The sequence below is a fragment of the Bradyrhizobium sp. NDS-1 genome, from assembly GCF_032918005.1.
GTDB lineage: Bacteria > Pseudomonadota > Alphaproteobacteria > Rhizobiales > Xanthobacteraceae > Bradyrhizobium > Bradyrhizobium tunisiense.
The window spans coordinates 977,501-1,089,265 of the sequence record NZ_CP136628.1; the positions used below are offsets into that span (position 1 = coordinate 977,501).

109 protein-coding genes, 1 tRNA gene and 1 pseudogene (1 of these 111 running past the window's edge) are annotated in these 111,765 nt (G+C 64.6%); 64 read left to right on the forward strand and 47 right to left on the reverse strand.

Going from position 1 to position 111,765, the window contains the following annotated elements; genetic code table 11:
• On the forward strand, positions 1–356 hold the 3' portion of the coding sequence (locus RX330_RS04555; RefSeq protein ID WP_317242201.1) for a hypothetical protein. 256 nt of this gene lie to the left of the window's left edge; only the last 356 of its 612 coding nucleotides appear in the window; the start codon falls outside the window, past its left edge; it ends in the stop codon at positions 354–356.
• A 216-nt stretch (positions 357–572) separates the two neighbouring features.
• Here the strand turns inward: RX330_RS04555 and RX330_RS04560 are convergent, their stop codons facing one another.
• From RX330_RS04560 to RX330_RS04580, 5 genes are all read right to left on the reverse strand, one after another.
• Positions 573–1,661 (reverse strand): TRAP transporter substrate-binding protein, encoded by a 1,089-nt coding sequence (locus RX330_RS04560; protein WP_212079852.1) that lies wholly within the window; start codon positions 1,659–1,661, stop codon positions 573–575.
• A gap of 175 nt (positions 1,662–1,836) precedes the next feature.
• Positions 1,837–3,150 (reverse strand): NAD(P)H-dependent oxidoreductase, encoded by a 1,314-nt coding sequence (locus RX330_RS04565; RefSeq protein WP_317242202.1) that lies wholly within the window; start codon positions 3,148–3,150, stop codon positions 1,837–1,839.
• 158 nt (positions 3,151–3,308) lie between these two features.
• A complete protein-coding gene (locus RX330_RS04570) occupies positions 3,309–4,109 on the reverse strand; it encodes a phytanoyl-CoA dioxygenase family protein (RefSeq protein WP_317242203.1) in 801 nt (266 codons plus the stop codon).
• A 146-nt stretch (positions 4,110–4,255) separates the two neighbouring features.
• The gene (locus RX330_RS04575; RefSeq protein WP_317242204.1) at positions 4,256–4,933 is read right to left on the reverse strand and encodes a GntR family transcriptional regulator; all 678 of its coding nucleotides are present in this window, start codon (positions 4,931–4,933) and stop codon (positions 4,256–4,258) included.
• A gap of 174 nt (positions 4,934–5,107) precedes the next feature.
• The gene (locus RX330_RS04580) at positions 5,108–5,977 is read right to left on the reverse strand and encodes a sigma-70 family RNA polymerase sigma factor (protein ID WP_317242205.1); all 870 of its coding nucleotides are present in this window, start codon (positions 5,975–5,977) and stop codon (positions 5,108–5,110) included.
• 98 nt (positions 5,978–6,075) lie between these two features.
• Between RX330_RS04580 and RX330_RS04585 the strand changes: the two genes are divergently transcribed.
• Complete coding sequence (locus tag RX330_RS04585) at positions 6,076–6,531, forward strand: carboxymuconolactone decarboxylase family protein (protein WP_317242206.1); 456 nt, start codon at positions 6,076–6,078, stop codon at positions 6,529–6,531.
• 42 nt (positions 6,532–6,573) lie between these two features.
• Here the strand turns inward: RX330_RS04585 and RX330_RS04590 are convergent, their stop codons facing one another.
• On the reverse strand, positions 6,574–7,386 hold the full coding sequence (locus RX330_RS04590) for an alpha/beta fold hydrolase (protein ID WP_317242207.1): 813 nt from the start codon (positions 7,384–7,386) through the stop codon (positions 6,574–6,576).
• A 2-nt stretch (positions 7,387–7,388) separates the two neighbouring features.
• Positions 7,389–8,207 carry an alpha/beta fold hydrolase gene (locus tag RX330_RS04595; protein WP_317242208.1) on the reverse strand — a complete coding sequence of 273 codons (819 nt, stop codon included), beginning with the start codon at positions 8,205–8,207 and terminating at the stop codon, positions 7,389–7,391.
• Between the two features lie 135 nt (positions 8,208–8,342).
• Here RX330_RS04595 and RX330_RS04600 point away from each other — a divergent pair, with 135 nt between their 5' ends.
• Positions 8,343–8,885, forward strand: a complete 543-nt coding sequence (locus RX330_RS04600) for a methylated-DNA--[protein]-cysteine S-methyltransferase (protein ID WP_317242209.1) — start codon at positions 8,343–8,345, stop codon at positions 8,883–8,885.
• A 42-nt stretch (positions 8,886–8,927) separates the two neighbouring features.
• Here the strand turns inward: RX330_RS04600 and RX330_RS04605 are convergent, their stop codons facing one another.
• Positions 8,928–10,472: an acyl-CoA synthetase gene (locus tag RX330_RS04605; RefSeq protein WP_317242210.1), complete on the reverse strand. Its 1,545-nt coding sequence runs from the start codon at positions 10,470–10,472 to the stop codon at positions 8,928–8,930.
• 112 nt (positions 10,473–10,584) lie between these two features.
• Positions 10,585–11,757 carry an acetyl-CoA C-acetyltransferase gene (locus tag RX330_RS04610; protein ID WP_317242211.1) on the reverse strand — a complete coding sequence of 391 codons (1,173 nt, stop codon included), beginning with the start codon at positions 11,755–11,757 and terminating at the stop codon, positions 10,585–10,587.
• A 153-nt stretch (positions 11,758–11,910) separates the two neighbouring features.
• Here RX330_RS04610 and RX330_RS04615 point away from each other — a divergent pair, with 153 nt between their 5' ends.
• The 8 genes from RX330_RS04615 to RX330_RS04650 all read left to right on the forward strand — a co-directional run bounded on the left by RX330_RS04615 (position 11,911) and on the right by RX330_RS04650 (position 21,088).
• Positions 11,911–12,570 (forward strand): TetR family transcriptional regulator, encoded by a 660-nt coding sequence (locus RX330_RS04615; protein ID WP_317242212.1) that lies wholly within the window; start codon positions 11,911–11,913, stop codon positions 12,568–12,570.
• A gap of 55 nt (positions 12,571–12,625) precedes the next feature.
• Positions 12,626–13,384 (forward strand): SDR family NAD(P)-dependent oxidoreductase, encoded by a 759-nt coding sequence (locus RX330_RS04620; protein ID WP_317242213.1) that lies wholly within the window; start codon positions 12,626–12,628, stop codon positions 13,382–13,384.
• A 228-nt stretch (positions 13,385–13,612) separates the two neighbouring features.
• Positions 13,613–14,419 carry an enoyl-CoA hydratase/isomerase family protein gene (locus RX330_RS04625; RefSeq protein WP_317242214.1) on the forward strand — a complete coding sequence of 269 codons (807 nt, stop codon included), beginning with the start codon at positions 13,613–13,615 and terminating at the stop codon, positions 14,417–14,419.
• A gap of 43 nt (positions 14,420–14,462) precedes the next feature.
• Positions 14,463–16,334: an AMP-binding protein gene (locus tag RX330_RS04630; protein WP_317242215.1), complete on the forward strand. Its 1,872-nt coding sequence runs from the start codon at positions 14,463–14,465 to the stop codon at positions 16,332–16,334.
• Positions 16,335–16,495: 161 nt separating this feature from the next.
• On the forward strand, positions 16,496–17,623 hold the full coding sequence (locus RX330_RS04635) for an acyl-CoA dehydrogenase family protein (RefSeq protein ID WP_317242216.1): 1,128 nt from the start codon (positions 16,496–16,498) through the stop codon (positions 17,621–17,623).
• 124 nt (positions 17,624–17,747) lie between these two features.
• The gene (locus RX330_RS04640) at positions 17,748–18,992 is read left to right on the forward strand and encodes an acyl-CoA dehydrogenase (protein ID WP_317242217.1); all 1,245 of its coding nucleotides are present in this window, start codon (positions 17,748–17,750) and stop codon (positions 18,990–18,992) included.
• A 9-nt stretch (positions 18,993–19,001) separates the two neighbouring features.
• Positions 19,002–20,246 (forward strand): acyl-CoA dehydrogenase, encoded by a 1,245-nt coding sequence (locus tag RX330_RS04645; RefSeq protein WP_317242218.1) that lies wholly within the window; start codon positions 19,002–19,004, stop codon positions 20,244–20,246.
• Positions 20,247–20,374: 128 nt separating this feature from the next.
• Positions 20,375–21,088, forward strand: a complete 714-nt coding sequence (locus tag RX330_RS04650) for a nitroreductase (RefSeq protein WP_212079882.1) — start codon at positions 20,375–20,377, stop codon at positions 21,086–21,088.
• Between the two features lie 93 nt (positions 21,089–21,181).
• Here RX330_RS04650 and RX330_RS04655 read toward each other — a convergent pair whose 3' ends face one another.
• Together RX330_RS04655 and RX330_RS04660 are read right to left on the reverse strand one after the other, a co-directional pair.
• The gene (locus RX330_RS04655; RefSeq protein ID WP_011090521.1) at positions 21,182–21,730 is read right to left on the reverse strand and encodes a sigma-70 family RNA polymerase sigma factor; all 549 of its coding nucleotides are present in this window, start codon (positions 21,728–21,730) and stop codon (positions 21,182–21,184) included.
• On the reverse strand, positions 21,730–21,963 hold the full coding sequence (locus RX330_RS04660; protein WP_063197653.1) for a NepR family anti-sigma factor: 234 nt from the start codon (positions 21,961–21,963) through the stop codon (positions 21,730–21,732). The genes RX330_RS04655 and RX330_RS04660 overlap by 1 nt, the downstream gene beginning before the upstream one ends.
• Before the next feature lie 232 nt (positions 21,964–22,195).
• On the opposite strand from RX330_RS04660, the gene RX330_RS04665 reads away from it, so the two are divergent.
• The 11 genes from RX330_RS04665 (at position 22,196) to RX330_RS04715 (ending at position 31,998) form a co-directional block, all read left to right on the forward strand.
• On the forward strand, positions 22,196–23,002 hold the full coding sequence (locus RX330_RS04665) for a response regulator (protein WP_212079884.1): 807 nt from the start codon (positions 22,196–22,198) through the stop codon (positions 23,000–23,002).
• 136 nt (positions 23,003–23,138) lie between these two features.
• Positions 23,139–23,738, forward strand: coding sequence for a nuclear transport factor 2 family protein (locus RX330_RS04670; RefSeq protein ID WP_317242219.1), 600 nt, complete (start codon positions 23,139–23,141; stop codon positions 23,736–23,738).
• A gap of 264 nt (positions 23,739–24,002) precedes the next feature.
• Positions 24,003–24,425, forward strand: coding sequence for a hypothetical protein (locus RX330_RS04675; protein ID WP_317242220.1), 423 nt, complete (start codon positions 24,003–24,005; stop codon positions 24,423–24,425).
• Between the two features lie 123 nt (positions 24,426–24,548).
• Positions 24,549–26,426: a molecular chaperone HtpG gene (htpG, locus tag RX330_RS04680; protein WP_317242221.1), complete on the forward strand. Its 1,878-nt coding sequence runs from the start codon at positions 24,549–24,551 to the stop codon at positions 26,424–26,426.
• 130 nt (positions 26,427–26,556) lie between these two features.
• The gene (locus RX330_RS04685; protein WP_317242222.1) at positions 26,557–26,835 is read left to right on the forward strand and encodes a DUF3551 domain-containing protein; all 279 of its coding nucleotides are present in this window, start codon (positions 26,557–26,559) and stop codon (positions 26,833–26,835) included.
• 33 nt (positions 26,836–26,868) lie between these two features.
• Entirely contained in the window at positions 26,869–27,132 is a 264-nt protein-coding gene (locus RX330_RS04690; protein WP_212079896.1) for a DUF3551 domain-containing protein, read from the forward strand.
• A gap of 250 nt (positions 27,133–27,382) precedes the next feature.
• On the forward strand, positions 27,383–29,188 hold the full coding sequence (locus tag RX330_RS04695) for a long-chain-acyl-CoA synthetase (RefSeq protein ID WP_317242223.1): 1,806 nt from the start codon (positions 27,383–27,385) through the stop codon (positions 29,186–29,188).
• A 141-nt stretch (positions 29,189–29,329) separates the two neighbouring features.
• The gene (locus RX330_RS04700; protein WP_008135396.1) at positions 29,330–29,575 is read left to right on the forward strand and encodes an acyl carrier protein; all 246 of its coding nucleotides are present in this window, start codon (positions 29,330–29,332) and stop codon (positions 29,573–29,575) included.
• On the forward strand, positions 29,562–30,944 hold the full coding sequence (locus RX330_RS04705; RefSeq protein WP_317242224.1) for a class I adenylate-forming enzyme family protein: 1,383 nt from the start codon (positions 29,562–29,564) through the stop codon (positions 30,942–30,944). Before RX330_RS04700 ends, RX330_RS04705 begins: the two co-directional genes overlap by 14 nt.
• Entirely contained in the window at positions 30,937–31,662 is a 726-nt protein-coding gene (locus tag RX330_RS04710) for an SDR family NAD(P)-dependent oxidoreductase (RefSeq protein ID WP_317242225.1), read from the forward strand. Before RX330_RS04705 ends, RX330_RS04710 begins: the two co-directional genes overlap by 8 nt.
• 126 nt (positions 31,663–31,788) lie before the next feature.
• Positions 31,789–31,998: a hypothetical protein gene (locus RX330_RS04715; RefSeq protein WP_212079900.1), complete on the forward strand. Its 210-nt coding sequence runs from the start codon at positions 31,789–31,791 to the stop codon at positions 31,996–31,998.
• Positions 31,999–32,100: 102 nt separating this feature from the next.
• Here RX330_RS04715 and RX330_RS04720 read toward each other — a convergent pair whose 3' ends face one another.
• Positions 32,101–32,487: a hypothetical protein gene (locus RX330_RS04720; protein WP_317242226.1), complete on the reverse strand. Its 387-nt coding sequence runs from the start codon at positions 32,485–32,487 to the stop codon at positions 32,101–32,103.
• A gap of 224 nt (positions 32,488–32,711) precedes the next feature.
• Here RX330_RS04720 and RX330_RS04725 point away from each other — a divergent pair, with 224 nt between their 5' ends.
• Complete coding sequence (locus tag RX330_RS04725; RefSeq protein ID WP_317242227.1) at positions 32,712–33,857, forward strand: DUF3095 domain-containing protein; 1,146 nt, start codon at positions 32,712–32,714, stop codon at positions 33,855–33,857.
• Between the two features lie 4 nt (positions 33,858–33,861).
• Here the strand turns inward: RX330_RS04725 and RX330_RS04730 are convergent, their stop codons facing one another.
• From RX330_RS04730 to RX330_RS04740, 3 genes are all read right to left on the reverse strand, one after another.
• The gene (locus RX330_RS04730; protein WP_317242228.1) at positions 33,862–34,296 is read right to left on the reverse strand and encodes a DUF2147 domain-containing protein; all 435 of its coding nucleotides are present in this window, start codon (positions 34,294–34,296) and stop codon (positions 33,862–33,864) included.
• 108 nt (positions 34,297–34,404) lie between these two features.
• Positions 34,405–35,790 carry an MATE family efflux transporter gene (locus RX330_RS04735; RefSeq protein ID WP_317242229.1) on the reverse strand — a complete coding sequence of 462 codons (1,386 nt, stop codon included), beginning with the start codon at positions 35,788–35,790 and terminating at the stop codon, positions 34,405–34,407.
• A gap of 83 nt (positions 35,791–35,873) precedes the next feature.
• Positions 35,874–36,401 carry a GNAT family N-acetyltransferase gene (locus RX330_RS04740; protein ID WP_212079907.1) on the reverse strand — a complete coding sequence of 176 codons (528 nt, stop codon included), beginning with the start codon at positions 36,399–36,401 and terminating at the stop codon, positions 35,874–35,876.
• A 244-nt stretch (positions 36,402–36,645) separates the two neighbouring features.
• Here RX330_RS04740 and RX330_RS04745 point away from each other — a divergent pair, with 244 nt between their 5' ends.
• The 11 genes and pseudogenes from RX330_RS04745 (at position 36,646) to RX330_RS04795 (ending at position 44,679) form a co-directional block, all read left to right on the forward strand.
• A complete protein-coding gene (locus tag RX330_RS04745; RefSeq protein ID WP_018316199.1) occupies positions 36,646–37,242 on the forward strand; it encodes a superoxide dismutase in 597 nt (198 codons plus the stop codon).
• 250 nt (positions 37,243–37,492) lie between these two features.
• Positions 37,493–38,104 (forward strand): permease, encoded by a 612-nt coding sequence (locus RX330_RS04750; RefSeq protein WP_317242230.1) that lies wholly within the window; start codon positions 37,493–37,495, stop codon positions 38,102–38,104.
• On the forward strand, positions 38,101–38,601 hold the full coding sequence (locus tag RX330_RS04755) for a hypothetical protein (protein ID WP_317242231.1): 501 nt from the start codon (positions 38,101–38,103) through the stop codon (positions 38,599–38,601). Before RX330_RS04750 ends, RX330_RS04755 begins: the two co-directional genes overlap by 4 nt.
• 42 nt (positions 38,602–38,643) lie before the next feature.
• Positions 38,644–38,874, forward strand: coding sequence for a hypothetical protein (locus RX330_RS04760; protein ID WP_317242232.1), 231 nt, complete (start codon positions 38,644–38,646; stop codon positions 38,872–38,874).
• 2 nt (positions 38,875–38,876) lie between these two features.
• Positions 38,877–39,632 carry a metal ABC transporter ATP-binding protein gene (locus tag RX330_RS04765; RefSeq protein ID WP_317242233.1) on the forward strand — a complete coding sequence of 252 codons (756 nt, stop codon included), beginning with the start codon at positions 38,877–38,879 and terminating at the stop codon, positions 39,630–39,632.
• A 6-nt stretch (positions 39,633–39,638) separates the two neighbouring features.
• Entirely contained in the window at positions 39,639–40,508 is an 870-nt protein-coding gene (locus RX330_RS04770; protein WP_212079920.1) for a metal ABC transporter permease, read from the forward strand.
• A 2-nt stretch (positions 40,509–40,510) separates the two neighbouring features.
• A complete protein-coding gene (locus RX330_RS04775; protein ID WP_212079922.1) occupies positions 40,511–41,374 on the forward strand; it encodes a metal ABC transporter substrate-binding protein in 864 nt (287 codons plus the stop codon).
• A gap of 54 nt (positions 41,375–41,428) precedes the next feature.
• Positions 41,429–42,475 carry a CobW family GTP-binding protein gene (locus RX330_RS04780; protein ID WP_212079924.1) on the forward strand — a complete coding sequence of 349 codons (1,047 nt, stop codon included), beginning with the start codon at positions 41,429–41,431 and terminating at the stop codon, positions 42,473–42,475.
• Entirely contained in the window at positions 42,475–43,494 is a 1,020-nt protein-coding gene (locus tag RX330_RS04785) for a WD40 repeat domain-containing protein (RefSeq protein ID WP_317242234.1), read from the forward strand. The genes RX330_RS04780 and RX330_RS04785 overlap by 1 nt, the downstream gene beginning before the upstream one ends.
• 30 nt (positions 43,495–43,524) lie before the next feature.
• Positions 43,525–44,242 (forward strand): annotated as a pseudogene (locus RX330_RS04790) (MgtC/SapB family protein).
• 101 nt (positions 44,243–44,343) lie between these two features.
• Complete coding sequence (locus RX330_RS04795; RefSeq protein WP_212080764.1) at positions 44,344–44,679, forward strand: hypothetical protein; 336 nt, start codon at positions 44,344–44,346, stop codon at positions 44,677–44,679.
• Between the two features lie 21 nt (positions 44,680–44,700).
• Here the strand turns inward: RX330_RS04795 and RX330_RS04800 are convergent, their stop codons facing one another.
• From RX330_RS04800 to RX330_RS04820, 5 genes are all read right to left on the reverse strand, one after another.
• On the reverse strand, positions 44,701–46,143 hold the full coding sequence (locus RX330_RS04800) for a homospermidine synthase (RefSeq protein WP_317242235.1): 1,443 nt from the start codon (positions 46,141–46,143) through the stop codon (positions 44,701–44,703).
• Between the two features lie 62 nt (positions 46,144–46,205).
• The gene (locus RX330_RS04805; RefSeq protein WP_317242236.1) at positions 46,206–46,595 is read right to left on the reverse strand and encodes a RidA family protein; all 390 of its coding nucleotides are present in this window, start codon (positions 46,593–46,595) and stop codon (positions 46,206–46,208) included.
• A gap of 146 nt (positions 46,596–46,741) precedes the next feature.
• Entirely contained in the window at positions 46,742–47,329 is a 588-nt protein-coding gene (locus RX330_RS04810; RefSeq protein WP_317242237.1) for a GNAT family N-acetyltransferase, read from the reverse strand.
• A 133-nt stretch (positions 47,330–47,462) separates the two neighbouring features.
• Positions 47,463–48,605 carry a type III PLP-dependent enzyme gene (locus RX330_RS04815; RefSeq protein ID WP_317242238.1) on the reverse strand — a complete coding sequence of 381 codons (1,143 nt, stop codon included), beginning with the start codon at positions 48,603–48,605 and terminating at the stop codon, positions 47,463–47,465.
• A gap of 667 nt (positions 48,606–49,272) precedes the next feature.
• Positions 49,273–49,527 (reverse strand): hypothetical protein, encoded by a 255-nt coding sequence (locus RX330_RS04820; RefSeq protein WP_094895990.1) that lies wholly within the window; start codon positions 49,525–49,527, stop codon positions 49,273–49,275.
• A gap of 140 nt (positions 49,528–49,667) precedes the next feature.
• Here RX330_RS04820 and RX330_RS04825 point away from each other — a divergent pair, with 140 nt between their 5' ends.
• The 4 genes from RX330_RS04825 (at position 49,668) to RX330_RS04840 (ending at position 54,089) form a co-directional block, all read left to right on the forward strand.
• A complete protein-coding gene (locus RX330_RS04825; protein WP_317242239.1) occupies positions 49,668–51,749 on the forward strand; it encodes a M3 family metallopeptidase in 2,082 nt (693 codons plus the stop codon).
• On the forward strand, positions 51,749–52,387 hold the full coding sequence (locus RX330_RS04830; protein WP_317242240.1) for a DUF1007 family protein: 639 nt from the start codon (positions 51,749–51,751) through the stop codon (positions 52,385–52,387). The genes RX330_RS04825 and RX330_RS04830 overlap by 1 nt, the downstream gene beginning before the upstream one ends.
• Positions 52,378–53,487, forward strand: a complete 1,110-nt coding sequence (locus tag RX330_RS04835) for a nickel/cobalt transporter (RefSeq protein WP_317242241.1) — start codon at positions 52,378–52,380, stop codon at positions 53,485–53,487. Before RX330_RS04830 ends, RX330_RS04835 begins: the two co-directional genes overlap by 10 nt.
• Positions 53,488–53,651: 164 nt before the next feature.
• Positions 53,652–54,089: an acyl-CoA thioesterase gene (locus RX330_RS04840; protein ID WP_212079949.1), complete on the forward strand. Its 438-nt coding sequence runs from the start codon at positions 53,652–53,654 to the stop codon at positions 54,087–54,089.
• A gap of 7 nt (positions 54,090–54,096) precedes the next feature.
• On the opposite strand, the gene RX330_RS04845 is transcribed toward RX330_RS04840, so the two are convergent.
• Positions 54,097–54,495, reverse strand: a complete 399-nt coding sequence (locus tag RX330_RS04845) for an MAPEG family protein (RefSeq protein ID WP_212079951.1) — start codon at positions 54,493–54,495, stop codon at positions 54,097–54,099.
• An 81-nt stretch (positions 54,496–54,576) separates the two neighbouring features.
• Between RX330_RS04845 and hemH the strand changes: the two genes are divergently transcribed.
• From hemH to RX330_RS04865, 4 genes are all read left to right on the forward strand, one after another.
• A complete protein-coding gene (gene hemH / locus RX330_RS04850) occupies positions 54,577–55,614 on the forward strand; it encodes a ferrochelatase (RefSeq protein ID WP_317242242.1) in 1,038 nt (345 codons plus the stop codon).
• Positions 55,615–55,618: 4 nt separating this feature from the next.
• Positions 55,619–56,587, forward strand: a complete 969-nt coding sequence (locus RX330_RS04855) for an ABC transporter substrate-binding protein (RefSeq protein WP_212079966.1) — start codon at positions 55,619–55,621, stop codon at positions 56,585–56,587.
• Positions 56,588–56,785: 198 nt separating this feature from the next.
• Complete coding sequence (locus RX330_RS04860; protein WP_212079967.1) at positions 56,786–57,787, forward strand: SPFH domain-containing protein; 1,002 nt, start codon at positions 56,786–56,788, stop codon at positions 57,785–57,787.
• A 55-nt stretch (positions 57,788–57,842) separates the two neighbouring features.
• Positions 57,843–58,286 (forward strand): NfeD family protein, encoded by a 444-nt coding sequence (locus RX330_RS04865; protein WP_212079968.1) that lies wholly within the window; start codon positions 57,843–57,845, stop codon positions 58,284–58,286.
• 175 nt (positions 58,287–58,461) lie between these two features.
• On the opposite strand, the gene RX330_RS04870 is transcribed toward RX330_RS04865, so the two are convergent.
• Positions 58,462–58,788, reverse strand: coding sequence for a winged helix-turn-helix transcriptional regulator (locus RX330_RS04870; protein ID WP_212079969.1), 327 nt, complete (start codon positions 58,786–58,788; stop codon positions 58,462–58,464).
• Between the two features lie 71 nt (positions 58,789–58,859).
• Here RX330_RS04870 and RX330_RS04875 point away from each other — a divergent pair, with 71 nt between their 5' ends.
• A complete protein-coding gene (locus RX330_RS04875) occupies positions 58,860–59,411 on the forward strand; it encodes a carboxymuconolactone decarboxylase family protein (protein WP_317242243.1) in 552 nt (183 codons plus the stop codon).
• Between the two features lie 153 nt (positions 59,412–59,564).
• Here the strand turns inward: RX330_RS04875 and RX330_RS04880 are convergent, their stop codons facing one another.
• The gene (locus tag RX330_RS04880; RefSeq protein ID WP_212079973.1) at positions 59,565–60,572 is read right to left on the reverse strand and encodes an SIS domain-containing protein; all 1,008 of its coding nucleotides are present in this window, start codon (positions 60,570–60,572) and stop codon (positions 59,565–59,567) included.
• A gap of 193 nt (positions 60,573–60,765) precedes the next feature.
• Between RX330_RS04880 and RX330_RS04885 the strand changes: the two genes are divergently transcribed.
• On the forward strand, positions 60,766–62,523 hold the full coding sequence (locus tag RX330_RS04885) for an outer membrane beta-barrel protein (protein ID WP_317242244.1): 1,758 nt from the start codon (positions 60,766–60,768) through the stop codon (positions 62,521–62,523).
• A 190-nt stretch (positions 62,524–62,713) separates the two neighbouring features.
• On the opposite strand, the gene RX330_RS04890 is transcribed toward RX330_RS04885, so the two are convergent.
• Positions 62,714–64,165 carry a glutamate synthase subunit beta gene (locus tag RX330_RS04890; RefSeq protein WP_317242245.1) on the reverse strand — a complete coding sequence of 484 codons (1,452 nt, stop codon included), beginning with the start codon at positions 64,163–64,165 and terminating at the stop codon, positions 62,714–62,716.
• A gap of 113 nt (positions 64,166–64,278) precedes the next feature.
• Positions 64,279–69,024, reverse strand: a complete 4,746-nt coding sequence (gltB, locus tag RX330_RS04895) for a glutamate synthase large subunit (RefSeq protein ID WP_317242246.1) — start codon at positions 69,022–69,024, stop codon at positions 64,279–64,281.
• Between the two features lie 491 nt (positions 69,025–69,515).
• On the opposite strand from gltB, the gene RX330_RS04900 reads away from it, so the two are divergent.
• Positions 69,516–70,289, forward strand: a complete 774-nt coding sequence (locus RX330_RS04900) for a hypothetical protein (protein WP_317242247.1) — start codon at positions 69,516–69,518, stop codon at positions 70,287–70,289.
• A gap of 144 nt (positions 70,290–70,433) precedes the next feature.
• On the opposite strand, the gene RX330_RS04905 is transcribed toward RX330_RS04900, so the two are convergent.
• Together RX330_RS04905 and RX330_RS04910 are read right to left on the reverse strand one after the other, a co-directional pair.
• Positions 70,434–71,204, reverse strand: a complete 771-nt coding sequence (locus RX330_RS04905) for an alpha/beta fold hydrolase (protein WP_317242248.1) — start codon at positions 71,202–71,204, stop codon at positions 70,434–70,436.
• 149 nt (positions 71,205–71,353) lie between these two features.
• Positions 71,354–71,824: an Hsp20 family protein gene (locus RX330_RS04910; protein ID WP_212079985.1), complete on the reverse strand. Its 471-nt coding sequence runs from the start codon at positions 71,822–71,824 to the stop codon at positions 71,354–71,356.
• Positions 71,825–72,043: 219 nt separating this feature from the next.
• On the opposite strand from RX330_RS04910, the gene RX330_RS04915 reads away from it, so the two are divergent.
• Positions 72,044–72,991 carry an alpha/beta fold hydrolase gene (locus tag RX330_RS04915; protein ID WP_212079987.1) on the forward strand — a complete coding sequence of 316 codons (948 nt, stop codon included), beginning with the start codon at positions 72,044–72,046 and terminating at the stop codon, positions 72,989–72,991.
• A 21-nt stretch (positions 72,992–73,012) separates the two neighbouring features.
• On the opposite strand, the gene RX330_RS04920 is transcribed toward RX330_RS04915, so the two are convergent.
• Positions 73,013–75,772, reverse strand: coding sequence for a di-heme-cytochrome C peroxidase (locus tag RX330_RS04920; RefSeq protein ID WP_317242249.1), 2,760 nt, complete (start codon positions 75,770–75,772; stop codon positions 73,013–73,015).
• A gap of 194 nt (positions 75,773–75,966) precedes the next feature.
• On the reverse strand, positions 75,967–77,763 hold the full coding sequence (locus RX330_RS04925) for an adenylate/guanylate cyclase domain-containing protein (protein WP_317242250.1): 1,797 nt from the start codon (positions 77,761–77,763) through the stop codon (positions 75,967–75,969).
• Between the two features lie 222 nt (positions 77,764–77,985).
• On the opposite strand from RX330_RS04925, the gene RX330_RS04930 reads away from it, so the two are divergent.
• Both RX330_RS04930 and RX330_RS04935 read left to right on the forward strand, forming a co-directional pair.
• Complete coding sequence (locus RX330_RS04930) at positions 77,986–78,618, forward strand: LysE family translocator (RefSeq protein ID WP_317242251.1); 633 nt, start codon at positions 77,986–77,988, stop codon at positions 78,616–78,618.
• A gap of 63 nt (positions 78,619–78,681) precedes the next feature.
• Positions 78,682–79,092: a GFA family protein gene (locus RX330_RS04935; protein WP_212079994.1), complete on the forward strand. Its 411-nt coding sequence runs from the start codon at positions 78,682–78,684 to the stop codon at positions 79,090–79,092.
• A 28-nt stretch (positions 79,093–79,120) separates the two neighbouring features.
• On the opposite strand, the gene RX330_RS04940 is transcribed toward RX330_RS04935, so the two are convergent.
• A complete protein-coding gene (locus RX330_RS04940; RefSeq protein WP_212079995.1) occupies positions 79,121–79,873 on the reverse strand; it encodes a sulfite exporter TauE/SafE family protein in 753 nt (250 codons plus the stop codon).
• Between the two features lie 171 nt (positions 79,874–80,044).
• Here RX330_RS04940 and RX330_RS04945 point away from each other — a divergent pair, with 171 nt between their 5' ends.
• Entirely contained in the window at positions 80,045–80,935 is an 891-nt protein-coding gene (locus tag RX330_RS04945) for a LysR substrate-binding domain-containing protein (RefSeq protein ID WP_212079996.1), read from the forward strand.
• A 44-nt stretch (positions 80,936–80,979) separates the two neighbouring features.
• Here the strand turns inward: RX330_RS04945 and RX330_RS04950 are convergent, their stop codons facing one another.
• Positions 80,980–81,162, reverse strand: a complete 183-nt coding sequence (locus tag RX330_RS04950) for a hypothetical protein (RefSeq protein ID WP_212079997.1) — start codon at positions 81,160–81,162, stop codon at positions 80,980–80,982.
• Positions 81,163–81,346: 184 nt separating this feature from the next.
• Here RX330_RS04950 and RX330_RS04955 point away from each other — a divergent pair, with 184 nt between their 5' ends.
• Positions 81,347–81,520 carry a hypothetical protein gene (locus RX330_RS04955; protein ID WP_212079998.1) on the forward strand — a complete coding sequence of 58 codons (174 nt, stop codon included), beginning with the start codon at positions 81,347–81,349 and terminating at the stop codon, positions 81,518–81,520.
• A gap of 697 nt (positions 81,521–82,217) precedes the next feature.
• Here RX330_RS04955 and hisN read toward each other — a convergent pair.
• A complete protein-coding gene (gene hisN / locus RX330_RS04960; protein ID WP_212080003.1) occupies positions 82,218–83,000 on the reverse strand; it encodes a histidinol-phosphatase in 783 nt (260 codons plus the stop codon).
• Positions 83,001–83,546: 546 nt separating this feature from the next.
• Positions 83,547–84,437: an N-formylglutamate amidohydrolase gene (locus RX330_RS04965; RefSeq protein ID WP_317242252.1), complete on the reverse strand. Its 891-nt coding sequence runs from the start codon at positions 84,435–84,437 to the stop codon at positions 83,547–83,549.
• A gap of 331 nt (positions 84,438–84,768) precedes the next feature.
• Between RX330_RS04965 and cpdR the strand changes: the two genes are divergently transcribed.
• The 3 genes from cpdR (at position 84,769) to RX330_RS04980 (ending at position 86,778) form a co-directional block, all read left to right on the forward strand.
• Positions 84,769–85,128 (forward strand): cell cycle two-component system response regulator CpdR, encoded by a 360-nt coding sequence (gene cpdR, locus RX330_RS04970; RefSeq protein ID WP_007597092.1) that lies wholly within the window; start codon positions 84,769–84,771, stop codon positions 85,126–85,128.
• A gap of 74 nt (positions 85,129–85,202) precedes the next feature.
• Positions 85,203–85,277 (forward strand) — tRNA-Val (locus tag RX330_RS04975).
• 391 nt (positions 85,278–85,668) lie between these two features.
• Entirely contained in the window at positions 85,669–86,778 is a 1,110-nt protein-coding gene (locus tag RX330_RS04980) for an ABC transporter substrate-binding protein (protein ID WP_317243841.1), read from the forward strand.
• A gap of 101 nt (positions 86,779–86,879) precedes the next feature.
• On the opposite strand, the gene RX330_RS04985 is transcribed toward RX330_RS04980, so the two are convergent.
• The 4 genes from RX330_RS04985 to RX330_RS05000 all read right to left on the reverse strand — a co-directional run bounded on the left by RX330_RS04985 (position 86,880) and on the right by RX330_RS05000 (position 88,672).
• Positions 86,880–87,314, reverse strand: coding sequence for a hypothetical protein (locus RX330_RS04985; RefSeq protein ID WP_212080005.1), 435 nt, complete (start codon positions 87,312–87,314; stop codon positions 86,880–86,882).
• 327 nt (positions 87,315–87,641) lie between these two features.
• Positions 87,642–87,830, reverse strand: a complete 189-nt coding sequence (locus tag RX330_RS04990) for a hypothetical protein (RefSeq protein WP_317242256.1) — start codon at positions 87,828–87,830, stop codon at positions 87,642–87,644.
• A 154-nt stretch (positions 87,831–87,984) separates the two neighbouring features.
• Positions 87,985–88,296, reverse strand: a complete 312-nt coding sequence (locus RX330_RS04995) for a hypothetical protein (protein ID WP_212080008.1) — start codon at positions 88,294–88,296, stop codon at positions 87,985–87,987.
• A gap of 160 nt (positions 88,297–88,456) precedes the next feature.
• Positions 88,457–88,672 (reverse strand): dodecin family protein, encoded by a 216-nt coding sequence (locus tag RX330_RS05000; RefSeq protein WP_166813554.1) that lies wholly within the window; start codon positions 88,670–88,672, stop codon positions 88,457–88,459.
• A 262-nt stretch (positions 88,673–88,934) separates the two neighbouring features.
• Between RX330_RS05000 and RX330_RS05005 the strand changes: the two genes are divergently transcribed.
• Positions 88,935–89,597: a phytochelatin synthase family protein gene (locus tag RX330_RS05005; RefSeq protein ID WP_317242257.1), complete on the forward strand. Its 663-nt coding sequence runs from the start codon at positions 88,935–88,937 to the stop codon at positions 89,595–89,597.
• 45 nt (positions 89,598–89,642) lie between these two features.
• Here RX330_RS05005 and RX330_RS05010 read toward each other — a convergent pair whose 3' ends face one another.
• Positions 89,643–90,734, reverse strand: a complete 1,092-nt coding sequence (locus RX330_RS05010) for an enolase C-terminal domain-like protein (protein ID WP_317242258.1) — start codon at positions 90,732–90,734, stop codon at positions 89,643–89,645.
• A gap of 189 nt (positions 90,735–90,923) precedes the next feature.
• On the opposite strand from RX330_RS05010, the gene RX330_RS05015 reads away from it, so the two are divergent.
• Positions 90,924–92,486: an adenylate/guanylate cyclase domain-containing protein gene (locus tag RX330_RS05015; protein ID WP_317242259.1), complete on the forward strand. Its 1,563-nt coding sequence runs from the start codon at positions 90,924–90,926 to the stop codon at positions 92,484–92,486.
• A 206-nt stretch (positions 92,487–92,692) separates the two neighbouring features.
• Here the strand turns inward: RX330_RS05015 and RX330_RS05020 are convergent, their stop codons facing one another.
• The 3 genes from RX330_RS05020 to RX330_RS05030 form a co-directional block, all read right to left on the reverse strand.
• Complete coding sequence (locus RX330_RS05020; protein WP_212080766.1) at positions 92,693–93,916, reverse strand: ABC transporter substrate-binding protein; 1,224 nt, start codon at positions 93,914–93,916, stop codon at positions 92,693–92,695.
• A 398-nt stretch (positions 93,917–94,314) separates the two neighbouring features.
• Positions 94,315–95,244, reverse strand: coding sequence for an alpha/beta hydrolase (locus RX330_RS05025; protein WP_317243842.1), 930 nt, complete (start codon positions 95,242–95,244; stop codon positions 94,315–94,317).
• Between the two features lie 240 nt (positions 95,245–95,484).
• Positions 95,485–96,054, reverse strand: coding sequence for an alpha-ketoglutarate-dependent dioxygenase AlkB (locus RX330_RS05030; RefSeq protein WP_317242260.1), 570 nt, complete (start codon positions 96,052–96,054; stop codon positions 95,485–95,487).
• 79 nt (positions 96,055–96,133) lie between these two features.
• Here RX330_RS05030 and RX330_RS05035 point away from each other — a divergent pair, with 79 nt between their 5' ends.
• Positions 96,134–96,274 carry a hypothetical protein gene (locus RX330_RS05035; RefSeq protein ID WP_164718835.1) on the forward strand — a complete coding sequence of 47 codons (141 nt, stop codon included), beginning with the start codon at positions 96,134–96,136 and terminating at the stop codon, positions 96,272–96,274.
• Here the strand turns inward: RX330_RS05035 and RX330_RS05040 are convergent.
• Genes RX330_RS05040 through RX330_RS05050 form a run of 3 tightly spaced genes read right to left on the reverse strand, consistent with a single transcriptional unit; the run spans position 96,271 to position 100,073 of the window.
• A complete protein-coding gene (locus RX330_RS05040) occupies positions 96,271–97,857 on the reverse strand; it encodes an ATP-binding protein (RefSeq protein WP_317242261.1) in 1,587 nt (528 codons plus the stop codon). The two genes, RX330_RS05035 and RX330_RS05040, sit on opposite strands and share 4 nt — an antisense overlap.
• Complete coding sequence (locus tag RX330_RS05045; protein ID WP_317242262.1) at positions 97,854–98,558, reverse strand: response regulator transcription factor; 705 nt, start codon at positions 98,556–98,558, stop codon at positions 97,854–97,856. The genes RX330_RS05040 and RX330_RS05045 overlap by 4 nt, the downstream gene beginning before the upstream one ends.
• A gap of 18 nt (positions 98,559–98,576) precedes the next feature.
• Positions 98,577–100,073 (reverse strand): DUF4173 domain-containing protein, encoded by a 1,497-nt coding sequence (locus tag RX330_RS05050; RefSeq protein ID WP_317242263.1) that lies wholly within the window; start codon positions 100,071–100,073, stop codon positions 98,577–98,579.
• 189 nt (positions 100,074–100,262) lie between these two features.
• On the opposite strand from RX330_RS05050, the gene RX330_RS05055 reads away from it, so the two are divergent.
• On the forward strand, positions 100,263–101,606 hold the full coding sequence (locus RX330_RS05055) for a glycoside hydrolase family 3 N-terminal domain-containing protein (protein WP_317242264.1): 1,344 nt from the start codon (positions 100,263–100,265) through the stop codon (positions 101,604–101,606).
• Positions 101,607–101,703: 97 nt separating this feature from the next.
• Here the strand turns inward: RX330_RS05055 and RX330_RS05060 are convergent, their stop codons facing one another.
• On the reverse strand, positions 101,704–103,323 hold the full coding sequence (locus RX330_RS05060) for an ABC transporter substrate-binding protein (protein WP_317242265.1): 1,620 nt from the start codon (positions 103,321–103,323) through the stop codon (positions 101,704–101,706).
• Positions 103,324–103,379: 56 nt separating this feature from the next.
• On the reverse strand, positions 103,380–103,988 hold the full coding sequence (locus RX330_RS05065; protein ID WP_317242266.1) for a TetR/AcrR family transcriptional regulator: 609 nt from the start codon (positions 103,986–103,988) through the stop codon (positions 103,380–103,382).
• Positions 103,989–104,089: 101 nt separating this feature from the next.
• Between RX330_RS05065 and RX330_RS05070 the strand changes: the two genes are divergently transcribed.
• The 3 genes from RX330_RS05070 to RX330_RS05080 all read left to right on the forward strand — a co-directional run bounded on the left by RX330_RS05070 (position 104,090) and on the right by RX330_RS05080 (position 105,499).
• Positions 104,090–104,785, forward strand: coding sequence for a PspA/IM30 family protein (locus RX330_RS05070; RefSeq protein WP_317242267.1), 696 nt, complete (start codon positions 104,090–104,092; stop codon positions 104,783–104,785).
• 38 nt (positions 104,786–104,823) lie between these two features.
• Positions 104,824–105,099: a YiaA/YiaB family inner membrane protein gene (locus RX330_RS05075; RefSeq protein ID WP_212080023.1), complete on the forward strand. Its 276-nt coding sequence runs from the start codon at positions 104,824–104,826 to the stop codon at positions 105,097–105,099.
• 193 nt (positions 105,100–105,292) lie between these two features.
• Positions 105,293–105,499 carry a hypothetical protein gene (locus RX330_RS05080; protein ID WP_008145196.1) on the forward strand — a complete coding sequence of 69 codons (207 nt, stop codon included), beginning with the start codon at positions 105,293–105,295 and terminating at the stop codon, positions 105,497–105,499.
• Positions 105,500–105,535: 36 nt separating this feature from the next.
• Here RX330_RS05080 and RX330_RS05085 read toward each other — a convergent pair whose 3' ends face one another.
• Complete coding sequence (locus RX330_RS05085; RefSeq protein WP_317242268.1) at positions 105,536–106,381, reverse strand: SDR family NAD(P)-dependent oxidoreductase; 846 nt, start codon at positions 106,379–106,381, stop codon at positions 105,536–105,538.
• Positions 106,382–106,562: 181 nt separating this feature from the next.
• On the opposite strand from RX330_RS05085, the gene RX330_RS05090 reads away from it, so the two are divergent.
• From RX330_RS05090 to RX330_RS05105, 4 genes are all read left to right on the forward strand, one after another.
• Positions 106,563–108,059 carry an aldehyde dehydrogenase family protein gene (locus RX330_RS05090; protein WP_212080027.1) on the forward strand — a complete coding sequence of 499 codons (1,497 nt, stop codon included), beginning with the start codon at positions 106,563–106,565 and terminating at the stop codon, positions 108,057–108,059.
• 115 nt (positions 108,060–108,174) lie between these two features.
• Entirely contained in the window at positions 108,175–109,302 is a 1,128-nt protein-coding gene (locus RX330_RS05095; protein ID WP_317242269.1) for an alkene reductase, read from the forward strand.
• A gap of 120 nt (positions 109,303–109,422) precedes the next feature.
• Positions 109,423–109,926 (forward strand): GFA family protein, encoded by a 504-nt coding sequence (locus RX330_RS05100; RefSeq protein WP_317242270.1) that lies wholly within the window; start codon positions 109,423–109,425, stop codon positions 109,924–109,926.
• Between the two features lie 108 nt (positions 109,927–110,034).
• On the forward strand, positions 110,035–111,696 hold the full coding sequence (locus RX330_RS05105; protein WP_317242271.1) for a thiamine pyrophosphate-binding protein: 1,662 nt from the start codon (positions 110,035–110,037) through the stop codon (positions 111,694–111,696).
• The last annotated feature ends 69 nt before the right edge of the window (positions 111,697–111,765 follow it).

Genomic DNA, 111,765 nt, shown 5'->3' on the forward strand with positions numbered 1-111,765 from the left:
CCGAAAACGCCGCGCCCGACCAGAAGGTGATCGCGCAGCTCGAGGAGGTCGCCAAGAAGCACGGCTTCGCCGGCTATGACGACTACAACAACGTCGTCGACAACATCAGCCTCGTGATCGGCGGCTTCGACCCCGCGACCAAGAAATATGTCGGTGTCGACGCGGTGATCAAGACGCAGATCGCGCAGATCCAGGCTGACAAGAAGATGCCGGCCAAGGATAAGAAGGAGGCGCTCGACGAGCTCAACGAGGCGCTGAAGACGCCGGCGCCCGCGGTCGAGCACAAGGGCAATATCGACCTCGTCGCCAAGTATTACGACAAGCTGGTCGCCGCGCTCGGGGACGAGGAGAACTGATAAAACTCCTGCGTCGCAAAGTGCGATGCTTCGCGCGGCGCGAGGATGACGTGCCGCATACCTCAACCTCCGCTGTCATGCCCCGGCCTGGCCGGGGCGCCGGGCGACGACACCTTCCCGGCGGTGTCGTCTCGTCAAACCCGTTGCCGTGAATGCAAAAAAGCCCCGGAGACATCTCCGGGGCTTTTGTCGTATTGGCGTCTCGCAACGAAGCAGCTACGTCCGCGTGCGCATCCGCATCATGAAGCTGTCGAAGCTGAGTTCTGCCACCTGCATCCACGCGAGCGAGTCGGCCCGGAAAGCGGTGAGGCTCGCATACATCTTGGCAAAATGCGGGTTGGTCTTAGACAGATCGGCGTAGATCTCATTGGCCGCGCCATAGCAGGCTTCGAGCACCTCCTGCGGGAACGGCTTAAGAACCGCACCGGAAGCCAGCAGGCGCTTCAGCGCCGGCGGATTGACCGCGTCGTATTTGCCCGTCACCCAGGTGAAGGTGTCCAGCGATGCCGCACTGATCGCGGCCTGATAATGCTTGGGTAGCCCATTCCACTTCTCGAGATTCATGATGTTGTGGCCTTGGCCGGTGCCTTCCCACCAACCTGGATAGTAGTAGAACTTCGCCACCTTCACGAAGCCGAGCTTCTCGTCGTCATAAGGGCCGACCCATTCGGCCGCGTCGATAGTGCCCTTCTCGAGCGCGGGGTAGATGTCGCCCGCCGCGATCTGCTGCGGCACGCCGCCCAGCTTTCCGATGATGGTGCCGGCGAATCCGCCGACGCGGAATTTCAGCCCCTTGAGGTCGTCGACGGTCTTGATCTCCTTGCGAAACCAGCCGCCCATCTGGGCACCGGTCGAACCCGTGGGCACGCCGATCGCCCTGTGCTCCTTCAGGAGATCGTTGAGCATGTCCTGGCCACCGCCCCAAATCAGCCAGGAGATATGCTGGCGCGTGTTGAGGCCGAACGGCAGCGACGTGCCGAACGTGAAGGCGGGGTTCTTGCCCCAATAGTAATAGAGCGCGGTGTTGCCCATTTCGACCGTCCCATTGGAGACGGCGTCGAGAACCTGCAAGCCCGGGACGATTTCGCCCGCGGCGAACGGCTGGATCTGAAACTTGTTGTCGGTGATTTCGGCGACGCGCTTGCAGAAATACTCGCAGCCGCCATACAGCGTGTCGAGCGACTTCGGCCAACTCGCCGCCAACCGCCATTTCACCTCGGGCATTGATTGTGCAATTGCCGGCGCGGCGACGGCACTTGCGGCAAGACCCAATCCGCCTGCCGTCAGAAATTTACGACGTTCCATGCTCTTCCCTCCTGTGATGTCGAGTCCTCGACGAGGGATTGCGGACTTGATGCCGCATTGCTTCGCCGTGGCCGACGCTTCTTTGTGTCCGAAATTAAAGCTTCCGGATCGGGAACAGGATGGCGAAAGGGCGGCAGCAAAGCAAGCGCGCTTTGGTTGCGCTACCGGCGCTGCCTCAATGTTGCGCTGCGAACGCGGCTTCCATGGCTTTTCGGGTGCGAATGGTCTCACTCCCGGCGTCGAATTCGACGTCGCTCCACCGCACCATGGTCCTGTGCGCGACGTCATGCTTCAATTTGATCCCATGCGCGAGGCCGATCGGTAGCCCGCCGGCCCGCAGGCTGGCGGCTGCCGGTACTAACTTGCCCCAGACGGTGTAGCCGCCTTCGCCGTCCAGCATCTCGCCGGCGCGCAAGTTACGCTTCGCGACCGAGACGACATCGCCGCGAAATCCGTTCGCCTGTCCGGTCGGCTCGCCCCGCAGCGCGGCCGACAGCACCGAAATGTTCAGCTCGAGTCCGATCAGGTGATAGGGCTTGTACATCGCGGCATAGCGTCCGCTGTGGTCAGTCTTGAGGCCATATTGCCTGAAACAGTCGGCGGCGTAGTCGCTCGGCGCCTCCAGTACGACGTAGACACCCCAGCGCAGGTCGCGAAACACCGGCCTTCCGTCGCGCTCGAGCGAGGAGACCACCTCCACGACGCCGGCGCGCTCCAGCACGCCGCCGTGCGAGCGCGGCCGCATGATGTGCGGCAGATCGTCGACCCCACAGGGCGGAAACAGCAGGCCGTCCGCGGGCACGTCGAGCGCGCAGGCGTTGGCGATCGCAGCCATCTCGATCGCCGATTTGGTGCCGTCGAGAAACGAGTTGAACATCTGCGGATTCATGCCGGCCGACTGCGCTTCGCCAGCGGTCAGACCGTAATGCTGCCAGACGCCGTCCGGTGTCACATCGTGATAGGCCGGCAGATATTTCGTGCCCTTGCCGGCGGCGACGACGCGGAAACCGGTGGCGCGGGCCCAATCGACCATCTCCGCCGTCAGCGCCGGCTGGTCGCCATAGGCGAGCGAATAGACCACGCCCGCCTTGCGCGCTTCCTCGGCGAGGAGCGGGCCTGCCAGCACGTCGGCTTCGACATTCACCATCACGATATGCTTGCCCGCGGCGATCGCGGCGCGCGCATGCTTGATCCCCACGGCGGGATTGCCGGTCGCCTCCACCACCACGTCCATCGCCCCGCCGGCGATGGCGCGCGCGCCGTCATCGGTGAACACGGTCGCGGCGATCCGCTCGGCGCTCCAGCCCACGGTGCGGCACGCCTCGCGCGCGCGGTCGCGGTCGATGTCGACGATGATGGGCACCTCCAGCCCCGGCGTGTGCGGCACCTGCGCCAGAAACATCGAGCCGAATTTGCCCGCACCGATCAATGCGACACGGACGGGCTTGCCGGCGGAAGCACGAGCCTGGAGGAGGCGGAAGAGGTTCATGGGAAGGTCCGTGAGCGTTATGGCTGTTAGGCGATGCGAACTATCAATAGTCGTCATTCCGGGGCGCGCGAAGCGCGAGCCCGGAATCCATTTGTCCGCAGTCTCCGCGGCGCGATGGATTCCGGGCTCGACGCTACGCGTCGCCCCGGAATGACAGGTTACTCCGCCGCCTGCCGCGGCGCTCGCGCAAGCCGCACCAGCGCGTCGTCCTCCACCGTCTTGATCGGCGCAAAATCGCGGTGGGCGATGTACTCCGGCCGCGTCGGGGTTCGGATGTAGTTCGAGACCGCGTTCAGCGTCAGGTACACGATCTTGCGCGGGTAGGGCGTGATGTTGCCGCTCGAGCCGTGCACGAGATTGCCATGGAACATCAGCATGCCGCCGGGCTTGCCCGTGGGCGCCACGATGCCGCCCTGCTCGACCAATCGCGTCACCGTCGCCTCGTCCAGCGTCCACAGCGGATAGGAGGTGGTGGCCAGGTCGTGCGAGGCTTCGAGATCGCCGGCGTTCTGGCTGCGCGGCACCAGCATCAGGGGGCCGTTGATCGGCATCACTTCGTCGAGGAAGATCGCGATGTTCATCGCGCGCGGCTCCGGCATGCCGTCGTCGCGTTTCCAGGTGCCGTAATCCTGGTGCCACTGCCAGACATCGCCGGTGAAGGCCGATTTCGCGTTGATCTTGAACTGGTGCATGTAGACCTTCTCGCCGAAGAGCTGCTCGACCGGCTCGATCATGCGCGGATGCGCGCCCAGAATGCCGAAGGCCTCGTTGTAGAGATGCGCGGCAAAGGCGGTGCGCGGCGCGCCGCTTTTCTCGCGCCAGACTTCCGGCCGGTTGGCGTCGTAGATGCCGACCGCCTCACGCGCGAGCAGGTCGACCTCCTCCTGGGTGAACAGCTCGGGCAGGAACAGCCAGCCCTCGTGGTGGAAGAACTCCAATTGCTCCTGAGACAGTTTCATGGGTCGTCCTCCTTGGTTTTGTCTTATTGTCATTCCGGGGCGCGCGAAGCGCGAGCCCGGAATCCATTCATCCACCGTCGCTGCCGCCCGATGGATTCCGGGCTCGCGCCAAGTGGCGCGCCCCGGAATGACGGCGTGTGTTGCGGCTAAGCCGCCGCCTCTTCGCTTGCCCTCAATCTCTCCTCAGTCATCCGTCCTGCCGTCTGCGCATGCGCCAACGCCGTGCGTTCGGCTGCCTTGGCGTCGCCCGCGAGAATGCGTGTGGCGATGTCGGCATGCTCCGCCCAGGCGCTGCCGCGATAGTCGAGCTCCGACAGCACCGTCGCCATCGAGCGGCGCATATGCGGCCATTGCGGCGCGATCGTCTCCTCGATCACGGGATTGCCGGCGAGCTGATAGATGGCGCGGTGAAAATCGACGTCGAGCACGATCAGCTCGGCGAGCGTCGTCGTGCGGTCGATGCGGCTGCCGGCAGCGAGCGCCGCTTCCACCCGCGCGCGGCCGGCCGCGTCGTAGCCCGCGCGCTCCGCTGCGAGCCCGGCGGCGAGCGCATCGATGGCGCCCCTCACCTCGTAGAGCTGGCGGAGGCGTGAGGGGTCGAGCTGGGTGACCTCGAAGCCGCGCCTGCCGCTTTCGGCGACCAATCCCTGCCGGTGCAGCAGATGTAGCGCATGCGATACGGGCTGTCGCGACACGCCGAGCTTGTCCGCCAGCTCGTTCTGCCGGATGCGCTGGCCGGGCTGCAGCGTGCGGTCGGAGATCGCCTCCAGGATCCGGGCATAGACCTGGTCGATCAGGTTCGGGAGCGGGTCGAGAGGGATCACGCCGGCAGCTCCGAAGAATAAATAGGAATACGGAATTCCGTATTCGAAGATATCGCTGGAGGGCGATGGCGTCAAGATGGGTGCAAGATGGGGCGGCAGGCCGGCGCTAAGCCATTGACATCACTGGCCTCGTTTACTGTGCATGGGGTTGTTTTCGCCAAAAAGATATCGGCCTCAGCCCTCCAGCACCTCCACCTCAAGCGCAGCAATCCGTTCCGCATCGGCCAGCGCCTCGATCCCGGTAATGCGGTCGTCTCTGATCGTCACGCGCAGCGCGATGCGCAGCTGTCCGGCGAGGATGACGGCGACGCCGATCTCGCCATCGACCAGCGCGGTCCGCGCGGCCCGCGCGCGGCCCTTGTAGACCTGCGCGACCGCATCGGCGCCGCGGATCACCGGCAGCGAGCCGAGCCGCACCGCGGCGTCGTCGGCGCGGAAAACGACATCGGGATCGAGCACGGCGAGCAGCCCCTCGAAATTGCCCTCGCGCGACGCCTTGAGGAAGGCATCGACGATGCCGCGCTGGCGCGACATGTCGGTCTCGGGCACCGGCGCCCCCTGCACGCGCCGCCGTGCCCGGCTCGCGAGCTGCCGCGACGCGTCGACCGAGCGGTCGACGATCGGTGCGATCTCCTCGAAGGGGACTGCGAACATGTCGTGCAGCACGAAGGCGAGCCGCTCCGCCGGCTGAAGTGTTTCCAGCACGACGAGCAGCGCCGCGCCGACGGAATCGGCCAGCTCCGCCTCGCGCTCCCGCGTGTCGTCGACCGGCTCGGGCACATGCGGGCCCATCGGATCTTCCTTGCGCGACTTCCGTGCGCGCAGCATGTCGAGGCAGATGCGCGCGACGACGGTCGTCAGCCAGCCGCGCAAATTCGCGACGTCGGACAGGTCGTAGCGGCTGACACGCAGCCATGCCTCCTGCACGGCATCATCGACCTCGGCGCGGGACCCCAGCATCCGGTAGGCGACCGCGCGCAAATGGTCTCTGCTGGCCTCGAACTGATGGCTGAGAAAATCCTGTTCAGAGTTTTTTTGGGTCATCGGTCACATTCCCTGGTCGCGATCCGTCATGCCCATGACGAAGCCAATCCGGCCGATGTGACCGGAACCTTCGAAATTCGAACGATGGAGACGAAAAGATGCATGCCCGCATGAATCACCCCGTCATGGTCCTCCCCGAAGCCATGAATGTCCTTCAGTCCCTCGGCAGTTTGACCAAGCAGGGGCTGCCGGAAAAGCTCCTGGAATTGGTGCACCTGCGCGCCAGCCAGATCAATGGCTGCAGCGTCTGCGTCGACATGCACCCCAAGGTCGCGCGCAAGCTGGGGGAGACCGACGAGCGCCTGTTCGCCGTATCCGCCTGGCGCGATGCGCCCTATTTCACCGACGCCGAGCGTGCCGCGCTGGCGTTGACCGAGGCCGTCACGCGCCTCGCCGATCGGGAGGATCCGGTGCCGGATGCGATCTGGAACGAGGCCGACAAGCATTTTGACGAGCGCGAGCTGGCAACCCTGATCGTCGCGATCGCGACCATCAACGTCTGGAACCGGCTGAACGCGACGATCAAGATGCCGGTCGGTATTTGGAAGGTGTGAGGCCTCTTCGCCTCTCCCCGCTTTGCGGGGAGAGGCGCGCAACTATTCCGCCAGGAACGTGCTCACCGCCTCGCCGAACTCGAGCGGGGCCTGCTCGAACATCCAATGGCCCGCGTTCGGAATCACCGCTGTCTTCGCGCCTGCAATGTGCGCGGCCAGCACGCGCCACATCACCGACAGGCTTCCTGTCGTCGCGCCGCCGCCGATCAGCAGCGTCGGCGTCCTGATCGCCTGCGCATCGCTAAGGGTATAGGGTTTGCGCTGCTCGTTGATCTGGCCGAGGAAGGTCAGCGCGTTGTCGCGCAGCTGCTGCTTGGCCGCCGCCGGCACGCGCCGCCAGGAGCCGTCGCCTTCGATTCCCTCGTAGAAATTCTGCAGCGCGCCCTCGATATCGCCGGCGCGGATCATCTCGACCGAGCGCACGGTACGCGCGGCGAGCGAGGGGTGGCTGGGCGTGCCGTCGGGCACCGGCAGGGATGCATCGAGATCGCCGCCCGGCTCGGCCAGCACCAGTTTCCGCAGCAGATCAGGCCGTGCCTGCGCCACGCGGAATGCGATATGGCCGCCGCGGGAATGGCCCATCAGATCGACGGGTCCGGGTCTCACCTGCGCGATGAAGGCAGTCACGTCGGCCACATGCTGCGCCATCTTGTAATCGTCGCCGACGGCATCCCAATGTTCGGGGAAGAAGTGCCGCAGGCTGACCGAGATCACGCGGTGCGTCTTCGAGAGCGGGCCGAGCACGGAATACCAGGTGCGGAAATCCCCGAGCGTGCCGTGCACGCAGACCAGCGGCGGGCCCTCGCCGACTTCGAGATAGGCCATGTCGTAACCGTTGACGTGGAATGTCTGCATGCTCAGCTCGCCAGAAAATCCAGGACCATTTCGGAGTATTTCTGCGGCGCCTGCTCGAACATCGGATGCGTCGCATTCGGGATGACCGCCGTCCTGGAATAGGGCACATGCGCGGCCAGCGCATGCAGCACCTTCGGCAGCAGCCCCTTGGTCCGCGCGCCGAGGACGAACAGCGTCGGCATTTTGATGGACTCCGCATCCGCCTTCGAGAACGGCGGGCGGTTGTCGCGAACCTGGCCGATCAGCGTCATGGCGTTGTCGCGCAGATTCTGTTTCACCATCGCCGGCAGCCGCGGCCAGGTGCCAGCCCCTTCCAGCGTATCGACGAAGACGGCGAGGCCGCCGTCGACATCGCCGGATGCGATCTTCTCGGCCGAGGCCGTGAACCGCGCCAGCAGCGGTGACGGGCCGCCGACGTAATCAGGGTCGAGGCTCACATCGAGTTCACCGCCGGGCTCGGCGAGGACCAGGCGGCGCAACAGATCAGGCCTCCGCTGTGCCACACGGAAGCAGATATGCCCGCCGCGGGAATGGCCCATCAGGTCGACCGGACCAAGGTCGAGCTTCTCGATGAAGCCGATGACGTCCTGGACGTGCTGCTCGATCGAATAGGTGTCACCGACGCCGTCCCAGCGTTCCGGGAAGAAGTGCCTCAGGCTGACGGCGATTACCCGGTGCCGCTGGCTCAGCGGTCCGAGCACGCAGCCCCAGACGCGGAAATCGTTGAGCGAGCCATGCACACAGACCAGAGGCGGACGACCCCAGTCTTCGCCCACGTCGAGATAGGGCATGTCGTATCCGTTAACGTGGAGGCTTTGCATGCGAGGCTCGCGAGGGACCGGAACTCTTGTGCAAGATCCCCGGAAACCGGGTGGATCGCAACTATTTCCAAGCCTAGATTTGGACCGAGATCTCATTGGGGGCGTGCGACAAGGACGCAAGCCAGGAACCGATCCATGACCAACCAGCATTTTGCCCTGTTCGACACCAAAATCGGCCTCTGCGCCGTCGCCTGGGGCCCGCGCGGCATCAACGGCACGCAATTGCCGATGGGCGGTGAGCAGAAGATCCGCACCCGGATCAGCCAGCGTCACGCCGACGCCAGCGAGGCCGAGCCGACGGCCGAAGTGCGAGAGGCGATCGACCGGATAACAAAACTGCTCTCAGGCGAGCCGGATGACCTCACCGATATCGAGCTCGATCTCGACGGCGTGCCCGAATTCAACCGCGGCGTCTACGAGATCGCCCGCGCGATTCCGCCCGGGAAGACCGTCACCTATGGCGATATCGCCAAGCAGCTCGGCGGTGTCCAGCTGTCGCGGGACGTCGGTCAGGCGCTCGGTCGCAACCCGTGTCCGATCGTCGTGCCCTGCCACCGCGTGCTCGCCGCCGGCAACAAGCCCGGCGGATTTTCGGCCAACGGCGGCGTGGTGACGAAGCTGAAGATGCTGGAGATCGAAGGCGCGCTGGTGAACCACACGCCGAGTCTGTTCGATTGAGGTGGTCCACCCTCCCCCGTCCAGGGGAGGGTAAGAGGCGCCTCAAATCTTCGCGGCCGCCTTCGGCCAATATTTGTCGCGAAGATGCCGCTTCACCAGCTTGCCGGTCGGCGTACGCGGCAGCTCGGGCTCGAAATCGATCGAGCGCGGGCACTTGATCGCGGAGAGGCGGCTCTTGCAGTAGGCGATCAAATCGGTCTCCAGCGCCTTGCCGGCGCGGCTCATGTCGTGCGGCTGCACCACCGCCTTGACCTCTTCGCCCATCTCCTCGTTCGGCACGCCGAACACGGCGACGTCGGCGACGTCGGGATGGGTGATCAGCACGTCCTCGGTCTCCTGCGGGTAGATGTTCACGCCGCCGGAGATGATCATGTAGGACTTGCGATCGGTGAGATAGAGGAAGCCGTCCTTGTCGAGATAGCCGACGTCGCCGAGCGTCGACCAACCTTTGGCGTTGTAGGCCTTCTTCGTCTTCTCCGGGTCGTTGTGATAGGTGAACGCGGGCGCGTCGGCGAAATAGACCGTGCCGATCTCGCCGACCGGCTGCTCCTCGTCGTTCTCGTCCAAGATCTTGATCTTGCCGACAACGGCGCGGCCGACGCTGCCGCGATGCTCCAGCCATTGCTGTGAGTTGCAGACGGTGACGCCGTTGCCTTCCGAGCCTGCGTAATACTCGATCAGGATCGGTCCCCACCATTCGATCATCTTGGCCTTCACGTCGACCGGGCACGGCGCGGCGGCATGGATCGCGCCCTTGAGCGTGGAGACGTTGTATTTGGTGCGAACCTCGTCCGGCAGTTTCAGCATGCGCACGAACATGGTCGGCACGAGTTGCGACTGCGTGACCTTGTATTTCTCGACCAGCTTCAGGAAATCTTCGGCGTCGAAGTGCTCCATGATGATCGAGGTGCCGCCGAGCACGGTCGCCATCATGTTGAAGCGCAGCGGCGCGGCGTGATAAAGCGGCGCCGGCGACAGATATGTGCTCTCCGCATTCATGCCGCACATGTCGGCGCAGAGCACGCGCAGGAAGGCGTTCGGCACGTCGATCTTGTTGCCTTCGAACGCCTTCTTGATGCCCTTGGGCCGGCCGGTGGTGCCCGACGAATACAACATGTCGTAGCCGGCGACCTCGTCCGCGATCGGCGTCGTCGGCTGCGCGGCGGCCTCCTTGTCATAGGAACGAAACCCCGGCAGCGGCTCGTCCATCATGTAGAAGATCGGCTCGGCGGGTGCGCCCTTGACCAGATCCTTGATCTGGTCAGCGCATTTCGGCGTGGTGATGACGACCTTGGCGCCGCAATCCTTGATGATGTAGTCGATCTCGTCCTGCTTCAGATAGCGGCTGATCGCGGTGTAATAGAGCCCGCTGCGCTGCGCGGCCCAGCAGATCTCCATGAAGGCGAGACGGTTCTCCATCAAAAGCGCGATATGGTCGCCGGCCTTCAATCCGAGCGAGCGGAACAGATGCGCGCCCTGGTTCGAAAGCTCGTCGAGCTCGCGATAGGTGATCGCCTTGCCGGTGCCGGCCATCTGATAGGCGATCTTGTCGGGCGTGGTGCGGGCGTGGACGGAGGGGTGGGTCATGGCGTTTCCTCAAAACGCGAATGGCGAGTAGCGAAGGGCGAATAGGGAAGGGCAAACCGCTCTTCGCCTACTCACCATTCGCTACTCGCCACTTGCTACTCGCTTTTGTTTTTTACAGGCGCTCTACGATCGTCACATTCGCCATGCCGCCGCCTTCGCACATGGTCTGCAGGCCGTAGCGCTTGCCGCGCTGGTGCAGGGCGTGGACCAGCGTGGTCATCAGCTTGGTGCCGGAGCCGCCGAGCGGATGGCCGAGCGCGATGGCGCCGCCGTTGACGTTGAGACGCGCGGGATCCGCGCCAGTGGTCTTGAGCCAGCCGGTCGGCACCGAGGCGAAGGCCTCGTTGACCTCGAACAGGTCGATGTCGTCGACCTTCATGCCGGCCTTCTCCAGCGCGCGCTTGGTGGCGTGCAGTGGCGCGTCGAGCATGATGACGGGGTCGCCGCCGGTCATCGTCATGTGGTGGATGCGCGCCAGCGGCTTGACGCCGAGCTGCTTGAGGCCACGCTCGTTCACGACCATCACGCCGGAAGCGCCGTCGCAGATCTGGCTGGCGCTGGCTGCGGTGAGCTTGCCGTTCTCGGCAATCAGCTTGACGCCCTTGATGCCGTCGAGCGTGACGTCGAAGCGGATACCCTCGTCGATGTGGTGGGTGTCCTTGGAGCCGTCGGCGCGGGTGATTTCGAGCGGCACGATCTCCTTCTTGAAGTGGCCGGCTTGGGTCGCCGCGATCGCGCGCTGATGGCTGTTGAAAGAGTACTCGTCGAGATCATCCTTCGACAGGCCGTACTTCTCAGCCATCATCTCGGCGCCGGTGAACTGGCTGAACACGATGTTGGGATACTTCGCCTCGATGCCAGGGCTCTTGTAATTGCCAAAGCCGTTCTTGGCCGGAAGCTGCGACGACAGGCCCATCGGCACGCGCGTCATCGATTCCACGCCGGCGGCGATCACGACGTCCATCGTGCCCGACATCACGGCCTGGGCTGCGAAGTGCAGCGCCTGCTGCGAGGAGCCGCACTGGCGGTCGATCGACGTGCCCGGCACGCTCTCCGGCAGCTTCGAGGCCATGATCGCGTTGCGCGCGACGTTGTTGGACTGCTCGCCGACCTGCATCACGCAGCCCATGATCACGTCCTCGACCAGGGCAGGATCGACCTTGGTGCGATCGACCAGCTCGTCCAGCACCTTCGCGGCGAGATCGGCCGGATGCCAGCCGGCGAGGCGGCCCCCCTTGCGCCCGCCGGCGGTACGCGCGGCGGCGACGATGTATGCCTCGGCCATGTCGGTTTCTCCCTGAATTTCTTGATTGGGGTTGGTTGTCGGGGACGGATTTAAGGGACGGAAGATCGTTTAGTCAATCGATCAATTAACTCTTGTGATGAGGCGCTGCTTGGGCTTATCTGCGCGCCTCTCGCAGCGCATTCAGGGATCTCCGTGGCTACCAGCGTACCGAACAGGCTCTCCAGCGGGAAGAATTCCACCGCGGAGAAATTGCTCGTGGCCGCGAGCGAGCTGATGATCGAACGCTCCTCGATCGAGATCTCGCTCAGCGACATCGCGCAGAAGTCGGGCGCCAACGCCGCGCTGGTCAAATATCATTTTGGCAACAAGGATGGCCTGCTGCTTGCGCTGCTCGAGCGCAATGCCGCGACCGAGCTCTCCAATCTCGAATATCTGCTGGCGCAGCCGATTACAGCCACGGCGAAGCTGAAGCTGCATATCGGCGGCATCATCCGCGCCTATTACCGGTTCCCTTACATGAACCGGTTGATCCACTACCTCTTGCACGAGACCAACACGGCCGCCGCCGACGAAGTCTCGAAATTCTTCGTGGCGCCGCTGCTCGACTTTCACCGCCGCCTGCTGGCCGATGGCGTCAGCCGCGGCGAATTCCGCCAGACCGATCCGGTGCTGTTCTACACGAGCCTGATCGGCGCCTGCGATCATTTGTTCTTCGGCCGGCACGCGATGTCCCGCGCGACCGGCGTCGGCCCGGTTACCGACGACGTCTGCCGGCAATACATCAAGCACATGGAAACGCTGATCTGTGGCGGCATCCTCACGCAAGCCGGGGAAGCTGCCGCTGCCGGATAGTCCGGCCAATACACCACAAGTCCAGAGAAGAAACGCCCAAGGAAAGGTGCCTGTCATGCAACTGAAAGACGTAGCCGTTCTCATCACCGGCGGTGGTTCGGGCCTCGGTGAGGCCACCGCCCGCGCCATGGCGGCCAAGGGCGCCAAGATCGGCGTGATCGACCAGAACAAGGACAATGCCGAGAAGGTCGCCGCCGAAGTGAAGGGCGTTGCGCTCCATGCCGACGTCACCAGCGAAGAGCAGATCAAGGCGGCGATCGCCGAGGCCGAGGCCGCGCACGGTGTTGCCCGCGTGCTGATGAACTGCGCCGGCATCGGCGGCTCGCAGCGCATCGTCGGCCGCGACGGCGTCTATCCCTTGGAAAAATTCGCGCGCATCATCAACGTCAATCTGATCGGCACCTTCAACTGCCTGCGCCTGTTCGCCGAGCGCCTCGTCACGATCGAGCCGGTCGGCGAAGAGCGCGGCGTCATCATCAACACGGCGTCGGTCGCCGCTTACGAAGGCCAGATCGGCCAGATCGCCTATTCGGCATCGAAGGGCGGCGTCGTCGGCCTGACCCTGCCGGCCGCGCGCGACCTCGCCAGCCAGAAAATCCGCGTCAACACCATCGCGCCCGGCCTGTTCTTCACGCCGCTGCTGATGGGCCTGAACGAAGAGGCGCGCAAGAGCCTGGGTGCCCAGGTGCCGCATCCCTCGCGCCTCGGCGATGCCGCCGAATACGGCTCGCTGGCGGTGCACATCGTCGAGAACCCGATGCTGAACGGCGAGACCATCCGCCTCGACGGCGCGATCCGGATGGCGCCAAGGTAGCTTCTTTCCTTCTCCCCTCTTGTCCGCCGAAGCCTTCAGGCGAAGGCGGATGTGGGAGAAGGTGGCGCGCTTCTTAGCGCGCCGGATGATGGGTTCTCTCCACAATCTCATCAGTGGAGGCAGACCCCTCACCCAAGCGAGTATGTGGTCAGCGATGTACATGCCCTCTCCCACAAGGGGAGAGGGCGCAGCAATTGGCACCGCGATCGGCGGTACTCAGGAGCGCCCATGTCCCAACCGCTGCTGATCGAACATGACGACGGCGTCGACCGGGTGACGCTCAATCGCCCCGACAGTCTCAACGCGCTTGATCCTGCGCTGATCGACGCGCTCAACGTTTATTTCCAGGGCCTGCAGCGCAATCGCGACACGCGCGTCGTTGTGCTCCGGGGCGCCGGCAAGAATTTCTGTGCGGGTCTTGATCTCAAGGCGGCGATGGCTCGCCGCGCAGGACAGCAGGAACCGCCCGGCGTCACGGAGTCGCTCGATTCGCAGCGCCGCATCGCAGATATCGTGATGCTGATGCGGCGCTGCCCACAGCCGATCCTTTCGCTGGTGCAGGGCGCGGCGGCCGGCGGTGGCTTTGCGCTGGCACTGGCGTCCGATATCCGCATCGCGACGAAATCGGCGCGGATGAACTGCGCCTTCATCAAGCTCGGCCTCGGCGGCTGCGACATCGGCACCAGCTATTTCCTGCCGCGCCTCGTCGGCGTGTCCGTGGCATCGGAATTGATCCTGACGGGTCGCTTCATCGGCGCCGAGCGCGCGCTCGCGGTCGGACTGGTCTCAGAGGTCGTCGACGAGGACAAGCTCGACGATGCGGCTGTGCCCTATGTCGATGCGATGATGACAGCCTCGCCGGTCGGACTGCGCCTGTCCAAGGAATGTCTCAACATGAGCGTCGACGCCGGCTCGCTCGAGGCCGTTATCGGAATGGAAGATCGCAACCAGGTCCTGTGCAGCCGCTCCGAGGAATTTTCGGAAGGCATCAGGGCCTTCCTTGAGAAGCGAAAGCCTGTCTATATCAAGCGCTGAACGAGAACGATCCGCAAAGGACGATAATTCCGGGAGACGCAAAATGAGTGGGAGCGCGGCGGCGGTGATGACGAAGCCCGCCTTTCGCAAGGTCGAGTGGCTCGCGCGCGACATCGACGTCGGGCGCCGCGCCGACGGCACGGTGGTGCTGAAGTCGCGCATTCCGCTGCAGTCTTACGAGAAGCACATCCCGGCGTCGCTGGCGAAATGGGCGAGGGAAGCGCCCGAGCGCATCTGGCTGGCGCAACGCGGCGGGCCCAACCGCGAATGGCGCAAGGTATCTTATGCCGAAGCCAAGCGCACCGTGGATGCGCTGACGCAAGGCCTGCTCAATCTCGGGCTCGATGGCCGTCCCGTCGCGATCCTCTCCGGCAATTCGATCGAGCATGCGCTGATGACGCAGGCGGCGATGCAGGCACGCGTACCGGCGGCGCCGGTATCGCCGGCCTACTCGCTGATGAGCCACGATCACGTCAAGCTGAAATACCTGTTCGACTTGATCAAGCCGGCCGTATTGATGGTGCAGGACGGTCCGACCTTCGAGAAGGCGCTGAAGGCGCTCGACCTTGGTGGCGTCACCGTCGTTCACGTCGCGCGGCCCTGCGACGGCATCACAAGCGTCAGCTTCGCCGAACTCGCGGCGACGCCGGTGACGAAGGATGTCGAGGCGTCGATTGCGACGATCACGCCCGACACCGTCGGCAAGCTGCTGTTCACGTCAGGCTCGACCGGCATGCCCAAGGCCGTCATCAACACGCAGGAGATGATGTGCGCCAATGCTGCGATGATGATGCAGGTGAGGCCCCGTGACCCTGGCGGCCCGATCTCGACCATGCTGGACTGGATGCCCTGGAATCACACCATGGGCGGCAATGCCGCGTTTCATCCGATCCTGGTTGATGGCGGCACGCTCTATATCGATGACGGCCGGCCGATGCCCGGCCAGTTCGAGGAGACGTTGCGGAACCTGCGCGAGATCTCCCCGACCTATTACGCCAATGTCCCCGCCGGCTATGCCGCGCTCGCGGCCGCCATGGAGAAGGACGATGCGCTCTGCCGTTCCTTCTTCAAAAATCTCTCGATCATGGCCTATGGCGGCGCGCGGCTGCCGGACGATCTCTACGACCGCATGCAGGCCCTCGCCGTGAAGACGACCGGAGAGCGCATCGTGTTCTACACCGGCTGGGGCTCGACCGAAACCGCGCCGACCTCGACCGGCACCTATTGGGACACCGAGCGCGTCGGCCTGATCGGCCTGCCGTTCCCAGGCGTTGAGTTGAAGATGGTGCCTTGCGGCTCGAAATACGAGTTGCGCCTGCGCGGCGTCAACGTCACGCCCGGCTATTTCGGCCAGCCCGAGCTGACGAAGAAGATGTTCGACGAGGAAGGCTTTTACTGCATCGGCGATGCCGGCATCTTCGTCGACGATGCCGATCCGGTAAAAGGCATCATCTTTGCCGGCCGTGTCGTTGAGGATTTCAAGCTCACCACCGGCACATTTGTGCATGTCGGCTCGCTGCGGACCGATGCGATCGCGGCGGCGACGCCCGTGGTTCATGACGCGCTGGTCGCGGGGCAGGATCGCCCGTTCATCGGCCTGCTCGCCTGGCCGAACCTTCACGCTTGCCGGCAGCTCGTTGGCAATCCCGATCTCAGCTTTGCTGATGCGGTGAAGCATCCCGAGGTCATTGCCTGCTTCAGACGGGGGCTGGAAGCTCACAACAAAGAATGCGAAGGCGCCAGCAGCCGCATCATCGCGCGCGCCATGCTGATGGACGAGCCGCCGTCGATCGACGGCAACGAGCTCACCGACAAGGGCTACATCAACCAGCGCGCCGGCCTGGAGCGCAGAGCGGTGTTGGTTGGGCGGCTCTATGCTGACAAGCCGGACCAGGATGTGATCGTGCTGCGATGACGCACCGTTCTCGCCTGTCATTCCGGGGCGCGCGCAGCGCGAACCCGGAATCCATCAGGCCGCATAAACGCGGCGAAATGGATTCCGGGCTCGCGACTTCGTCGCGCCCCGGAATGACGGTCTCAAAATGAACAAGACGAACAAACAAGAGGTAGCCCGCCATGAACTTCGATTTCTCCGACGATCAGAAGCAGCTCCGCGACCAGGCGCGCAAATTCCTTGCCGAAAAATGCTCGCCCAAGGCGGTGCGCGTCGTGCTCGACGGCAAGGCGCCCTATGACAAGGAGCTATGGAAGGGCCTCGCCGAGATGGGCTTTCTCGGCGTTGCGATTCCCGAGGAGTTTGGCGGGGCGGGTGCGGGCCATCTCGAGCTCTGCGTGATCGCGGAGGAGATGGGACGGGCCAATGCCCCGGTGCCGTTCTCCTCGACCGTGTATCTCGCCGCCGAGGCGCTGCTGATCGCCGGCAGCGACGCGCAGAAGAAGAAATGGTTGCCGGCGATCGCGTCGGGCGAGGCGATCGGCACGCTGGCGCTATTCGAGGGCAAGGGGAATCCGTCGCCGAAGAACGTCAAGCTCACGGCTGCGAACGGCGTGCTCAATGGCGTCAAGAAGCCGGTCGCCGACGGCGCCATCGCCGATTTCGCGGTTGTTGCCGCGCGTACCGGATCGAGCGGCCGGGACAGCGATATCTCGCTGTTCCTGGTCGACCTCAAGTCCGGTGGCGTCGAGGTGAAGAGCCTCACCAATCTCGATCCGACCCGCGGTCAGGCCGAGATCATCTTCAAGGACTGCAAGGCCGAGCCGCTAGGAGTTGCCGGCGAGGGCTGGAGCATCCTCACCCAGGTGCTCGATCGCGCCGCGGTGCTCTGCGCGTTCGAGCAGGTCGGCGGCTCCGATCGCGCGCTGGAGATGGGGCGGGACTACGCGCTCGACCGCATCGCCTTCGGCCGGCAAATCGGGTCGTTCCAGGCGGTCAAGCACATGCTTGCCGACATGTATGTCTCGGCGACGCTGGCGCGCTCCAACTGCTATTACGGCGCCTGGGCGCTCTCGACCAATGCTGGCGAGCTGCCGGAAGCTGCGGCTGCCGCCCGGATCAGCGCGACGCAGGCGTTTCAGCACTGCGCCAAGAACAACATCCAGGTTCACGGCGGCATGGGTTTCACCTGGGAGTTCGACTGCCACATGTACTATCGCCGCGCCAACGCCATGGCGCTTGGTCTCGGCAGCCTGTCCTATTGGGAGGACCAGTTGATCGACCGCATGCGCAAGAAGAACGCGGCTTGATGTTGTCGTCATTCCGGGGCTCGCGAAGCGAGAACCCGGAATCTCGAGTTGAGTCGATAACCTCTGGATTCCGGGTTCGATGCTGCGCATCGCCCCGGAACGACGGAAGAAGAGATAAAGAACCATGAACTTCGACGACACCCCGCAGGAAGCCGAATTCCGCGCCACCGCGCGCGCCTGGATCGGCGCGAACGCGCCGAAGCAATACGAGGACGAGCTGCGCAAATCCTCGCTCGGCCGCACCGTGCTTAGGAATGCCGACATTCTCGAGGTCGCAAAGGCCTGGCAGAAGAAGAAGGCCGACGCTGGCTGGGCCTGCCTGCACTGGCCGAAGGAGTATGGCGGCCGCGGATCGTCGCCGATCGAGCGCGTAATCTGGCAGCAGGAAGAGGGGCCGTTTGGTCAGCTCTCACGCATGTTCATCATCGGCCACGGCATGTGCGGGCCGACCATGATGGCGTTCGCACGCGAGGAGCATAAGCGGACCTATTTGCCGCCGCTCGCATCAGGCGAGAAGGTGTGGTGCCAGCTGTTCTCCGAGCCGGCCGGCGGCTCCGACGTCGCGGGCTTGCGCACGCGCGCAGAGAAAGATGGCGACGAGTGGGTCGTCAACGGCCAGAAGATCTGGACGTCGGGCGCGCATTATTCCGATTACGGCATCCTGCTCACGCGCACCGATTCGACCGTGCCGAAGCACAAGGGCCTCACCATGTTCTTCCTGGACATGAAGAGCCCCGGCGTCGAGGTCAGGCCGATCAAGCAGGCCAGCGGCGCTTCCGACTTCAACGAGGTCTATTTCACCAATGTCCGCATCCCCGACCACCAGCGTCTCGGCGAGGTCGGCGACGGCTGGAACGTCTCGCTGACCACGCTGATGAACGAGCGCAGCGCGATCGGCGCGGCCGTCTCGACCGGCTTCCCTGAATTGTTCGAGTATTGCTCCAGCCTGATGCTCGACGACGGGCCGGCGATCGAGGATCGCGCCGTGCGCGCGAAGCTGGCGAACTGGGCGGTGAAGGCGAGCGGGCTGAAATACACCAGCATGCGCGCGATTTCGGCGCTCTCGAAGGGCGAGCGGCCGGGGCCGGAAAATTCCATCGGCAAGCTGGTGGCGGGCTCGATGATTCAGGACGTCGCGACCTACGCGCTGGATCTGCAGGGGGCTAGCGGCGTGGTCAGCGGTGAGGATGCCGAACTCGCCGGCCGTTTCCAGGCGATGCTGCTGCGCGCACCCGGCACGCGCGTCGAAGGCGGCACCGACGAGATCATGCGCAACATCATCGCCGAGCGGGTGCTGGGCCTGCCCGGCGATATCAGGGTCGACAAGGACGTGCCGTTCAACAAGATCCCGACGAAGGGAAGAGGGTAGAGGTCCGCCATGAATTTCGACGACACCCCGCAGGAAGCCGCATTCCGCGAGACCGCGCGGAAATGGATCGACGCCCACGCGCCGAAGGAATTGCATGCCGAGCTGTCGAAATCCTCGCTCGGCCGCATTCGCCTTGCCAGCCACGACATCGTCGATGTCGGCAAGGCCTGGCAGAAGAAAAAGGCCGAAGGCGGCTGGGCCTGTCTGCACTGGCCTAAGGAGTATGGCGGCCGCGGCGCGACGCCGATCGAGAAGGTGATCTGGCAGCAGGAGGAGGGCGTCTACGGCAAGCTGACGCAGCCGTTCCAGATCGGCGAGGGCATGTGCGGCCCGACCGTGATGGCGTTCGGCAGCGAGGATGCGAAGCGCAGGTATCTGCCGAAGCTCGCCTCGGGCGAGGAGATCTGGTGCCAGTTGTTCTCCGAACCGTCCGCTGGTTCGGACGTCGCGGGTCTGCGCACACGCGCGGAGAAGAAGGGCGACAATTGGGTTGTTAATGGCCAGAAGATCTGGACCTCGGGCGCGCATTACTCCGACTACGGCCTTTTGATCGCGCGCACCGATCCGAGTGTGCCCAAGCACAAGGGCCTCACCATGTTCTTCCTGGACATGAAGAGCCCCGGCGTGGAGGTCAGGCCGATCAAGCAGGCCAATGGCATGCAGGAGTTCAACGAAGTCTATTTCACCGACGTTGTGATTCCCGACAGCCAGCGCCTCGGCGCCGTCGGCGAGGGCTGGAGCGTATCGCTGACCACGCTGATGAACGAGCGCATGTCGATCGGCTCGCGGCTTGCGACCGGCGTCCCCGAGATGTTCGACTTCTGCTCCAACCTCATGTTGGAGGAGGGGCTCGCCATCGACGATCCCGCCGTGCGCTCGAAGCTTGCGAGCTGGGCGGCGAAGTCGAGCGGGCTGAAATACACCAGCTACCGCACCATCTCGGCCCTTTCGAAGGGCGAGCGGCCGGGCCCGGAGAACTCCATCGGGAAGCTGGTCTCGGGCATGATGCTCCAGGACATTGCGACCTACGCGATGGACCTACAGGGCGCGGCCGGTGTTCTCACCGGAAACGACGAGGAAACGGTGCAGGGCCAGTTCCAGCAGATGCTGCTGTCCGCGCCCTCGATGCGCATCGCGGGCGGCACCGACGAGATCCTGCGCAACATCATCGCCGAGCGCGTGCTGGGGCTGCCGGGCGACATTCGTGTCGACAAGGACGTGCCGTACAACAAGATCCCGACCAAGGGGCGGTGATTATCCTCGTGTCCCGGACGCGGCGCAGCGCGCCGTGAGCCGGGACCCGGAATTCCACAATGGGCCCCGGCTCTGCGCCGCATCACTTCGTGCTGTGTCGCGTCCGGGGCACGAAAGCGAGTCAAGCCATGGACGCTAAAGCACCCAATGCCCGCCACTCCACTGAAGACCGTATCGGCGTGCTCGAAGAGCTCCTCAATGAGCGTTATTCCGTCCGCGCCTTCCTGCCGAAGGAAGTCGACCGCGCCACCATCGAGCATGTGCTGACCACCGCGCAGCGCACGGCCTCATGGTGCAACAGCCAGCCCTGGCAGGTCGTCATCGCCAGCGGCGCTGCCAAGGAGCGCTTTCGCCAGGCGATCTACAAGGAGGCTTCTGGCGGTCTCGGCGACGACTACGATTTCACGCCGCCGCGCGAATATGTCGGGATCTATCTGGAGCGGCGCCGCGAGAGCGGTTTTCAGCTGTACAATACGCTGGGCATCGCCCGCGGCGACAGAAGCGCCTACGCCAAGCAAGCGCTGGAGAACTACAATTTCTTCGGCGCGCCGCACGTCGCGATCATCCACACCAACGAGCCGCTCGGCATTTACGGTGCGATCGATTGCGGCGCCTATGTCAGCAATTTCATGCTGGCCGCGCAGGCGCTCGGGCTCGGCACGATTCCGCAGGCCGCCTTGGCGCGGCATTCCGGCCTGATCCGCCGCCACTTCAACCTGCCCGACGATCGCCGGATCGTCTGCGGCATCTCGTTCGGTTATGCGGACGACGCCCACAAGGTCAACAGCTACCGCACCTCGCGTGCGAGCGTGGCAGATACGGTCACCTTTGCAGAGGAGTGATCGAGAGCGGCGTGGTCCCGCGCCGTCGGCCTCAGACGCGCGCGAAGACGGCCGTGGAAACGGCCGCCTTCGTCTGTCTCGGTCGAATGGCCGTCAGCCGCCGCTGCCGCCGATCACGGCCCGCACCGTCTCGTCAGGCCCGAAATCCTCGGCGCCGTCGACATAGAGCAGTGCGGCGAGCTTCGAGCGGGCGCGGTTCACGCGGCTCTTGATCGTGCCGACCGCGCAGCCGCAGATCGAGGCCGCATCCTCGTAGGAGAAGCCCGAGGCGCCGACCAGGATCAACGCTTCACGCTGGTCCTGCGGAAGCTTCTCGAGCGCCGTGCGGAACTCCTCGAACTCGAGATGTGCGTTCTGCGAGGGCTGTGTCTTCAGCGTCTTGGCGTAGTTGCCCTCGGCATCCTCGACCTCGCGCCGCCGCTTGCGGTAGTCGGAACGGAATAGGTTGCGCAGGATCGTGAACAGCCACGCCGGCAGATTGGAGCCGGGCTGGAACGAGTCGATGTTGGCGAGCGCGCGGAGCAGCGTCTCCTGGACCAAATCGTCGGCGCGGTCCGCATTGCCGCTGAGCGAAATGGCGAACGCGCGCAGACTGGGCACGGCCGCCAGGATGTCGTTACGCAGGGAATCCGTGAGAGGCATTAGTCCCTCCCATTGTTGTTGTCGTTGGATCCGCCCTCATCGCCCAATTGGGGTGTCGCTCCCGGCGCATCAAGCTTCTTGATCAGCTCTGCGAACCGATCCGGAACGCCTTGTCGCACGACATCATCATACATGGCGCGCAACTGATGCCCTATCCGGGATTGGATCTCCGGAGTGAGGCCTCCCTTGCCGGGGGTCGTGCTTCTGCTGGCTTGAGACTTGAGATCTTTCATGACCTGTTCCACGTTTCCCCGAGTTAAGTGACTGTAAGTTCGAGAGGTTTTCTCAACCGGGAGCCGTTCCCTGGTTAGGCACAATTCCAGGTTCGAGAAAAAGTTCCCGGCCGGACGGAACTTTTCTCAAGTTGAGGCGTAATCAGCCCAGCAGGGGAACCCGGGCCCCCCGCGTGACGCCTGACCTCAGGATCTCGACCTCAAGGCCGGCCCGAACACGAATGGAGTGGGGATGTCCCGTTCACAGCTTGTTGCTGAACACTTGCCGTTGTTGCGCCGGTACGCACGCGCCCTGACAGGCAGCCAGGCCTCCGGTGACGCCTACGTCGCTGCCATGTTGGAAGCCATGCTGGGAGATCCAGCGGTGCTCGACGAGAGCCATGGACCGCGCGCCGGCTTGTTCCGGCTGTTCACCCAGATCTGGAACTCGGTCTCGGTCAACGACGATTCGGAGGTGACGACCCTGCCGATGCCGCCAGAGCGGCGCCTGTCGAACATCACGCCGCTGCCACGGCAGGCCTTCCTCCTGCTCTCCCTGGAGGGGTTTTCGGAGGAGGAAGTCGGCTACATCCTCGGCACCGACGTCGCCGAGACGCGGCGCCTTGCGGATGCCGCAGGCCGCGAGATGGCGGCCGAGATCGCGACAGACGTGCTGATCATCGAGGACGAGACCTTCATCGCCATGGACCTCGAGAGCCTGGTGAAGAATCTCGGCCACAACGTCGTCGGCGTCGCGCGGACCCATGCCGATGCCGTGGCGCTCGCCAAGAACAAGCGCCCGGGTCTGATCCTCGCCGACATCCAGCTTGCCGACGGCTCGTCGGGCCTCGACGCCGTCAACGAGCTGCTGCGCACTTTCGAGGTGCCGGTGGTGTTCATCACCGCCTACCCCGAGCGCTTCCTCACCGGCGAGCGTCCCGAGCCGGCATTCCTGATCTCGAAGCCCTTCCAGCCCGCGATGGTGTCGGCGGTGGCGAGCCAGGCGCTGTTCTTCCAGCGCAACTCGCGCAACCGGGCGCCAAAGGCGCCGGCGGCGTAAGGAAGGCATCGTTCGCGAAACGATTTGATCCGGCGTGCTGCAGGGCACGCCGGATTTTTCGTGTCGGTTGTCCGCGCTTGACGCGCATCCGCGGCGCCGCTCATACCTCATGCATGAATCTAGCCGGAGACGGACCATGCACCAGCAACTCCTCGACCGCCTCGCCATTCGCGACCTCGTCGAGAACTGGGCGGTGTGGCGCGATGCCGGCGACTGGGAGCGCTTTGCCACGGTCTGGCACGAGGAGGGCTGGATGTCCGCGACCTGGTTTCAGGGGCCGGCGCGGGATTTCATGCGCGTCAGCCAGGAGGGCTTCGCCAAGGGCGTGCGCATCCTGCACTTCCTCGGCGGCACCAGCATCGACCTCAAGGGCGAGCGGGCCATTGCCCAGACCAAGATGACGATCTCGCAGCGTGCCCTGGTGCACGACGTGCTCTGCGACGTCGTCTGCACCGGGCGCTTTTACGATTTCCTGGAGAAGCGCCAGGAAAGATGGGGCATCGTCCGCCGCCAGCCGATCTATGAGAAGGACCGGATCGACCCGGTCGATCCCGCCGCGACACTCCGTCTCGACCAGAAGGCGCTCGCCGCGCTGCCCGAAGGCTACCGCCACCTCGCCTACATGCAGGAGCTGATCGGCTACAAGGTCAAGCGCGACATGCCGGGCCTGACCGGCGCAGAGGTCGAAAAGCTATATGGCGAGGGGCGGGAGTGGCTCGCGGAAAAAGCCAAATAGCGCGACTCAAGCGAGCCCCAGAAAAAAGTAAGGCGCGACTGGCATCACCACAGTCGCGCCCTACGTCGCCGGCTTATGGGGCAGGGGGGAATAGCCGGCTGCTGAGACGACTCCTGCCTGCGCGAGTCGTTCCACGCCCCGCGAAATATTTTGCGCGCGCTGCGGCCATTGTCGCACACGGTTAAGTGATCGTAACGGTCAAGAACCCCTGGTCCACCGCCGGCGTTGTTCCCGTGATCGCCATGGGGCGAGGGATCGGCAGTCATGTCACAGATTTACAAGGCATTTTTGGGCGCCATCGCGATTGCCACAACGCTCGGCGCGGCGCAATTGGCCTCCGGCCACGATCTGGCCGACCGCTGGCAGGCGGTCGCCGATATCCCCAGCCACGGCTCGACCTCCGCGCCAAGCCAGAACGTCAACCGCGCCGGCAAGGCCGACCGGCTTGCCGACATCAAGCCCGCACCGGTACCCGTCCGCACCGTCTCAATGCGGCTGAACGATCTCGCCAATACCTCGGTGTTGCTGCGGGTGCCCGCGGTGATCGAGACCGGCAACGCCAAGCCGCCGATGCTGCTCCAGAACCAGAAGAAGGTCCGCAACAAGCCGACGATCGCCTGCGAGCCGATGGTCAGCTCCCTGACCGAGGTCGCAAAGCTGCTTCAGCCCGGCCGTTGCGTGACCTGATCCGCAAGGACGCCGGACCGGGCGTCCTTCCGCCGAGAGCAAGATCGTTCACGTCCACTTGATCCCCCGCACGCTCGCGTTATATCCCGGGTTTCTTCCCCTTCGTTTTGACCGGGTAAACGCATGACGACGTCAGACACGGCTGTGCATACGCAGCCCTTCCAGGCCGAAGTTTCCGAGCTTCTGCACCTCATGGTGCATTCCGTCTATTCCGAGACCGACATCTTCCTGCGCGAGCTCGTCTCCAACGCCTCCGACGCCTGCGACAAGCTGCGCTACGAGGCGATCGCCAGCCCGGCGCTGCTGGGCGAGGGCGACGCGCTCAAGATCCGCATCATTCCAAACAAGCAAGCCGCGACGCTCACGATCGCCGACAACGGCATCGGCATGGAGCGGCAGGAGCTGATCGATCATCTCGGCACCATCGCCCGCTCCGGCACCAAGGCGTTCGTATCGAAGCTGAAGGAGGCCAAGGATGGCCTCGGCTTGATCGGCCAGTTCGGCGTCGGCTTCTATTCCGCCTTCATGGTCGCCGAGAAGATCGCCGTGGTCAGCCGCCGTGCCGGCGAGAGCGACGTCTGGACCTGGACATCTTCCGGTGGCTCCGGCTTCGAGATCGCCCGTGCCAGTGACGAGGAGGCGGCGCGGCTGACGCGCGGCACCGAGATCGTTCTGCATCTCAAGGACGATGCCAAGAAATACCTCGAGGCCTACGAGATCGAGCGCATCGTCGGTGCCTATTCCGACAACATCCTGTTTCCCATCGAGCTCGTGCCGGAAGAGGGCGAGCCGCGCCAGATCAATTCGGCCAGCGCGCTATGGCAGCGCTCGAAATCAGAGCTCACGGCAGAAGACTACAAGAAAGCCTATCAGCAGATCGCGTCCGCCTTCGACGATCCCGCGATGACGCTGCATTACCGCGCCGAGGGCCGCTATTCCTACGCCGTGCTGCTGTTCGCTCCCTCGACCAAGCCGTTCGACCTGTTCGAGCCGAACCGCAAGGGCCGGGTGAAGCTCTACGTCCGCCGGGTCTTCATCACCGACGATGCCGATCTGCTTCCGGGCTATCTCCGCTTCGTCCGAGGCGTCGTCGACAGCGAGGACCTTCCCCTCAACATCTCCCGCGAGATGCTCCAGAACAATCCCCAGCTCGCGCAGATCCGCAAGGCGGTGGCGACCCGGGTCGTGTCGGAGCTCGAAAGCCTCGCCGAGAAGGATCCGGACAATTTCGCCAAGATCTGGGACGCCTTCGGCGCGGTGCTCAAGGAAGGCATCTACGAGGATTTCGAGCGGCGCGAGAAACTGCTGGCGCTGTCGCGCTTCACCACGACGTCGGGCGAGAAGCGTTCGCTGAAGCAGGTCATCGCCGATTTCAAGCCGAACCAGACCGAGATCTATTATCTCGTCGGCGACAGCATCGAGCGGCTGAGGTCCAACCCGCGGCTCGAGGCCGCGACGGCGCGCGGCATCGAGGTGCTGCTGCTGTCCGATCCCGTCGACGCCTTCTGGACCTCGATGCCCTCGGAGTTCGAGGGCAAGCCGCTGAAGTCGCTGAGCCAGGGCGATCTCAATCTCGACCTGATTCCGCGCGTCGACGACAAGGACGAGGCGAAGAAGGATGAGCCCGAAGCCGACGAGGCCGCCACCATCGCTGTGATCAAGGCCGCGCTCGGCGAGCGCGTCAGCGACGTCAAGGCCTCGACGCGCCTCACCAGCTCGGCCTCCTGCCTCGTCGCCGACAGCCAGGGGCCGAGCCGGGAGCTCGAGCGAATCCTGGCGCAGCAGAACCGCGGCATGAAGACCAAGCCGATCCTGGAGATCAATCTGCGCCATCCGATGGTGGGCGCGATCACCAAGGCGCAGGCCGGCTCCAAGGCGGTCGACGACCTCAGCCTGCTCCTGCTCGAACAGGCGCAGATCCTGGATGGCGAATTGCCGGAAGATCCCGCTGCGTTTGCGGCGAGGCTGAACCGGCTGGTGCTGCAGGGGCTCGGCGCATAGCGCCGTAGCCCGCTGCACTCACCTTGCCGTCATCCGACCCAAGAACTGTCGCCGCCGGCTTCGTGTTATGCCATAGCAGGCCGTCGGCATCAGACCCGCCGCCGACGTCGTCGATTCGAGGATTAAGTCCATGCGCCTGCCGATCTTGACCCTCACCGCGACTGCGGCGCTGTTCGTTGCGGCACCGGCCAATGCTCAGAGATACGACCCGCGCTATCCGGTGTGCATGCACGTCTATACGGCCGGTGGCGGCTTCGGCGGTGGCGGCGGTGATTATTTCGACTGCTCTTTCACCTCGATGCCGCAATGTCGGGCCACGGCGTCGGGGCTCGCGGCGAGCTGTGACGTCAATCCCTACTACGCGCCCAAGGAGCCGCCGCCTCGCCGGCGCCACAAGAAGCCGCACTAGCGATCGTCGATGCGGCGTGCAGGAGCACTCTTCATGCGTCTCTGGTCGTGCCCCATCATCGTCGTCGCGGCATTGCTCGCGCTCACGCCCTCGCATGCGCAGACCTACGATCCGAGCTATCCCGTCTGCATGCACGTCTATTCCGGCCGCGGCGGCCTGAATTGGTACGATTGCTCGTTCACCTCGATGCCGCAGTGCCGCGCCACGGCCTCGGGCCGCGCCGCCACCTGCGATCTCAATCCGTATTATCGGTCCAATGTACCTTCGCAGCGCCAGCGTCACCGGCGCAGCGGCTAGCGCCCCTGCACAGGCCACCAAGCCAATCGCGGTCCGCTTGTGCAGATGATGTGAGGGCCAGGCGCTCCGCCCATCTTGCGCCGGCCATCGGCCTGCGCCGACACCATGCCGCCGAGATCGCCGGCCTGGTAAAGGATAGCTAGCGTTAATTCCGCACTAACCGGGTTTTACCTTGTCCTTTAACACCTAGGCAGGGCGCGCGAGCTAAGTTGCCGGAACCAGCAGAAACGTTCCGAAAGAATGAACGGCAATGACGACCGCTGTCATCGAGCAACCGAAAACCGGGCGTGCCCCTTCGGCTTCAAAGATCTGGCTGAAAGCCATCGAGCTCACCGCGCGGATCGAGACGTTGCCCGGACGTCTGTTCGCCGACGTCATCGACGATTGGGCGCAGCGTCAGCCCGACCGTGTCGCGCTGGTCACCGATGACACGAGTCTCGTCTATCTAGGCCTGTCGAAGCGCATCAATCGCTACGCGCGCTGGGCGTGCTCGGTCGGCGTGACCAAGGGCGATATCGTCGCGTTGATCATGCCGAACGGCATCGACTATGTCGCGGCATGGCTCGGCATCAGCCGTGTCGGCGGTGTGGTCGCGCTCCTCAATACCAAGCTGGTCGGTCAGTCGCTCGCGCATTGCATCGACGTCGCCAAGCCCAGGCATATCATCGTGGCGCACGAGCTCACGGAGATATTCGAGAGTTCAACGCCGCATCTGAAGACCCAGGCCAAGGTCTGGACGCATGGCGATGCCCGCAGCGATCGCGCCATCGATGTCGCGCTTGCCGTGCTGGACGACGCTCCTCTTTCGCCGCTGGAGCGCGGCGAGGTTACCATCGACGACCGTGCGTTGCTGATCTACACCTCGGGCACGACAGGCCTGCCGAAGGCCGCCACCATCAGCCATCGCCGCATTCTCAATTGGGGCTTCTGGTTCGCCGGCCTCACCGCCGCGACCCCCCAGGATCGGCTCTATGATTGCCTGCCGTTATTCCACTCGGTCGGCGGCATCGTCGCGCCGTGCAGCATGCTGGCCGCCGGCGGCTCGGTGGTGATCGCGGAGAAATTCTCTGCGTCGCATTTCTGGCCCGACATCGTCCGGCACGATTGCACGCTGTTTCAATACATCGGCGAGCTCTGCCGCTATCTGCTCAAGGCGCCGCCGTCGGAGTACGAGAATCGTCATCGTCTCCGCCTCGTCTGCGGCAACGGCCTGCGCGGCGACATCTGGGACGACTTTCAGGCGCGTTTCGCCATTCCCCGCATCCTCGAATTCTATGCGGCGACGGAAGGCAATTTCTCGCTGTTCAACGTCGAGGGACAGCCGGGCGCGATCGGCCGTGTCCCGCCGCTGCTCGCGCATCGCTTTCCTGCCAATCTCGTCAAGCTCGACCCCGACAGCGGCATGCCGCTACGCAATGAAGAGGGATTTTGCCTCGCCTGCGCTCGCGGCGAGGCCGGCGAAGCCATCGGCCGCATCGGCACCGCCGATGAGGGCGGCGGCCGCTTCGAGGGCTACACCGACGCCGGCGAGACCGAGAAGAAGATCCTTCGTGATGTCTTTGCCAAAGGCGATGCCTGGTTCCGCACCGGCGATCTGATGCGGATCGACGACAAGGGCTTCTTCCATTTCGTCGATCGCATCGGGGACACTTTCCGCTGGAAAGGCGAGAACGTCGCGACCTCGGAGGTGAACGACGCGATGCGCGATTTCACCGGCGTGGTCGATGCCACCACTTACGGCGTCGCCATCTCCGGTGCCGACGGCCGCGCCGGCATGAGCGCGATCGTCGTCAACGAGGGCTTTGACATTGGGGCATTGCCCGCACATCTGGCGCAACGCCTGCCGGCCTACGCACGTCCCGTCTTCATCCGCATCTCCAGCGAGATCGATGCGACCGAGACGTTCAAGCAGAAGAAGGGCGATCTCGCGAGGGAAGGCTTCGATCCCGCCGCGATCTCCGATCGGCTGTTCATGGCAGACCCCGGATCTGGCGCCTATGTGACGTTGGATGCGGAGGCCTTTGCACGAATCCTGGACGGTTCGATCAGGCTTTAGAACGCGCGAAAATCGGCAGATAGGTCCAATTTTATCTGAATTGTCCAAGAAGGCATTTACTTCTGTCGGGTAAACAAGCGGCCATGGGGAGGCGGCCAGCAAGAGCCGCCGCAACAGCAACGATAACAAAGCGAGCCAGCCATGTCGGTAAGGTCTAAGGTCATTGAGGCGATCCAGCAGATCGCCAGGGAGCAGCACGTCACGCTTCCCGCTCTTTCGGACGATCTGTCCCTGCACGAGACGGGCTTCGACTCGCTCGCCTTCGCCATTCTGGTCGCACGTCTCGAGGACGAGACCGGCGTCGACCCCTTCACCATCTCCGAGGACGCTGCATTTCCCGCCACGGTGGGCGATTTCGTGCGGGCCTACGAAAATGTCCCCGCGTGAGATCTTTGCGCTCCGCGACCATCTCAGCGCGGAGCTGAAGGGCCGCACGATCTCCGATGCGCACGATGTCGTGTCGCTGACCGACGTCCTGTCGCACACGGTCCTGGGCGGCCGCCTGCGCGAATTGTCGGGCCGCGCCGTGCTGCTCAAACTATCGGACCAGCTTCGCTCCGGCCTTGCGATGATCGAGCTCGACGGCATCGCCCGTCGCATGTTGCTATGTCCACCCGATCTCAACGCGGCACATCTCGACGCGCTGATCGCAGATGCCGCGATTGACGCCGTCGTCACCGACGAGCCCGACCGCTGGACCGACACGGGCATCGCGCTCGTCGTCACTGCGCAATTGCCGCTCGAAGCCGCCACGCCAGCCAAGTCCGAACGCGCAACCGAATGGCTGATGCTGACGTCGGGCACGGCTGGCGTGCCGAAAATCGCGGGCCATACGCTGGAGGCGCTGACCGGCGCGATCGTCGCCGAGGGCCCCGCACGCGGACCTGCGCCGGTGTGGGCGACGTTCTACGACATCCGCCGCTATGGCGGCCTGCAAATCTTCCTCCGCGCCATCCTCTCCGGCGGCTCCATGGTGCTGTCGGATCCGCAGGAGGCGCTGGCCGATCACGTCGCACGGTTGAATGCGCGCGGGGTCTCCCACATCTCGGGCACACCCTCGCACTGGCGCAAGCTCCTGATGAGCGGTTCGGCCACGCAATTCGCCCCGGCTTACGTCCGTCTCTCCGGTGAGATCGCCGACCAGGCGGTGCTCGATGGTTTGAAGTCGGCATTTCCCAACTCCTCCATCGGTCATGCCTATGCCTCGACCGAAGCCGGCGTCGGCTTCGCCGTGAATGACGGGCTGGAGGGCTTTCCGGCCGACTATCTCGGCAATCGCAACGGCGTCGAGATGAAAGTGGTCGACGGCTCGCTCCGTATCCGTTCGACGCGCACCGCGCATGCCTATGTCGGCCGCAGCGCCGGGGCACTCACCGATGACGACGGATTTGTCGACAGCGGCGACATCGTCGAGCTGCGCGGCGACCGCTATTACTTCGTCGGCCGCCGCGGCGGCATCATCAATATCGGCGGGCTGAAGGTCCACCCCGAAGAGATCGAGGCAGTGATCAACCGACATCCCGATGTGCGGATGTCGCGGGCAAAATCGCGGAAGAGCCCGATCACCGGCGGCATCGTCGTCGCCGACGTGATACTCACTGCGGGTACCGATCCCGCGCGCGCCAAAGAGATTCGCGACCAGATCCTGGATCGGTGCCGCGCGCAGCTCGCCTCCCACAAGGTGCCGGCGGTGATTCGCTTCGTCGAGGCGCTCGATGTCACCCCGGCCGGAAAACTGGCGCGAACCGATGCATAAGAACGTTCTCGTCACCGGCGGTAGTCGCGGCATAGGTCTTTCGATCGGCAGACGCCTCGCCGGCGCCGGCTACAACGTGATCGCGGCGGCGCGGCGTGAGAGCGAAGAGCTCAAGGCTGCGATTGCCGGGTCCGACGGGCGGCTGCATTTCCGTGCATGCGACCTTGCGGTGATCGACGCCATTCCGGCCTTTGCAAAATTGGTGCGCGACGAATTCGGCCCGGTCTACGGCCTCGTCAACAATGCCGGCCTCGGCACTGAAGGCCTGCTCGCCACCATGCATAATTCCGAGATCGAGGCGCTGGTGCAGCTCAACGTGCTGTCGCCGATCATCCTCACCAAATATGTGGCGCGGCAGATGATGGCGGACGGCGCCGGCCGCATCATCAACATCTCCTCGATCATTGCCACGACCGGCTATAACGGCCTGTCCGTCTACGGCGCGACCAAGGCCGCCGCCACCGGCTTCACCCGATCGCTTGCGCGCGAGGTCGGCAAGGTCGGCATCACGGTGAATGCCATCGCGCCGGGCTTCATCGACACCGAGCTCACGCATAATCTTTCCGGCGACGGCCGCAAGCGCATCGCCGGCCGCAGCGCGCTGCGCCGCCTGCCGGAGACGGACGACGTCGCGCGCATGGTGGAATACCTGCTCGGCGAGGGCGGCCGCAATGTCACCGGGACCGTGTTCACAGTTGATGCCGGGAATACGGCATAGGCGGAACCGTGACATCAACACTGCGTTGATCCGGCGCAATGACAGTCAGCCGGATCTGGTCGTAAGATGCCTCGCATTCGATTGGGTTACGTCAATCGATCTGCCCTAATCGACAGGGAGCAGTCCATGGCCATGCCTGACATGACCGCTTCAAATCAGGACGCCACGGCACAATCCCGCGCAAAGCCGGATGATGGCCATTGTCCGCCGATGACGCATCAGAATTCCGGCGGTCACGGCCATGAAATGTACCCGCAGCAATTCGTGCGCCTGGTCGGCTGCCACGATGCCTCTCTCGAAACCTTGCGCAAGCGTCAGGACGAGAAGCTGCACTGAAGCGCGCCGAGATTGGAAGAATCGTCATCGCGCTCCAGGTTCTTGTTCGAGCATGATCTTTTCGGAAAACCGCGGCCATTTTCCGGATCATGCGTTAGCTCCTCACGTCCGGTGCTTCGGCAGGTCGATTCGTTGGTGTGAGAATTCCGGCGGGCCTTCGGTGAGGCGGCGGATCCGGCGCTCGCGTTCGTCCGCCGGCAATGCGGGATCGAGCAGGGTCTCGATCTCGTGAACTGCGATCTCTTCGATCCTGGTGTCGTCCGAGGCGATCGGATGCCCCGCCAGGGGCGCCGGCGGCGCGATCTTCAGACCCAGCTCGATCAGCTTGCAGATTGCGTCCGAGCGGGTCATGCGATGGGATTCAGCCCAGGCATCGACCGCCTCCGTCAGTCTTTCGGGCAGCTTGACCGCGCTGACCGGGTCGATGCCGGTGCGCCGGCGGACCGGAACGGTGGAGTCCTTGTTGCCGAAGTCGGGCACCTCGATCATCCCATGCAACCCTTTGAGCTCGACAAGGATAGCCGCACTCCCCGGCCCCTCGCTTGATGCCGATCAATGACATGCTGCGGCATTGCAACGCGGTCACATCTTGTTGCCGCCGCACCTTGTTGTCCTGGCCGGTTTCGGCCAAAGATTGAAAGGGACGCCGGCCGGCGAAACCGGATCCATTCCGCCCCGTATTTGTTTCGCATTCCAAACACCCAGCAGCCGCGATGACCTCAGGCGAATCCTTCTATGGCGGCATTCCCGTCTTCCGCGGCTTCACCAGCCTGATGGACCCTGCGCTCTATGCGCCGCTGCCGGACGATTGGAGCATCGGCGTTGCCGACATCGTCGATTCCACCAAGGCCATCGCGGCGCAGCGCTACAAGGCGGTCAACATGGCCGGCGCGGCCGTGATCGCGGCGGTGACGAACGCGCTCGCGGGGCGCGAATTCCCCTTCGTGTTCGGCGGCGACGGCGCCAGCTTTGCGGTTGCGCCTCACGATGCCGAACTGGCCCGCGACGCGCTGGCTGCAACTGCGACCTGGGTGCGGGAGGATCTCGATCTGGAGATGCGGGTGGCCCTGGTGCCGGTCAGCGCCATCCGCGCGCAAGGCCTCGATGTGCGCGTGGCACGCTTCGGTCCCTCGGCGAACCTGTCCTATGCGATGTTCTCCGGCGGCGGCCTCGCCTGGGCCGATGCTGCGATGAAGCGCGGGGAGTTTGCCGTTCCCGAAGCGCCGGCGGGCACGCAGCCGGATCTCTCCGGCCTGTCCTGCCGCTTCGAGGTGATACCGGCCTCACGTGGCCTGATCCTGTCGGTTCTGGTGATGCCCGCTCGCGGGGGCGATCCGAATGCCTTCCGCAAGGTGATCGAGGACATCATCCATCTCGTCGAACGCAGCCCGGATGGTGCGCGCCCGGTGCCCCCGCAAGGGCCACCGTTGAAATGGCCGCCGCAGGGGCTGGACTTCGAGGCCCGCACAAGGCGCGGTGGTCCGCTGCTCGCGCGCCGCGCCAGCGTGCTGGCCTATACGCTGTTCGTTTATCTCGTCATGCGCTTCGACCTTAACGTCGGCGGCTTCGTGGCAAACGTCTACAGGCGTCAGGTGGTCGAGAACTCGGACTTCAGGAAGTATGATGACGGCCTGCGCATGATCCTTGACTGTACGCAGGAGCTCGAACGCGCGTTGAGCGATCGCCTCGCGGCCGCCGCGGGCGAGGGCGTCGTGCGTTACGGCCTCCATCGGCAGGATGCTGCGATGATGACATGCTTCACCCCGTCGGTGCTGCGCAGCGATCACGTGCACTTCATAGATGGCGCGCGAGGCGGCTACGCCTCGGCGGCAACCGCGCTGAAGGCAATGATGGCGTGAGGCGTCAGCGCCCGGCGCGAGTCCAGGTCTCGCCGCCGCAGAGCGCGCCGACGCAGCCTTCGACCCGTAGCGAATCCGCCGACGTTACGGTGACGCTGCTGGCATAGCTACTGCCATCGTCGGCGTTGTAGATCTGGCCCGACCATTTGTTCTGGCCTGACGGCTGCATGGCACTGAACAATGGCAGACCGATCATCGGACGCCTGGCGAGCGCGGGATTGGGATTCTTGCTGTCGGTGGCGGGCTGGCCGGTGGCGGTGTCGTAGGGTTCGCGCAGCCAGACGATGTGGCCACAGATGCCGTCGCCGCACCTGCTGATCTTGACGCGCGCATCGCCCGCCTGGGTGAGCCAGGTCCCGTCGGCGCTCTGCGCACGCGCGGCAGATGCGCCAAGCAGCGCGGCGATGAGGACGATGAGAGCAGAGAATCTGGAAGTCATGGAGAGGGGTTCCGAAAAATGGAGCGCCTCCATAGCAGGCCGGCGGGATAGTGCAACGCTGGCCGGAATCACATTCCTGCGTTTATTCGTCCGCTCACTTGGCTGCGCTCATTTGCCCCAGCGCGCGACGGCCACCGAGGCCGCAGTCGACAGGCCGAACACGACCATGGCACCGCCGACCAGCGCGAACAACGTCCAGGCCGGCGCCTGCGCCGTCATCAGGCCGATGCCGCCGATCGCAACGATCAGAAGCCGCGCGGTAGAGGCCAGGACGGGCCCACCGACACGCGTCGCGCCTTGCGAGGAGAAGTAGAGCGACACACCTATGCCGAAGAACACGAAGGCCGGGCCGGCCCAATGGAAATAGCTGTAGGCGGCGGCGGTGACGGCGGGATCCCGCGTGAAGAGCGTGACCCACAGCGAGGGATAGATCGCGATGACGAGCCCGATCAGGCCAACCGTAAGTCCGGAGGCCGCAGCTGCAGTCCAGGCCACGCGTCGCGCGCGCTTCACATGTCCCGCGCCCATCGCCACGCCGACCATCGGCACCGAGGCGATGCCAAAGGCGAAGGTGATCGGGATCAGCAGAAATTCCAGCCGCGAGCCGATGCCGTAGCCTGCCAGCATCTCGGTGCCGAAGGTGGCGAGGATTTTCGTGAAGATCAGAATGGTGAGCACGGTCTGCAGCGGCGACAGACAGGCCACCGCGCCCACTTTGAGAATGTCCAGGAACATTGCGCGCTCGAAATGAAACGCGCGAAGGTTCAGCGGCAGTCGGCTGCGGCCGGAGGCGAGATACCAGAGGAGGAAGATCGCGGCGAAGCTGAACGCGATCAACTGGCCGCTCGCGACGCCGGGCATGCCGAACTGCTTCACGCCGAACAGACCGAGCCCCAGCGTGCCGCCGAGCGCGATCTGGAGCACGCCCGCCGCGATCAACGTTATCGAGGGAATGCGCATATCGCCGGTGCCGCGGATCACCGAGGCCAGCGTGTTGACGAGCCAGATCGCGACCGCACCGGAAAACAGCACCTGCGAATAGCCGCAGGCTTCCTCGAGCACGTGATCGCGTCCGCCGAGCAGCGCGAACAACGAGCGGCCGAAGACGAGCATCATCACCGTGAAGAACAGTCCGCCGCAGAGGCCGATGATGGCGGCATGCAGCGCCAGCGTCGCTGCGCGGTCCCGATCGCCTGCGCCGAGCGCGCGGCTGATCGCGGATGAGACGCCGCCGCCCATCGCGCCCGCGCTCATCATCTGCGTCAGCATCGCGAACGGAAACACCAGCGCGATCGCGGCGAGCGGAACGGTGCCGAGCCGGCCGATATAGGAGGTCTCGGCGATCGAAACCAGCGTGCTGCCGACCATCGCGATCATGTTGGGAATCGCGAGCCGCAGCAACGTGGACAGGATGGGGGCCGTCAGCAGGCTGGCGATGGAGGAGGCGACCGGGGCACGCGGCGGGGCGGCGTCTAGGGTGGCGTCGATCGTCATGTGTCACCGGACGGAATTTAGATGATGATTGACATGTTATAGGGGCAGGCAGGGCCCGGCGGCATCCTCACCTCACGCAGGGGTCACCACGGCAAGCCGCATAGGTCGATGGTGCCCAAGGTCGGCGCCCGGACGATGTTGAAGACGTAGGGTGCCATGTGGGTGAACCGGATCCGCCCCTCCGGCTGCTCGCAATAGACCTCGCCCTCGAATGGCAGCCAGCTCCGGGCCGCGTAGAACGCGGCGTTGTGCGGCTCGCAGAACAACAGTGCGAACCGGACCGCCTCATTCGCGCGCATGGTGTGCACAGCCGCGTCGATCGCCAGGGTCGCGTAGCCGCGGCCACGCCGGTCTTCGCGGGTGCAGACCCCGCCGATGCCGCCGATATGCGTCTTCTGTCCGTTCCAGGTGACGGTCCGGAAGTAGATGCCGACATGACAGACGAGGCCGTCCTCGGGCGTCTCGATCAGCACGCGCAGATCGGCATTGGCCCATTTCACGTGAGCCCAGGGCTTGTCGGCGACCAGATGCGGTGCCCAAATTGCCTGATGCAGTGGCTCCGCGATCGGCCAAGAGGCATCGCCGTTCAGGATGTCGATCTCGACGCTCATCGCTCCGTCTCTCTCATGTTCGGTTCGCGGTGCATTCGTTCTGTCATAACCGCTTCAAAGGCAATGATATTTTGCGGCGATCGGCCAACCCTGGGCGATCGTCCGCCGCCCGCACCGATTTTTGCAATCGTGCCAAGCAGCCGCATCACGCGTTTTGGCAAATTGGCGGTATTTAACGGCCACGGAACCTTCTATAAGGGGTGACCGTTAGAACTCGTTCCCCCATCAGTCGCGGACAACACCCATGACCTTTACGCTGCCCCCACTCCCTTACGCCTATGACGCCCTCGGCCAGTTCATGTCGAAGGAGACGCTGGAATTCCACCACGACAAGCATCATCAGGCCTACGTCACCAACGGCAACAACGCGCTCAAGGGGACCGAATGGGAAGGCAAATCCCTTGAAGAGATCGTCAAGGGCTCGTTCGGCAAGAACCCCGCGGTGTTCAACAATGCCGGCCAGCACTACAACCACATCCACTTCTGGAGCTGGATGAAGCCCAATGGCGGCGGCACCAAGCTGCCGGGCAAGATCGAGAAGAAGATCAACGAGGACCTCGGCGGCTTCGAGAAGTTCAAGACCGACTTCCAGGCGGCCGGCGTCGGCCAGTTCGGCTCCGGCTGGTGCTGGCTCCAGGTCAAGAACGGCAAGCTCGAGATCTCCAAGACCCCGAACGGCGAGAATCCGCTGGTTCACGGCGCCACCCCGATCCTGGGCTGTGACGTCTGGGAGCACTCCTACTACATCGACTATCGCAACCGCCGTCCCGACTATCTCAAGGCGTTCGTCGAGAACCTCGTGAACTGGGAATACGTCGAGTCCCTGCTCGAGAAGGCTTGAGCTTCTCGGTCATTCCGGGCCGCCCGCAGGGCGAACCCGGAATCCAGAGGTTGTGGCGCGAGATTCCGGGTTCGGCTTCGCCGCCCCCGGAATGACAAGAATAGCGAAAGGCGGTCGCATGTGCGGCCGCCTTTTTGCTGTTTGGAAAGCCCTGCGCGGCGCGCGCATGGGTCTGCCGTCCTATCGTTTGCATCCGGGGAACACCGCCCTTAATCAGAACGTGCATCACCCTCGAGCCGACCGGCACCCGTTGTCAGAATCTTCCCCGAAGAACCCGGCGCCCGCCGAGGACGCGGAGTCCGAGCCGCGGCCGGGACGAGTCCGCAAGCCGATCGGTTGGTCGACCATCATCATTGCCGTGCTGGTGGCGGTGAGCGCGGCACTTGTCTGGCGCCGCGACGGCACCGACGGCGTTCTCGACATCCTGACCCATGACCTTTCGCTGTTCTCAGGCATCCTGCCGCGCGTGCTGGCCGGTTGCCTGCTCGGGGCTTTCATCTCGGAAATCCTGCCGCACGAAAAAGTGTCGCGCTCGCTCGGGCCGAAGTCCGGCCTGATGGGTCTCCTGATCGGGACCGCCTTCGGCGCGATCCTGCCCGGCGGTCCCTTCACCGCTTATCCCGTGGCGAGCGCGCTGCTCGCAGTCGGTGCCGATTTCGGAGCCACCATCGCCATGGTCGTAAGCTGGACCCTGATCGGCTATGGCCGGGCGGTGGCCTGGGAGATCCCGATCATGGGCACCGATTTCACGCTGTGGCGGATCCTCATCTCGCTGCCGCTCCCGGTGCTCGCAGGCGCCCTCGGCCGCTTCGTCTATGTCCGGCTTTATCCCAAGCCCGAGCGGAAGGACGAGGAGACGTGAGTGCGTCCCTACTGATCGATATCCTTCTGTGGGGCTCGGTCTTCGGCGTCGGCCTGATCGCCTTCCGCCGTGGCCCGGCCGTGTTCAAGGCCTCGCTGCGTGAAGGCTCGATGGATTTCGTCAACATCGTGCCGCGGATCGCGCTCGGTGTGATCGGCTCCGGCTATATCGCCGCCATCATTCCGCAGGAGGTGATCACCGGCTGGCTTGGGCCGGACAGCGGCTGGCTTGGCGTTGCGACCGCTGTGGTCGCCGGCGCGGCGACGCCCGGCGGGCCCGTGGTCGGCTTCTCCATCGGCACGGTTGCGCTGAAGTCGGGCGGCGGGATGCCGCAGGTGGTCGCCTATGTCGTCGCTTGGGCCCTGTTTGCCTTCCAGCGCGTGATCCTGTGGGAAATCCCGTTCATGCCGGCCCGTTTCGTCTGGTTCCGCTGTGCCGTCTCGGTGCCGTTTCCCTTCGTGGCGGCCGCCATCGCCATGGTAATCGGCAAGCCCTGAGCCGCCGTGGACAGGGGTAATGTTATAATATAACGTCCAGCCATGGTTCCCGCCGCGTCCCACGCCCATCGTCACGACCATGCTCACAGCCATTCACATGCGCACGGGCATGGACACGACCATACCCACGCCCATGTCCACGATGCGGCCTCGCCACATCCTGCCCAGGCGGCGCCCTGGTCGATTCTGCGCATGACCATGGCCGCGCGCCTTGCGGCTGCGCTCGCCGTCTGTGCCGTGCTCTGGGGCGTGGTCTTCCTGGCGATGAGGTGATCGTGGCACAGCTGGCATTCCGCAACGTCACGCTTGGTTACGACCGGCACCCGGCCGTGCACCATCTCAACGGCGAGGTCGCGCGAGGTGCGCTGGTCGCCGTGATCGGCCCGAACGGCGCGGGCAAGTCGACCTTGCTGCGCGGCATCGTCGGCATCCTCAAGCCGCTCGACGGCAGCATCCATCTCGGCGGGCTCGATAGCAGGGACATCGCCTATCTGCCGCAGAGCGCGGAGATCGACCGCAGCTTTCCGATCTCGGTGTTCGATTTCGTCGGCACGGGGCTTTGGCGCGAGGCCGGCCTGTTCGGCGGCATCGGCAAGGCCGCCCGCGAAAAGATCCTCCGCGCGATCGCTTCCGTCGGGCTCAATGGTTTCGAGAACCGCCCGATCGGCACGCTCTCGGGGGGCCAGATGCAGCGCGTGCTGTTCGCGCGCGTGCTGCTGCAGGATGCTGCGCTCATTGTGCTCGACGAGCCCTTCAACGCCATTGACGGCAAGACCACGGCTGATCTGCTCGCGCTGGTGAAACGATGGCAAGGCGAGGGCCGGACCGTGCTCGCCGCGCTGCACGACATGGAGATGGTGCGTAACCATTTCAGCCAGACGCTGGTGCTGGCGCGTGGCCCCGTGGCATGGGGACCGACGGCGGAGGTTTTGACGCCGGAGAACCTGCTGGTCGCGATGCGGATGTGCGAGGCCTTTGACGACAGCGCCGCGGCCTGTGCGGCTGACGATGCCCGTTCGCGGGCGGCTTGATATCCGATGCTCCATGACGCGCTGATCGGCCCGTTCACCGAATTCGAGTTCATGCGGCGCGCGCTTGCCGCCGTGATCGCCCTGTCGCTGGCCGGCGCGCCGATCGGCGTGTTCCTGATGCTGCGGCGGATGAGCCTCGTCGGCGACGCCATGGCGCATGCGATCCTGCCCGGCGCGGCGGTCGGCTTCCTGCTGTCCGGTCTCAATCTGTTTGCGATGACGGCGGGCGGCCTGATCGCCGGCTTTGCGGTGGCGATCCTCGCCGGCGTGGTTGCGCGCTCGACCGGGCTGAAGGAGGATGCTTCGCTCGCGACCTTCTACCTGGCCTCGCTGGCGCTCGGCGTCACCATTGTCTCGATCAAGGGCACTAACATCGATTTGCTGCACGTGCTGTTCGGCAACATTCTCGCGATGGACGACCAGACGCTGCTGGTGGTGGCCTTCAACGCCACCGTGACGCTGCTGGTGCTCGCGGTGATCTACCGCCCCCTGGTGATCGAAAGCGTGGACCCCCTGTTCCTGCGGACCGTCAGCCGTGCCGGCGGACCCGCGCATCTCGCCTTCCTCGCGCTCGTCGTGATCAACCTCGTCAACGGCTTTCAGGCCCTCGGCACGCTGCTTGCGGTCGGGTTGATGATCCTGCCGGCTGGTATCGCGCGGTTCTGGTCGCGCGATCTGACCGGCATGATCTGCATCGCTGTCGTTGCTGCCGCGGTCTCGGGCTATGCGGGCCTCGTGCTGTCGTTCCAGACCCGTGTGCCGTCGGGTCCCGCGGTCATTCTGGTGGCGACGGTGCTCTACATCGTCTCTGTCCTGTTCGGCCGCGTCGGCGGTATCGTCCGGCAATTGTTTCCCGGCCGGCATCTGGAAGCGTGACGATGCGGATCATCCTGCTGTGTGCGCTGTTGCTGATCGCCTCGCCGCTCCAAGCCGCGGAGCGGCTCAACGTCGTCGCGAGCTTCTCGATCCTCGCCGATTTCGTCCGCAATGTCGGCGGTAACAGGATCAATCTGACCACGCTGGTCGGCGCCGACGGCGACGTCCACGTCTACACGCCGGCACCAGCCGATGCGAAGCGCGTTGCGCAGGCGAAGCTCGTCATCGTCAATGGGCTTGGGTTGGAGGGCTGGCTGCCGCGTCTCGTGCAGTCTTCCGGCAGCAAGGCGCGGGTCGTCACTGCAAGTGCCGGCATCGTGCCGCTGAAGCTCGGCTCGGCCGCAGATCCTCACGCCTGGCAGTCCGTCCCCAACGCCAAGGTCTACGTGACCGACATCGCCAATGCGCTCTCCGCGGCTGCCCCGGACGACGCGGATGTCTTCCGCGCTCAGGCAAAGGCCTATCTGGAAAGGCTCGACACGCTCGATCGTGAGATCCGGGAAGCGATCGCCAGAATCCCGCCGGAGCGGCGCAAGGTGATCTCCACCCATGACGCCTTCGGCTATTTTTCAGCCGAATATGGTATCCAATTCGTCGCCCCCCTGGGCGTCTCCACCGAAACCGAGCCCAGCGCGCGGGACATCGCTGCCATCATCGGCCAGATCAGGGCCCAGAGAATCCCGGCGGTATTTCTGGAGAATATCAGCGACGACCGCCTGATCCGGCGGATCGCGGCGGAGACCGGCGCAAAGGTCGGCGGGACCCTGATTTCGGACAGTTTAACGGGCGAAAAGGGGCCGGCACCCACTTACATTGACATGGTCAGGCACAATATAAAGGCCCTGACCAGCGCGCTTGACCAATAGGGCAGGGGCCACCCCGCCTCGCGTCGCGCGAACAAGCCTGATGTCGGAGTTCTTATGTCTGAAGCGACCTCCTCCAAGATTCCCGTGACCGTGCTGACCGGCTATCTCGGGGCCGGCAAGACCACGCTTTTGAACCGCATCCTGTCGGAGAACCACGGCAAGAAATACGCGGTCATCGTCAACGAATTCGGCGAAATCGGCATCGACAACGACCTCATCATCGGCGCCGATGAGGAAGTGTTCGAGATGAACAACGGTTGCATCTGCTGCACCGTGCGCGGCGACCTCGTCCGCATCATGGACGGCCTGATGAAGCGCAAGGGCAAGTTCGACGCCATCATCGTCGAGACCACAGGCCTTGCCGACCCCGCGCCCGTGGCCCAGACCTTCTTCGTCGACGAGGACGTGCAGAAGAACGCCCGCCTCGATGCGGTCGTGACGGTCGCCGACGCCAAATGGCTGTCCGACCGGCTGAAGGATGCGCCCGAGGCCAAGAACCAGATCGCCTTCGCCGACGTCATCGTGCTGAACAAGACCGATCTCGTCAGCAAGAGCGAGCTCGCCGAGGTCGAAGCCCGCATCCGCGGCATCAACCCCTATGCGAAACTCCACCGCACCGAGCGCTGCTCGGTGGCCCTGGCCGACGTGCTCGATCGCGGCGCTTTCGATCTCGACCGCATCCTCGACATCGAGCCGGATTTCTTGACGGCCGACGATCATGACCACCACGATCACGATCACCATCACGGCCACGACCATCACCACCATGATCACGGCCACGGTCTGAAGCACTATCACGACGAAGACATGCAGTCGCTCTCGCTCAAGACCGACAAGCCGCTCGATCCCAACGTGTTCATGCCCTGGCTCCAGAACCTGGTGCAGGTCGAGGGCGGCAAGATCCTGCGCTCCAAGGGCATCCTCTCCTTCCACGACGATGACGACCGCTACGTCTTCCAGGGCGTCCACATGATGCTGGAGGGCAACCACCAGCGGAAATGGAAGGACGGCGAGCCGCGCGAGAGCCGCCTCGTCTTCATCGGCCGCGAACTGCCGGAAAAGGCGATCCGCGAAGGTTTTGAGAGCTGCATCGTCTCGTGATGAAAGAGTTCACGCCCGGCCCCGATTCCGCCTCGATCGTCTCCGTCACCGACCGCGTCAAGCCCGTTGCGCTCGGTATGAGCGTGACCTCGGTGCACTTCCTCGGGCCCCGCGCCGCCTTCGTCGGCGGCGAGGAGAACGTCGCCTTCGTCGACGCCAAGGGTGAGATCACCACGGTCGCCGTGCATAGCGGCGGCATTCTCTCGACCGCAGGTGACGGCAAGCGCCTCATCATGGGCGGCGACGACGGCAAGGTCGTGTCGCTCGACGCCAAGGGCGAGGTGACGCTGCTCGCCACCGATCCGAAGCGGCGCTGGATCGACGCGGTGGCGCTGCATCCGGATGGCGCCTTCGCCTGGTCGGCCGGCAAGGTCGCGACCGTCAAGAGCGGAAAGAACGAGGAGAAGTCGCTCGAGGTGCCCTCGACTGTCGGCGGGCTTGCGTTCGCGCCGAAGGGTCTGCGGCTTGCGATCGCGCATTACAACGGCGCGACGCTGTGGTTTCCGAATATGGAGGGATCGGCCGAATTCCTGCCCTGGGCCGGCTCGCATCTCGGCGTCACCTTCAGCCCGGATAACAAGTTTCTGGTCACCACGATGCACGAGGCCGCGCTGCACGGTTGGCGGCTCGCCGACAACAGGCACATGCGCATGACCGGCTATCCCGGCCGTGTCCGTTCGATGTCCTGGAGCGCCGGCGGCAAGGGGCTGGCGACCTCTGGCGCCGACACCGTCATCATATGGCCGTTCGGCAGCAAGGACGGTCCGATGGGCAAGGAGCCCGCGATGCTCGCGCCGCTGCAGGCGCGCGTGGCGGCGGTCGCCTGCCATCCGAAGAACGACATCCTCGCCGCCGGGTACAGCGACGGCACCGTGCTGATGGTGCGGCTGGAGGACGGCGCGGAGATCCTGGTCCGCCGCAACGGCACGCCACCGGTCGCGGCGCTCGCCTGGAATGCGAAAGGCACGCTGCTGGCGTTTGCCGATGAAAATGGGGACGGCGGCCTGCTCGAGCTTTAATCTGTCATGGTTCCGGCCCTATAGGGGACCATGCGGTTTCTAACGACCTTCCAACTAGCAGACTTCGGCGACACGCTGGTCAGCCTGTTCACGGCCTTCGTGCTGGGCACCCTGATCGGCGCCGAGCGGCAATATCGCCAGCGCACCGCGGGCCTGCGCACCAACGTGCTGGTCGCGGTTGGCGCCGCGGCCTTCGTCGATCTTGCCATGCATCTGACCGGCGCCGACGGGGCGGTGCGGGTGATTTCCTATGTCGTCTCGGGCATCGGCTTCCTCGGCGCCGGCGTCATCATGAAACAGGGCATGGACGTGCGCGGGCTCAACACCGCCGCGACGCTGTGGGCTTCGGCCGCGGTCGGCTCCTGCGCCGGAGCCGACATGGTTGCCCAGGCCGCTGCGCTGACCGTGTTCGTCATCGCCGGCAACACCATGCTGCGTCCGCTGGTCAACGCCATCGACCGCATCCCGCTGAACGAGAAGGCGCTGGAGGCGACCTGTTACTTCAAGCTCGCGGTCGCGGCGGATGCCGTGCCCGACATGCGCGACCGGCTCGTCGAGAAACTCGAGGGCGCAAACTATCCGGTGGCCGATATCGACGTGGTCGAGACGGGGGATGATTTGATAGAGATCGTCGCAAAAGCTGGTCGCGTCCGCGGTGGATCCGAATGAGCTGAACGCGGTGGCGACGGATCTCCAGCACCTGCCCGGCGTGCGCCATGCGACGTGGGAAGCCAGCACGACGGAGTGAGCGCGGCGTTTTGGCGCGCAAGTGTTCGGTTCCCGTCGTGCTGGCCACGGAACCGCAACTGGCCAAATTCGTTGGTCCCGCAGACAAAGGCGGTGATCGACATGCCCGGCCAGTATGACAAGCGCAGACTGAAACGCGACCTGATGGTCGCCTGTTCGCTGTTCGCGGCGGGCGTCGTGGTGTCGGGAATGTCGCTCGCACAAATCCGAGCCCAGAGCCGGATGGAATTGGCGCAGGCGACGCAGCCGCTCCAGGGCACGCCGTCCGACGATCAGAACAAGCCCGCGGAAGCCAAGCCCGGCGGCGACCGGCCGACCACGCCGGCGCCCGAGCCGGCGCGGCCCGATTCCCAGACGCAGGGCGCGGCGGGTGCCGCCAAGCCGGCATTGCCGCCAGCTCCGCCCGAGAAGATCGCGCCGCCGATGGACAAGAAGTAGGCCTCTCCGAGAGAGGCGCCCTCACCGCACCAGAACGTTCTTGAACTGCCACGGATCAGACGTGTCGATATCTTCCGGAAACAGTCCGGGACGATCCGTCAGCGGCGTCCAGTCGGTATAGAAGCCCTTCACCGGGCCGAGATAGGGCAGCTGGATTTCCAGCAGACGATCGAAATCCATCTCGTCGGCTTCGACGATGCCTTCGTTCGGGTTTTCCAGCGCCCACACCATGCCGCCGAGCACGGCGGAGGTCACCTGCAGGCCGGTGGCGTTCTGATAGGGCGCGAGCGCGCGGGTCTCTTCGATCGAGAGCTGCGAGCCGTACCAGTACGCATTCTTGTCATGGCCGAACAGCAGCACGCCGAGCTCGTCGATGCCGTCGACGATCTCGTTCTCGTCGAGGATGTGGTGCTTCTCCTGCATCTTGGCGGCGCGGCCGAACATTTCATGCAGCGACAGCACGGCATCGTCGGCGGGGTGATAGGCATAGTGGCAGGTCGGCCGGTAGACCGCCGTGCCCGAGGCGTCACGCACCGTGAAGTAATCGGCGATCGAGATCGACTCGTTGTGGGTGACGAGGAAGCCGTATTGCGCGCCGCGGGTCGGGCACCAGGTGCGCACGCGCGTGTTGGCGCCGGGCTGCATCAGATAGATGGCGGCGCCGCAACCGGCCTCGTGGGTCCGCGCATTCTCGGGCATCCATTTCTCATGAGTGCCCCAGCCGAGCTCGGACGGCTGCACGCCTTCCGACAGGAAGCCTTCCACCGACCAGGTATTGACGAAAACATCCGGTTCTTTCGGCTTCTTGGAGCGCTGGGTGTCGCGTTCGGCGATGTGGATGCCCTTGATGCCGGCCTGCCGCATCAGGTCAGCCCATTCGGCCTTGGTCTTGGGCTTGGGCGCATTGAGCTTCAGATCGGCGGCGACGTTGAGCAGCGCCTGCTTGACGAAAAAGGAGACCATGCCGGGATTGGCGCCGCAGCAGGAGACGGCCGTGGTCGAGCCCGCCGGGCGCGCCTTCTTGGCGGCCAGCGTCACCTCGCGCAGCGCGTAATTGGAGCGCGCTTCCGGCCCCTTCGACGAATCGAAATAGAAGCCGAGCCAGGGCTCGTTGACGGTGTCGATGTAGAGCGCGCCGAGCTCGTTGCAGAGCTCCATGATGTCGGTGGAGCCGGTGTCGACCGAGAGATTGACGCAAAAGCCCTGGCCGCCGCCTTCGGTGAGCAGCGGGGTCAGCAACTCCCGATAATTGTCCCTGGTCACCGCCTTCTGGATGAAGCGGACATTGTGCTTCTCGCAATGTGCCTTGCGGCCCTCGTCCTTGGGATCGATCACGGTGACGCGCGACTTGTCGTAGTCGAGATGCCGCTCGATGAGCGGCAACGTGCCTTTGCCGATGGAGCCGAAGCCGACCATGACGATGGGACCGGTGATCTTCGCGTAGATCTGCGAGGTGGGGCTCATGGGATGGTTTCTCCGGAACGTGCTGGCAGGCAAACGGTGGGTGGATCAGGCGCTGCGGCGCTTCAGATGCTGCGGCGCTTGGCGGTGGCTTCGATCTCGACCTTCATCTCGGGCTTGTACAGCGCCGAGACGACGAGAAGCGTGGCGGCGGGGCGGATGTCGCCGAGGACTTCGCCGCAGACGGCGAAATGCGCGTCTGCGTCCTTGATGTCGGTAAGGTAGTAGGTCACGCGGACGATGTCGGCCATCTCGAAGCCGCCCTCCTTCAGGGCAGCTTCGATGGTCTTGAAGCAGTTGCGTGACTGGCTCGTGACATCAGCCGGCATCGTCATCGTGGTGTAGTCATAGCCCGTGGTTCCCGCGACGAAGGCGAACTCGCCGTCGATCACGGCGCGGCTGTAGCCGGCGGTTTTCTCGAACGGGGAGCCAGTGGAAATCAGGCGACGGGACATGTCTTGGGCCTCGACTGACGGGAGGATTTCGCGGGGTTAAAGGGCGTTTCCGGCGCCTGCGCAACCCCAAACGAACGGGCTTAGCGCAGGCGTGGCCGGGCCGTGCCGCTCGCGGCGGCTTCGGTCGCCACCATCATGGCGATCCCTCAGGCCGCGCGCGCGTGGAGCGCGCGAACCGACCTCCGTTTGGGCAGGGGCGCGCCGGTCGGGACGATCATCCCCGCGGCGCCGTCGAGCGCGCCTTCCGCGAACTCGATCGCCAGCAGGCGGTCGCGCTCGAACGGGCCGGGCAGCGACAGCGCGCCGGTCTTCTCGCCCGAGAAGCCGAAGCGGGCGTAATAGGGCGCGTCGCCGAGCAGGATCACGGCGGCATGGCCGCGCGCCCGGGCGGCGGCCAGCGCTTGATGCATCAGCGCGGCGCCGATCCCGAGCTCGCGGAAGGCAGGGTCGACCGCCAGCGGTCCGAGGACCAGAGCGGGCCTGCCTCCGGCGCTGACGTGCCACAGCCGCACGGTTCCCACGAGCTTGCCCTCGCGCACCGCCGACAGGGCAAGGCCTGTGGCGGGCGCACGTCCGTCACGCAGGCGCTGGCAGGTGCGGCCATGGCGGTTCTCGCCAAAGCAGGCATCGAGCAGCGCTTCACGCATCGCGACGTCGGCAGCACGTTCCGCACGGATCACGAACGGAGCGGCTTTCGAGGTGAGGGCGATCTGTGGCTTCCGAAAAGCGGTCATGGCGCGTCAATCCCCGCTTGAACGGACGTGCGAGCGGCACGCCAGTTCAAGACGTCGTCAGATATCGAGATGTGGAGGAGGAGCCGGCAAGCCGGCTCCCGGGTTCGTCAGGCCTCGGAGAAAGAGAGGCGGATCAGATGTGGTACGTCCGCAGCGGCGGGATGCCGTTGAACGCCACCGACGAGTAGGTCGACGTATAGGCCCCGGTGCCTTCGATCAGCACCTTGTCGCCGATCTCCAACGTGACGGGGAGCGGATACGGGCTCTTCTCGTACAGCACGTCGGCGCTGTCGCAGGTCGGACCTGCGAGCACGCACGGCGTCATGTCCGCGCCGTCGTGACGGGTGCGGATGGCATAGCGGATCGACTCGTCCATGGTCTCGGCGAGACCGCCGAACTTGCCGATGTCCAGATAGACCCAGCGCACCTCGTCCTCGTCGCTCTTCTTCGAGATGAGCACGACCTCGGATTCGATGATGCCGGCGTTACCCACCATGCCGCGGCCCGGCTCGATGATGGTCTCCGGAATCTGGTTGCCGAAGTGCTTGCGCAGCGCGCGGAAGATCGAGCGGCCGTAGGTGACGACCGGCGGCACGTCCTTCAGGTACTTGGTCGGGAAGCCGCCGCCCATGTTGACCATGGACAGGTTGATGCCGCGCTCGGCGCAGTCGCGGAACACCTGCGAGGCCATCGCCAGCGCACGGTCCCACGCCTTCACCTTGCGTTGCTGCGAGCCGACATGGAACGAGATGCCGCACGGCTCCAGGCCCAGGCGCTTGGCAACGTCGAGCACCTCGACGGCCATTTCCGGGTCGCAGCCGAACTTGCGCGACAGCGGCCACTCGGCGCCGGCGCAGTCATAGAGGATGCGGCAGAACACCTTCGCGCCGGGGGCGGCTCGGGCGATCTTCTCGACCTCGGCGGAGCAATCGACCGCGAACAGCCGGATGCCGAGCGCGAAGGCGCGCGCGATGTCGCGCTCCTTCTTGATCGTGTTGCCGAAGGAGATGCGGTCGGGCGTCGCACCCGCGGCCAGCGCCATCTCGATCTCGGCGACCGTCGCGGTGTCGAAGCAGGAGCCCATGGACGCGAGCAGCGACAGCACTTCCGGCGCCGGGTTCGCCTTGACGGCATAGAACACGCGGCTGTCGGGCAGCGCCTTGGCGAAGGTCTGGTAATTGTCGCGCACGACTTCGAGGTCGACCACGAGGCAAGGCTCGGTGTCCTGGCCCTCGCTGCGGCGGTTGCGCAGGAATTCCTGAATGCGTTCGGTCATAGCACTCTCCCAAACGGCCCAGCGACGGGGATCCGTTCAAAAAATGTCGTCGGATAAGCGCCCCGGCCAGATCGCGCGATGGAGGCGCGACGAGCCAAAGACTCAAATCAGACTGTGCTGCCGTGGATTGGTTGGGAATTTCCCGCCCGCACACCTGGCAATGAAGGACAAGCCTTTTCAGTAGCCCGCGCCGGCGTTGGAATGCCGGTAGAGACCAAAAAAGCCCGATCCGTCGTTGCTTTAAGTCGCGTCCCCCGTTGAGAGCGGGGTGCGCCGGTTCGCCTCCGGCTGCCAGTCACGGTTGCAAAAAGTGAAGTCACCTTCGACAAGGCATCTCTTGAGAGAGATGCTGGACGCTCCGGGTTTGCTTTCGTCTTCCGGCTATGAGCCTTCCGACTTCCGCACTTCCGAAGAGCCCCTCGGCTTCTTCACCCCTTGGCGGCTGTCCGGCCTCTTGTCCGGATACCTACCGACTGACACACGACCACAGGCACGTGCGAAATTGGGCAAGAGCGCACATAAGCGTTTTGACTCTGCTTCGCAAGAATTTTTTTAGGCTGAGAACAGAATTGCCTAACATCTGCTTGCGCAGTGTTGCGCGAGCGACGCGGAAGATGAACGGGCGTTAAGTTTTCAAGCCGGCGCGAGCGTCATGCGCGCGCGTGCGTCAGCCGCGCTTCGTGAACGGCTCGATGCGCTGAGCTGCGCGGATGAAGGCGGTCATCACCAGCACGCCGAGTGCGAACAGCACGGCCTGCAGGATGTGCGTGCCCTGATCGCCGAGCCCGAACAGGATCGCGAGTGCCCAGCCGCCCGCAAAGGCCGCGCCGAACACTTCGGCGCCGATCAGGATGGCGGCGCTGATGACCGTGATGACGCTTGGCCAGGCGATCTGACGGGAAGACGAGGAAGGCGCGTTCATGAGCTCAGGGGTCCGTGGTCCAATCGAGGGCCGCAATCTCCCCGAAAAGGCGGGCGGGAGCAAGGCCAAATGGCCCAAAAAAGCCCCATCGCGTGCTATAGCTGGCCGCAACAATCGACCCATGAAAACCGGGACTTGCGATGTCAGAACCCCGCCAAACTACGGACTCCGAGACCAATCCGCTGCTGAAGGCCTGGGTAACGCCGTTTGCGACCCCGCCCTTCGACGAGATCGAGCCGGAGCACTTCCTCCCGGCCTTCGAGCAGGCCTTCGCCGACCACTCCGCCGAGATCGCGGCGATCACCAACGATCCCGCCGCGCCCGACTTCGCCAACACCATCACGGCGCTGGAGCGCTCGGGCAAGCTCTTGAGCAAAGTTGCGGCAGTCTTCTACGACCTCGTCTCGGCGCATTCCAACCCGGCCATCCTGGAGATCGACAAAGAGGTTTCCTTGCGGATGGCGCGGCACTGGAATCCGATCATGATGAACGCCGTGCTGTTTGGTCGCATCGCCCAGCTGCATGAGAACCGCGCCAGTCTCGGTCTCACCCCCGAGCAGCTCCGCCTCGTGGAGCGCACCTACACCCGCTTCCATCGCGCCGGCGCCGGCCTCTCCGAGGAGGCCAAGACGCGGATGGCCGAGATCAACGAGAAGCTGGCCCAGCTCGGCACCGGCTTCAGCCATCATCTGCTCGGCGACGAGCAGGACTGGTTCATGGAGCTCGGCGAGGCCGATCGCCAGGGCCTGCCGGAGAGCTTCGTCGCCAGCGCCAAGGCTGCGGCGGAAGAGCGCGGCATGGAAGGCAAGGCCATCGTCACGCTGTCGCGCTCCTCGGTCGAACAGTTCCTGAAGAGCTCGGCCCGGCGCGACCTGCGCGAGAAGGTCTACAAGGCTTTCATTGCGCGGGGCGACAACGGCAATGCCAACGACAACAACGGCACCATCGTCGAGATACTGAAGCTGCGCGAAGAGAGCGCGAACCTCCTGGGCTATCCGACCTACGCCGCCTACCGGCTCGAGGATTCCATGGCCAAGACGCCGGACGCGGTGCGGGGCCTGTTGGAGCGGGTCTGGAAGCCCGCGCGCGCCCGGGCGCTCGCCGACCGCGACGAGATGCAGGCTCTGATCACGGAGGAGGGCGGCAATTTCAGGCTCGCTCCCTGGGACTGGCGCTTCTACGCCGAGAAGCTGCGCCTGCAGCGCGCCAATTTCGACGACGCGGCGATCAAGCCGTATCTTTCGCTCGACCACATGATCGAAGCCGCCTTCGATTGTGCCACGCGCCTGTTCGGGATCACCTTCGAGGAGCGCAAGGACGTTCCGGTCTGGCACCCCGACGTCCGGGTCTGGGAGGTCAAGGGCTCCGACGGCAAGCACAAGGCGCTGTTCTATGGCGACTACTTCGCCCGGCCGTCGAAGCGCTCCGGCGCCTGGATGACCTCGCTGCGCGATCAGCAGAAGCTCGACGGCGACGTCGCCCCGCTCGTCCTCAATATCTGCAATTTTGCCAAGGGAGCCGGCGGCGAGCCTTCGCTGCTGTCGCCTGACGACGCCCGCACCCTGTTCCACGAGTTCGGCCACGGCCTGCACGGCATGCTCTCCAACGTGACCTATCCGTCGCTGTCGGGCACCTCCGTCTTCACCGACTTCGTCGAGCTGCCTTCGCAGCTCTACGAGCACTGGCAGGAGCGGCCCGAGGTGCTGCAGAAGTTCGCCCGTCACTACCAGACCGGCGAGCCGCTGCCGGACGAGCTGTTGCAACGGTTCCTTGCCGCGCGAAAATTCAACCAGGGCTTTGCCACGGTCGAGTTCGTCTCCTCGGCACTGGTGGACCTCGAATTCCACACCCAGCCGGCTTCCGCTGCGCAGGATGTCCGTGCCTTCGAGAGACGCGAGCTGGAGAAGATCGGCATGCCCGAGGAGATCGCGCTGCGTCACCGCCCGACGCAGTTCGGTCACATCTTCACCGGCGACCACTATGCTGCTGGCTATTACAGCTACATGTGGTCGGAGGTGATGGACGCCGACGCCTTCGGCGCGTTCGAGGAGGCCGGTGACATCTTCGATCCGGCGGTGGCCAAACGCCTGCACGACGATATCTACGCGAGCGGCGGATCGGTCGATCCGGAAGCGGCCTATGAGGCCTTCCGCGGCCGCCCGCCCGAGCCGGACGCGCTGCTCCGCCGCCGCGGCCTGCTCGACAACGCCAAGGCAGCCTGATGAATATGCGCCGCCTGTTCGGATGGCTGCTCGCCGCCGCGACGATGCTCACGGCGGGCGCGGCGAGCGCGCATCCCCATGTCTGGATCACCGCGACCAGCGAGCTGCTCTACGCGGCCGACGGCACCGTCACCGGCGTCCGCCATGCATGGACTTTCGACGACATGTTCTCGACCTATGCGGTGCAGGGGCTCGAGAGCAAGACCAAGGGCGCCTATACGCGCGAGGAGCTCGGGCCGCTGGCGCAGACCAATGTCGAGTCGCTGAAGGAATATGCCTACTTCACCTTTGCGCGGGCCGATGGCAAGAAGGAGCGCTTCCAGGAGCCGGTCGACTATTTCCTCGACTACAAGGACACCGTGCTGACGCTGCACTTCACGCTGCCGCTGAAGAACCCCGTCAAGCCCAAGCAACTGGTGCTCGAAGTGTTCGACCGTTCCTTCTTCATCGACTTCAAGATGGCCAAGGACAATCCGGTCAAGCTGGTCGGCGCGCCCGCCGGCTGCCAGACGAAGCTCGAGCGGCCGAATGACGGCACCGCCAGTGCGCAGAAGCTCAACGAGCAGACCTTCCTGAACGGCGAGAACACCAATTTCGGCATGATGTTCGCCAACAAGATCACGGTGGATTGCCCTTGATCGGTCCTCTTCGATCCCCGCTCGCCCGCGGGCTTCTCGCCTGCGCCGTGGTTGTCGTCGTGCTCGGGGTGGCGGACGCCGCGCTTCACGATGTCCTCGCGCAAAATCCCTTTGGCGCGCCGCGTCCGGCGCAGGCGGCCCAGCCCGAGGCGGGCGGCTTGATCGGCTGGCTCCTGGCAAAACAGTCGGAATTCTATCGCCAGATGTCGACGACGATCCGGGCAGCGAAGTCCGACGGGTCGGCAGTGTGGACGCTGCTGTTCATCTCGTTCGCCTACGGCATCTTCCACGCCGCCGGCCCCGGCCACGGCAAGGCGGTGATCGCCTCCTATCTGGTTGCCAACCGCGAGACTGCCCGGCGTGGCATCGCGCTGTCGTTTGCCTCGGCGCTGATGCAGTCGCTGGTAGCGATCCTGATCGTCGGCATTTCGGCGTGGGTGCTGAACGCGACCGCCAAAACCATGTGCAAGGCGGAAGGGGTCATCGAAATCGCGAGCTACGCCTTGATCGCACTGTTCGGGCTGCGCCTCGTCTGGGTCAAGGGCCGCACCTTCATCCGCGCGCTCCAGGCGATCCAGCCGGTGCCGGCAATCGCCGGCGTGCCACATCACCATGATCACGACCATCACCATCATCATGATGCGCATGGTCATCATGACCACGACCACGGTCACGCGCATCACCACCACGTGCACGATCATGTCCATGACGAGCATTGCGGCCATTCCCACGGCCCCACGCCGAGCGAGCTGGCGGGCCCCGGTGGCTGGCGGCGTGGCCTTGCCGCGATCCTCACCGTTGGCATCCGCCCCTGTTCGGGTGCGATCCTGGTGCTGGTGTTCGCGCTCGCCCAGGGCCTGTTCTGGGCCGGTATTGCCGCGACCCTCCTGATGGGGCTCGGCACTGCGATTACGGTCGCGGCGATCGCGGTCGTCGCCGTCTCCGCCAAGGACATCGCCGCTCGCCTCAGCGCGGGGCGGGATGGCGGCGGTGCGCTGTTCATGCGCGGCATCGAGTTCGCGGCCGCGGGTGTCGTGCTGCTGTTCGGCGCGGGCCTGTTGCTGGGCTATATCGCGGCCGAACGGACGACGTGTTTTTGAGTAGTCTTCGCGGCTCGCTGCGCTCAGCTAGGCATGACGCTCGTGCACCTGTTCTGCGAGCGTAGCGAGGCAATCCAGGGTGTCTCCGTGGTGGCAGTCTGGATTGCTTCGTCGCAAGGGCGCCTCGCAATGACGAGCCGAAATGATCTCGGCCGGGGGATCTTATGTCGCGCGAAAATTTCTGGTTCTTTCATCCGTTCCGGGTGCGCTATTCCGAGATCGACGGGCAGGGCGTCGTCTTCAACGCGCATTACCTGACCTATTTCGACACTGCCATCACCGAATATTTCCGTGCGCTCGGCTTCGACCAATATGCCGACGCGCAGGCGAGCGGCATTGATTTCCACGTCGTCAAGTCCGTCATCGAGTACAAGGCGCCGGTCCGCTTCGACTGGGAGCTCGACGTCGGCGTGCGTGTGGCCCGGATCGGCAATTCGAGCCTCGTCTTCGAACTCGCGATCTTCCTGAAAGGCGGCATGGGGGCGCTGGTGACCGGCGAGATCGTCTGGGTCTACACCGACCAGCAGACTCATCGTCCGGTCACGATCCCGGCCTCGATGCGGGGGCTGATCGCGACACGGGAACGTCATCTGGCGCCATGAGGCCGCCTCACACCGGCAGGAACCGCTTCAGTGCCGGCATGAGGAAGATCCCGAGGTTGATCGCAAAGCCGACGGTCCAGAGGATCGAACGCAGCGTTGGGCGGTTGCCGAGATAGGTCAGCACATAGGCGATCCGTACGATCAGGAACAATGCCGCGAGCTCGTCGATCAGCCGCTGCGGCGAATCCCTGTATTCGGCGAGCAGCACCGCGAAGGCGAAGAACGGGAACGTCTCGATGCCGTTCTGGTGCGCGCCGAGCGCGCGCTGCGAGAGCGCGTCCTCATAGAAGGCGGGGTCGCGTGGCCGGGAATTGTCGAAGCGGCGAAACCCGATCCATTTGACCGAGGCGATCGTAGACAGATAGAGCAGCAGCGCTCCAAAGACGCACCATTCCGCCAGTGTCATGAGCCCCTCCCGCTTGGGTGCGACCCTAGCGATGCCGGGCTCACCTTGACAAGTTAGGACCAACGCGCGACCCACAGAGCCATGACCAGTGTCGTCCCCCTCGAGGCCGCGAGACCGGCCGCCCAAGCTGCCTTGCCGCGCGTCGGTGTGGTCCTGATCAATCTCGGAACACCGGATACGGCCGATGCTCCGGGCGTGCGGGTGTATCTCAAGGAGTTCCTCTCGGACGCCCGCGTCATCGAGGACCAGGGTCTGATCTGGAAGCTGGTCCTGAACGGGATCATCCTGCGCAGCCGTCCTCGTACCAAGGCGCTGGATTACCAGAAGATCTGGAACACCGAGAAGAACGAGTCGCCGCTGAAGACCATCACGCGGTCGCAAGCCGAGAAGCTCGCGGTCACCCTTTCGGACAGGGGCCACGTCGTGGTGGACTGGGCGATGCGCTACGGCAATCCCTCGATCAAGTCGGGCATCGACGCCCTGATCGCGAAAGGTTGCGAGCGCATCCTGGCGGTCCCGCTCTATCCGCAATATTCCGCCTCGACCTCGGCGACCGTCTGCGACGAAGTGTTCCGCGTGCTCGCCCAACTGCGCAATCAGCCGACGCTGCGGGTGACGCCGCCCTATTACGAGGACGCGGCCTATATCGAGGCGCTTGCCGTCTCGATCGAGACGCATCTGGCAACGCTGTCCTTCGAGCCTGAGCTGATCGTGGCGTCCTTCCACGGCATGCCGAAATCCTATGTCGACAAGGGCGATCCCTATCAGCAGCACTGCATCGCCACGACCGAGGCACTGCGCCGCCGGCTCGGCATGGACGAGACGAAGCTGCTGCTGACCTTCCAGTCGCGCTTCGGCAATGACGAATGGCTCCAGCCCTACACCGACAAGACCATGGAGCGGCTCGCGAAGGAAGGCCTGCGCCGCATCGCTGTGGTGACGCCGGGCTTTGCCGCCGACTGCCTGGAGACGCTGGAAGAGATCGCGCAGGAGAACGCGGAGATCTTCAAGCACAATGGCGGTGAGCAGTTTTCCGCGATCCCCTGCCTCAACGACAGCGAACCGGGCATGGATGTAATCCGCACCCTGGTGCTGCGTGAGCTTCAGGGCTGGATATAGACCCGTGAACCGCCGCGAACTCCTGACGCTTGGGATGATCGCGGTGTTGCCGTCGAAGGTAGCGGCGCAGCAACCCGAGCGCCGGCTCGGCGTGCTCTCGGTCACGGCTGCCGATGATGCTATCGGCCAGACGCGCAGCATGGTCCTGGTCGAGGCGCTCGCCGGTCACGGCTGGAAGGAGCGCGACAACCTCAAGATCGACTGGCGCAGCGGCGGCGGTGACCGCGCGCGTATCGCGGAGCTCGCCAACGAGTTGATCGCGCTCAAGCCCGACGTTCTGCTTGCGGTCGGCACACCCTCGGTCGAAGAGTTGCGACGGCGCACCGCGACCATCCCGATCGTGTTCGCCGTCGTGACCGATCCCGTCAGCCAGGGCTTTGTCGAAAACCTCGCGCATCCCGGCGGCAACGTCACCGGCTTCACCGATTACGACGGCCCACTGGCCGGCAAATGGCTGGAGATGCTGACGCAGGTCACCCCGCCCGTTCGCCGCGTCTTCGTCGTCTACAATCCCGAGACCGCGCCGTTCGCGCCCCTGATGCTGCGCACGATCGAGGACGCCGCGCGGACTCTTCACGTGGCCGTCGAGCCTGCGCCGGTGAACGACGCGGGCGCGATCGCGGCGCTGGCTACGCGCAGGGACGGCGGCTTCCTGGTTCTGCCTGATTTCTTCACCATGGCCAATCGCACGCAGCTGCTGGCGGCGATCGGCGAGGCTCGTTTGCCGGCGGTGTTCTGGAGCCGTACCTTCGTCGGGGAGGGTGGGCTGATGGCCTACAGCACCGACAGCACCGAGCAGCTGCGCCGCGCTGCGGACTATATCGATCGCATCCTGAAGGGCGCGCGGCCAGCCGACCTGCCGGTGCAGAACCCCACCAGGTTCGAGCTGACGATCAACCTGAAAGCCGCCGAGGCGCTTGGCATCACGCTTCCCGCGGGCTTGCTCGCGATCGCGAACGATGTCATCGAATGAAAGCGTCCGCAGCGGGCCTGCGTGCTTCAAGGGCCTTCCGCACATGCATATCGAGGCCGCTCCCTCTCCGCCCGTCTTATTCCGAATTGCGCCGGTACCGACGTTACTTGCGACCGCTGAACCGGTAAGGTCGTGATCCCGACCAATGACTGCGCGGGAAAAGGGCTTTTCCCGGCTTCTTTCCGCCTTGGAGGAAATATGAGCGGTTTCGGTATTTTCGCGATTGTTCTGGTGGTGCTCGTCATCGTCACGCTGGTGGCCGGCGTGAAGACGGTGCCGCAGGGGTATGACTGGACCATCGAGCGATTCGGCAAATACACCCAGACGCTCAGCCCCGGGCTCAATCTGATCGTACCCTATTTCGACCGGGTCGGACGCAAGATCAACATGATGGAGCAGGTGATCGACATTCCAGAGCAGGAGGTCATCACCAAGGACAACGCCACCGTGACGGTGGACGGCGTCGCCTTCTACCAGGTGTTCGATGCCGCGAAGGCGAGCTATGAGGTCTCAAATCTCAACCAGGGCATCACGGTCCTGACCATGACGAACATCCGCTCGGTGATGGGCTCGATGGATCTCGACCAGGTGCTGTCGCATCGCGACGAGATCAACGAGCGCCTGCTCCGTGTCGTCGACGCGGCGGTCTCGCCCTGGGGCGTCAAGGTCAACCGCATCGAGATCAAGGACATCGTGCCCCCGGCGGACCTCGTCGAAGCGATGGGCCGGCAGATGAAGGCCGAACGCGTCAAGCGTGCCGACATTCTCGCCGCTGAAGGCCAGCGCCAGTCGGAAATCCTGCGCGCCGAAGGCGCCAAGCAGGGCCAGATCCTGCAGGCTGAGGGCCGGAAGGAAGCGGCGTTCCGTGACGCCGAGGCGCGCGAGCGTTCGGCGGAGGCCGAGGCAAAGGCCACCCAGATGGTGAGCGAAGCCATTTCCAAGGGCGACGTCGCCGCGTTGAACTATTTCATCGCCGACAAATATATCAAGGCGTTCGGCCAGTTCGCGGACGCGCCGAACCAGAAGATCATCATGCTGCCGATCGAAGCCACGAGCATGCTCGGTTCGCTCGCCGGCATCGGCGAGATCGCCAAGGCCACGTTCGGCGAGAGCGCGGCCTCTGGCTCTGCCGCTCGCCGCCCCGGCTCAGTGCCGCCGACCGGCAGCACGCCGCCGGCGGTGCCGCCGCGGCAGGGATAATGACCGGCGCATCAGCCTTCGAAAGGGGCTTGCGCCAATGATGGAAGGTCGTGTCATGACCGACATGTTCGTTTCGCTCGGTAGCTGGAACTGGCTGATCTTCGGCTTCATCCTGATGGCGCTGGAGGTGCTGGCGCCGGGCATATTCCTGTTCTGGCTCGGGCTCGCCGCGCTGCTGGTGGGGACGGTCTCGTTCGCCGTTGCCATGTCTTGGCAGATCCAACTCGTGATGTTCGCGGTGTTCGCCGCTGCCGCCGTGCCGGTGTGGCGCCGCCTCGCCCGGCCGAAGCCGGATGCGAGCGCCAGCCCCTTCCTCAACAAGCGCACCGAGGCGCTGCTGGGGCGCGAGTTCACCCTGGAGAAGCCGATCATCGACGGCAGCGGCACCGTGCGCATCGGCGACACGGTGTGGCGTGTGGCCGGGCCCGATACGCCGGCGGGAACGCGGGTGAAGGTGGTGCAGGTGGATGGCGCGAATCTGACCGTGGCGGCTGCGTAGTCTCTTACCCTCCCCTGGAGGGGGAGGGGTGATCGCGCGTAGCGCGAGCGGGGTGGGGTGATCGCTCCCCTCGGGCACTGTTGGATGTTGAGGCACCGCCACCCCACGCCGCTAGGCATTGCACTTCGCTTCATGCGCAGCGACCCTCCCCCTCCAGGGGAGGGGTAACAGAGCGCTACCTCTTCCATTTCTCCGCAAACCGGTGCAGCGGCATGAACGTCTCGCACAGTTCTCGCCCCAGCGGCGTCAGTCCATAACCTCCAGCCTCGCCGAGTTCCACGAATCCCGCTTCGCGCAACTCCGTCAGCCGCGCTTGCAGCACTGTCGGTGAGGCCTCGTCGCAGGCGGTGCGCAATGCGCGGGAGGTGAGGGACTCGCCACGCAATTCCCACAATATTCGCAGGCTCCAACGCCGGCCGAGCAGGTCCAGCAGCGCCATGATCGGTCGTCCGGTGCGGGATCCCCGCGCCGGACGCGTCTTCGTGTGTGTCTGCTTCGACATCGTTGCCCCTTGCGCCGTGCTACAAATAATGTAGCATTGTGCTACGAGAATTGTAGCAATGGAGACGGCTCATGTCCCAATCCACGCAGCGCATCGCCCCGCTCACCCCGCCTTATCCCCCGGAGATCCAGGCGCAGTTCGATCGCATCATGCGCGGCGCGTCGCCGCTGATGCTGTTCCGGGTGATGGCGGGTCACGGCCGCGCCTGGGACAAGTTTCGGGCCGGTGGCCTGCTCGATCCCGGTCCACTGTCGCTCCGCCAGCGCGAGATCGTCATCGACCGCACCTGTGCGCTGAACAAATGCGAATATGAATGGGGCGTGCATGTCGCGATATTTGCCGGGCCGGCGAAGCTCAGCGAGGATGAAGTGCGTGCCACCGTGCGGGGTGATGCGACGTCGTCGTGCTGGTCACCGGGCGAGCAGGCGCTGATCGCGGCCGTGGATGCGCTGCATCACCGCGCGACCTTGGACGATGCCGAATTCGCCGCGCTGTCGGCGCATTACGACGAGGCGCAGATCCTGGAGATCATGTTGCTGTGCGGCTTCTATCGCACGGTGTCGTATCTGGCGAACGGGCTGCGGCTGCCGCTGGAGGAGAACGCGGCAAGATTTCCGGTATAAGTCTTTCCCCGTCATTGCGAGGAGCGCCTTTCCCTCCTCGTCATTCCGGGGCACGCGAAGCGTGAACCCGTGCAGCGTCCACTGAGATAAATGGATTCCGGGCTCGCGCCCAAGCGGGCGCGCCGGAATGACGGCGGAGAGAAACGGGCCCGCTTAAGCCACGCCCGCCCGCAGCAGATCGTGCAGATGCACGATGCCCACCACCTTGCCCGCCTCGGTCACGACGAGCGTCGTGATCTTGCTTGTGTTCAGCACCTCGATCATCTCGGTGGCGAGCATCGAGGGCGGCACCGTTTTCGGCTGCTTCGTCATGATGTCGTCGACCGACGCCGTCAGCAGGTCGGGACGCATGTGGCGGCGCAAATCGCCGTCGGTGATGATGCCTGCGACCTCGTTGGCTTGGTTGACGATGCAGACGCAGCCAAGACCCTTGGCCGACATCTCGACCACGGCTTCCGACATCTTGGTGCCCATGGGTTTGAGCGGGATCTCGGCGCCCGTGCGCATGTAGTCGCGGACGAATTTCAGCATCGCGCCCAGCTTGCCGCCGGGGTGGAAATGCGCGAACTCCAGCGCGGTGAAGCCGCGGCCCTCGAGCAGCGCGATCGCGATGGCGTCGCCGACCGCGACCTGCATCATGGTCGAGGTGGTCGGCGCCAGATTGTGCGGGCAGGCCTCGCGCGCCTTCGGCAGCTCGATCACGATGTCGGCGGCTTGTCCGAGCGAGGACGCTGCGTTCGACGTCACCGCGATCATGGGGATGGCGAAGCGCGCCGAATAGTTCACGACGTTCTTCATCTCCGGCTGCTCGCCGGACCAGGACAGCGCCATGATGACGTCGTCAGTGGTGATCATGCCGAGGTCGCCATGGCCGGCCTCGGCGGCGTGCACGAAGAAGGCGGGCGTGCCGGTCGAGGCCAGCGTCGCGGCGATCTTGCGCCCCATATGGCCTGATTTGCCGAGCCCGGTGACGATGACGCGGCCCTTGGCGTTGCGGATCAGGTCGACCGCTCTGGCAAACGTCTCGCCCAGCGGGCCGCGCAGGGCGGCTGCGAGCGCGTTGATGCCGCCGCTCTCCGTCTCCAGCGTGCGGAGCGCGGATTCGACGCTGTCGGGGATGTGGCCGGATGATGAGGTCATCAGCGGTTTCGAACTCGGCATGCTCTGGTCCAGGGAGGAGGGGGCGTTCGCCCCGGTCAGCGTCTCATTAGCACGCCGCTGCCCGCGAGGCGACGAGCCTGCCCGAAGCCTCAACCGGTCATTAACCATAATTGTTTTAACTCCATTAACGATGGTTCCCGCCAGCCGGTGGGACGATCGTGAAAGTGTTTGATTTCGTTGGAGTTATTCCATCGTGGGGTCGTCTCCAGGCACCGGCCGGAGCAAACGCGTGCTCGTTCTGCGCGCGGCTTTGCCGTGTCTTGTCCCCTGTCTTGCGCTGACGACCCTCGGAAGCCTCCCCGCGGCCGCCCAGAGCCTCACGCCCGATCTGTTCAACCCCAACCGCGGCGGCTTCGCCTCGCCCGAGACGCTGCCGACGCGCCGCACGGCGGGCGTGCCGCAGGCGCCGTCGGATGCGCTCCCAGCGCTGCCCGATCCCAATGCCGATCCGCGCAAGCGCCAGCAAACGCCGGCGACCTCGCGCATCGGTCAGGTCCCGACATATGGATTGCCCGCCGCGAGCGGCGCGAGTAGCTCCGGTTACGACGCCCTCAACCGCAAGCGGCAGCAACCCAAGCTCTATCCTGGCCAGCCGAAGCCGAAGCGCGCGGCCGGTCCCGGCTCGCCGGCGCCGACCACAGCGCCGCCGCCGTCCACGCTCGGCCTGCCGAAGATTGCACCGCCGCCATCTGCATCCGCCAACAAGGCGCCGGTGCCGGCGGCGATGGCGGGCACCGTGCCCGGCCAGCCGCTGCGCCGCCGCCTCAAGGCAGATGACGATCCGTTTGGAGCCGTCGGCGATTACGCCGGCAGCTTTTTGATCAAGGGCGGACTCGAGCTCTCCACCGGCTACGATACCAATCCGACGCGTCTCAACAGGCCGGTCGGATCGCCGGTCTACGTTGTCGCGCCCGATCTTCTGGTGACGTCCGACTGGGAGCGCCACGCGCTGGTCGCCGACCTGCGCGGTTCGTTCTCCGGCTACACCAACGACATGCCGGCGACGATCAACGGTTTTGCCTCGCCTTCGCCGGTCGAGGCCAATCGTCCGGACTTCACCGGCCATGTCGACGGCCGTCTCGACGTCGACCGCGATCTCAAGCTGACCTCGCAGCTGCGCCTGCGCCTCGCCACCGACAACCCCGGCAGCCCGAATGTGCAGGCCGGCCTGCAGAAATATCCAGTGTACGCCGCCTACGGCACCACCGTCGGCTTCGACCAGACCTTCAACCGTTTCCAGGTCGCCGCCGGCGCCACCGTCGATCGCACCGCCTATACGGATTCGAAGCTCACCGACGGCTCGACCTTCAGCAATGACGACCGCAACTTCAACCAGTATGGCGGGATCGGGCGCTTCTCCTACGACCTCAAGCCGGGCCTGAAGCCGTTCGTCGAGGTCCAGGGCGACACCCGCATCCACGACCAGGCCGCCGACCGCAACGGCTATTTCCGCGATTCGAACGGCGGCTACGCCAAGGTCGGCTCATCGTTCGAGTTTTCGCGCATCCTCACCGGCGAAATCTCGGTCGGCTATTCCGCGCGCAACTATACTGACCCGCGCCTCAGCCAGCTTGCAGGCTTCCTGACCACGGGCTCGCTGATCTGGAACGCGAGCGGCCTGACCACGGTGAAATTCTTCACCGACACGCAGATCGCCGAGACCACGATCCCCGGCTCCTCAGGCGTCCTGGTGCGCACCTACTCCGCCGAAGTCGACCACGACTTCCGCCGCTGGCTCACCGCGGTCGGCAAGTTCACCTACGGCACGCTCGACTACCAGGGCCAGAACCGCAATGACAAGACCTACTCGTTCGAGAGCAACCTGATCTACAAGCTCAACCGTAACATCTGGGTCAAGGGCACGCTCCGGCATGACATCCTGGATTCGAGCGTCGCGGGATCGAGCTCGCAGGGGACTGTGGTGATGCTCGGGGTGAGGTTGCAGAATTAGAGTCGCCTGCTGCCGAGCGCATTCAGCGCGATCACGATGCAAGGCGCCGCTCTTTCCGCTGTCATTCCGGGGGGCGCGAAGCGCGAGCTACGGTGCGCAATTGCGCACCTGAGAATCCATTTATCCACCGACCCTGAGGCTCGATGGATTCCGGGCTCGCGCCAAGTGGCGCGCCACGGAATGACCGACTCTACCGCGGCAGATCCGTCTTCCCCATCAGGAACGTATCGATCGACCTTGCACACAGCCGGCCTTCGCGGATCGCCCAGACCACCAGCGACTGGCCGCGGCGCATGTCGCCGGCGGAGAACACGTTCGGGCGCGAGGTCTGGTAGTCGAGCGTGTTGGCCTTGACGTTGCCGCGGGGGTCAAGCTCGACCGAGAGCATCTTGAGCAGGCCCTCGTGCACGGGATGCACGAAACCCATCGCGAGCAGGACGAGCTCGGCATCGAGCTCGAACTCGGTGCCGGCAATCGGCTTGAACTTGTCGTCGACATGCACGCAGTGCAGCTTCTTGACCTGGCCGTTCTCGCCGGAGAACTTCTGGGTCAGCACGGCGTATTCGCGCACCGCGCCCTCGGCCTGGCTGGAGGACGTCCGCATCTTCAGCGGCCAGTTCGGCCACGTGAGGCCCTTGTTCTCGCGCTCGGGCGGGGCCGGCATGATCTCGAGCTGGGTCACCGACAGCGCGCCCTGGCGCAGCGAGGTGCCGATGCAGTCGGATCCGGTGTCGCCGCCGCCGATGACGACGACGTGCTTGCCGCCGGCCAGGATCTCCTGGACGCCGCCGAGCGGCTCGCTGGAGACGCGGCGGTTCTGCTGCGGCAGGAAGTCCATGGCGTAGTGGATGCCGGCGAGGTCGCGGCCGGGGATCGGCAGGTCGCGCGGGGCTTCCGCGCCGCCGGTCAGCGCCACCGCGTCATACTCGTTGAGCATCTCGCGCGGATCGATGTTGCCGTCAGCGCCGACATGGCTGTTGTAGTGGAAGGTGACGCCTTCGCCTTCCATCTGCTTGACGCGGCGGTCGATGACGCCCTTCTCCATCTTGAAGTCGGGGATGCCGTAGCGCAGCAGGCCGCCGGCCTTGGCGAACTTCTCGAACAGATGCACGTCGTGGCCGGCGCGCGCGAGCTGTTGCGCGCAGGCCATGCCGGCCGGGCCCGAGCCGATCACGGCGACCTTCTTGCCAGTCTTGTGGGCTGCAACCTCAGGCTTGAGCCAGCCATTGTCCCAGGCGCGGTCGACGATCGCGCATTCGATGGTCTTGATGGTCACCGGGTTGTCGTCGATGTTGAGCGTGCAGGACGCTTCGCACGGCGCCGGGCAGATGCGGCCGGTGAACTCAGGGAAATTGTTGGTCGAGTGCAGGTTGCGCGAGGCTTCTTCCCAGTCGCCCTGATAGACGAGGTCGTTCCAGTCGGGGATCTGGTTGTTGACCGGGCAGCCGGGCGTGCCGGGCGCGACCGAGCCGGTGCCGTGGCAATAGGGAATGCCGCAGTTCATGCAGCGCGCGGCCTGGTCGCGCACTTCCTTCTCGGTCAAGGGAACGACGAACTCGTTGTAATGCTTCACGCGCTCGGCGACCGGCGTGTACTTGCGGTCGTGCCGTTCGATTTCGAGAAAACCCGTGATCTTGCCCATTAAACCCGAAGTCCCTGCCGCTTGGTCGTTTTGTTTCTTCTCGTCGTTGCGAGGAGCGAAGCGCCGAAGCAATCCGGTGCTTCGCTTCGCTCGCAATGACGGGGTGTGATGCCTTACGCCCCGATCGCGATTTTCGGCTCGGCGTCCGCGTTGGCGGCCATTTCGCGCAGCGCGCGCCGGTACTCGACCGGCATCACCTTGCGGAATTTGGGCAGCCAGTCCTTCCAATTGGCAAGGATGCCGGCGGCGCGCTTGGAGCCGGTGGCTTTCGCATGGCGCGAGATCAGCACGTGCAGCCGCTCGACGTCGGAGGCGAGCAGGTTCTTGAACACGTCGACCCGGCCGTGCGCCTCGAGGTCACCGGAATGGTGATAGGTGCCGGCGTTGATCAGCTCTTCCGACAGCACCGGCTCGAGATCGACCATCGCCATGTTGCACAGCCTGTCGAAGTCGCCGGTCTCGTCGAGCACATAGGCGATGCCGCCGGACATGCCGGCCGCGAAGTTGCGCCCGGTCTTGCCGAGCACGACCACGATGCCGCCGGTCATGTATTCGCAGCAATGATCACCCGCGCCCTCGACCACCGCGACCGCGCCGGAATTGCGCACGGCAAAGCGCTCGCCGGCGATGCCGCGGAAATAGCACTCGCCCTCGATCGCACCGTACATCACGGTGTTGCCGACGATGATGCTCTCCTCCGGCACGATGGCGGAGTTCTTCGGCGGCTTGACGATGATCTTGCCGCCCGAGAGGCCCTTGCCGACATAGTCGTTGCCTTCGCCTTCGAGCTCGAAGGTGACGCCGTGGGCGAGCCACGCGCCGAAGGCCTGGCCCGCGGTGCCCTTGAGGCTGACATGGATGGTGTCGTGCGGCAGGCCGGCATGGCCGTAGATCTTGGCGACCGCGCCGGACAGCATCGCGCCCGCGGAGCGGTTGGTGCTGTTGATACTGGCCTCGATCTTCACCGGTGCACCGCGATCGAGCGCAGGCGTCGCCTTCTCGATCAGCGTGCGATCGAGCACCGCCTCCAGATGATGGTTCTGTCGCTCGGAGTGATAGATCTTCTGGCCCTTCTCTTCCTTCTGCTTGACGAACAGCTTCGAGAAGTCGAGGCCCTTGGCCTTCCAGTGCGCGACCAGCTTGGTCTGGTCGAGCAGCTGAACCTGGCCGACCATCTCGTTGAAGGCGCGGAAGCCGAGCGAGGCCATGATCTCGCGGACTTCCTCCGCGACGAAGAAGAAGTAGTTGATGACGTGCTCGGGCTGGCCCGTGAAGCGCTTGCGCAGGACGGGGTCCTGGGTCGCGACGCCGACCGGGCAGGTGTTGAGATGGCACTTGCGCATCATGATGCAGCCTGCGGCGATGAGCGGCGCCGTGGCGAAGCCGAACTCGTCGGCGCCCAAGAGCGCGCCGATCACGACGTCACGCCCGGTGCGGAAGCCGCCGTCGACCTGGACCACGATGCGGCTGCGTAGCCGCTCGCGCACCAGGGTCTGGTGGGTTTCGGCGAGGCCGATCTCCCAAGGACTGCCGGCATGCTTGATCGAGGTCAGGGGCGATGCACCCGTTCCGCCCTCGAAGCCCGCGATGGTAACGTGGTCGGCGCGCGCCTTGGCGACGCCCGCCGCCACCGTGCCGACGCCGATTTCAGAGACGAGCTTGACCGAGACGTCGCCGGTGGGGTTGACGTTCTTGAGGTCGTAGATGAGCTGCGCCAGATCCTCGATCGAGTAGATGTCGTGATGCGGCGGCGGCGAGATCAGGCCGACGCCCGGCGTCGAGTGCCGGACCTTTGCGATGGTCGCGTCAACCTTGTGGCCGGGCAGCTGGCCGCCTTCGCCGGGCTTGGCGCCCTGCGCCATCTTGATCTGCATCATGTCGGAGTTGACGAGATACTCCGTGGTGACGCCGAAGCGGCCGGAGGCGACCTGCTTGATCGCCGAGCGCATGGAATCGCCGTTCGGCATCGGCTTGAAGCGGTCGGCTTCCTCGCCGCCCTCGCCGGTGTTCGACTTGCCGCCGATCCGGTTCATGGCGATCGCGAGCGTGGTGTGCGCCTCGCGCGAGATCGAGCCGAAGCTCATCGCTCCCGTCGCGAAACGCTTGACGATGTCCTTGGCCGGCTCGACCTGGTCGAGCGGGACGGGCTTGCGCTTCTCTTCGTCGGCGTTCTTGATCCGGAACAGGCCGCGCAGCGTCAGCAGGCGCTCGGACTGCTCGTTGAGGATTTTTGCGAAGGCGCGATAGCGCTCCTGCGAATTGCCGCGCGCGGCGTGCTGCAGCAGCGACACCGACTCGGCGGTCCAGGCATGATCCTCGCCGCGGCTGCGATAGGCATATTCGCCGCCGACATCGAGCGCGCTCTTGTAGACCTGAGCATCGCCGAACGCGTCGGCGTGGCGGCGCACGGCTTCTTCGGCGATCTCGCCAAGGCCGACGCCCTCGACGCGGGTATGCGTGCCCGCGAAGAATTTTGCGACGAAGTCGGCCTTGAGGCCGACCGCGTCGAAGATCTGCGCGCCGCAATAGGACTGGTAGGTCGAGATGCCCATCTTGGACATCACCTTCAAGAGGCCCTTGCCGATCGACTTGATGTAGCGCTTGACGATCTCGTAGTCGTCGAGCGAGCCGGGCAGGCGGTCCTTCATCGCAATGATGGTCTCGAACGCCAGATACGGATTGATCGCTTCGGCGCCGTAGCCGGCCAGGCAAGCGAAGTGATGCACCTCACGCGGTTCGCCGGATTCGACGACGAGACCGACCGAGGTGCGCAGGCCGGTGCGGATCAGATGATGATGCACGGCGGCGCAGGCCAGCAGGGACGGGATCGGCACCCGGTCGGTGCCGACCATGCGATCGGACAGAATGATGATGTTGACGCCCTCGCGCACCGCGCTTTCCGCGCGCGCGCAGAGCTCGTCGAGCACCTGGTCCATGCCCGCCGCGCCGAGACCGGCGTGGAAGGTGGTGTCCAGCGTGCGCGACTTGAAGTGGGTGTCGGCCACGTCCGAGATCGAGCGGATCTTTTCCAGGTCCGCGTCGGTCAGGATCGGCTGACGCGCTTCGAGACGCTTGGTGGTGGCAAGGCCCTGCAGGTCGAACAGGTTCGGCCGCGGCCCGATGATCGAGACGAGGCTCATCACCAGCTCCTCGCGGATCGGGTCGATCGGAGGATTGGTGACCTGCGCGAAGTTCTGCTTGAAGTAGGTGAACAGCGGCTTGGCCTTGTCCGACAGCGCCGAGATCGGCGTGTCGTTGCCCATCGAGCCCGCGGCTTCCTCGCCGGTGGACGCCATCGGCGTCATCAGGATCGAGATGTCTTCCTGGCTGTAGCCGAACGCCTGCTGGCGATCGAGCAGCGACAAATTCGAGCGCACGCCTGTCGTCGGGACCTTCGGCAGCTCTTCCAGCACGATCTGGGTCCGCTCCAGCCACTCCTTGTAGGGATGGCTCTTGGCGAGCTCCGCCTTGATCTCGTCGTCCGGAATCAGCCGGCCCTGCTCGAGGTCGACCAACAGCATCTTGCCGGGCTGCAGGCGCCACTTGGTGATGATCTGGTCCTCGGGGATCGTCAGCACGCCCATCTCGGACGCCATCACGATGCGGTCGTCCTTGGTGACGAGATAGCGCGCCGGCCGCAGGCCGTTGCGGTCGAGCGTGGCGCCGATCTGGCGGCCGTCGGTGAAGGCGATCGCGGCGGGGCCGTCCCACGGCTCCATCAGCGCGGCATGATATTCGTAGAACGCGCGGCGCTTCTCATCCATCAGGGGATTGCCGGCCCACGCTTCCGGAATCATCATCATGACCGCGTGCGGCAGCGAGTAGCCGCCCTGCACCAGGAATTCGAGCGCGTTGTCGAAGCAGGCCGTGTCCGACTGTCCCTCATAAGAGATGGGCCAGAGGCGGTTGATGTCCTTGCCGTAGAGCTCGGAGCTCACCGAAGCCTGGCGCGCCGCCATCCAGTTGGTGTTGCCGCGCAGCGTGTTGATCTCGCCGTTATGCGCGATCATGCGGTAGGGATGCGCCAGCGACCAGGCCGGGAAGGTGTTGGTCGAGAAGCGCTGGTGAACCAGCGCGAGAGCGCTCTCGAAATCGGTCTCGTGCAGGTCGGGATAGTACTTGCCGAGCTGGTCGGCGAGGAACATGCCCTTGTAGATCACGGTGCGGCAGGACAGCGAGCAGGGATAATAGCCCGCAAGGCCGCGGTCGCGGCGCTGATAGATCGCCTGCGAGATCGACTTGCGCAGGATGTAGAGCCGGCGCTCGAAATCGTCCTCGGTCTTGGCGGTGCCGTTGCGGCCGATAAACACCTGCATGCAGGCGGGCTCGGTCGGCTTCACGGTGACGCCGAGCGAGGAATTGTCGGTCGGCACGTCGCGCCAGCCGAGCAGGGTCAGGCCCTCCTCCTTGATCTGGTCGGCGATGATGCTCTTGATGACGTTGCGCCACGCGGTGTCGCGCGGCATGAACAGCGCGCCGATGGCGTATTCGCCGGGCGCCGGCAGCGTGAAGCCGAGCTCGCTCGCCTTGCGGCTGAAGAAGGCGTGCGGGATCTGCACCAGAATGCCGGCGCCGTCACCGGCGCGCGGATCGGCGCCGACGGCACCGCGATGCTCGAGGTTGCAGAGGATATTCAGAGCGTCAGCGACGATCTCGTGCGACTTCCGGCCCTTGATGTTGGCGATGAAGCCGACGCCGCAGGAATCCTTCTCCAGACTCGGATCGTACAGGCCTTCGGCCGGCGGGCGCGAATTGTGCTCCTGAATCGGATCGGTCATCGGATCGGTCGTTTTCGAGGCGACCGTCGCCGACAGCTCTTCTGCCACGATGTTTGCGCGCTCGAATTGCGACCCGTTCATTGTTCCAATCCTCTCCATGCGGCAAGCTGCCTCACCGCCATCTTCGGCGCACCTTGGGCGTTCCGCGGCACCCGCCTCTGGGTCACCGCTCGTCCGTTGCGAGCCGCATTTTCTTAAATTCAGGCCTAGGCGTTCTTCGTTCCCGAGAACGGCTTTGCCTGGTACCTCGCCGGCGCTCGAAAGTGCCAGTTTTCGCTGCAATCCCTGTGCCGGAACCGCAAGCAAAATTGAGACAGTCTTCCTGTCCTAAACATCACCTTGCCAAATTTTTGTCTATCACACAAGCGCGCGGAAGTCCCGATTCCCGATATGTCAATCAATCGCTTTCCGAATGTTGCGCGGCCCCGGTTTTGAAGCAAACGCGCCCCGATCCGGCCCTGCGGGCGCCGAAATCCCAAATGAAGCTTCGGATCGACCCTTCGGAAGGCGCGCCACGCCGCAAGAAGCGAAAGAGCGCAAGTCATCCAGGGCCTGACAGGAGCGTGTCGACCATGAAGTTTTTCACAGGATGTGTGGCTGCTGCCACGCTGGTGCTGGCTGTAACCACTGCTCAGGCGCAGGTTCCGGCGAGCGGTATTGGGCGAGGGGCAGTGATACCCGTGTCCGATTTCGACGGACCTTACGGGCCGCCCGAGGTCGCACCGCCACCGCCGCCGCGTTACGGCTACGGGTATGGCTACGAGGAGCGCGGTCCGGCCCCGGAGTTGCTGCCGTCTACGGAGGTCTATGCAGTGTTGCGGGAAAACGGCTTCTCGCCGCTCGGCATCCCGCGCCTGCGCGGCAGCGTCTACACCATCGCGGTGATCGACCGCCGCGGCGACGACGGCCGGCTCGTGATCGACGCCCGCGACGGGCGGATCATCCGTTTCGTGCCGGCCGCTGACGCCTATGGCATGGCGCCCGGCTATGACGAGCGTGCGGTCGCGCCCTACGGCCCGCAAAGCGCGCTGCCGCCGCCGACCATGGTTCGCAGTGGCCCGCCGCGGCCGCCGGCCGCGATCCCGCATGTGGCGAGCCGGACCGTGCCGCTGCCCAAGGCTGCGCCGCGGCGCGCTGAGGCGCCGGTCGCCGCCGCCAAGCCAGCTGAACCGGTGGCGCAGCAGGCTCAAGCGCCGCAGGCCCAACCAGTGCAGCAGACTGCCACCGCACAGGCGAAGCCGGTGGAGGCTGCACCGCAAGCCGTGGCATCGACGGTCGGACAGGCCAAGCCGGCACCGACGATCCTGCCGACGCAGGACATGCCGGCCGCGCAGGGGCTGGATTAGCGCCGCGAGTTTGCCGCGACAGCGCTTGCTTGCTGCATCCTTGGTGTCGTCCCTGCGTTCGCAGGGGACGACGTCGGGGAGAGAGGCTGGCAAAACAAAAGGCGCCTGACATGTTCGGGCGCCTTTTGCATTGAGGCGATCGCCTCAGCTGCGCGGATATCCCGCCGCTTCCAGGATCAGGTTCGCCACCTCCTTCGGATGCGAGACCAGCGAGAGGTGGCCGGCATCGAGTTCGACCGTGGTGGCGTTCATGCGCTTCGCGAGGAAGCGTTCGAGATCCGGATTGATCGTGTAGTCGCTCTTCGACACCGCGTACCAGCTCGGCTTCGAACGCCACGCCGCTTCGGTGGTGCGGCCGGCGAAGATCGAGGCCGCGGTCGGCCATTGCACGGCGTACAGCTCCCTGGCCTGCTCAGGCTTCACGCCATTGGCAAAGTACTTCAGGAAGGCGTCCTCCGAGAGCTTGGTGTAACCGACTCGCTCGACGATGCCGGCGCGTACCGGGCCGGTCGGAAACTGCTTCGACAGGGCGACGAAATCCTCGTTCGCATCCGGCGCGCGGGCGGCGACATAGACCAGCCCGGTCACCTTCGGGTCGGTGCCGACCTGGCTGATCACGGTGCCGCCCCAGGAATGCGCGACCAGCACGGTCGGCCCGTCCTGCTCGGCCAGCGCGCGCTTGGTTGCATCGACGGAGTCCGCCAGCGACGACAGCGGATTCTGCACGGCCGTCACATGCAGGCCCGCGGCCTGGAGGATCGGGATCACCTCCGACCAGCTCGAGCCATCGGCCCAGGCGCCGTGCACCAGCACGACGTTGGTCGCCTTCACGGTCTGCGGTGTCTGGGCCTGAGCAAGGCTAAGGGGGGCCGTGAGCAGGCCCGCGGCGACGAAAAGGCTGCGCCAGAGTGTCATGATCGTTCTCCGTCTTGTTTTGGGTTCGATGCCCAAAAGACGGCGCGCGAGGCCGCGGCGTTACGCGCGTTCACCGCTCTGTGATGCGGCGCAAAAAAACGCCCCGGGGCACCGGGGCGTTTTCGTAACCTGGGGGTGGCGTGCGCGGTTTACGCGGCGGCTTGCGCGGCCGAGTTCTCGATCACCTGCGCCTTTGGCGTGCCGGTGTTGATCGCGATCTGGCGCGGTTTCTTCGCCTCGGGAATCTCGCGGACGAGATCGACGTGAAGCAGGCCGTTCTCGAGCGAGGCGTCCTTGACCTGCACGAAGTCGGCGAGCTGGAAGGCGCGTTCGAAGGCACGCGCGGCGATGCCGCGGTAGATCACTTCGTTCTTGCTGTTCTCGTTGGCGACCTTCTCGCCCTTGATCGTCAGCGTGTTTTCCTTCGCGACGATGGAGAGCTCGTCCCTGGCGAAGCCCGAGACCGCAACGGTGATGCGGTAGGCGTTCTCGCCGGTACGCTCGATGTTGTAGGGGGGATAACCGGGGCTGCCGTCCGAACCGGCCTGGTCGAGCAGGCTGAAGAGGCGGTCGAAGCCGACGGTGGAACGATAGAACGGGGTGAGATCGTAGCTACGCATGGTCAAGTCCTCCATTGAGCGACTGTTGGTAACCCGCCCGCCAATCGGGCCGGGCTTTAGCCTGTGTGCAGCCTGATGTTCCGGTTCCGAAACACTGGTAGCGGCCTGCACGAAGGTGATATGGGTGGAACGAGACGGCGTTCAAGAGGGCGGCATTTGCACCTTTTCGGCGCTTTGGCCCCTTGATTTGCAGCACTTCGCGCCCAAGCACCACCAATCATGACGCTGGTCTCGATCCCGTCCAATCCCGTTCCCGAAAACGTCGTCAGCGGCACCATCAAGACGCCCGATGGTGTCGAGCTGCGCTTTGCCCGCTGGGCGCCGCCGGCGGGCCGCAAGGGCACCGTCTGCGTCTTCACCGGGCGCAGCGAGCAGATCGAGAAATATTTCGAGACCGTGCGTGACCTGCGCGACCGCGGCTTTGCGGTGGCGATGATCGACTGGCGCGGGCAGGGCCACTCCTCGCGCCGCCTGCGCGACCCGCGCAAGGGCTATGTGCGCGATTTCTCCGATTTCGAGGTCGACGTCGAGGCCTTCGTGCAGCAGGTGGTGCTGCCGGATTGCCCGCCGCCGTTCTTCGCGCTGGCCCACTCCATGGGCGGCACGGTGATGCTGCGGGTGGCGCATGCGGGCAAGCGCTGGTTCGACCGCATGGTGCTGTCGGCGCCGATGATCGACTTGCCCGGCCGCACCACCTCGCTTCCGGTGCGCGCGCTTCTCAAGACGATGCGCCTGCTCGGGCAGGGCGGCCGTTACGTCCCCGGCGGCAGCGACCGCCTCACCGGACTCGATCCCTTCATCAACAATCCCGTGACCAGCGATCCCGTGCGCTATGCGCGCAATGCCGCGATCCTGGAGGAGGACCCGACGCTCGGGCTGGCGTCACCGACGGTGGCCTGGGCCGATACCGCCTTCCGCGCGATGCACACCTTCAAGCGCGTGAACTACCCCTCGCAGATCCGCCAGCCGATCCTGATGCTGGCGGCCTCCAGCGACGCCGTGGTCTCCACCGCGGCGATCGAGGAATTTGCCTATCACTTGCGCGCCGGCTCCCATCTCGTGATCGCAGGCGCCAAGCACGAGATCCTCCAGGAGCAGGATCGCTACCGCTCCCAGTTCTGGGCCGCCTTCGACGCCTTCGTGCCGGGCACGCCGCTGTTCAAGTGAGGAATTGAGCGCGAGATCGCGCTACAACGTCTTCAGATACTCGATCAAATCGTAGCGCTCGGCATCGTCCTTGAACATGCGGCCGATCACGCCGGGGCGTTTCGGCTCGCCGTCCTTGCGCTCGAAGGAATGGCCGAGCACGCTGTTGCCCTGGATCGGATCCTGCTCCGACCCCGCGGAGAACAGCGTTTCGCCCGTCTTGCACTTTTCGTCAGCGCTGACGGCAAAGCCGACGGTCACGGGATCATAGTCGCGGCGGCCCATGCAGAATTTCTGCGGGCGCTCGCTCGCCGGCTTCAGCAGCCAGTACAGCGAAGGCACCGAGCCGTTGTGCAGGTAGGGCGCGGTGGCCCAGATGCCGTTCAGCGGCCGCGCGCGATAGCGCGGATCAGGGGCTGGATTGAGACAGTTCTTGCGCGCCAGATTCCAGATCTTCCCCCGCTCCGCCTCCGGGATATTCTCGTCGTCCATCCATTTGCGGACGGCCAGGTCGACCACCGTCATGAGGCCTAGCGCATAGACCATCTCGTTGGGCCTTTTGCTCGCCGTTGGGACCTCGCATTGCCACCAGGTCTGGAGGTCGGCCGTATTCACCTTCAGGAAACTCGGCACATCGACGATCCTGTTGCTCAGGACAAGCGACTGCTCGGGATCTGTGTTGATCTCCTTGAGCGGAATCGTGACGGCGTTCAGCACCTTGCTGTCGCCGCTCTGCTCCCAATGCGACGAGGACCAGAACGCCGGGGTGTTGATATCAGGCAAATGACATCCGGAGCACATCTCGGCGTAGATCTTGCGGCCATTCTCGACTTTCCTCTGATCGATCCTCCAGGCGTCGCCGAGGATCTGCGAGGGCCATTTCGGCGCCAGCAGGCCGCCGAACTTCGGGTCGGCCGACTTGAACGGATCTGGTCCCCTGAGCATGTCCTCGATCCAGCCGAGTGTCCTCACGTTGACCGAGGAGCGCCACAGCCGATCCGCCGGATAGGCGTCGGACAGGTTGAGCAGCGCGGTGACGCCGAGCGCTTCGCCTGCGTTGCGAATCAGCGGCTGCTCGATCGAGGCGTCGTATTGCGCGAACTTGAACCACGGCACCGTCCAGATCGCGGGATAGCTGACCGGCGCGTCCTGGGCGTGCAGGTTCTTCTCGAAGCCCTTGACCCCGCTCAGCGCGAGATCCTGCGAAAAGACCTGGTTGCCGATGCGGTTGAGCGCGTCGAGGCGGCCGAACCCTTCCTCCGTGTCCTGCTGCTGCCGGCCGTTCCAGGTCTTCTTGCCTTCAATCGTCTTCTGTTGGGTTTGCGCCCAGTCGATCAGGAACGTGCCGATCGCGCTGAGCTTCTGCTTGAGTGCGGCGCGGTCCGTCTTGCTGGCGTCGGGGCCGAGCACGCGGTCGGCAAAGCGCTGGAAGCGGAACGGGACGTACAGCGTGTAGGCGATCGAGAGGCCGGTGGAGAGTTCCAGCTTCTTCAGGTCGGTCATGGCCGGGCCGCCGTCGAAGCGAACATCCACGCCCTGGTAGTGGATTTGGCCAGTGTGGCAGGCCGCGCAGGTCAGCCCGATCATGTCGTCCTCGCGTCGGCCGGTCGCGGGATCGACGACGCCGGTCATCCGCGCGAAGCCGACCGGCAGGCCGTCGACGTTCTCCGCCGGCGTCCATCTGGTCGACCAATCCGGCGCCTGCGTCGTCTCATAGACATTGGCGTAACCGAAGCGGCGCAGTGTCGTCGTGTCGGTCTGGATTGACTGCGGGCTCGGGATGAAGCCGAAGCTTTCGAGATAGGCGCTGTCCTTGATCAAGCCCGGCTTCGAGAACAGATGAAGCCGCGGCTGCTCCAGCGCCACGAACCATTCATAGGGCACCGGGAAGGTCGCGGTGCCCTGGCTGGCATGGTGGAACCAGTGCCGGTCCTTCAGTGACCAGTTCTGCTCGAGCCAGAAGGCGGCCTTGGTCTCCGGAACCGCAGGTAAGGGCGGCGGCAGAAGATTCACCAGGATGCCCTTCTGGGGCAGCATGGCGCGGACCTGGTTGGGGAATTCGGCGACGGCCACCAGGGCGACGAGGCCAAGGCCGATGACGAACGCTGTCAGCGCGACCGCCCAGCGAAAGCGGAGCTGACAATTCGACAGCAACGGCTGCGACAATATCCGCTGGTTGATGCGATCGGGCAGCTGGCGCTGTTCGAACAGCGTGCGCACGTCGGCCACGCTGAGATAACGCTCCTCGCCCGGCTTGCCCTTGCCGATGATCTTCAGAAGGACCGGCCATTCGAACTTCATCAGCAGCGGGTAGTACCAGCGCGCGGCGCTGCCGGCGCGCTTGATGTTGTCCTGCATGAAGGTCTTGATTTCCGCGGCGTTGAGGCCGGGTTCGCTGCTGCCGGTGTTCGGGTCGGTGTAGGTCCGGCCGAAGCTTGCGAGCCGCGCGATCTCGCCCTCGTTGACCTTGCCGTCGACGCCGAGGATGCGCGAGCCGGCGCCGCGCTTGTCGAGCGGGCCGCCGCGCAGCGCGTCGAGTTGCGCCCCCGACCAGATGCTCTTCAGGATGTGCTTGATGCCGTTGGCGATCAGCGCAACGCCGCGGACCTGGATGCGGGCCGAGACCTTCTTCAGCCCGGTCTCGCCAGTCGCATTCGCGATGGTCTGCGACAGCGTGTTGAGCGGAACAGTCCCGCCGTCGACGAAACCTTCGCCGACGAGACCGCGCAGGAACGGGCAGGGATTATTCGGGGAGACCGGGATCGAGGGATCGAAGGGCGGCTTCGAAGTGGGATGATGCATGGCCCAAATCCTGAAAATAGCGAATCGAAATACGCAGGCGCGCTGTTAGAGCGCGGAAAGTCCTAACAAACCGACAGCAGGTTATACTACTTCAGCGTGCAGCGAAGTGTGGCCGAATTCACTGTCGTGTCAATAAAAGCTGGTCCGGATCGCCAAGGGATCGGACCACGATTGCCGAGAGCCGCGGCCGCCGTTCAGGACTCGGCGGCGCGTTTGACGCTGCTCTGCACCAGGGTCAGCTTGCCGAGCGGCACGCCGGCCTTGAGCAGCCCCTCGCGGTAATGGGCGATGTCCTCAGGCCGCTTCCAGTGGAAGTTACGCAAGTGTCTTTCGACATTCAGGGTTGGATAGTTCGCCATCAGCACGCCGACGGCCTCGCTCGCTTCGTCGCTCCGTCCCATCTGGGCCAATGCCGCGGCGCGGATCGCCAGCGCCTGCATGTGGTTCGGGTTGATGTAGAGCTGCTCGCGAGCCCATGACAGGGTCGCGTCATATTGGCGCAACAGGTAGTGACTGAAGGCGTTCAGCGCCGCCCATTGGTAGCGCGGGTCGCTGTTGTCACGTTGTGAAGCCATTGAAAACAGCTCGATCGCCTCGCGGTGCTCGCCGATGACGAAATGGCAGATGCCGAGCACGCCGCGCGCGCCGTTGTCGTAGGGGTTGAGCGCGACCGCGCGCTTGGCGGCGTCCATCGCGGCCTCGTAATGGCCCTCCATCGCATGGGCCCAGGACAGGATCGAGAACGCGAAGGAGGAGCGCGGGTCGAGCCGGACGCTGGTCTCGGCGAGGCTCATCGCCTCGGCCCACATCTCCCGCGTGCCCTTGACCCAGCCGAATTGGATGCTCTGGATCTGGATCGTGCCGAGATAGGCGTGCGCGATCGACAGTTTGGGATCGAGCCGGATAGCCTCGCGGAAGAGGTCGACGGCGGTGGCCAGGTCTTCCTTGGTCTGCCGGTAGTAATGCGACAGGCCCTTGAGGAAGCGGTCCCAGGCGGTCACGTCGGTGCTGAGGCGCGCCGGCGCGGAGGCCTCGGCCCGGACGATCTCGGTGGCGATGGCGGCGGACAGGCTGGTGGTGATCTCGTCCTGCATCGCGAACAAGTCGCCGATGTCGCGGTCGTAGCGGCCGGTCCAGAGCTGCTCGCCGGTCTCCGGCGCGATCAGCTCGGCGGTGACGCGGATCTTGGCGCCTGCGCGCCGCACCGAGCCTTGGATCAGATAGGTGGCGTCGATCTCGCGCGCGATCAGGCGCGTGCTGGTGTTCTTGCCCTTGAAGGCGAAGGTCGAGTTGCGGCTCAGCACGCGATAGAAGGATTGCAGCGACAGCGCGTGGATCAGGTCCTCGGTCAGGCCGTCGGAGAAATATTCGTCCTGGGCGTCGCTGAGATTGGCGAAGGGCAGCACGCCGACGATCGCGGTGCGGTACTGTTGCGAGAGGGCGGATGCCTCCCTCGGCTCGGGGGCGAGAGCCGGCGCGCCCTCGGGCGTCCAGGTCCAGACCCCGACCGCATCCTTGATGTTCTTGAAGCGATGGTTGCCGGCATCGGTCAGCAGCGCGGTGAGATGCTTGCTCGCCTCGCGATAGGCCTTGGCCGAGATGGCGAAGCCGCCGGGACTCGCGACCGATTCCAGGCGGACGGCAATGTTGACATCGTCACCGAACACCTCGTCCTCGTCGGCAATGACGTCGCCCATGTGGATGCCGAGCCGGAACTGCATGGCGCGGTCGGCCGGCAGATGGTGGTTACGCTCCGCCATCAGGGTCTGCATCGCGATCGCGGCCTCGGTGGCACCGACAATCGAGGGGAACTCGAGCAGGAAGCCGTCGCCGGTGTTTTTGACGACGCGGCCGCCGTGATTGAGGATGATGGGGTGGATCGCGCTGCGATGAGCCTTGAAGGCGGCATGGGTGCCGGCTTCGTCGCTGCCCATCATGCGCGAATAGCCGGCGACATCGGCGCAGACGATGGCGGCCAGACGTCTTTCCATATCCTCGGAGCTCCAAGGGAGGGCGGACCGGCCACGGCATGGCAGTCGCCTCGAATCCCGCATTTCAAGAACCCTGCCTTTATAAAGCAGATGCGGCCGAGCGGAAGTGTGATCCGCATTGCAAATTCGAGGTAAATCCTACGCGATCCCGGCGGTGGACGGGGACCGACGAACCGACTAAGCGGAATGGCGACCGCCCGGACGGCGGCAGGGACACCTCGCATGCTGGGCATTCACGAAATCTGGCTCTTCATCCTGTCGGGGGTGCTGCTCAACATCACGCCGGGGCCTGATTCCGTCTACGTCATCGGCCGCAGCATGCAGATGGGCTGGCGGGGCGGCGCGGCTGCGGCGCTCGGCATCAGCTGCGGCTGCTTTGTCCATGTCGCGGCCGCGGCGATCGGCCTTTCGGCGCTGCTGATGGCTTCATCGACGGCGTTCTCGATCCTCAAGCTCGTCGGTGCGGCCTATCTCGTCGTGACGGGGCTTCAAATGCTGTGGTCGCGCCCGGCGCTGGCTTCAAGCATCGACGAGCCGGTGCAAAGCTCGCTGCGGCGGGTCTTCCTCCAGGGCGTTTTCACCAATGCGCTCAATCCCAAGGTCGCGCTGTTCTTCCTCGCCTTCCTGCCGCAATTCGTCGCAGCCGATTCACCGCAGAAGCCGCTGGCCTTCCTGACGCTCGGCCTGATCTTCATCTCGACGGGTACGCTGTGGTGCCTGATCCTGGCGGCGTTCGCGGCCAGGGCCGCCCACAGCCTGCGGAGTTCCGAGGGCGCGATCGCCTGGGTCAACCGTGCGCTCGGCGGCCTCTTCATCTATCTCGGCATCCGCGTTGCCATGCTGGAGAGCCGCTAAGCATTCGAACGAATGAGGATACGGACGCGATCGACCCGAAAGAGGTCGTGCGGGGAGGTTTGAATGGTTCGAGGAAGCTGTCTGTGCGGCGCCGTGCGTTTCGAGATTGATCAGGTGCGCGCGCTGACGCACTGCCACTGCGCCAATTGCCGCAAGCTGACCGGTGCGGCCTTCGCGACCTACGCCCATGTCGATGCCGACAAATTTCGCTTCGTGACGGGCGAGGACGCGACGGTGGCTTACGAATCCGCGCCGGGGAGCTTCCGCTATCGCTGCAAGACCTGCGGTTGCCTGACGCCGGGCAAGGCGAGTTATCTTCCGACCGTCAGCATTCCCGCCGGCCTGCTCGACGACGATCCGCAAGTCAGGCCTCGCATGCACGTCTTCACCTCGTCGCGGGCGTCGTGGTGGGAGATCGAGGACGATCTGCCTCGATTCGAAAAATGGGTGCCGGGCTTTGAGCCGAAAGCGTAGGCTTCCTGGTGACCAGGCAGGGCCTGACCTAGCCGAATTCCTTCAGCAGCGCGCTGCCGGCAAGATAAAGGCCGAGCAAAATCATCGCGATCAGGAACCAGCGGCGAAACGCTTCCGCCGGCATCCGTGCCCGCACCGACTGGCCGACGTACATGCCGGCAAAGGCCATGGCCAGCCCGACGGTGCCCGGAACGATATTCGCCGGCGTCATCAATCCGACGGCGGTCAGGTTGAAGGCGAGCGCCAACGTCGCGGTCGTGAAGAACACGCCGAGCGCCTGCACTAGCTCGTCCTTCTCCATGCCGATCGCCTGCATGAACGGCATCGAGGGAATCACCTGCACCCCGGTCGAGGCCGAGATCACGCCGGTGACGACACCGACCACGCCGCCGACCCATTTCTCGTTCTGCGGAGCGACGCGAAACTGGAACTTGTTCAGACCGATCACGGCATAGACGATCAGCAGGGCGCCGAGCACGATCGTGCCGTAGCGCGCATGGGGGCCGGTCAGCGCCCCGGCATTGAGCCAGCATCCGACCACGGTGCCGATCATCAGTGGCCACAGCCGCCTCAGGATGTCGCGCAAATAGGGGCCAACGAAAGTCTGCCAGATGTTGGTGATAATGGCCGGCACGATCACGATGGCGATCGCGCGGCTCGGGGCCATGCTCACCGCGAGCAGTCCCATGGACACCGTGGGCAGGCCGAGCCCGACCACGCCCTTGACGAATCCCGCAAGCAGGAAGACGGCGGCGATGAGGATGAGCAGCGGGTCGATCATTCCTGCACATTGACCGAAGCTGCGCGACGGCACAATCTGGAGCTTACGGAGAGTGCCTTCGGTTGGCACGCAGGCTAGGACCTGATCCGGACACGAAGGGCCGCGCTAGCGCAAGATGCGCAGCGGTTTTCCGAGAAGATCATGCTCCGCCAATGAAAGCACAGATCTGCCATGCGCTTCGACCTCGTCGACCTCCAGCTCTTCATCGCCGTGGCCGACCAGCGCAGCATCACCCGCGGCGCGGAGCGGTCGAACCTGGCGCTGGCCTCGGCCAGCGCGCGCATCAAGGGTCTGGAGGATGCGCTCGGCGTCACGCTGCTCAAGCGCGGGCGGCGCGGCGTCGAATTGACCGCGGCCGGCGAGAGCCTGCTCGATCATGCCCGGCTCGTGATCCACCAGATCGACGCCATGCGCGGCGATCTTGCCGGCTTTGCCAGCGGCGTCCGCGCCAGCGTGCATTTCCTCGCCAACACGTCGGGCCTGTCGGAGCATCTGCCGAAGGCACTGGCCGGCTTCCTGCGCGAGCATCGCGACGTCGCCATCGACATCGAGGAGCGCGAGAGCACCGACATCGCGGCGGCGATCACCGGCGGTGCGGCCGATCTCGGCTTTGCCGCAGAGCACGCGCTGCCCGAACACATCGAGCGTTTCGCGTTCAGTGAGGATCGTCTGACGCTGGTGACCTCACGTCGCGGCCCGTTCGCCGGCCGCCGCCAGATTGACTTTCAGGAGGCGGGAGCCTGCGACTTCGTCGGCCTGACCAGTGCCACCGCGCTTCAGATGCACATCGCCAAGCACGCGGCCCGGCTCGGCATGCGTCCGCATTTCCGGGCGCGCCTGCGCGATTTCGACGCGATCTGCCAGATGGTCGCTGCCGACGTCGGCGTTGCCCTCGTGCCCGAAGCCGCCGCCCGCCGCTGCGCCAAGACGATGCCGCTCGCCATGGTCCGGCTACGCGACGCCTTCGCCAACCGAAAGCTCGTCATCTGCGCCCGCAGCTTCAAGGCGCTGCCGCGGCCCGCCAAGATGCTGGTGGAGCATCTGCGGGCGGCGAAGGTGTGAGCAGTGCCATTGCGATCGAGGAGCCGCGTCCTGACGGACCGCGGCTAGTGCGTGTTCGATTTGTGCCAATTCTCCAGGTCGATCGGTGGCCGCTTCGGATCGATCTGGTCTTTCTCCGGATTGCCCTGCCAGGGCTTGTCGGTCTGCCGGTGATTCGGCAGGTCGTTCTGCTGTCGCGGATCGTCGAGCGGCGTCTCTCTCGGATCGTTTTCAACTGCCTTCGGCATATGTTCACCTTTCGGAACTGCAGGATGTGTTGCGCGGCGCGCTGGGCCTGCTGACCAACCCGGGTCAAAATGGGTCGTTCCGTCGCGCGCTATCATTCACCTGCCACTGCGGCGATCGGTCCAGGAACAGTCCCAGCCGCATGTCATTGCTCCTCTTTGGCAAAACCGAGCCAGGGAGCAAGCCATGTCGAAGATGCCGCCCGTACCTGCAGAGCAGCGCAGCAACAAAGGCCCCGGTTCAGATCCAGCGGTTGAGGTCGAAGAGAAGGTCCCCGGCCGTGAGAATTTCGACACCCAGGGCCATCACGGTAACATCAAGCAGAACACCACCAATCAGGGCCATCGGCAGGATCGATGATGGCCGACCGGAATAGGTGCAATGCGGGTTCGATGATCGTTCTCGTGCTGGTCGCCGCCCTGGCAAGCGCGCCCGTCAGTCAAGCGACAGCACAGGGCGGCGGAGGCTCGGGTGGAGGTGCGGGCAGTGCCGGCACCTCGTCGGGGACGACGACGGCTCCCGGAACCAACGCCGCCGGAACGGCCCAATCGGGCGGTGGCGCCGGCCCGCGAGGGTCCACGACAGTTGGCCGGCCCGGCAATCCGGCGGGTGGCGCCAACGTCGGTCGGATCGACGGGACGGTCACGCCGGGTCCCTCGCTGCAAGGCGATGACCAGATCCGCTCGGAGACTTCGGGGAGCTCAGAGGCTGATCGGAAGATCAAGAGCATCTGCAAAGGGTGCTGACGGATGATCGGGACGCCGGCTTGTCCGGCCTCCCGTCGAGATCCGCGGCATCGTGCGGTTCAGGGTCGGCAGCGCAAGGCTTGATGTTCAATTCGTCCTCGAACACGGTCTGGTCGTGACTGTGTTCGACCAGGCCGGCCAGATCCGCCTTCTGCGACGTTGCGATCGGAAGCAGGATGCCCGAACAGGCTCCCGACCTGAGAAATTTCCCGTCGTTTACCTCGGCATCCGGCGGCCCGTGGCGTGCTGCGGCTTGTGCTCGAGCGAAGCAGCCTGCGTGAGATCGTCATGCAGCCTCCCGCTCGCGATTGTTATTGATTGAGCAGCTTCAGTGCTTCTTCGTGGACCCTGGCGTCGCCGGCCGCGATGATACGGCCGCCGCCCTGGGCCGGCTTGCCCTCCCAGGTGGTGACGACGCCGCCGGCGCCGGTCACGATCGGGATCAGCGCCGCGATGTCGTAAGGCTTCAGCTCGGTCTCGACCACGAGGTCGACGTGACCTGCGGCCAGCATGCAATAGGAGTAGCAGTCGCCGCCATAGCGCGACAGCCGCGCGTCCTGCTCGATGCGGCCGAAGATGGCGCGGTCGCGCTCGTTCATCAGCAGGGGGCTGGTGGTGTAGGTCGTGGCTTCAGAAAGCCTGGCGCAGCGGCGGACCTGGAGCCGGCGCTCGCCGGAGGGTCCCTTGTAATTGGCCGAGCCGTTGTCGCCGGAGAAGCGCTCCCCGATGAAGGGCTGGTGCATCATGCCGAACACCGGCGCGCCCTTGTGCAGCAGTGCGATCAGCGTGCCCCATATCGGAAACCCGCCGATGAAGGATTTGGTGCCGTCGATGGGGTCGAGCACCCAGACGTAGTCGGCGTCCTCGCGCTCGTTGCCGAATTCCTCCCCGACGATACCGTGCTGGGGGAAGTTGGCCTTGATCAGCCGCCGCATCACCGCCTCCGCGGCGCGGTCGGCCTCCGTCACGGGATCGAAATCCCTGGTCTTGCTTTTGTCGTCGATCGACAGCGAGGTGCGGAAGAACGGCAGGATGGTTTCGCCGGAGGCGGTGGCAAGCCGTCCGATGAAGGCGGAGAAGTCGATCACCGTCACAGGCCGAATCCTCGAAAGCGAAAGTTGGACGAAGCTCGCCTCCTGCCTAGCCCAATTCGGCAGGATCTTGCAGCGCTGTCTTGGTTTGCTCCCTGGTATTTTGAATACTGCGACTGGCTGCCATATCTCAGGCATCTCTTGGCCAAATATCGATCACGACGTTGAAAACTTAGTTCCGACTATGCCTCGTTCGTATGCAAACATCTATCAACCCATTGAATTTCCTTATCAAAGAAACTGAATCTGGGTTTCCGTGGAAGCAACTGAGCCATGTGCATATTGCATGGGAAACGGCTCAAAAGTCCTTGCACTTTGTGCGTCGCGGTCGCATATTGTTGCGGTGCGGTAGCGCTTGGCGTTACCGCTGCCCTCCTTGGGCGTTTCCTCCCTAGACTTGGGCCGCTTGCGTCATTCGCGAGCGGCCCTTTTTTCTTGCGGCCTTGTTTCTGCGGCTTCGGCTTTCAGTTCAGCGCGCGCAAACGTGCGAAGCGAAGACACGCTCGCGCTATTCGCAGGCCACACGATCTCAAGAAGAAATACCGGCGCCTATTCCGCCGCGGCCTGGAACGGGCCGAGGTCGCCGAACGGAATCGTGGTCGCCAGCACGTCGGCGAGAACGCCGAAATCGGTCGCCACTTGCGCAAAGCGGGGACTGCGCTCGCGCCGCCGCTCGTCCATGTAGATCGCGCGGTTGAGCTCGAGCTGCACCGCATGCAGGCCGCTCGCGGGATTGCCGTAATGCTCGGTGATGAAGCCGCCGGCATAGGGCTTGTTGCGGCCGATCGAATAGCCGAGCCCGGTCATGGTCTCCTCGACCCGGTCGGGCAGCAGCGGCGTGCAGCTCGTGCCGTAGCGGTCGCCGATCACGACGTCGGGCCGGCGCGGCTCGTCGCGGGACACGCCGACCGAGGGCATCGAGTGGCAGTCGACCAGCACCACGGTGCCGAACATCTGGTGCACCTTGTTGATCAGCCGGCGCAGGGCGCGGTGGTAGGGCTTGTACAGCGTCTCGATCCGCTCCAGCGCATCGTCCACCAGGATGCGGTCGCGGTAGATCTCCTGGCCGTCGCCGACCACGCGCGGAATGGTGCCGAGGCCGCCGGCGACCCGCATCGAGCGGGTGTTGGCAAAGCTTGGCAGCCGTCCGGTGAACATGCGGGGATCGAGCTCATAGGGCTCGCGATTGACGTCGACATAGGAGCGGGGAAAGTTGACCCGCACGGTCGGAAAGCCGCGCTCGCTCAAATGGCCGATCAACTCGTCCATGAAGGAATCTTCGGACCGTCGCAGCGTCGGCAGGTCGATTCTGGAGGCGGCGAGGAATTGGTCCGGATAGGTCGAGCCGGAATGGGGCGAGTTGAAGATGACGGGCGCACGCCATTGCGTGGGCTCCACGATCTCGAAGGCTGGCGACACCTCGCCGTCAAACCGGGTCATCTTCTCAGGCTTCGTCCCTTCGCGCCGGGATCTGGCGGGTCCAGACCACATCGATTCGGCCGATCGAGCGGCTCTTATGTGTCGTCATTGTCCGGAATCGCAACCATTCTGCCAAGTGAAAAGATGGGATGGCTTGTTGGAACACGTCTTAACCGTGCGGGCAGGGAGGCGGGGATGAGCCGCCGCGGCTCGATTGCTTCGAGGCGCATTTCGGTTCACAACGGGCCGGCAACGGCAGCCGTCTCTGGGTTAAGATTTTCACCCCAAATTTACCCTCTGTCAGGCTTAGTGACCTCTGCTGATATCCTCTGGGGATGCGACGATTCCTGCCATGCCAAAGATCCTGCTCGCCGAAGACGACAACGACATGCGCCGTTTCCTGGTCAAGGCGCTGGAAAACGCCGGTTTTCAGGTCTCGTCCCACGACAACGGCATGGCCGCCTATCAGCGGCTGCGGGAAGAGCCGTTCGAGATGCTGCTGACCGACATCGTGATGCCGGAGATGGACGGCATCGAGCTCGCCCGCCGGGCCTCGGAACTGGATCCTGATATCAAGATCATGTTCATCACCGGTTTTGCCGCGGTCGCCCTGAACTCGGATTCGGACGCCCCCAAGAATGCCAAGGTGCTGTCCAAGCCCGTGCATCTGCGTGAATTGGTCAGTGAAGTGAACAAGATGCTGGCGGCCTGAATCGCCCCCGTTCCGTCCTTGCGCCGGCTCCCCTGAGTCGTTATAGGGACCCCACCCGATCTAGACGACCTCTAGGGCACGTAGCTCAGCGGGAGAGCACTACCTTGACATGGTAGGGGTCACAGGTTCGATCCCTGTCGTGCCCACCATCCTTCGCTCGCGGTAGCAGAGAGAAGGATGCCGCGCCGAAGCCCAAAGGGCGCAGGCGGGCCGCCGCCGCGAGCTACGGCTCGGCAAGCCACCGATCTGAATGCGAAGCGTGTCCGGCGGAGCTCGAAGAGCGTAGACGGACTGCCGCCGCGAGACCGGGCTCCCAACGCGACACGATCTCATCGATAGCAGCTCCTCATCAGGATGGAGCGAACGCGTTCGTATCGCGAACGCAGGACTGACCGCCGCCGCTCCCCCGAATCGGATTTGTCCCTAGCCATAGGGACAGACTTTCTCCGCGGCCCGCGCGACATTGCGTCAGCGAAATATAATACTGGGGAGGACATCATGATCCGGCGCTGCCTTGCAGCCTTGTGCGTTTGCACCGCGATGGTTCTCGCCATCCCCCGCGCAAATGCCGATATCAAGGTGGGAATCGTGGTGTCTGGTTCGGGGCCCGGCTCGGCGCTTGGCCAGCCGCAGATGCGGACAGTTGCGGCGCTCCCGAAGGAAATCGGCGGCGAGAAGATCGTCTATATCGCCCTCGACGATGAATCGGACTCGACCAAGGGCATTCAGAATGCGCGGCGGCTGGTCATTCAAGACGGTGTCGACGTCCTCATCGGCTCCTCGCTGACGCCGGTGACCATGCCGATGCTCGATGTCGCCTGGGAAGCCAAGACACCGATCATCTCGCTCGCCGCGGCGACAGCCATCGTCCAACCCATGGACGAACGGCGCAAATGGGCCTTCAAGGTCGTTCCCAACGACGATTTGATGGCCGTCGCGATCCTCAAGCACATCGCCAAATCGGGCGTGAAGACGCTCGGCTATATCGGCGTCTCCGACGGTTATGGCGAGGGCTATTACAAGGAAGTGAGCAGGCTTGCTCCCACCTTCGGCCTGACCGTGACCACGCACGAAGTCTATGCGCGCGCCGACACCAGCGTGACCGGCCAGGCCCTCAAGGTGATCGCGACAAATCCGGACGCCGTCTTCATTGCCTCCGCGGGCACGCCGGCCGTGCTGCCGCAGCAGGCGCTGCGGGAGCGCGGCTATTCCGGCAAGGTCTACCAGACGCACGGAGTGGCCACCGAGGAATTCATCAAGCTCGGCGGAGCCAGCGTCGAAGGCGCCGTCTTCACCGGCGAGGCGTTCACGATCGCGGACGATCTGCCGGCGGATGATCCGTTCCGCAAGGTCCGGGACGAATTCCTGTCCGCCTACGAAAAGGCGAACGGGCACAAGCCGAACATCTTCGCTGCGCATCTGTGGGATTCGATGGCGCTGCTCAAGACCGCGATACCGAATGCCATGAAGACCGCGAAACCCGGCACGGCGGAATTTCGCGCCGCCCTTCGCGACGAGCTCGAGCGCGGCAAGGACGTGTATCTGAACAACGGCCTGTCAACGATGAGTCCCACCGATCACAACGGCTACGACGAACGTTCGGCGTTCTTGATCAAGGTGGAAGGCGGCCGCTTCAGGCTGATGAAGTAGCAGTCGGGCAGAACGCGGCTTCCCGCGTGACGCGTCGCGTCCAAGAAATCGGGAGGGGCCTTACGCGGGGCTGCCTTTGGCGGCGCCCAGCAGCAAGCCCTTCAGCCCGGTCGGAAACAGCTCGGCTGCGTCAAGTTGCGACGAAACCAATCTAAGCGCTCTTGTTCTTCTTGAGGAGATCGGCGCTTGACGAGTACGAACCCGGCAAGTCGATCGGCTTGGTCCGACCAGAAGAAACCGAACCATTCCTTCGTCTGAAAACCAGTCATGGCAACGGGCTCCGAAGGGGGTAACGCTTCGAGCGCGGCCAGCAGCGAAGGAAAGCCGTATGTGACGATACCTCCTTCCATCGTGGTTTTGTGTCTAATCCTGTAAATTCGAAGCCAATCCTCGGCCGGCGAGTAATCTGACTGCCCGCTGGTAGGAACGTCTCGGATCAGGTCCGATTGCTTCAGGAAGTTGAGAGCTGCCCAAGTGTCTTCGCTTGCCGGAAGAGAAGCAATCAGCTGCTCTAGGATTTGCACCGTCAAGGTCATGGCGTCTCTACTAGGCAGGTTGGCTTGGGTGCGTTGGGCGGAGGCGCCCAATTCAACTCGGCGAGCCATGCAGTAAAATCATTTGTGCCGTATAGATACACGCTCAGCATCGCTCCTCAAGGTCCGCTTCTGGCCCAAGGCTGCCCTTTGCTAGCCGCCTGGGAGGTCAGCTTTTCGGAGGCGAGCCGACCAGCGAAATCGGACCTGGCAGGGCACTTTCTAACCCTGAGCAGAACTCGGGAAGCTGCACAGCCGACCGGACTCGGTCCTGCCGACCGGAGCAGCCGATGGGGATATTATCGCGCCGACTGCCGAACAAGCGCCGATCTAGTCTTCGTCTGGCTCGCGCACGACCGCTGGTTCGTCAACGTCATCCTCCCCTTCGTCTTCTTCGTCCTCCTCGTCTTCTTCCTCGTCCTCTTCAGGATCTCTTGGCGGCATCGCAGTGCCCATGACCACGAGCGGTGTCCAGCAGATCGCTGTGATGGAAAATGCTTTGAAGGTGTGTTGCTTCATGGCGTTGCTGCTCCTTGATAAGGACCCGGAGTCGAATATTCCGGACGGGCGGCCCGCGCAGGTCCAGGACGCGATCGTTGCAAACGTGAGGGTGACTTCAGGTCGATGACATGAGCAAGCGCCACAGCCGCCACGCGACTGGCGGCGCTTGGGGCTACCTTATGCCCGAAGACCCATTAGACTCCATGTCCACCAAAAGTTCGCCGCTGATCACTTCGGGAATCCCAAGATCGAGATCATGTAGGCTCGCCTCAACAAACGCCAGTACCTTAGCGTTGGCTGCGTTGGCGCTCTCGCGGTCATCAAATATCATCACAGCGATACCGATGCCGCCGCCCGCATCCAGCACATGGTAGGATCTAAATCCCTGCGATTGCCTCAGGATCTCACCGACGCCGCTCTTGGCGCGACGGGCGGCGTCCGCGACCGAACGAACATTCGTGTACTTGCGAATGACCATGTACATGGGGCCACCACGTCTCATGCGCGCCCCTCGATCAGAGCATATCGGTCCCAATCGGACCAGTGCCAAATTCCGGGATGCCACAGCGTCCAGTTGGGCGGACCACGCAACACGCCTTTTCCAATGAGCCATCCTCGCCCGCAAAGGGGCGAGGTGCTGAGGCTCAGGTGCCCTCGAACTTGAACGATACGTTGAGCTTGGCGCGATAGGCCTCGACCTTTCCCTTGTCATCCAATTGCATATCGAGCTTGACGACCTCTGCGATGCGAAGATCTCGGAGAGATTTGGCAGCTTGCTCGACCGCGTTGGCGGCCGCCTTCTCCCACGAGTCTTTACTGGTACCGATCAGTTCAATGACCTTGTAGACGCTCTCGGGCATGTCGTCCTCCTATCCGGTAGGGCCGGGAAATCTAGCATCTGGATCTCGACGCCGATACCTGTCCGCGGATGCCGCGGAGAAAGGTTCGTTTGGCTGTCACTTTTTCTGTTCGCGCAAGAAGGAACTCGGGCGCCCGTCGCAAGATGCGATTGCATTTTCAGCCCGGACGGAGCGCATATGGAATGCTCTTCCCGCTGGTTGGTTTCTGATCTGAATAGAGTTCTGCAGGCCGATGTCGTCATTGCCGCTAAGGTTCTGACCCATGAAGCGATGGCACCGCGTAAGCATCAGCAGCATCGTTGTCGCCGTGGGTCTGGTGTGTGCCGGGGCCCTGGTCGTCAGTCGAACCCACGTTCCATCAGAAGCCATAGCTTCATCGGTAACACGTACTCCTGAACTCATGGAGCGTGCGTGGCACCTACCCGTGGCAGCCACATTTCAAAGACACGTTGATTGGCAGTCAAATGGCTCTCGCTGCGGACCTGCCGCTGTTGCGAATGCGTACCGGTCCCTTGGCGAGGCGGCAAGGACGGAGGGCGAAGTGTTGGCCGGCACGTGGAGCTGCTGGACGGGGGTATGCATCATGGGTCTCACGCTCGACGAGCTGGCCAAAGTCGCCCAGTCGCATACCAGCCGGAACGTTACGGTCTTGCGTGATCTCAGCGAGATGCAGTTTCTGGAGCATCTGCGTCGCTCAAACGATCCGGGGCGACGCTACATCGTGAATTTCGATCGCGCTCAAATCTTTGGCGCTGGTAGCGGACACCATTCCCCAATTGGGGGCTATTTCGAAGCCGAGGACCTCGTTTTCGTGCTCGATGTCAATGTTGATTTCAAGCCATGGCTCGTCGAGCGGAAGCGGCTGTTCGACGCCGTGAATACGTTCGACGGCGATCAAAAGCGGGGACTGCTGTTCATCGAGTAATATACCGCATGTCGCCTTGGCTCTCGGCGACTTTCGCCAGGACGGTCACCCAACGAGATATTTCTTCACCGCCGCCTCGTCCCACGCGATCCCATTCCCAGGCTCCTCGCCCGGCAACGCAAAACCGTCCTTGATCTTCAGCCGCGTCGAAAGCACCGCGTCGGCCCAGTCGACATATTCCAGCCAATGCGCGGTCGGCGTCACGCAGAGCAGATGCGCGCTGACTTCCGAGAACAAATGCGAGGACATCTCGATGCCGGCGGCATGGGCGAGGGCGGCGGCGCGCAGCCAGCCGGTGACGCCGCCGATGCGCTGCACGTCAGGCATCACGTAATCGCAGGCTTCCGCGGCGAGTGCCGCCTGCATCGAAAAGGCGCTGTCGAAATTTTCGCCGATCTGGATCGGGGTGAAAAGCTCGTCCGCGATGCGGGCGCTGCCCTCATAGTCGTCGTGGCGGATCGGCTCCTCGATCCAGCTCAAACCCTCGTTATCCAGCATCTCGCCACGGCGGATCGCCTCGGTCACCGTCAGCGCCTGATTGTAGTCGCACATCAGCGTGACCTGATCGCCGACGGCCTTGCGCACAGCGCGGACGACGGCGACATCCTCCCGCGCATCGGGCCGGCCGACGCGGATCTTGGCGGCCTGGAATCCCTCGGCCAGCAGCTTGTGCGCCTCCTCGACTGCGGCGCCCGCCGGCATGATGCCGAGCCCCTTCGAATTGTAGGCCCTGATCTGCTTCGGTGCCCCGCCGAGCAGGCGTGACAGCGGCAGGCCCTTCGCTCGTGCGAGCGCGTCCCAGGCGGCCATGTCGATGCCGGATTGCGCCAGCCGTTGCAGGCCGGCGAGCCCCAGCAGCGTGAAACGCTGGGCCAGCTTGCGCTCGATCTCGAACGGCAGCAGTTCGTCCCCGGCGATAAGCGCTGACATTTCCGTGACCATCGCCGTCAGCGGCTTCAAGGCCGATGGTGTGATCGAGAACAGATAGGCGTGCCCGACCGCGCCCTGGTCGGTCTCGCAGTCGATCAGCACCAGCGGCGCCTTGGCGACCGATCCGGTCGAAGTCTGGAGCGGCAGGTTCATCGGCACGATCACGGGCCGCGCCTGAAAGCGCTTGATGCGGATGGTCTCGGTCATGGGTCTCTCCCGGCGGGACGGATGCAAGTTGGTCCGATCTTAAGCATCCGTGATCAAACGAAAAGCCGCTTCGCCCGACCACCATAAAATGGGGTTGCGCCGGCCAGCAATTATTGGCTCTGTGCCGCCGCATTCCTTGCCGCGGATTTCGAGGGATTTGCGACAAATCGCACACAACGGAGCCACCGAGTGAAACAAGAGATCTCCGAAGAACAGCGCAAGAGCGGCATCCTGACGGGCACCGTGATCGCCTTCCTCCTGCTCGCGCTGCCGCTTGCGGTGTGGCTGGACCTGACAGAGCTCAGCAAGACCGCGCTGCGGCGGCAGGCCGTCGATCTCAATTCGGTGATATCGAGCGTGCGCAGCTATTACGCCTCCAACGTGGTCGGGCGCGTGCTTGCCAACCCCGACGGCGCCACCAAGGTCGTGCACAATTACGAATCCGTTCCCGGTGCGATCCCGATCCCGGCGACGCTGTCGCTGGAACTCGGCCGCGTGATCGGCGCGCAGCAGGAGAACATCACCTACCGCTTCGTCTCGGACTTCCCGTTCCAGAACCGCGCGCCGCACCAGCTCGACAAGTTCGAGAAGGATGCGCTCGATGCGCTGCGCCAGGACCCCGAGCGGAAGATCGTGGACACCGAGACCTCGCTGTTCAACGACAAGGTCCGCCTCGTTGCGCCGGTCATGATGGGGCCGGCCTGCGTAAGCTGCCACAACAGCCATCCCGAGAGCCCGAAGAAGGACTGGAAGGTCGGGGATGTCCGCGGTATCCAGGAGGTCATCATCGCGCAGCCGATCGCCGCCAACATCTTCTCGTTCAAATACCTGCTGGCCTATTTCGTGATCGCCGCGGGCAGCGGCCTCGCCTTCATGTCGCTTCAGCGCCGGCAGGCGAGCCGCATCAAGACCATGAACAAGGAGCTCGAATCCGCCAACGACTTCCTGGCGTCGCTGTCGATGAAGATCTCGCGCTATATCCCGCCCCAGATCTACAAGAGCATCTTCTCGGGCCAGAAGGACGTCACCATCCACACCGAGCGCAAGAAGCTCACCATCTTCTTCTCCGACATTCAGAACTTCACCGCCACGGCCGAGCGGCTGCAGCCGGAGCAGCTGACCCAGCTCCTCAACGAATATTTCACCGAGATGTCGGCGATCGCCCACGACTATGGCGGCACCATCGACAAGTTCATCGGCGACGCCATGCTGATCTTCTTCGGCGATCCCGAGACCAGGGGCGACCGGGCCGATGCACAGGCCTGTCTCCAGATGGCTTGGCGCATGCAGCAGCGCCTGGCCGAGCTCAACGCGAAATGGCGCGCCTCCGGCATCGAACAGCCGTTCCGCTCGCGCATGGGCATCAATTCGGGCTATTGCAATGTCGGCAATTTCGGTAGCGCCGACCGCATGGACTACACCATCATCGGTGCGGAAGCGAACCTCGCCGCGCGCCTGCAATCGATCGCCGAGCCCGGCGGCATCGTGCTGAGTTATGAGACCTTTGCGCTCGTCAGCGACATCGTCCGCGCCCATGCCCTGCCGGCGATCACGATGAAGGGCATCAGCCGCGAGGTCATTCCCTATTCGGTCGACGCGCTGGCCGACGGGGCGGCAGAGCGAAGCGGCGTCATCACCGAGCGTGCGCCGGGGCTCGAGCTCTATCTCGACCCCGCCATGGTGAAATCGGGCGATGCCGCGCGGGTCCGCTCGCTGCTGGAGAACGCGCTGGCCTCGCTCAAGCCGGCGTGAGGGTGCGGTTTCTGATCGAGAGACTCCCCGCGTGATACCCCTCTCCCTAACCCTCCCCCGCAAGGGGGGAGGGAACCGACCTTTGTTGCCAATGGAAGCGATCCGCCGAAGCACAGTGCCACCACGCACTCCGCTGCGCTCCCTCCCCCCTTGCGGGGGAGGGCGGGGGAGAGGGGTAGCCCAGCAAAAGGTCCGTGTGAGTTACCTCACCTTGCCGCGCCTTCCGTGAAGGCCGTCTCGATCACCTCGCCGAAAGGCTGCCAGGATCGGCCGTCGAACTGGACGAGCCGCATCTGCTTGATCGGCAGATAGTTGCTGGGCGAGGTGCTCATCCTGATGTTGGGCAGAGTAACGGAGGGCTGGTGATCCCTGAGGGAGGCCGCTTGACGCATGATGTTCTCGCGCGAAAAGTCGTCGCCGCATTGTCTCAGCACTTTCGACAGCGCTTCGGCCGCGGCGTAGCCGTAGACCGCCGCGCTGTTGTTGGTGCTTTCGACCTGGTGATACTTGTCCATGAACGCGAACCATTCCTTCATGGCGGGATCGTCTTTCCAGGCAGGATCGCTTGGGTCTTTCAAGAAGGCCGCCGAGATCACGCCGGCTGAATTCTCGAGGCCCGCCGGCGCCATCGCATTGGCGATGGTGGCTGAGGCATCGTTGACGATGAAGACGGGGCGCCAATTCATTGATGCCGCCAGCTTGATCACCTTGGAGGCAGTCGACGGCACGCCCAGGAAGACGAAGATATCGGCGCCGGAGCGCTTGAGGATCGAGACATGCCCGTCGAGATGCTCGTCATTGATGTCGAACGCGATGTCGACGAGGACATGGCGGTTGAGGTCGCCAAGCCCTTCCTGGATGCCCTTGTAGAGCATGCGGCCAAACTGGTCGTTCTGCCAGAGCACGACGATCTTCTTCCTGGGGTAATAGGCCTGGATGTAGTTGGCGTAGATGCGCCCTTCCGATCGTAACGAGGGCTGCCAGCCCATGGTCCAGGGAAAAGCGCTTGGCTGGCTCAGCTCCTCGTCGCCAGAGGCGACGAACAGCTGCGGGATCTTCTTCTCGTTCAGGTACCAGCGCGTGGCGAGATTGCCGGGCGTGCCGAATGATCCGAACATCAGATGCACGTCGTCGGTTTCGACCAGCTTGCGCGTCAGCTCCAGGGCGGTTGCCGGATCAGAATTGTCGTCGCGCGAGATGAAGCGGATCTTGCGACCGTTGATGCCGCCACGCGCGTTGACCATGTCGAAATAGGCGGCCTCTGCCTGGCCGATGGCACCGAATTCCGAGAGCGGTCCCGAATACGGCATGACGTTGCCGATGCGGATTTCCTTGTCGGTGGTGGGTTGCTCCGCGCGCTGCAGGGACATCGCTCCCAGCGATGTCGAGGCAACGACCAGAACGAACAGCAATCTGCCGGTGACGCGCATGCTCGACACCTTGTCGTTGGCCCCCAACGAGGTCGGCTCATTCCGCACCTAGGGGAGTTGATCTACGTCAAGCGTTTGGCGATCGTGTGGCTTGGCGGCACTTCAGCGAGCGCATCTGTGGACGAATGAAATGGCAGGCACGTTGACGGGCCGTTGCGACGGTTTGCGTACGGAGCGCTTCTCTGATCGAGAGAGTCCCCGTGCGGTACCCCTCTCCCTAACCCTCCCCCGCAAGGGGGAGGGAACACACCGTGCGCGTGCGCGGTGATTCACCAAGCACTTCGATGAGCCGCAGTGCAACCGCGCACTCCGGTGCGCTCCTTCTCCCTTGCGGGGGAGGGCGGGGGAGAGGGATGGCCCAGCAAATGGTGTAAGTGGTCGATATTGAGTAGCCCCCGCTACGGCAGCCCCCGCGCCTCCAGCTGACGCACCAGCAGCAGCGTCGGCTCGGCGAGGCTGTCGCCGGAGCCGTCGAGGCCGAAGGCGCTGGCGATGCCGTCGCGGCTGCGCAGCAGCGCGCTGCGCGGACAATGGCCGGCGCCGCAGAGTGTCTTCTTCAGCGTCTCGCCCTGCGCCACGGTTCCCGCGGAATCGTCCGCGGCCCAGGCCAGCACGATTGGCACGTCGACATTGAGGATGCCGGGGAAGACCGAGCGGCTGTTATATTGGCTGGCGTCGGTGCCGAGATAGGCCTTCTCGCTGTCGCTGGCGTCCTTGCCGGCGCGGTAGATGCCGGACACCAGCACGACGGCGGCGACATCGGCGCGATCGGTCTGAAACTCGGGATGCGACAGCAGGGTCGCGACATGAAAGGCGCCGGCGCCGTAACCGACTGCGACGATCTCGCGGGCGTCGCCGTTGAACAGGTCGATATTGCCGTGAACCCAGGACAGCGCCGCCGCCACGTCGGTCGCTCCCATCGGCCAGGTCGCTGCGGGAGCGAGGCGATAGTTGACGCGGACCCCGATCATGTCGTTGCGCGCGGCGAAGCACATGGCCTGGTCCTGGACCTGGCGCGACAGTTCCGGCGCGGCGCGGTCGCCGGCAAAAGTGTCGCCGACCACGAACAGCAGCACCGGCCGCGGCGTATCCGCCTTGGTCTCGCTGGTGGCGACGTCGAGCACGTGGGCCTCGCTCTCGCCGTAGCGCAGGCCGCGCGAGAAGGTGACCCGCTCGCATAGCCGCGCGGTGCCGCCGGCGGTGGTGTCGGAATCGGTGAGGCCCACTTGCATGAGATCGGACGGCGGCGAGAGCCGGGCCGGCACAGGTCCATGCGCGGAGGCTGTGGTCATGGTCAGAAGCAGGAAAAATGTCAGATAATTCTTCATGGTGATGTCGGCCTTGCGGGTCTCATACTGGCTCGCAGATATGGCCCGTCTTTTCAATTCGTCTCATTAGTTGGCTGGCCTTGAGGCGAATTCACGGCACCCTTGGCGGGCAAGCGGCTGGCGCGGAACGGCGGCCGGTGCGGCAAGCCGCCGCGTTTGGAAGGCACCTCCGAAGGCCCGGGACGCTTGCGCTCTACTGTGCATGGGGTTGTTTTCGCATTTTTTGTTTTGGACGACCGGTCAGGCCCGCTTCATCGTCCGGAACGTAATGGAATAGCGGCGCGCCTCGACCGGCGGGATGCTGTGCTCCCATTGCGAACGCGCCTCGCCGTCCATCATGTACAGCGAGCGCGGCAGGGCTTCGAGCGTGTGGCGCTCCCATCGCTCACCACAGCGGCGGCGGAAACGGAACTTGCAGGGCGCGCCGAGCGATAGGCCAAGAACCTTGTCGAAATGCGGCTTGTCGCGGTGCCAGCCGATGCCGACGCCGACCTCATATTCGGTGCAGAGCACCTGCCGGACGCTGGCCTCCGGCAGCCCCGCCCATTGCTCGACCTGGCGCACGACAGGTGTCACCCAGGCCGGGATCGGCTCCGCCTCGGCCAGCCGCTGCAGCGAATAGTCGTAGCGATAGCCGAACGAGGCCACCCGGCGGTTGCCCTCGAACGCGCCGAACTGGAAGCGCTGGAGCGGCAATGCTGCGATGCGGCCGATCAATTCCTGCTCGAGGGCGGGATCGATAAAATTGTCCGCATGGCGAAGCCCGGCAGGCCCCGCCAGCGGTTCGGCGAACAAGCCCAACTGCGTCATTCCTCGCATTTCCGTGACGGAACCTTTTGTGCCCCCAAGCGACTTACATAGGACGCGGGAAGTAACGTGCGAGGCCGTCATGGCACAGAAGCATACCGCCGATCCGGCAGAGATCATGCGGGCGACCGGTCATCCCGAGCTGGAATATGCCGCCGGCTGGACCATCGCCGGCCTGGTCACCATCGGCACCATCGTCGCCGCCTGGGTCTTCGCGATCTAGGCGACGGGAAACTGGAGCTCGAAGGCGGCGCCGTCGTCGGTCGGCTTGAGCCTGATCGAGCCGCCATGGCTCGCCATCACCGCACGCGCGATCGCAAGCCCCATCCCGGTCCCGCCCTGGTCGCGGCGGGTGGTGAAGAACGCGTCGAAAATCCTGTCGCGGTTCGGCGCCGAGATCGGCTCGCCGTCATTGCTCACGGTCAGACGCAAGCTCGTGCGCTCGAAGGCCGCCTCCAGCCTGATTGACCGCGCCTTGTGCCGCATCGCGTTGTCGGCGAGATGCGACAGCACGATCAGCGCCTTTTCGCCGGACATGCCGATGGGCCGGTCGAGACTGCCGCTGGCCGAGATATCGCTTGTCGGAAACCGGCTCCTCAGGTCGGCGATCACCGGCGCGAGCTCCGTGCGCTCGTTCTGCGGCAGGCTTTCGGCACGGGCCAGTTCCCGCAGCCGCTGCGCCATCGCCTCCAGCCGCTGCGTGTCGGACAGGATGTTGGCGATGAACGTGTTCTGCTCGGCCGGCGTCAGGCCCTCGGATTTGCCTTGAACCGAATCCTGCAACAACTCGGCCGCGCCCTTGATCGACGTCAGCGGCGATTTCAGCTCGTGGGTGAGGTGGGCCGAGAACGTCGCGATGTAGTCCGAGCGCCGCGCGAGTTGCTCGGCCATGCCGAGGAAGCTGTGCGAGAGCTGGGCAAACTCGCGCGTGCCGTAATGGCGGAGCGGCTTGAATGCCTCGCGGTCGCCCCGGCCGATTCGAGCGGCCCGGTCGATCAGCTCGCGCATCGGCAGCGTGATGGTGCGTGAGAACACCAGGCCGATCGCGATGGTGCCGAGGATGACGGCCAGCCCCGCCAGCACGAACTTGGCCCGCTCCTGGTAGAGATGATCGAAAATGTTACTCGGCGTCCGCGTGGTGTAGATCACGCCGGCGACGCGGTTGTTGACGATGACGGGCATGGCCGAGAACACGTGCATGCCGAGGCCTCGGCTGAAGGAATAGATCGGCGGCGGCGGCTTGTCCGGCACGCGGTTGCGCAAGGTGGCGCGGTACTGCCCGTGCAGCGCGTCCGCGACTTCCTCGATATGGGCGAGCGACTGCCCGACCTCCTGCCGCCCGGCGATCACCACGCCTTGCGGATCGAGGATGCGAAAGCCCGCCAGCGTCACCTTCTGGGTCTCGCGGATGATCGGCGTCAGTCTTGCGCCGATCTCGACATAGGCAGGCTGCGCGGGCTGGGGGGCTGCTTGCGCATCCGGACGCCGCCGCAGCAGGTCGTTGGCCGTGAGATCGAGCGCGGGACGGATCGGGGTGACCTGATCGCCGGGGTCGGGCAGAACGCCCGGCGGCACCTCGGCGCCGAGCGCGAGGCCGCTGTCGAGCCTCGTCGTGACCTCCTGTGCATAGATCGTCGCCAGCACGCGGCTCTGCGCGATCAGCTCGGCCTGAGTCTGGCGGATGAGCTGGTTGTCGTAGAGGCGGAAGAAGAACAGGCCGACCAGCGGCAGCACGGCGACGGTCGCCAGCACCGTGAAGATCACGAGCCCCAGCGACGGCCGCCATTTGTCGGGGGCCGCCCTCATGCCTCTGTCTCGCAGCGGCCGAGCTTGAAGCCGACGCCGTGGATGGTTTCGATGACGTTCTCGCAATTTTGCGCCGCAAGCTTGGCGCGGATGTTGCGGATGTGGCTGTCGATGGTGCGATCGGAGACCTGGATGTTGAGCTGATAAGCTGCCCGCATCAGCTGCTCGCGGTTGAACACCGAGGTCGGCCGGGTCAGGAACGCGCGCAGAATGCCGAACTCGATCGCGGTGAGTTTCAGCGGCGTGCCTGCAAACGTCGCGACATGCTGATCGGGATCGAGCAGCAGGCCGCCTTGGGCAAGCGCGGTGGGTCCAGCCTTGACCTCGCCATTGCGCGGGCTGAGGCGGCGCAGGATGACGTTGACCCGCGCGACCAGCTCGCGCGGGCTGAACGGCTTCGTCACGTAGTCATCGCCGCCGATCTCGAGGCCGAGGATACGATCGATCTCCTCGTCGCGCGCCGACAGGAACAGGATCGGAACGTCGGAGCCCTTGCGGATCTCGCGGCAGACGTCGAGCCCGTCGAACTCAGGCATGCCGATGTCGAGCACGATCAGATCGGGCTTGTCGGCGGCGACGCGGGCGAGCGCCTCCCTGCCGTCGCGCGCCTCGATCACGTCCATGCCCGCCTTCTTCAGGGCGACCCGGATGACCTCGCGGATATGGCCTTCGTCGTCGACGATGAGAATGCGATGCGCCAAGAAACTCTCCGCTGCCCGTCAGCCCGCCGGCTGGTTCGTCGCCTGCGTATCCAGCCTGTGCCGGAGCCGCCAGTTGCGAAACCCCCAGCTTCGCCAAGCCAGGTCCTGACGCTGCTGTTCTACAAGGCGGTCGCGGCGTGGCACAAGGTAGCCCTCTCCGGCGGCAGGTCGCAGCGCGATCGCCTTGTCGATGGCAGGCAGCGCCTGCGGGCCGAGCGTCAGGAGATAGTCGATGTCGATCTGCACGCCTTTCCCCGATGCTTCCCGGCTGTGGGCGACATTGTAGTCGGCGATGAGGGCGTCGAAGTTCACGAGCGAGCTACCATAGAGTACGATCGCGAGCGCGATCAGATTGGCGCCCACGAGCCAGCGGTTGGGCCGGTTGAGAGCGATGCGGGCCATGATCAGGATCAATCCCAGCGCCACCAGCCCCATCCAGATGAAGGCCGCGATGCGCCAGTAGGTCAGCATGTAGATGTCGACGTAAAGATCGAGCCGAAGGATGGACGAGGCGACCAGCAGCACGTTCTGTCCGACCCAAAGATAGACCAGCGCCCGAATCACCCTCGACTTCTCGGCCGGTCCGCCCGGCCGCATCGCCACCAGCACGAAGGCCGCGGCGAGCAGGGCGGTTACGATCAGCGGGTAGGCGCCGCGATGGGCGTAGGCCGCATAGGTCATGTTGGCGGGCAGCGCCGCGTGCCCCCAGAGATAGATGCCGTCGAGAATCGACTGCGCCGCGAACAGCAGATTGAACAGGATCAGCGAGCGCAGAATGGCGGCGGGGCCCAGAAATTCCGGCGAGACGAAGGGCGGAAGCGGGGGCGGCTCTACGGCACCGGCTTCGCTGGCGATGGCAACCTTCTTGCGCCGCCAGCGCACATGGATGAAGGGCCAGACCAGCGCGAGCATGGCGGTCCAGAACAGCACGCGCGGGACGCTGACATATTCGAAGATACGTTTTGGATTGAGCAGGGACAGCCATTGCTCGATGACCGGATTGGCCGCTGCGAACAACGCGACGAAGACGGCGCTCAGCGCTGCCGGCAGCAGCCACAGCGCGATGCCGCGCGTGAACGCCGACATGTTGAAGATCTGGAGCGCGTCGGGAAAGAACCTGAAGGGACCGAGCAGGACGAAGTTGCGGAGTGCGCGGGCACGCTCGGCGAGACCGGTCGTTTCCGGATTGGTCGCGAGCAGCAGGGCCATGAGCAGCGCCGCGACGAGGATCAGGAACGACAGCGTGTTGAGCTCCTCGATAACAGGTACGAGACCGGCGACCAGAATGGCCACGCCTGTCATCGCACGCCGCAGATCCAGAGCCGCATGATTGAACAGCACCGACACGCCAACGATCGCGACCGCAAAGAGCGTCAGCGACAGGCCGATGCGTTCGCCGTAGAACAGCCAGTCGGCCAGTGCGGCCAGCGCCAGCGCGAGACCGAGCTTGGCCGGAACGGCGGGATCCCTGATCGGCTGGAGGTCCGCTGCGATCGTCGAAGCAAGGCTCGTCATGTCCAAAAGACCTTTCGTGATATGTGGCATCACGAAGTCTGAAGGGTGCTTGTGCAGAAGCCGGGATCAACGTCTGCATGGTTTCAGGAGTCTTCTGCAGATTTCGTGCAGACGGCCTCTTGCCTCTCGCCCGGCGCAAATTGCTTTGATAGGTGCGAAGCATTCGCCACTCCCAGCACGTGATGCATCATGCAATTGCTCCGCAATATCGGCCTCATTCTGCTCTGGCTTGCCGCGCCTGTCGTCGCGTTCGCGGCTGCGAACAAGAACGATCCCTATCTGTTGACATTGCGCGGCGCCGGAAACATCGCGCTTGTCGTCGCAAGCATCGTGATCGTCATCCTCCTGCTGCGCAGCGGGCGTTGGCGCACCGTCGCGGGCAAGCTGCTCGTCATGCTCTGGTGCCTGCCGCCGGTCCTGATGTCGGCGGCGCATCTGAAGTTCGAGCTGCGAAAGAGCGATGTCCTCGGCGTCAGCGCGGCGGAAGCGCGTCAGCTCGGACCGCACTTCATGGTCGGCTATTCCTCGTTTCCCGAGGTGGCGCGCCTTGCCGGGCAGGGATTGATTGGCGGCGTCTATGTCACCCGGCACAACATCCGCGGCCGGACCGTCGAGACGCTGCGCGCCGAGATCGCGGCGCTCCAGGACATCAGGCGCGCCGCCGGCTTGCCGCCGCTGGTCGTCGCGGCCGACCAGGAGGGCGGCATCGTCGGTCATCTCGCACCGCCACTGACCAAGGTGCCGGCGCTGGCGACGCTCGCCGAACTCGGTCCAGACGACCAGCAGGCCAAGGCCGAAGAGTTCGGCCGGATCCATGGCCGCGAACTCGCGGACCTCGGCGTCAACCTCAATCTCGCCCCGGTGGTCGACCTCAAGCCGCCGGCGCGGCGCAACCGGCTCGATTTCCACACGCTGATCGGGCAGCGCGCGATCGCGACCGATCCGGCTGTCGTCAGCACGATCGCGAGCGCCTATGTGCGCGGGCTGGAGCAGTCAGGCGTCGGTGCCACGCTCAAGCACTTTCCGGGCATCGGCCGGGTGCGTGCCGACACACATCATTTCAGCGCCAATCTCGACACGCCGGTGAAGGAGCTGGAGGCATCCGACTGGCTCCCGTTCCGCGGCCTGCTGGCGCATTCGCGCAGCGCGCTCATGGTCGGCCATGTCACGCTCACCGCCGTCGATCCCGATCGCGCCGCATCGCATTCGAAACGCGTCGTCCAGGGCATCCTCCGCGAGACGTGGGGTTACCAGGGGGTGGTGATGACCGACGACCTCGTGATGGGCGCGATCTACCAGAACGACGTCTGCAAGGCGGTGGTCGAGGCGATCAATGCCGGCGTCGACCTGCTGCTGGTCGCCTATGACGGCACGCAGTTCTATCGCGTCTTCGCCTGCGCCCTTGACGGGGCGCGGCAAGGCAGGCTCGACGCAGCCATGCTGCGCGCGAGCGCGGCGCGGCTGGAGCGGGGTTTCTCGCTCGAGCAGGCGCGCGCAGCGTCAGGTGTGCTCCGCCTCGTCGACAGGAACTAAAGCGCGATGCAATCAGTATGAATCGTCACCGCGCTTTATGTTGTTGCTTAGGCATGATCTTTTCGGAAAACCGCTGCGCACTTTTCCGGATCATGCCTCAGCCCTTGACGAACTGGCGGTAGTCCGGTTCGCGGTGAAACCAGAACTCGTAGCCTGTGACGGCCTTCTGCATCGCGACATCGTGGATCGGCTGGTTGAGCGGAACGACGGGAACGTCGCGCATGCAGAGCGCGATGAAATCCTTCACGCACCGGTCGTACTCCGCGGTATCGGCCGTGAACCGCGCCTTGTCGATCAGCGCGTCCATCTCCTTGTTCTGATAGGACGAGATGTTGAAGATCGAGTTGTTGCCGTGGAAATTCCAGTAGAAGTAATATTCGGGATAGTCCAGCCAGCCGCTGAAGCGGTTGAGCGCGAGTGGCAGCTCCTTCTTGTTCAGCGTGGTGCGCCAGTTGGCGCCGGGGATCTTTTCGATAGCCGCCTTGATGCCGATCTTGGCAAGGCTCTCCTGGATCAGGATCGCTGTCGGCTCGCCGACAGTGGCGGTACCCGTGTCGAGCGACAACGTCGTCTCCAGGCCGGACTCGAAGCCTGCTTCCTTCATCAGCGCCTTGGCCTTGTCGAGATCGGTGACATAGGGAAACGGCTGCGGCCAGACCGGCTTTGAGACCTCTGCCGCTCCGCCGTACATCGGAACGGCGCGCCCAAAGAACGCACTGCTCTGGATCTGCTCATATGGCATCGCCCAGGCGATGGCTTGGCGCAGCTTCACATTGTCGAACGGCGGCTTCGCGGTGTTGAGCGCGAGGGACCAGAGCGCGTTCGGGATCGGCACGCCCGACACCTTGACCTTGCCCTCCCTGATGATCTGCTCGAAATCGCGCGGCGCAAAGCCGCTGGAGATGTCCGCATCGCCCCGCTCCAGCATGGCGCGGCGCGTGCCGGCGGAGGGGACGTCGCGCGCGATCACGCGCCTGACTTTCGGCAGCGGGCCGCTCTTCCAGTCGTCGAACCGCGCCAGCACGGTTTCGCTGCCCGGCTTCCAGCTCTCGATCTTGTAGGCGCCACCGCCGGCCTCGTTGTTCCTGAGCCACGCCAAAGCCCAGGGGTCTTCCGGCGTCGCATTCTTTTTCGCAAGCTCGGAGTTGATGATGAAGGGTACGACGACCGCGACGTTGAACAGCAGCATCTTGTCCTTGCGGACATAGTCGATGCGGAAGGTGTGGTCGTCGACCACGACGAACTGCTCGGGCTTCTCCAGCGATCCCGCCGACATCTGGAAGGTCGGAAAGCCGCCGACCTTCACCGCACGGTCGAACGACCATTTGACGTCCTTGGCGGCAACAGGCGTGCCGTCGTGGAATTTCGCGTCCTTGCGGAGCTTGAAGGTGCAGGACATGCCGTCGGCGGCGACTTGCCAGCTCTCCGCGAGTTCGGGTGCTAGCTTCTCGCGGTCGTACGAGAGCGTCCCGTCAGGGAGCGTCTTCGAGGTGTAGCTCAGCAGCCGGTCGTAGCAGTTCCAGGACAGGCCGTTCACAGTCTGGTTGGAGCCGACGCCCTGCATGTCGAGCGAGTTCGGCCCGAGCTCCTGCACCACCAGCAGCGTCTCGCTGCGCGCCTGCGCTGATGCGAAGCGCGGGGCAAGGGTCGTCCCGGCGATGCCGAGGCCGCCGAGCACGACGCTACGCCGGTTGATGTCGAAAGATGATGCGCTCATCGCCGCCTCCTCGAGAGAATTGCACGATGAGGAGGCAAGGCGCATGCCATGCGCAGCTAGCTCTGGTGCGCAATCAACCCTTCGATCATCGCACGCACGAGGCGAGCGATTTCCTCGCGCAGCGCCGGCAGCGGCACGGCAACCAGCTTCTGCTCCAGTCCCAGTGCCACCATGCCATGCACCGCCGAGAACAGGCTGCGCGCGGTGATGCCGAGCTCCTCGGGGCTACGCTTCGGAAATAACGTGGCCAGCGGTTGGTAGATGTGGCGGAACAGTTGCATCTGGTCTTCGACGGACCAGTCGGGGACGGTCTTGTCGGCCTCCATGCGGTGCTCGAACAGCGCACGCCAGAGCTGGAGATTCTCCGCCGCAAAATCGCAATAGGCGATGGCGATGCGGACCAGCGTCTCTTGCGGTATTGCCTCGCCCGCGCTGACCGCGGCGCTGAGCGCCTCGTCGAGCCGGAGCAGCGTGCGGGAGCCCACGCGCAGGATCAGCTCGTCCATGTCGGCCACGAGATTGTAGACCGCGCCATTGGCGCAGCCGATCTCGCGGGCGAGATCGCGGGTTTTCAGGCCGGACAATCCGCGCTCGGCGATCATCCACTCCGCCGCCAGGATCAGGTCGGACCGAAGTTTTTCTCGACGTTTCAAGGTCTTAGACATAGATGAGCCAAACTTTGAGCGCTGCTCAAATTTATATTGAACGATGTTCAAGGATCCTGCTACAAAGGATCATGAGCAACGCTCATAACAGGGAGCTACAGATGTTCAAGACAGTCGTGACACTTTTCCGCGGCAGCGTGGCCGCCGCGGGCGAAGAGCTGGAAGACCGGACGGCCCTTCTGATCCTCGACCAGCAGATGCGCGATGCGGCCGCGGCCGTCGAGCGCAGCAAGCGGACGCTGGCCTTGGCGATCGCGCAGGATCAGCAGGAGGGCCGCAAGCTCGAGGCGACGATCGGCCGCATCGCCGATCTCGAAACGCGCGCGGTTGCGGCGCTCGACGGCCGCCGTGAGGATCTCGCCAGGGACGCGGCCGAAGCCATCGCAGGCCTGGAGGCCGACCGCGATGCAGCGATGACGGCCCGTGCGCTGTTCGCGACCGAGATCGCCAGGCTGAAGCGGCACGTCGCAAATGCGCAGGCCCGCATCACCGAGCTCGATCGGGGCCGTCGCGTCGCCCGCGCCTCGGAGGCGGTGCGCTCGCTTCGCCGCAGCGGCATCGAAGCGGCGCGTCCCTACGAATCCACGTTGCCGGAGGCGGAGAGCACCCTGAGGCGGCTGCGCGATCGGCAGATGGAAGCCCAGGCTGCCGACGATGCGCTCGTCGAGCTCGATGCGGCGATGGGTCCCCTCGCCACCGCCGAAAGATTGGCGGAGCAGGGCTTTGGCCCGCGGCTGAAGACGACTGCAGACGACGTGCTGGCGCGGTTGAAGTCCAACCGGACGCCGGCTGCCTGACCCCAACTCATCATCATTCGAGCCAACAGGAGACCATCATGAACCAGAACGGCCAGCCCCACAGCAGCGCCTGGGTGAGCTTCACTTACGCGTCCTTTGCAGCCTCCGCTTTCCTCGTCGCCATCGGTGTCTTCTTCCTGCCGATCGACGTCTGGATGAAGGGTTATCTCACCATGGGTATCGTGATGCTGGTCCAGACCTGCATCACCCTGACCAAGACCGTGCGTGACAATCACGAGAGCAGCCGGCTGGTGAACCGCATCGAGGACGCGAAGGCCGAGCGGCTGCTGATGGAGGTTTCCAAGGCCGCGTGAAGAATGGCCGCGTGAAAAATGCCTCGAGCTGATCCGGACGAGAAGCAAGAGAGCCGCGGAGCAACTGGCGCCGCGGCTCTCGCGTCCGCAACCGTCCGGAATGACGTCTTGATGGTTGCGATCCCCGTGGCGCATTGTGCTTCGGCTGCAAGTGGGATATGGCTCTCGCGCTTTTCAGAGGCGGAGACGAGCTTTGTCGAAACAATCGCTGCGTGAAGAGGCCGAGCGCCTGATCCGCGAATCGATGGAAAAGAAGACCATCGTCGTCAAGCAGGGCGCGACCCGCATCGAGGCCGTCTGCGGCAAGTGCGGCGCGCCGAACCGGGTCCAGGCGGAGAAAGGCCAGACCCGGGTCAAGTTCGCCTGCAAGAATTGTGGGCATCAGCAGGAGACGCTGTAGGGTTTTAACCCTCTCCCACAAGGGAGAAGGAAAGATCTAGTTCCCCTCCACAAACCTCTTGAATGCATCCGCATAGTCCGGGTGCCAGCGCGACAGCGGCGGGCGGTTCTCGATGATGTCGCCGGCGGCCCATTCCATGCGCTTCTCGTCGAGCACGCGCGGTACGTCATTGTCCGGGCAGAGAATGTAGAAATCGCCCATCTCCAGCCGCGCCAGCATGAAATCGATCGTCTGCTCCGGCGTCCAGGCGCCGGCCGGCTTTTCGGTGCGCCCCTTTGCGGTGAGGCCGGTGAAGACGAAGCCCGGTATCAGCAGGTGTGCCGTGATGCGACAGTCTTTTGTGTTGCGCAGCTCGTGCTGGAGCGCTTCGGTGAACGCCTTCACCCCGGCCTTGGAGACGTTGTAGGCGGGATCGCCCGGCGGTGTAGTGATGCCCTGCTTCGAGCCCGTGTTGATGATGAGGCCGCCTTTGCCACGCGCGATCATCTGGGGCGCGAAGATGCGCGAGCCGTTGATGATGCCCCACATGTTGACGGCGATGATGCGCTGCCAATGGTCGGGTTCGCCGAGCAGCGTGCTGCCCGGCTGGATGCCGGCATTGTTCATGAGCAGGTCGGTTCCGCCGAAATGCGCGCCCACGGCGCGCTCCAGTTCCATCACGCTCTCGGCCCTGCTGACATCGACGACGGAGGTCATCACCTTTGTGGCATCGGTAACGGATGAGAGTTTTGTTGCGGCCTCGGTCAGTCGAGCCTCATCGACATCCGCGATACACACCTTCATTCCGGCGCGCGCGAAGGCCATGGCTGCAGCCAATCCGATGCCGGACGCGCCACCGGTGATCACGGCAACATTGTTTTTCACGATGGCGGGATGTGGCATGGGACGTCTCCGGAGCGGGGCTTGCTCGAGCTATAACATGGCGCTGCTGTGACCCCGCACAAGTCGGCATGGGAGGTCTTCGTTCCGCGCTGCCTTTACGCCTATCCGGCACCGCTGTATCCTTCAACGCAACGATCCCGCCCAGATCGAACCAATCAATCACCTGACAGGGAGTGCAGCCATGGCTGTGTCGCAGGCTATTCCGATCACGCGTCATCCGTTCGCGAACGGGTCCTACAAGCAGATGCTGATCGACGGGAAGTGGGTCGATGCAGCCTCAGGCAAGCGCTTCGAGACCCGCAATCCCGCGACAGGCGAGCTGCTCGCAACGGTCGCCGAGGGTGACAAGGAAGACATCGATCGTGCGGTTGCCGCCGCCCGCCGCGCCTTCGAAGGACCCTGGAGCAAGGTCAAGCCGTTCGAACGGCAGAACCTGCTTCTGAAGCTTGCCGATCTCGTCGAGAAGAATTTCGACGAATTGTCGCAGCTCGACACGCTCGACATGGGCGCGCCGCTCAGCCGCACCCGCGCCTATCGCCTGCGCGCCGTCGGCATGCTGCGCTACTACGCCGGCCAGACCACGGCGATCCACGGCGAGACCATCGAGAACTCGCTGCCTGGCGAAATCTTCTCCTATACGTTGAAGGAGCCGATCGGCGTCGTCGGCGCCATCATCCCCTGGAACGGTCCGCTCACCGCGACGATCTGGAAGATCGGCCCGGCAATCGCGACCGGCTGCACCGTGGTGCTCAAGCCCGCCGAAGAGGCGCCGCTGACCTCGCTGCGCATCGCCGAGCTGGCGATGGAGGCAGGCATTCCGCCCGGCGTCATCAACGTCGTGCCCGGCTACGGCGAGACCGCGGGCGCCGCGCTCGCCTCGCATCATGACGTGGACAAGGTTGCATTCACCGGCTCGCACGTCACGGGCCAGTCGATCATCCGCGCCTCGGCCGGAAACTTGAAGCGTGTTTCGCTCGAGCTCGGCGGCAAGTCGCCGGACATCGTGTTCGCGGATGCCGATCTCGATGCCGCCGTGCCCGGCGCGGCGATGGCGGTGTTCGCCAATTCGGGCCAGATCTGCAGCGCAGGTACGCGGCTGTTCGTCGAGCAGTCGATCTACGAGGAGTTCGTCGGCCGCGTCGCCGAGTTCGGCAAGAAGCTGCAGGTCGGCAACGGTCTCGATCCCAATGTGCAGATCGGCCCGCTCGTGTCCGAAGAGCAACTCAAGCGCGTCACCGGCTATCTCGACATCGGCCAGAAGGAAGGCGCGAAGGCACTCGCCGGCGGTGGCCGAGCTACCGAAGGCGCGCTGTCGAAGGGCTTCTTCGTCTCGCCGACGGTGTTCGCGGGCGTCCAGGACAATATGCGCATCGCGCAGGAGGAGATTTTTGGTCCCGTCATCTCCGCGATCGCGTTCAAGGACATGGACGAACTCGTCAAGCGCGCCAACAATACCACCTTCGGCCTCGGCTCCGGCCTGTGGACGCGCGACGTCAGCAAGGCGCACGCGGTTGCAAAATCGCTGCGCGCAGGTTCGGTGTGGGTGAATTGCTACCAGGCGATGGATCCTGCCGTGCCCTTCGGCGGCTACAAGATGAGCGGCTACGGCCGCGAGTCCGGCAAGCAGCATGTCGAGGAATATCTCAACGTGAAGGCCGTCTGGATCAAGACGGCTTAAAGATCTGTCCTCTTCCGCCTTCCACGAGGGGGAATATCTACTTGGGGCGGCGCCTTTCCGGCGACCGCCCCCTCGCTATATGATCCACATCCTTTCATAGACATCCGGGGACCACATGAAATTCGAGGCGTTGTTCAAACCGTTGCAGGTCGGTCCGTACAAGCTTGCACATCGCGTCGCGATGGCGCCGCTGACGCGCATGCGCGCCGAGCGCGAGACTTTCTCACCGCGGCCGCTCAACGCCGAATATTATGGCCAGCGCGCCACAAAGGGCGGCCTGATCATCGCCGAAGCCTCGCCGGTGCTCTCGCATGGCCGCGGCAATCCGGCGACACCGGGCATCTATTCGGAGGCGCAGATCGCCGGCTGGCGCAAGGTGGTCGACGCGGTCCACGCCAAGGGCGGCATCATCTTCCTCCAGCTCTGGCATGTCGGCCGCGTCTCGCATTCATCCTTCCACGGCGGCGAGCTGCCGGTTTCGGCCTCCGCGATCCCGATCAAGGCGGAAGGCATGAAGGCGATGACGGCAGACGGCAAGATCTCCGACTATGAGACGCCGCGCGCGCTGGAGACCGAGGAGGTCAAGGGTATCGTCGAAGCTTTCCGGCAAGGCGCCAGGAATGCGCTCGCCGCCGGCTTCGACGGCGTCGAGATCCACGGCGCCAACGGTTACCTGCTCGAGCAATTCCTGCAATCGCGCAGCAACCAGCGCACCGATCAATATGGCGGCTCGATCGAGAACCGCGCGCGCCTGTTGCTCGAAGTCACGCAAGCCGCGATCGACGTCTGGGGCGCGAACCGCGTCGCCGTCCGGCTGTCGCCGCACGGCATCGCCAATGATTCCGGCGAGCCCGATCCGATGCCGCTTTATACCCACGTGGTGAAGGCGCTCGACAAGCTCGGGCTTGCCTATCTGCACTTCATCGAGCCGCGCTCCAGCGGCGCCGGCCGTGCCGACGTCCATTGGGAGAATGTGCCCTCCGCGATGGTGCTGTTCCGGCCGCTCTACAGTGGCGTGCTGATGACCGCCGGCGGCTTCACCGGCGAGACTGCGAACGCAGCGATCGCCGATGGCCACGCCGACATCATCGCCTTCGGCCGCATCTTCATCTCCAATCCGGACCTGCCGCGCCGCCTGCAGCATGACTACCCGATCACGCCGTACAACCGTGCGACGTTCTACGGCGGCGAGGAGAAGGGGTATACGGATTATCCGGCATATGACGAACTGACGCCGGCCTGACCAGTCGTTCCGGGGCGACGCGAAGCGTCGAGCCCGGAATCCATCTTCCGTCTTGGACTGCCGCTCGATGGATTCCGGGCCCGCCTTCGGCGCGTCCCGGAATGGCGATGAGGAGACACCATGGCCAAAGCCGCAGCCGCCGCAGGTAAAGCCACCGGCCAATGCCTCTGCGGCAAAATCCGCTTCGAGATCGACGTCCCTGCGCGCTGGGCCTGGCACGATCACTCCGCCGCCAGCCGCCGCGCCCACGGCGCAGCCTACGCGACCTATGTCGGAAGCTGGACGAAGCGGTTTCGCATCATTTCGGGCAAGACGGCGCTTACCCGATACGAGGATAAGACAACGAAGACCGCGCGCAGCTTCTGCTCGCATTGCGGCACGCCGATCGCCTATGAGCGCCCGCGCGGGCCGCACATGGTCAACATCCCCCGCGCGCTTTTCAAGGAACGCACCGGCCGCCAGCCGCTCTATCACATCGCGATCGAAGAGCTGCAGGAATGGGCCTATACCGGCGAGCCGCTGGTGCCGCTGAAGGGTTTTCCCGGCGTGGTCTGGCAGCGCTCGAGAAGGAAGAAGCGATCGAGAGGTGAAGATCCGTTCGAGCTGGGGCAAGAGGAGAGGTAGCGCTGCGTTCCCGCGCAACGCAGCCATGACCGCGCTTCCTTGCGCGTCTCCGGAAATTCCGGCCATCATGCCGCCGTCCTTGCGGCAACGCCCGCTCCTGGAGGAAACATGAAGAACAAGATCACCGGCCGCTCCGCTTTTCTCGCGCTGCTCAAGGACGAGGGTATCACGCATCTGTTCGGCAATCCCGGGACCACCGAGCTGCCGATCATGCATGCGCTGAAGGACCATCCCGACCTTACCTATGTGATGGCGATGCAGGAGAGCCTGGTGGTCGCGATCGCCGACGGCTATAGCCGGGCCTCCGGCAAGCTCGTTGCCTGCAACGTCCATGTCGCGCCCGGTCTCGGCAACGCCATGGGCTCGCTCTACAACGCCCAGTTCACGGGCACGCCGATGATCCTCACCGCGGGACAGCAGGAGCAGGGCCACGGCCTGATGGAGCCGGTGCTGTATGGCCCGCTGGTGCGCATGGCCGAGCCGCTGGTGAAATGGGCGGTCGAAGTGACGCGGCTGGAAGATCTGCCGCGCATCGTCCGCCGCGCCGCCAAGGTTGCGATGACCCCGCCGACCGGCCCCGTGTTCATCTCGCTGCCCGGCGACATCCTCAACAGCGAGGCCGGGATCGATCTCGGCCGCTCCACCCGGATCGATGCCCGCACCAAGCCGTCGGATGAAGCGCTGAAGGCTTTCGCCGCGCGCCTGCTCAAGGCCGAGCGCCCCGTCATCGTCACCATGGACGAGGTGGTCAAGAGCGATGCGCTCGAGGAGGCGGCCGAACTCGCCGAGCTGCTCGGTGCCGCGGCCTATCAATCGTCCACGCCCTATGGATCGCACTTCCTCTCGCAGAGCCCGAGCTTCGTCGGCACGCTGGCGCGCGTGCAGAAGGTCGCGCGCGATACGCTCGCGCCCCACGATCTCCTGGTCGCGCTCGGCGGCGATCCCCTGCGGATGTCCGTCTATAGCGAGGTCGATGCGCTGCCCGATGGTCTGGGCATCGTGCAGATCGGCCTCGTCGATTGGGAGATCGCCAAGAACTACGGCGCGGAGATCGCGCTGAAGGCGGATTTGAAGGAAACGCTGCGCGCGCTGATCCCGGTGCTGAAGGAGATGGGCGGCGCCGCACTCGCGAGCCGTGCAAAACAGCGCCTCGCCGAGCTGGCGCCGAAGAACTGGACCGCGCGCCGCGCCGCGCTGGTCGAGCAGATCGGCAGGAGCGCCGGCCGCAGCCCGATCGATCCGGACTTCCTGGTGCTGCGGATGGTCGAGGCCATGCCTGACAATGCCATCCTGGTCGACGAAGGCCTCACCTCGAGCCGCCAGATCACGGCGCTGCATCCGCACCGCGACCGCTACGGCTATCACGGACTTGCCTCCGGCGGCATCGGCTGGGGCCTGCCGGCCTCGGTCGGCGCCAGCATCGCCAATCCGGATCGCCCCGTCGTGTGCTTCTCGGGCGATGGCAGCGCGATGTATTCGATCCAGTCGCTGTGGACCGCGGCGCATCACAAGCTGCCGCTCAACGTCGTCATCGCCAACAATGGCGGCTACCGCATCATCAAGCAGCGCCTGCTCGCCTTCCATGGCGATGACAATTATGTCGGCATGGATTTCGTCGATCCGCCCGTGGATTTCGCCGGCGTGGCGAGAGCGCTGGGCTGCGAGGCGATCAAGGTCAGCGATCCCGGCGAGTTGCAGGCGACGCTGGCGTCGGCGTTTGGCCGGCCGGGAACGAAGCTGATCGAGGTGATGGTGGACGGGAAGGTGTAGGGCCGGCGTCAGCCGTCATTGCGAGGAGCGAAGCGACGAAGCAATCCAGACTGTTTCCGCGGAGAGATT

Bases quoted from the DNA above. Each gene is read 5' to 3' on its own strand.
- RX330_RS04720 (WP_317242226.1), bottom strand. From the start codon at position 32,487: ATGATCGAGGTGCCCGACTTCGGCAACAAGGACTCCACCGTTCCGGTC.
- RX330_RS04945 (WP_212079996.1), top strand. From the start codon at position 80,045: ATGCGCTTCGACCTCGTCGACCTCCAGCTCTTCATCGCCGTGGCCGAC.
- RX330_RS04585 (WP_317242206.1), top strand. From the start codon at position 6,076: ATGCATGCCCGCATGAATCACCCCGTCATGGTCCTCCCCGAAGCCATG.
- RX330_RS04930 (WP_317242251.1), top strand. From the start codon at position 77,986: ATGCTGGGCATTCACGAAATCTGGCTCTTCATCCTGTCGGGGGTGCTG.
- RX330_RS04610 (WP_317242211.1), bottom strand. From the start codon at position 11,757: ATGGCCGAGGCATACATCGTCGCCGCCGCGCGTACCGCCGGCGGGCGC.
- RX330_RS04670 (WP_317242219.1), top strand. From the start codon at position 23,139: ATGCACCAGCAACTCCTCGACCGCCTCGCCATTCGCGACCTCGTCGAG.
- RX330_RS04605 (WP_317242210.1), bottom strand. From the start codon at position 10,472: ATGACCCACCCCTCCGTCCACGCCCGCACCACGCCCGACAAGATCGCC.
- RX330_RS04590 (WP_317242207.1), bottom strand. From the start codon at position 7,386: ATGCAGACATTCCACGTCAACGGTTACGACATGGCCTATCTCGAAGTC.
- RX330_RS04645 (WP_317242218.1), top strand. From the start codon at position 19,002: ATGAATTTCGACGACACCCCGCAGGAAGCCGCATTCCGCGAGACCGCG.
- RX330_RS04780 (WP_212079924.1), top strand. From the start codon at position 41,429: ATGTCTGAAGCGACCTCCTCCAAGATTCCCGTGACCGTGCTGACCGGC.
- gltB (WP_317242246.1), bottom strand. From the start codon at position 69,024: ATGAACGGGTCGCAATTCGAGCGCGCAAACATCGTGGCAGAAGAGCTG.
- RX330_RS04660 (WP_063197653.1), bottom strand. From the start codon at position 21,963: ATGAAAGATCTCAAGTCTCAAGCCAGCAGAAGCACGACCCCCGGCAAG.
- RX330_RS04685 (WP_317242222.1), top strand. From the start codon at position 26,557: ATGCGCCTGCCGATCTTGACCCTCACCGCGACTGCGGCGCTGTTCGTT.
- RX330_RS04900 (WP_317242247.1), top strand. From the start codon at position 69,516: ATGAAGTTTTTCACAGGATGTGTGGCTGCTGCCACGCTGGTGCTGGCT.
- RX330_RS04690 (WP_212079896.1), top strand. From the start codon at position 26,869: ATGCGTCTCTGGTCGTGCCCCATCATCGTCGTCGCGGCATTGCTCGCG.
- RX330_RS04815 (WP_317242238.1), bottom strand. From the start codon at position 48,605: ATGACCGAACGCATTCAGGAATTCCTGCGCAACCGCCGCAGCGAGGGC.
- RX330_RS04665 (WP_212079884.1), top strand. From the start codon at position 22,196: ATGTCCCGTTCACAGCTTGTTGCTGAACACTTGCCGTTGTTGCGCCGG.
- htpG (WP_317242221.1), top strand. From the start codon at position 24,549: ATGACGACGTCAGACACGGCTGTGCATACGCAGCCCTTCCAGGCCGAA.
- RX330_RS05070 (WP_317242267.1), top strand. From the start codon at position 104,090: ATGTTCAAGACAGTCGTGACACTTTTCCGCGGCAGCGTGGCCGCCGCG.
- RX330_RS05095 (WP_317242269.1), top strand. From the start codon at position 108,175: ATGAAATTCGAGGCGTTGTTCAAACCGTTGCAGGTCGGTCCGTACAAG.
- RX330_RS04630 (WP_317242215.1), top strand. From the start codon at position 14,463: ATGAGTGGGAGCGCGGCGGCGGTGATGACGAAGCCCGCCTTTCGCAAG.
- RX330_RS04795 (WP_212080764.1), top strand. From the start codon at position 44,344: ATGCCCGGCCAGTATGACAAGCGCAGACTGAAACGCGACCTGATGGTC.
- RX330_RS05030 (WP_317242260.1), bottom strand. From the start codon at position 96,054: ATGACGCAGTTGGGCTTGTTCGCCGAACCGCTGGCGGGGCCTGCCGGG.
- RX330_RS05040 (WP_317242261.1), bottom strand. From the start codon at position 97,857: ATGAGGGCGGCCCCCGACAAATGGCGGCCGTCGCTGGGGCTCGTGATC.
- RX330_RS04770 (WP_212079920.1), top strand. From the start codon at position 39,639: ATGCTCCATGACGCGCTGATCGGCCCGTTCACCGAATTCGAGTTCATG.
- RX330_RS04985 (WP_212080005.1), bottom strand. From the start codon at position 87,314: ATGACCTTGACGGTGCAAATCCTAGAGCAGCTGATTGCTTCTCTTCCG.
- RX330_RS05085 (WP_317242268.1), bottom strand. From the start codon at position 106,381: ATGCCACATCCCGCCATCGTGAAAAACAATGTTGCCGTGATCACCGGT.
- RX330_RS04830 (WP_317242240.1), top strand. From the start codon at position 51,749: ATGAATATGCGCCGCCTGTTCGGATGGCTGCTCGCCGCCGCGACGATG.
- RX330_RS04565 (WP_317242202.1), bottom strand. From the start codon at position 3,150: ATGAACCTCTTCCGCCTCCTCCAGGCTCGTGCTTCCGCCGGCAAGCCC.
- RX330_RS05055 (WP_317242264.1), top strand. From the start codon at position 100,263: ATGCAATTGCTCCGCAATATCGGCCTCATTCTGCTCTGGCTTGCCGCG.
- RX330_RS04990 (WP_317242256.1), bottom strand. From the start codon at position 87,830: ATGAAGCAACACACCTTCAAAGCATTTTCCATCACAGCGATCTGCTGG.
- RX330_RS04820 (WP_094895990.1), bottom strand. From the start codon at position 49,527: ATGAACGCGCCTTCCTCGTCTTCCCGTCAGATCGCCTGGCCAAGCGTC.
- RX330_RS04955 (WP_212079998.1), top strand. From the start codon at position 81,347: ATGTCGAAGATGCCGCCCGTACCTGCAGAGCAGCGCAGCAACAAAGGC.
- RX330_RS04860 (WP_212079967.1), top strand. From the start codon at position 56,786: ATGAGCGGTTTCGGTATTTTCGCGATTGTTCTGGTGGTGCTCGTCATC.
- RX330_RS04920 (WP_317242249.1), bottom strand. From the start codon at position 75,772: ATGCATCATCCCACTTCGAAGCCGCCCTTCGATCCCTCGATCCCGGTC.
- RX330_RS04675 (WP_317242220.1), top strand. From the start codon at position 24,003: ATGTCACAGATTTACAAGGCATTTTTGGGCGCCATCGCGATTGCCACA.
- RX330_RS05025 (WP_317243842.1), bottom strand. From the start codon at position 95,244: ATGAAGAATTATCTGACATTTTTCCTGCTTCTGACCATGACCACAGCC.
- RX330_RS04695 (WP_317242223.1), top strand. From the start codon at position 27,383: ATGACGACCGCTGTCATCGAGCAACCGAAAACCGGGCGTGCCCCTTCG.
- RX330_RS04905 (WP_317242248.1), bottom strand. From the start codon at position 71,204: ATGACACTCTGGCGCAGCCTTTTCGTCGCCGCGGGCCTGCTCACGGCC.
- RX330_RS04620 (WP_317242213.1), top strand. From the start codon at position 12,626: ATGCAACTGAAAGACGTAGCCGTTCTCATCACCGGCGGTGGTTCGGGC.
- RX330_RS04965 (WP_317242252.1), bottom strand. From the start codon at position 84,437: ATGACCCGGTTTGACGGCGAGGTGTCGCCAGCCTTCGAGATCGTGGAG.
- hemH (WP_317242242.1), top strand. From the start codon at position 54,577: ATGACCAGTGTCGTCCCCCTCGAGGCCGCGAGACCGGCCGCCCAAGCT.
- RX330_RS05035 (WP_164718835.1), top strand. From the start codon at position 96,134: ATGGCACAGAAGCATACCGCCGATCCGGCAGAGATCATGCGGGCGACC.
- RX330_RS04580 (WP_317242205.1), bottom strand. From the start codon at position 5,977: ATGACCCAAAAAAACTCTGAACAGGATTTTCTCAGCCATCAGTTCGAG.
- RX330_RS04560 (WP_212079852.1), bottom strand. From the start codon at position 1,661: ATGGAACGTCGTAAATTTCTGACGGCAGGCGGATTGGGTCTTGCCGCA.
- RX330_RS04635 (WP_317242216.1), top strand. From the start codon at position 16,496: ATGAACTTCGATTTCTCCGACGATCAGAAGCAGCTCCGCGACCAGGCG.
- RX330_RS04870 (WP_212079969.1), bottom strand. From the start codon at position 58,788: ATGTCGAAGCAGACACACACGAAGACGCGTCCGGCGCGGGGATCCCGC.
- RX330_RS04800 (WP_317242235.1), bottom strand. From the start codon at position 46,143: ATGAGCCCCACCTCGCAGATCTACGCGAAGATCACCGGTCCCATCGTC.
- RX330_RS04925 (WP_317242250.1), bottom strand. From the start codon at position 77,763: ATGGAAAGACGTCTGGCCGCCATCGTCTGCGCCGATGTCGCCGGCTAT.
- RX330_RS04880 (WP_212079973.1), bottom strand. From the start codon at position 60,572: ATGCCGAGTTCGAAACCGCTGATGACCTCATCATCCGGCCACATCCCC.
- RX330_RS05100 (WP_317242270.1), top strand. From the start codon at position 109,423: ATGGCCAAAGCCGCAGCCGCCGCAGGTAAAGCCACCGGCCAATGCCTC.
- RX330_RS05105 (WP_317242271.1), top strand. From the start codon at position 110,035: ATGAAGAACAAGATCACCGGCCGCTCCGCTTTTCTCGCGCTGCTCAAG.
- RX330_RS04640 (WP_317242217.1), top strand. From the start codon at position 17,748: ATGAACTTCGACGACACCCCGCAGGAAGCCGAATTCCGCGCCACCGCG.
- RX330_RS04825 (WP_317242239.1), top strand. From the start codon at position 49,668: ATGTCAGAACCCCGCCAAACTACGGACTCCGAGACCAATCCGCTGCTG.
- RX330_RS04740 (WP_212079907.1), bottom strand. From the start codon at position 36,401: ATGAGCGTCGAGATCGACATCCTGAACGGCGATGCCTCTTGGCCGATC.
- RX330_RS04655 (WP_011090521.1), bottom strand. From the start codon at position 21,730: ATGCCTCTCACGGATTCCCTGCGTAACGACATCCTGGCGGCCGTGCCC.
- RX330_RS05000 (WP_166813554.1), bottom strand. From the start codon at position 88,672: ATGCCCGAGAGCGTCTACAAGGTCATTGAACTGATCGGTACCAGTAAA.
- RX330_RS04995 (WP_212080008.1), bottom strand. From the start codon at position 88,296: ATGTACATGGTCATTCGCAAGTACACGAATGTTCGTTCGGTCGCGGAC.
- RX330_RS05050 (WP_317242263.1), bottom strand. From the start codon at position 100,073: ATGACGAGCCTTGCTTCGACGATCGCAGCGGACCTCCAGCCGATCAGG.
- RX330_RS05060 (WP_317242265.1), bottom strand. From the start codon at position 103,323: ATGAGCGCATCATCTTTCGACATCAACCGGCGTAGCGTCGTGCTCGGC.
- RX330_RS04735 (WP_317242229.1), bottom strand. From the start codon at position 35,790: ATGACGATCGACGCCACCCTAGACGCCGCCCCGCCGCGTGCCCCGGTC.
- RX330_RS04875 (WP_317242243.1), top strand. From the start codon at position 58,860: ATGTCCCAATCCACGCAGCGCATCGCCCCGCTCACCCCGCCTTATCCC.
- RX330_RS04705 (WP_317242224.1), top strand. From the start codon at position 29,562: ATGTCCCCGCGTGAGATCTTTGCGCTCCGCGACCATCTCAGCGCGGAG.
- RX330_RS04940 (WP_212079995.1), bottom strand. From the start codon at position 79,873: ATGATCGACCCGCTGCTCATCCTCATCGCCGCCGTCTTCCTGCTTGCG.
- RX330_RS05065 (WP_317242266.1), bottom strand. From the start codon at position 103,988: ATGTCTAAGACCTTGAAACGTCGAGAAAAACTTCGGTCCGACCTGATC.
- RX330_RS05020 (WP_212080766.1), bottom strand. From the start codon at position 93,916: ATGCGCGTCACCGGCAGATTGCTGTTCGTTCTGGTCGTTGCCTCGACA.
- RX330_RS04840 (WP_212079949.1), top strand. From the start codon at position 53,652: ATGTCGCGCGAAAATTTCTGGTTCTTTCATCCGTTCCGGGTGCGCTAT.
- RX330_RS04730 (WP_317242228.1), bottom strand. From the start codon at position 34,296: ATGACTTCCAGATTCTCTGCTCTCATCGTCCTCATCGCCGCGCTGCTT.
- RX330_RS04595 (WP_317242208.1), bottom strand. From the start codon at position 8,207: ATGCAAAGCCTCCACGTTAACGGATACGACATGCCCTATCTCGACGTG.
- RX330_RS04845 (WP_212079951.1), bottom strand. From the start codon at position 54,495: ATGACACTGGCGGAATGGTGCGTCTTTGGAGCGCTGCTGCTCTATCTG.
- RX330_RS04915 (WP_212079987.1), top strand. From the start codon at position 72,044: ATGACGCTGGTCTCGATCCCGTCCAATCCCGTTCCCGAAAACGTCGTC.
- RX330_RS04650 (WP_212079882.1), top strand. From the start codon at position 20,375: ATGGACGCTAAAGCACCCAATGCCCGCCACTCCACTGAAGACCGTATC.
- RX330_RS04805 (WP_317242236.1), bottom strand. From the start codon at position 46,595: ATGTCCCGTCGCCTGATTTCCACTGGCTCCCCGTTCGAGAAAACCGCC.
- cpdR (WP_007597092.1), top strand. From the start codon at position 84,769: ATGCCAAAGATCCTGCTCGCCGAAGACGACAACGACATGCGCCGTTTC.
- RX330_RS04745 (WP_018316199.1), top strand. From the start codon at position 36,646: ATGACCTTTACGCTGCCCCCACTCCCTTACGCCTATGACGCCCTCGGC.
- RX330_RS05010 (WP_317242258.1), bottom strand. From the start codon at position 90,734: ATGACCGAGACCATCCGCATCAAGCGCTTTCAGGCGCGGCCCGTGATC.
- RX330_RS05090 (WP_212080027.1), top strand. From the start codon at position 106,563: ATGGCTGTGTCGCAGGCTATTCCGATCACGCGTCATCCGTTCGCGAAC.
- RX330_RS04625 (WP_317242214.1), top strand. From the start codon at position 13,613: ATGTCCCAACCGCTGCTGATCGAACATGACGACGGCGTCGACCGGGTG.
- RX330_RS04890 (WP_317242245.1), bottom strand. From the start codon at position 64,165: ATGGGCAAGATCACGGGTTTTCTCGAAATCGAACGGCACGACCGCAAG.
- RX330_RS04710 (WP_317242225.1), top strand. From the start codon at position 30,937: ATGCATAAGAACGTTCTCGTCACCGGCGGTAGTCGCGGCATAGGTCTT.
- RX330_RS04810 (WP_317242237.1), bottom strand. From the start codon at position 47,329: ATGACCGCTTTTCGGAAGCCACAGATCGCCCTCACCTCGAAAGCCGCT.
- RX330_RS04980 (WP_317243841.1), top strand. From the start codon at position 85,669: ATGGTTCTCGCCATCCCCCGCGCAAATGCCGATATCAAGGTGGGAATC.
- RX330_RS04785 (WP_317242234.1), top strand. From the start codon at position 42,475: ATGAAAGAGTTCACGCCCGGCCCCGATTCCGCCTCGATCGTCTCCGTC.
- RX330_RS04865 (WP_212079968.1), top strand. From the start codon at position 57,843: ATGACCGACATGTTCGTTTCGCTCGGTAGCTGGAACTGGCTGATCTTC.
- RX330_RS04600 (WP_317242209.1), top strand. From the start codon at position 8,343: ATGACCAACCAGCATTTTGCCCTGTTCGACACCAAAATCGGCCTCTGC.
- RX330_RS04935 (WP_212079994.1), top strand. From the start codon at position 78,682: ATGGTTCGAGGAAGCTGTCTGTGCGGCGCCGTGCGTTTCGAGATTGAT.
- RX330_RS04950 (WP_212079997.1), bottom strand. From the start codon at position 81,162: ATGCCGAAGGCAGTTGAAAACGATCCGAGAGAGACGCCGCTCGACGAT.
- RX330_RS05005 (WP_317242257.1), top strand. From the start codon at position 88,935: ATGAAGCGATGGCACCGCGTAAGCATCAGCAGCATCGTTGTCGCCGTG.
- RX330_RS04725 (WP_317242227.1), top strand. From the start codon at position 32,712: ATGACCTCAGGCGAATCCTTCTATGGCGGCATTCCCGTCTTCCGCGGC.
- RX330_RS05075 (WP_212080023.1), top strand. From the start codon at position 104,824: ATGAACCAGAACGGCCAGCCCCACAGCAGCGCCTGGGTGAGCTTCACT.
- RX330_RS04910 (WP_212079985.1), bottom strand. From the start codon at position 71,824: ATGCGTAGCTACGATCTCACCCCGTTCTATCGTTCCACCGTCGGCTTC.
- RX330_RS04700 (WP_008135396.1), top strand. From the start codon at position 29,330: ATGTCGGTAAGGTCTAAGGTCATTGAGGCGATCCAGCAGATCGCCAGG.
- RX330_RS04760 (WP_317242232.1), top strand. From the start codon at position 38,644: ATGGTTCCCGCCGCGTCCCACGCCCATCGTCACGACCATGCTCACAGC.
- RX330_RS04775 (WP_212079922.1), top strand. From the start codon at position 40,511: ATGCGGATCATCCTGCTGTGTGCGCTGTTGCTGATCGCCTCGCCGCTC.
- RX330_RS04715 (WP_212079900.1), top strand. From the start codon at position 31,789: ATGGCCATGCCTGACATGACCGCTTCAAATCAGGACGCCACGGCACAA.
- RX330_RS04570 (WP_317242203.1), bottom strand. From the start codon at position 4,109: ATGAAACTGTCTCAGGAGCAATTGGAGTTCTTCCACCACGAGGGCTGG.